The following is a 115,343-nucleotide window of genomic DNA, read 5'->3' on the forward strand; positions in this document are numbered from 1 at the left end:
CGCCGGCGCCTATCACCTGTCCAAGGCAGCCGCCTGGGCCATGACCAACGGCGTCCGCCTGGAACTCGCCGAGCAGGGGACGCTCGTCACCGCGGTGCACCTCGGCCTGGCCGACACCGACATGGCCGCGGGCTGGCCCGTGGACAAGATCGCTCCCTCGGATCTGGCCGCTGCGGCGCTCGACGGTGTCGAGGCGGGCGCGGCCGAGGTCCTCGCCGACCAGTGGAGCCGGGACGTCAAGGCGCGTCTACCCCTGACGCCGGAGGAGTTCAACGCCGCGATGGACCGCGCCATGGCGGCGCTGATGGCGGCCTGACGGGTCGGGAAGCCCCGGCTCGGCAGTGGACGGCCGTCGCCGCCCGCTCTCCCTGAGCGTCCTGATCGCTGGGTCCTGGTCGCCTTGGGCGTCAGTCGTCTCTTACGGAGACCGGTCCCCGCCTGCAGGAGCAGGTGGGGACCGGTCTCCTCGAAGCCGGGTTCAGGAGAGGTAGCCCTCCACCTGTGAGGCCGGGCGCACCTGCGCCTCGGCGGGGTCCTGCCCGGCCGCGGCCCGGGCGCGGCGCTGACGCAACAGGTCCCAGCACTGGTCGAGTTCCGTCTCCAGCCGGGCCAGTCGTTCGTGCTCGGTCGGCTGGTCGACGGTGTTCTCGGCCAGGCGGTCGCGCAGGTCCTTCTCCTGGCTGATCATCTCCTGGATACGGCCGAGGATCTGCCTCTCGGCGTCTGCTTCGGAGTTCGACATGGGATCCCTCCCTCGTGATGTGGTGTTCGGCCGCGCCCGCGCGGCCGAAGGGCTGTGGATCAGTCGGTCCAGGCGTTGAAGAGCATGTTCAGGCCCTCCGCCATCGTCGGATGAGCGATGATCGAGTCCCTGAGCAGCGTGTACGGAGCGCCTGTCAGCATGGCCGTCTGAACGACCGTCAGTACCTCGGAGGCGTCCGGACCGAGCAGGGCGACGCCCAGAATGCGCTCGCTGTCCCGGTCCACGACGGCCTTCCAGAGGCCGCGCGTGTCCCGGAGGGTGCGGGCTCGCGGAATGGCCGCGACCGGCATCCGGGCGATCCGCACGTCGTGGCCGGCGGCCCGGGCCTCGGTCTCGGTCATGCCGACCCGTGCCAGTTCGGGTGTGGTGAACAGGTTCCAGGGCACCAGCCGCTGGGAGGTTCGCCTGTCACCGCCCGCGATGTTCGCCTTGACGATGCGGTAGTCGTCCAGCGAGACGTGCGTGAACTGCGGGCTGCCCGCGACGTCGCCGACCGCCCAGGTGTGCGGGGCCGTAGTCGCCAACCGGTCGTCCACCTGGACGAAACCACGCGCGTCCGTCCGCACACCGGCGGCCTCCAGGTCGAGATCGCCCGTCACCGGTTCCCTGCCGACGGCCACCAGCAGGTCCGTCCCGGTGACCTCGCCCCGATCACCGAGGTCCACGGTGACGCCGCCGGGGCCGCCTGACACTCCGATGGGTTTGACGCCCGTGCGCAGGTCCACACCCGCTTCCCCGAGGAACCCGGTCAGCGCCTCCGAGATGTCGGAGTCCTCCCGCGGCAACACCCGGTCACCGCGATGCAGCACCGTGACCCGGCTGCCGAACGCGGCGAACATCTGGGCGAACTCCAGCCCGACGTAGCCGCCGCCGATGACGACCAGGTGCTCCGGAAGCCGCTCCAGACGCAGGAGCGTCTCGCTCGTGAAGGGCTCTGTCCCGGCGAGCCCGGGGATGTCCGGCATCGTGGGGGTGGTACCGGTGTTGATCACCACGTCCTTGCCGCGCAGGACCCGGGTGCCGCCGTCGTTCAGCTCGACCCGCACCGTGCGCTCACCCGTGAAACGGGCGGTACCCAGGATGAGATCCATACCGCTGTCGATGAACTGGCGGTGGTTGAGGTCGACCATGCCCCCCACCACGCCTTCCTTGTGCTCACGCAGGAGGGCCAGGTCGGCCACGGCCTTGTCGGTACGGACGCCGACCTGCTCCGCCCGGCTCAGGCTGTCGAGAAGCCTGGCACTGGTGACCAGGCTCTTGGTGGGGATGCACGCCACGTTGATGCACGTACCGCCGATCATGCCTCGCTCCACCATGGCCACACGTCCGCCCGCGCGGGCGATGTCCATGGCGAGGGTCTTGCCACCCTTGCCACCCCCCACGACGAGAAGATCGACTTCTTCCACGCCGGTGTCCGCCTGCGCCATGCCCCACTCCTTCACCGAGAAACTCGTATCCGTCCATCCTCGTCCGGCCACCCGTCCGCCGCACCCGACGAGACCGTTCCGGGAGTGGTGAGCGCGCCGGCCATTCCGGCCTCCGGTCCGACCGGACCCGCCACCGTGCGGCCATACGTCCCGTCTCGGCACCGACGTCGAGGCGCGGCACGCCCCCGCCAGGGCGGACGCCTCAGGTCTTCCGGGCCATGCCGGCGACGATGAGGCGTTCCCAGACCGTGAGGTCCTCTTCGCCTCGCGCTCGGTCGGACTCGTCCGGCCGCCACAGGGGCGCGGGGACGATCCCCGGGTCGAGGATCTCCAGGCCGTCCAGCAGGGCGCCGATCTCCGCGTCGGTGCGCCACCGTCCGCGGCCGAAGGTCTGCTGGAGCACCTTCTCGGCCGCCACGGTCTCGGGATTGTCGCCGGAGCGGAAGTGACTGAGGAAGAAGCAACTGCCGGACGGGACCTGATCGCGCCAGTAGCGGACGATGCCGGCCGGGTCCTCGTCGTCGTTCACGTGGTGAAGGATGGCGCTGAGGATGACGGCGACGGGGCGGGAGAAGTCGATCATCTCGAGCGTGGCGGGGTGGCGGCGGATGCCTTCGGGGTCGCGCACGTCCACCGCGACGACACGGGTCAGGTCGTTGTTCTCCAGAAGCGCCCGGCCGTGGACCAGTACTTGGGCGTCGGTGTCGACGTAGACGACCCGGGACTCGGGAGCGTGCCGTTGCGCGACCTGGTGGACGTTGTCCGCGGTGGGCAGACCACTGCCCAGGTCCATGAACTGCCGGATGCCCGTGGTCTTCGCGATCTCTCCGACCGCCCGGATCAGGGCCGCACGGTTGGCGAAGGCGATGGCCACCGAACCTGGCAGGTCGCGCTTGAACGTGTCGCCGATCTCGCGGTCCACGGCGTAGTTGTCCTTGCCGCCGAGCAGGTAGTCGTAGACACGGGCGATGCTGGGTCTGGTCGGATCGATGGCGGAGCCTTCGTGCGTCATGGCGGCCATTCTTCCCGGCGACACGGCCTGGGACCCCTGTTTCCGGCACTCCCGGCGGCCGGCCTGGCTGCCACCGGCGCCGACGGTCCGGGCGCCGGTGTCAGGATCCGCCGCTCCCGGGTGCCGCGTCGTCCGCCGGCCGGCGCTCCCGCCCGCCCGGGTGGCGATGCTGCCAGATCAGGAACACCGCGCAGGACACCAGCGCCCAGCCGGCCAGCACCAGGAACGGGAAGGCGTGCTGGTGCCCGGCGAAGTACACCGCCGTGTGCTGGGCGTTGACCGAGGCGCCGGGCGGCAGCCACCGTCCGATGACGCCCAGCGCCGACGGCAGCAGCGGCCACGACACCGCGCCGCCCGACGACGGGTTGCCCAGCACGACCATCACACCCCAGGTCGGGATCATCGCCCATCGGCCCATCCACGTGTTGAACATGGTGAAGGTCATGCCACTGGCGAACATGGTGAGCGCGAGGATCAGCCACGACTCCACGAACGGCAGGTCCAGCGCGCCGAGCAGCCAGTCCACGGCCGCTGCGATGGCGAATCCGCCGAGCAGCGCGTAGCCGGCCGTGAAGGCGATGCGCTCGGCGGCGGTGAGCGCCCGGGCGTGCACGCTGAGCTGGATCGCGCCGACGAAGCCGATGACCACGGCGGCGAGCGAGATGTAGAAGATGGCCAGGCCGCGCGGGTCGCCCTTCTGGAGCGGATTGACGTCCCGGACGGTCACCGACACCCCGGTCGCCCGTCCCACCGCGGGCGCCGACTGCCTCAGCAGCTCCGCCACGGACGCACCGGACGCCGACGTCACGTCCAGCAGCACGCGCCGTCCGTCGTCGCGCGCTTCGAAGACCGCGAAGACGCGTTGTTCCTCGACGGCTTCCAGCGCCGCTTCCCGCGAGTCGTAGGCGCGCGTGTGCAGCGAGGAGTCGAGCGCCTTGCCCATCCCCGCCAGGAAGGCCCGGGCCCGCGCGTCCTCGTACGACCCGACGACGGCCGTCGGGATCCGGCGAGGCGTCGGATTGGCCATGGTGTAGGTGTACGACCAGGCGAACAGCCCGGCCGCCACGGCCAGGATGAGCGAGAGCACGGTCGCCGGCCACAGGGGCGTCCCGCGGAAGCGGGCCCAGCGGCCCTCGGGCTCTTCCGGACTGTCGTGCACGTTGCCCGTCCTTGGTCCTTGCGGCTCGTGTCGCCGCCTCCCGCAGCACCCGGTGGCACGGCTCGTGAGGTGCGGCTCCATCGTCACGCGGCGGACACGGCCTCCGGTCACCGACACCCTGCTCGGTCGGGTGAAGACCACCGTGATGGCGCGGCGGACGTGCAGCACCCGTGGCCGGCCCCTGTCAGTGCCCCTTGTCCGGGGTGCGGTCCCAGTCCGCCGGCCGGCCTCCCGACTCGGCACATGGGGGCTCCGTGCGGAGAGTCGGCGTTCAGCGTCGACGACGGAGAAGGGATCCGAGGGCGAGACCGGACCCCAGACCGATCAAGGCGCCGGCCGGGGCCTGCCATCGGCGCGGTACCCGCGGGGCGGGTGCGGGAGGCCGTCCGGAAGGACGTGGAGCGCGGGGCGGGGGTCCGATGGCGACGGCACGGGCGTGCTCCTCGCCCACCACGCTCACGAAGCGCCGACCGACACGGCTCGCGGAGGACCGTGCCGTCCACGACGGGTGAGCCCTGCTCCAGTACTCCCGCCCCGCTCGTCCTGAGAACATTCCGGCGACCATGTCCCGCAGCAGGCTCTCGGAGATCGTCCCGATCTCGAAGCCCATCCACGCGTAGTTCATCATCAGGTCGGCGTACACATGCCGTTTCTGGTCGTCCGGATCGACGATGTCCGTGGCACCCCAGACGGGCTGGAAGAGCGCCTGGTCGTCGAGCTCCAGCCGGACCAGTTCCAGGTAATAACTGCGGATCGCCTGGATCTGCTCCGCCCGGGCCTGCCGGTTCTGGACGATCAAGGACAGGGCGACACCGGCCAGCGCCAGCGCCGAGACGATGGCCGACGTGAAGCCGTACGCGGCGCCGACCTGGCTCAGCCGGTTCCAGTCCACACCTCGGGAGCCGGAGATCCCTTCCAGCACCAACGGCGACAACAGCACCACCGCCAGCACGGTCGCCGCGACGGCTGTCAGCCCGAGAGCCTTGGTCACCCGCCGGGCCACCGGTGTGGTCGTCACTGGACGATGACGGGCTATCAGGTCACTCACCCCCTGGTCGGCCTGCCCCCGTGACGGGGCCGGGCCTGGGCAGCCTACTTCCCGCACAGGGTGAGACAGCCGGGAAGAGCCGGACCGGTCACGACCGCCTCCGCGCAGCACGGGCACGGCCGTCCCTCGCTCCGCTCTCCGTGCCGAAGGGACGGCCGTGGCCACCGTTGGCGTGACCGCCCGGTCAGTACAGCTTGTTCACAGCCGTGGTCGTGGTCTTCTTGAAGGCGGTCACGGGGGCGTCGTCGAAGTCGCCCATCTGGCCCCACTTGACGACGGTGACCGTGTTGCCGTCCCGTCCGACCGACAGCAGCGCGACGTCGTTGGCCCCCCACGACGTCTCGGTGTGCAGACCGCGCACGCGAGCGCCCTCCTCGACGGGCAGCGTGCCGTAGTCCCGGACCTCGGCCTCGACATCGGGCGAGGATGCCTCGATGCGCTCGGCGCAGGTGCGGATCAGGTCGTCGTAGTGCTTCGCCAGGGCCTTGGCCAGAGCGGCTGAGTCCGCCACGACGGTCAACTGGACGGCGCCGGTGTCCAGATCGGTCCAGAACTCCCGGTTCCGGTACTCGTAGGAGGGCACGCCCTCCGTGCTCACGCAGAGACCGAGGCCCTCCGGGAACCCTTCGGTGACCGGCCCGGCGGTCCACGCCGACGTCGGATGCGGCGGGAGCTGGGTGGCCGACAGGAACTTGGGTACGGCGGCCTTGGGCGCGGCGCCGGCCGACGGGGCCGTGAGGACCGTGCCCGCGGTCAGGGCGGCGACGGCGAGTGCGGTGAGAGCGCTGGTTCGGCTGCGCATGGACATGGGTGTTCCCCCGTGGATGAGTGCGTGGACGTGAATGCCGCGGCAAGGCCGGCTGGTCAGCCCGAACCTCGTCGCCGCGACACCAGAAGCATCGACGGTCACGGCGGTCGAACGCAACGACTGACGGACGACCCGACACCATGGAACCGTCCCATGCCCTCTGACCTGCGGGAACATGGGGTGCCTGGGACACCGTTCCGGGACGGGAGGGCCCGGATGGTCCTCGTCCTGCGTCGGTACCCAGGACCGACGGCGGTCTTCCGACCATCGTCAGAGCTCCGGGGCCGTCGTGGCGGTCGCCTCCTGCGTCGGAGCGTCGGTGAGACGGGCTGCGCCCCGGAGCGCCTTCACCAGGGCCCGCAGCGCGGGATGTTCGAAGGCGATCTCCCGTACGGCCGCCGAGATCACCCGGAACGGTTCGGGGCCCCGTACCCGGCGTACGACGACCCCCGGGTGACGGGCGCGCAGTCCCAGCATCGGCATGAGGCCGACGCCGAGTCCCGCCGCGACGAAGCCCTGGGCGGTGGCGTAGTCCTCGCTCTGGACGACGAAATCAGGACTGAATCCCGCCGCCGCGCAGGAGTCGAGCACCGGTTCCAGACACGGCCCGGGAGGCTCGCTGCCGACCCATTGTTCGCCGGACAGTTGGTGCAGGTCGACGATCTCCTCGCCGGCGAGGGGATGGTCGCGGGGCAGTACGGCGGCATACGGGTCGTCGAGCAGCCGGACGAGTCGGAGGTCGTCGCCCGCGTGGTCGGGCGACCGGACCACCACGGCCAGGTCCGCACGGCCTCGCGCCACGTCCTCGAAGGGGTCGTCAGGATCGCTGAGCCGAAGGTCGACACGGACGTCGGGGTGCTCGTCGCGGAGGCGGGCCAGGGCCGGGGCCACCAAGGTGGACCCCGCGGTGGCGAAATAGCGTACGGACAGGCGACCCGTGCGCCCGGCGCGGAGGTCGGCGAGGGCGCTCTCCGCCCGTGCCACCGCCGCGCTGATCAGGGCCGCGTGCTCGGTCAGCAGCAGGCCGGCGGCCGTGGGCCGCACACCCCGGCCGACCCGCTCGAGCAGTGCCGTGCCGGCTTGTCTCTCCAGGGCCGCGATCTGCTGGCTGACGGCGGACGGTGTGTAGCCCAGGTGGGCCGCGGCGGCGGTGACCGTGCCGCTCGTGACCACCGCGCGCAGGACCTGCAGTCGCCTCACATCAAGCATGTAGTCCAGCTTAACGATCTGGGTAGAACTATTCGCTTGTTCTCACGTCCGGGCTGCGGCACGGTCGTAGGACCCGAGATCGGACGGGCCGTCGGACTGGTGGAGGAGCACAGCATGAGTACGCGGAGTGTGAGGGGCGTCGCGCGGGTGGTGGTGCTGGCCCTGCTGTGGGGCTCGACCTTCCTCTGGACCGAGCTCGCGCTCCGGGGGCTCTCCCCGCTCCAGGTGGCGTTCGTCCGCTGCGTCCTCGGCGCACTCGTCCTCGCCGTCGCCTGCCGGGTGTCGGGCCGGCGCTTTCCACGGGGGGCCACCGTGTGGCGCCGCATCGTCGTCGCGGCCTTCTTCTGCAACGCCCTGCCGTTCGCCCTGTTCAGCCTGGGGCAGCAGACCGTCGACTCGGGTCTCGCCGGCGTCCTCAACGCCACGACGCCGCTCTGGTCGATGATCCTCGGACTCGCCCTGGGCTCGGAACGAGGTCCGAGCCCGGTCCGCCTCGCGGGCCTCGGCCTCGGCTTCGCCGGTGTGCTCCTCGTCTTCGCGCCCTGGCAGACGACGGAAGGGATCGGCTGGGGCGCTCTCGCCATCCTCGGAGCGGCCGCCAGCTACGCCGTAGCGTTCACGTACATGGGCCGCACCCTCGTCGGGAAGGGAACGCCCACCCTCTCCCTCTCGGCCGGGCAGCTCGTCGCGGCCAGCGGACTGACCGGTCTCGCCCTGCCGTTGGGCGGTCTGGAGCCGGTCGGCACCGGGCCCGTGGTCGTGATCGCGGCCCTCGCCCTCGGTGTCCTGTGCACCGCGATCACGTTCCACCTCACCTACCGCGTCATCAACGACGAGGGAGCCACCGACGCGGCCGTCATCGGGTACCTCCTGCCGGTGGTCTCCGTTCTCCTGGGTGCGATCGTCCTCGGCGAGAACCTGGGCCTCAGGGTGGTGCTCGGCATGGCCGTGGTCCTCGCTGGCGTCGGGATGACACGGGCCGCGCGGAGGGAGACCGCCGACGGGGTGTCGGCCCCGGAGGCCGCGGCGGGCGACACCCCGTCCACCCGGCCAGTGGCTGCGGAGGGCGCACACTGAACGGCGCGTACGTGTCTCTTCGCGGCCGGCATGCCCCACCCGTGTCGCTTTCGTCCAAGACGGCGCCGCGGCCTGGACCTAGCCTGAGGTCAGGAGCTCAGCCCTGATGAGGAGACGCAGATGCGCAAGCTGGTCTACACCGGATTCATGTCGCTCGACGGCGTTCTGGACTCGCCCGGTGGGCCCGAGGAAGGACACCGCAGCGGCGGCTGGGTCGTGAAGGACCTCGAGTTCGTCCCGGAAGCCTGGTCGCTGAAGGCCGAGGAACTCGCCGACACGACGGCGCTGATGTTCGGCCGGCGCAGCTACGAGGCTTTCGCAGCGGTCTGGCCCGCCTCCGAGGACCACGCCTCCTACAAGGAGTTGCCCAAGTACGTGGTGTCGAGCACGCTGCCGGACGAAGCCCTCGTCGACGGGTGGGGGCCGTCGACGATCCTGCGCTCGACGGAAGACGTCGCCGAGCTCAAGGAGAGCGAGGGCGGCGCCGTCTACATCCACGGAAGCGCCGACCTGGCGCGGCGGCTGTCGGAGGCCGGCCTGATCGACCAGTACAACCTGCTCGTCTTCCCCGTCCTCCTCGGCGCCGGCAAGAGCCTGTTCCACCGGGCCGACCGTGACAAGCAGATGCTGTCCCTGCGGGAGTCGGAGAGCTATTCCAACGGAATCCTGAAGCTCGTCTACGACGTCGAGCGCTGAGCCAGGTCCAGTGCGATCGCGCCCCCCGTACCGTCACGCAGTTGTCCGGCGGTACGGCCCACGTAGGTGCGCAGGGCCCGGGCGAGGTGAGGTTCGTCGAAGTAGTCGAACTTGGCGACGACGTCGGCGGCCGAGTCACCGGCCGCCAGCCGCTCCGCCGCCGTACGGGCCCGCTCGATCTGCCGCACGGCCCCGCGCGTCAGACCGGTGGCGGCCCGGAAACGGCGCTCGACGGTCCGGCCCGAGACCGCCGGTTCGTGGCCGCGCAGCACCTCGGTGACGAGCGGGTCACGCGCCACGATCCCGGCGTCGACCAGCCGCTCCACCAGGGCCTCCGCGTCATCGGCACCCGGTGTCCGCCAGCGGGTGCCGTCCAGTCGGAACGTCCGGCGTGTGGTGTCGGGGAGTTCGACGCCGCCGTCGACCAGCCGCGGTGTGGGCATGACCCGCAGCGAGGTGCCGACGGCGAACTCGATGCCGGTGAAGGCGGCGCCTTCCGGGACGGGTGCCGTTCCCGTGCGGGTCTCGGGGCCGGTGACGGCCGCGTACGGCCTGCCGTCCTGCTCCCAGAACACCAGGCCCCAGCGCACACCCGCGACGGACGTCATCGTCGTGACCCGCTCGCTGGTGCAGGTCCATACGCTGTCGACCCAGGGCGAGTCCGACCGCCGTATCCCGAAGCGCAGCTCCACGCTCGCAGGATACGCCGGGCCGGCCGCGGGCACCGGCCGAGTGCACGACCCCGGTCCCCGCGTCACGGGTGCCGACGAGGTACTCGATCGGTGACGCGGCCGCGGCCGTTCACGGGTGACCGGGCGGCTGTCCGCAGCAGGCGACCGTCCGGCTCTGGTCGGCGCTCGCGAACGGCACCACCGCGAGCACGGCCGCCACCGCCACGAACAAGCCGAGCAGGGATTCGCGCACTGGTTCCTCCTCTCGTCGGCCGGGCCGTCGTGCCGAGCCGTGCCGCCCCCCGGCGGCCGGTTCGGCTACCACCAGTCCGTGCACTGCACCGCCTGGCCGCCTCCGCCACCACAGGCGCGGAACCGGTAGTTCGGGCTGTTGTCCGTCACCTTCGCCGCGCTGGTCAGCTGCCACCCGTCGACACCCGCCCGGAAGGGCCCGCACTGGACGTGGACGTCCCTGCCGTTCAGCGTCCAGTCCATCCAGACGTCGTCTCCGGCACGCGGGACCGTGAGCGCCGCGAATCCGTGGATCTGGCCGTCGATTTTGACGGCCCGCAGACTGATGCGCCCGACCAGCCCTTGCGGGTCACCGGGACGCAGCACCTTGTCCCCTGGTCCGGCGGGGACACCTACCGTGCTGTCGGCGATGTCGCGGAAGCCGTTCCTTCCGCCCTCGCAGTCGGACCGGGCCGCCAGTGCCGTACCCGGCGTGGCGACTGACACTCCTCCTGCCAGCAGCAAGCCGGCGGCGGCAGTACAGGCTGCTTTGGCAATGACACGTCTGGTCATGACGATGCCTCCCCTTGAGCGACGGACGGTGAGTACTGCGCGACTGCCGGCACCGTGTGCCGGAGTCCGGCAGCACCGCGAGCGCGGCCGGTGCGGCCCACCGGACGGGCCCCGCCGGCTGATCGACTGACGGCCCGTCGACTATCACACGGTGAGCACAGGGGTGTCAGCGAACCGCGGGCGCATGATGTCTGGCGATTGATAACGTGCGCGTTATGGCAGCAGGTTGGCGCAGCTGAAAGGGACCTGTCCGTGGGGGCGTTCATGTCGAAGGAGCCGAGTATCCGTCAGCTTCGGCTCTATCTCACGCTGAGCGAGGAACTTCATTTCGGACGGGCCGCCGCGCGCCTGTTCATCACGCAACCCGCGCTGAGCCAGCAGATCAGGGAGTTGGAGAAACGCCTGGGAGTGCGCGTGCTGGAGCGCACCAGCCGGACGATCACTCTGACCGAGGCAGGGCGGGCACTGCTTCCCGAGGCCCGCGCCGCGGTCGCCGCCGTCGACGGGCTGCGGCGCGTCGCCGACGCGCAGATGCGACGGGTCTCCGGCCGAGTCGTCGTGGGCACCATGGGAGCCGAGGCGGCCATGGCGCACACCCGTGCCGTACTCGGTCTGCTGCAGGACCGTCACCCCGGGACGACGGTGCAACTGGTCAACCTCGGCTTCGGCGACCACCTGGCCGCGCTCGTGGAGCAGGAGGCCGACGTGGTCTTCCTCCGCCCTCCGGTGACGGAGGAGATCGAGCTGCACCACCTGGCGACCGAGCCACGTGTGGCCTGTCTCAGCGCCGACCATCCTCTGGCGACCCTGCCCCGGCTCACCCTGGCTCAGCTCGCCGGCGTCCCGGTGGTCGACATGCCCGAGCAGGTCCCGCGCCCGTGGTGGGACTTCTGGGCGGTCGACCCCCGCCCCGACGGCAGCCGCGTCCGCTACGGTCCGGTGGTCACCGACATGGAATCGCTTCTGCACACCGTCGCCGCCGGTGAAGCGATGTGTTTTCTGCCGGCGGCCGCCCGTGAGTACTTCCCGCGCCCCGGCATCCGCTACGTCGACGTGGACGACCTCGCCCCCTCGACGTCCGCACTCGCCTGGTTGCGGCGCAGGCGGTCGGAGGTCACCATCAGAGCCATGCGGCACGCCGCCCGCGAGGCCACGAGCCGCGGCTTCCACCACGAAGTCCCGTGACGTATACGCGTTGGTCGCTTCCGGGCGCCGCGCACTCGGTGCCGACGAGTGAAGGCCGGTGACGGGGCGGGTCGAGCGCCGTCTCGCCCGTCCGCCGCTCGTGTCAAGGGACCACGTTCGTCCTCAGGCGCGGGCCAGTTCGGCCGCGCCGAAGGAGACGTCGAAGCGGTCGCACCAGATGCTGACGCTGGTGTAGCGGGCGGGGTCGACGTCGTCGGGAAGGACGTAGTTCTGGTCTCCCTTGTTGCCCTTGAGCTTGCCCAGGCTGACGTACTTCCCGTCATCGAAGACATGCCAGCCGTCCTTGCCCTCCTTCACGGGTGCGTCGGTCAGCCACACGCGGAGATCCGGCCCGTTGCTGGTGTCGAGGTCCTCCAGTCGGACGACATGGGAGCCGTCTGCCAGTTCCACGAGCTTCACGCTGCCCGATGTGGCGTGCTCATGGCTGATCAGATCACCACGGGCCACCGTCCGCGGCGCGGCCTGCGGGGCCGGTGTTCCGGCCCCCGCCGTGGGTGCGGCGGAAGTGACCACGGCCTCGGGCAGCGCCTCCTGGACGGTCTCGTCCTGCCAGAGCTTCCACGGCTGGAACCAGTACAGCCCGCAGCCGACCCCGGCCATCGCCACCACCAGCGCCGAAATGATCAACGGCCTGGTCTGAAAGGCGTTCCGCCCGCGCCCCATCGCTACCTCGCCCTTTGTCGAGTCCGTCTGCCGACACCCATTCAACGCGGCCGGAAGGGCCTGCTGCAGCAGTCGGGACATGACAGAACCCTTACGGTGCCGCCACGCCCCGCGGGGACATCATGTGGCGCGGTACGGGCCAGTGGCCCGACCACCGGATCGGCGTGTACGAGGCCGGCACCCTCCGTCCGCGCCATTTCGTCGCCTCCCGCCACCCGGTATGTGCCGTCGAACCCCACCCCGGGCTGCCGCTCGTCGCCGTCGGTACCGGTCGCTACGACGACTCGTGGGACTTCCAGGGCTGCTGCTTGCGGTGCACCTGGAGACCGGGCGCGTGACCGACCTGCTGAGCAAGAGCCGCCAAGTACGCCACCTGCGGTGGCTGGGGGACGGCAGGCTCGCCATGCTGCTCTCCCTCGAGGACAAGGACGGCGGCTTCCGCAAGGGCTTCGAACCGGCCGTCGCGTCGGACGACTGGCTGTCCGTTCCGTCCGGTCTGGTCGACCCCGATCAGGCGCGCCATCCCACGATCGAGAGCGAACCCGCCACAAGGAGCCCTCGTCCTCGCCGACTCGGCCGGCTCAGGTGACGACCGAGACGGCGAACGGCCGGAATCCGCGGGCGCGGATCACGTGCGGCACGAACAGGACGGCTGCCTCGGTGGCCCGTGCGGTCTCCACTCCCCCGAGGTCCACGATCCACTCCTCGCGCCAGCCGAGGTCGGCCAGGAGCCCGCGAACGGTCTCCTTGGCCGCCCGGTCGTCCCCGGAGAGGAAGACGCCGGCCGGCTGGGAGAGCGACCCGGGCGCGGTCATCACCGAGTGCAGCATCGTGTTGAGCGTTTTGACCACGTGCGTGTCGGGGAGCGTCCGCTGCAGCTTCTCCGCGAGGCTCGAGTCGTGGTGGAGGAGGTCGGCGGGCAGCCCGTCCGGCCCGTCGACGGTGGCGTTGGAGACGTCCACGAGGATCTTGCCTCGGAGCTCGTCGCGCAGGGCGGCGAGCCGCTCAAGGGAGCCCGCGCCCGGTGTGGCGTTGACGACGACGTCCGCCGACCGTGCGGCCTCGGCTGCGGCGCCCGGCGCACGGTCCGCCACGGTCACGTCGTGCCCGGCGCGTGCGAGGGCCGTCGCGAGGCCGCCGCCGACTCGGCCGTTGCCCAGAATGCCGATCTTGGTCATGGTGATGGTCCTTCGCGTGCTGGTGGTGAGGGTCAACGGGACAGCGAGGCCGCGGCCTCGGCGTGCACGCCGGGCGCGGCGGCCAGGAAGCTCTCGCTCCGCGGGGTCCACGGGCGGCCCTCGACGTCGGAGACGTGCCCTCCGGCCTCCCTGACGAGCAGCGCCCCGGGGAGCAGGTCCGCGCGGGCGCCGGAGAACTGCCAGAAGGCGTCGATGCGCCCGGCCGCCACGTTCAGCAGGTGCAGGGTGGCCGGCACGGACGTCCGGACCACGAGGGCGTCGAAGAGCATCGAGGTGATCGATGAACCGACCCGGCGCACCACTTCCTCGTCCTCGTCCGGCCTGGCCTGGCTCGTGGCCACGATGCCCAGGCCCAGGTCCGTGGTGGGCGCCACGCGCAGTGGGCGGCCGTCGAGGTGGGCGCCCCGGCCGGCGAGCGCGGTGTAGGTCTCGCCGGTCAGCGGCAGGTGGACCACGGTGAGCGCCGGCTGGTTGTCCCGCACGAGGGTCGCGGTCACCGCCCAGTCCGGCAGGGCGTGCAGGTGGTTGACGTTCCCTTCGGCGGGGTCCACGACCCACCACTCCCCGGGCGGCAGGGCGCCTCCGTCGAGCTCCTCCTCCACCCAGTGCGCCTCGGGGCGCAGTCGGGTGAGGCGGGGGCGGAGAACACCGAGAGCCACGTCGTCGTTGACGGCGAGCGCCCGCATCAGCTCGTCGCGCGTCTTGTAGCGGACCACGTCGCCGTAGCGCCGGCGCAGCGCGGCGCCCGCCTCGCGCACGGCGGTCACGGTCGACTCCAGAAGTGCGGTGTCCCGGGCGAAAGCCTCATGGGGTGAACCATCCGGTTCGCGCGGCGATTCGGGCATGGCGGTGCTCCTGTCGGAAAGAGGGTGACGTCGATCGCGGCAGCGGCGTCGGAATCCGAGACCTCGTGCCGCGCCCGCTTCTCGACCGTAGAAGGGGACACCGTTAACAACAAGTGCATGCAAAGCACGCCTAGGATGACTCTCATGCAACTGGATCTGAATCTGCTCACGGCGCTGGACGCGCTCCTCGAGGAGGGCAGCGTCGCCGGAGCGGCCGAGCGACTGCATGTCACCGCCCCCGCGATGAGCCGGAGCCTCGGTCGGCTCCGGCGTGCCACGGGGGATCAGATCCTGGTCCGCACCGGGCGCACGATGACGCCGACGCCGTACGCCATCGCCGTCCGGGAGCAGGTGCACGACCTGCTGCAGCAGGTGCACGGCGTGCTGGCACCGAGCCGTGAACTCGACCTGACGACGCTGGAACGCACCTTCACCCTTCGCTGGCACGACGCGCTCGTCGCGGTCAGCGGACCCGCGCTGCTCGCCGCGGTGCGCCGGCAGGCGCCTGGTGTGCGGTTGCGCTACATCGCGGAATCGAGCATCGACACACCGGAGTTGAGGCGCGGCGAGGTCGACCTGGCCGCGAACGCCGATCCTCCGGCCGCGCCCGAGATCCGCACCGACCGGGTGGCCGAGTCACGGCACGTCGTCGTCGTACGGCGCGGCCACCCGCTGACCCGCGTCAAGACGGTGGGAGCCGCACGGTACGCCGCGGCCGAGCACATCACCGTCTCGCGGCGAGGACGCCTCGGCAACGTCCTCGACGACGCACTCGCGCGGCTCGGCCTCACACGGCGCGTGGTGGCGAGCGCGCCCACCGAGGCGGCGGCCCTGGCGTTCGTGCGCGACTCCGACCTCCTCGTCACGGCCCCGGAGTCCACCACGCGCCCGATGGCCGCCCAGCTCGAACTCGCCTTGCTGCCCCTGCCGTTCGACCTGCCACCGGCTCCGGTGTATCTGTCCTGGCATCAGCGCTACGACACCGATCCCGCCCACATCTGGTTGCGCGATCTCGCCCGCACGGCACTCGCCGACGCGACGTAGGGATATGCGCGAGGGAGCGCACCCGTGCACCGAAGGCGGGCCCGCGTGTCAGACGAACGCGCTCTCCCCGGTGATCGCCTTGCCGACGATCAGCGTGTTCATCTCCCTGGTGCCCTCGAAGGAGTAGATCGCCTCCGCGTCGGCGAAGAAGCGTGCGACGTCGTAGTCCAGGACGATGCCGTTGCCCCCGAAGATCTCCCGCGCCCAGGCCACGACCTCCCGCATACGAGCCGTCACATGGGCCTTCGCCAGGGAGGAGTGCTCGTCGCGGAACACACCGGAGTCCTGCAGCCGCGCCAGTTGCAGGAGCATGCCCCAGCTCGACGTGATGTTGCCCAGGCTCTTCACCAGGAGGTCCTGGACGAGCTGGAAACCCGCGACCGGCCGGCCGAACTGCTGCCGTTCGGTGGCGTAGCGCAGCGCCAGTTCGTAGGCGCCGATCATCACGCCGAGCGCCTGCCACGCGACGCCGCTGCGCGTGGCGCGCAGGATCTCGGCGACATCGCGGAAGGAGGACGCGTTCTGCAGCCGGTCGGCTTCCGGTACGCGGACGTCCTCCAGGGTGATGTCCGCGTTCTCGACCATGCGCAGCGAGGTCTTGTTCGCGATCCTCTCCGCCGTGAAGCCCGGGGTGCCCTTGGCGACGACGAACCCCTTGACCTGGTCGTCCTCGACGTCCCGGGCCCAGACCACCACGTGGTCGGCGAAGGTCGCGTTGCCTATCCAGCGCTTGGCGCCGTTGAGCACCCATGTGTCGCCGTCGCGCCGGGCGGTGGTGCGCATGCCGGCCGCGATGTCGGAGCCATCGAGCGGTTCGGTGAGCGCGAACGCGCCGACGGTGTCCATCCTGGCCATCCCGGGCAGCCAGCGGTCGCGCTGGGCCTGGTCGCCCCCGGCCTGGATGGCGTACATCGCGAGCCCGTTGTGGACGCCGAAGAAGGTGGCGACCGAGGCGTCGACCCGGCTCATCTCCATGGCCATCATCCCCGTCAGCAGGTGGCTGGCGGCGGGGCTGTGGTCGCCGTATCCCTCGTACGGCAGGCCGACCAGTCCGCTCTCCCGGAACCTGCCGATCAGTTCCTCGGGGAAGACGCCCTCGGCCCAGTGCTCCGCCACCAGCGGCGCGACCTGATCCCGCATGAACTCCCGCGTCCTGACCAGGGTCTTGCGCTCCTCCGGCGACAGGGCGCCTTCGAAGTCGTAGAAGTCGGCGGCGTTCTGCGGATCCGTATGCGTAGTCATGGATGCCGTCTTCCACGCTTCCGCCGCGTGATGCGTGGGTCCGGACGGCCCTCCCCGGACGGGCCACGCAGGGCCCGAGGCCCGGGCGGGCGCCGCGGCCGGTGGCGCTCCCGCGGGGCCCGGACCACCGTCGCGACGCCTTCGCCGACGCGGGCCGGGTGGTCGTCCCCCTCTGCTGTCAATCGTCGAGATGCTGCAGCAGGACGTCCGGGGCGTGGGTGCCGGCGCGCGCCCGATCCGGGGCGAAGGCGGTGTCGCCCGTGACGAGGCAGGCGTGCTCCAGCAGGCGGTCCTCGATGTCCTCGGCAGTTGCCTTGCCGACCAGCAGATCCATCGCGTAGCCGTCCTCCAGCGCGACGAAGGACCGCCCGAGGGCCGAGGCGTCGCCGCGCAGGTCGAAGTCGCCGCTCCGCTGACCGAGGAGGAGGACCTGCCGGTACAGGTCGGCCTGCCGGCCGGTGAAGGCACGCTGCTGTTCTGCGGCGCTCTCGCTGCGGAGCGCCACCGGGAACAGCTCGAAGAGCAGACGCGTGCTCTGCTCGCCCTCGCCCGGCCAGGGGACGCCGGAGCGGATGCACGCGCACAGGCGTTCGACCGGGCCGCTCTCCGCCGCGATGGCCCGCTCGCGGCTGACGAAGTAGGTGGCGGCGCTGCGCTCGAAGACCGCGGCGAACAGTTCCTGGATGTCGGAGTAGTAGTAGAGGACGGAGGCGGGGGTCACGCCGGCCGCGCGGGCGACGTCCCGGAGCTTGGTGGCGGTGGCCCCGAGTTCCACCACGGTCCTGGCCGTCGCCTCGATCAGCTGTGCACGGCGTTCCGTCTGGTTGCGAGGTCGGGCCATGCGGTCATGCTCGCACACTCACCCAGGGCCTCCGAGGCCGTGCCCGGCTACCTATTGACCCTGCCGTGATTCGTTAACTAAATTTCGTTTAACGAATCCCGACACACATCTGGTGATCCATGTCGCGCCCTCTCCCCCTCGTCCTCGCCCAGGCACCCCGACGCGCCGCCGACGATCTGGACGGCCTGGCCGCCGACGTGCGCCGCCGCACCACGGGACTGCCAGCGCAGCCACTGGTCGTCTACCCGGAGCTCCACCTCGGCGGCCCCATCGGTACCGACGCCCCAGCGAGCACCCCCGAGGCCCTCGCCGAGCCCTTGGGCGGACCCCGTGACCGCGCCCTGGCCGAACTCGCCGGCGACCTCGGCATCTGGCTCGCTCCGGGCAGCGTCTACGAGCGAAGGACCGACGGACGCGTCCACAACACCGCCCCGGTCTACTCACCGCGCGGGCAACGCGTCGCGGCCTACCGGAAGATCTTCCCCTGGCGTCCCTACGAGACGGTCACCCCCGGCGCCGAGTTCACCGTGTTCGAGCTCGACGGCATCGGCCGCGTGGGCCTCTCGATCTGTTATGACGCCTGGTTCCCCGAGACCACGCGCCACCTCGCCTGGATGGGCGCCGAGCTGGTGCTGAACTTCGTGCAGACGTCCGGCAGCGACCGCTCCCAGGAATGCGTACTGGCGCGCGCCAACGCCATCGTCAACCAGCTCTTCGTCGCCAGCGTCAACTGCGCCGCCCCCGTCGGCACGGGCCGCAGCCTGCTCGTCGACCCGCAGGGCACCGTGCGCGCCGAGGCCCCGGCCGACAGCGACACGACCCTCACCGACGTGATCGACCTCGACGAGGTGACCAATGTCCGACGGCACGGCACCGCCGCCCTGAACAGGCCCTGGCAGCAGTTCCGCCCCGACGACGCCCCCCTGGCCCTCCCGCTGTACCAGGGCCGGATCGACCCCGCGACCTGGACCGGCCGCACCACCGGGGCCCCATGCCTCGGAGAGTCCGACGAGGTCCGTCCTACACTCGTGGAAGCGAGAATGCCGTGACAGATCAGCCCACCCGTATGCGAGGAGACCTCGGAGTGCTCTCCGTGGTCGCCTTCGGCGTCGCCTACATGGCGCCCGCCGTCGTCACGTCGATCTTCGGCGTCATCGCCGCCACCAGCGAAGGCGCCGCCCCCACCGCCTACATGATCGCCACGGGCGCGATGCTGCTGACCGGCCTGAGCTACGCGAAGATGGCCAGGGTCCACCCCAGTTCCGGGTCCGTGTACACCTACGCGCGCAAGGAGTTCGACTCCCGCATCGGCTTCCTCGCCGGATGGGCCCTCCTGCTCGACTACCTCTTCCTGCCGATGGTCGCCTGGCTGCTCCAGGCCATCTATCTGCACGCCCAGTTCCCCGCCGTCCCGGCGTGGGCCTGGCTGGCCATCAACGTGACCCTGGCCACCGCCATCAACGTCATCGGCCTCAAGGTCGCCGACCGGGTCAACCGCATCCTGCTGATCGGCGTCACCACCGTCCTCCTCGCCGTCGCCCTCCTGTGCCTGCGCCACGGCCTCGGCCACGGAGGCGGTTCCGCGGCCGTCCACGCCTTCTGGAACGACGCCACCAGCTTCTCCGCCGTCACCGCGGCCGCCGCCGTCGCCGCCTACGCCTTTCTCGGCTTCGACGCGGTGAGCACCCTCAGCGAAGAGGTGCGGGACCCGCAGCGCACCATCCCCCGCAGCATCATCCTGACCGTCCTCACCGGCGGCGGCGTCTTCATCGCGATCAGCTTCCTGATGCAGTGGGCCCACCCCGGCGGCTCCTTCACCGACGAGGACAGCGCCGGCTACCTGCTGTTCACCACGGTCGGCGGACAGACCTTCGCTGACATCGCCAACATCGTCAGCATGCTCGGCGGCTTCGCCTCCTGCGTGGCGATCCAGGCCAGCACCAGCCGCCTGATGTTCGTCATGGGCCGCGACGGCGCCCTGCCCCAGCGCGTCTTCGGACGGCTGCACACCAAGCTGCTCACGCCCGTCACGAACGTACTGATCATCGGTGCGGTCGGCCTGCTGGCCATGAACCTCTCGCTCGCCGAGGCCACGTCCTTCATCAACTTCGGCGCCTTCCTCGGCTTCACCCTCGTCAACCTCTGCGTCATCGCCTACGCCGTACGGCAGAGGAGCTCCGGCATCCGCCACTCGCCCCTCGCCTTCTTCCTGCTGCCCGCCGCGGGCGCCGTGATCGACGTCTACCTGATCACCCAGCTCGGCGGGACGGCGGTCAAACTGGGCCTCGGGTGGCTTCTGATCGGCATCGTCTGGCTCGCGGTCATCACCAACGGCTTCCGCAGGCCCGCCCCCGAGCTGCGGCTCCAGACCGACACGGAGGGAGATCCCGCGCCGTCGGAACCCTCCGATCCTGTCGCCCCGTCGGCGTAGGACACGTCCGAAGCTGGTTTCGAGGCGGCTCACTCAGGGGGGCGGGAACGCCGGGTGCGGGAGCTGTAGGCGTCCCAGTCGGCGCGTCCGCCCGGGCCCATCACCCCGACGTCGACGGCGAGCTCCTCGGCGGTCGATCGTCGCAGCTCCCGACGGGCGACGCGGGTGACGACGGCGGGAAACAGCGGCCGCAACGGCTGGCACCAGCGCAGCCAGGGCGGGGCGTAGATGTGCAGGGCGCGGCGGTCGACGCCGGCGGTGAGCCATTCGGCCACCTTGTCGGGGCTGTGCACACGGCGTGCAAACCACGGCTGGTGGCCCCGCAGGGCCCGCAGGACCGGGTGATCGTCCAGTCCGCTGATCATGTCGGTTCCGGTCCAGTGCACGTAAGCGATGCCGACGGTGACACCGTCGGGCTCGACCTCGCCGCGCAGGGCTCGTGCGAAGGATTCCGCACCGGCCTTGGAGGCGCAGTAGGCGCTCATCATGGGTGCCGAGCCGAAGGCGGCGGTCGAGGCGATCTGCAGGAAGTATCCGCGGGTGCGCGCCAGCTGCGGCAGGAAGGCGCGGGCCGTGTTGGCCGCACCGATCAGGTTGACGTCGATGACACGCCGCCACAGGTCGGCGTCCGTCTGGCGGAACGGGCCGCCCGCCGCCACGCCCGCGTTGGCGACGACCACGGACGCGTCCCCCAGCTCCCGCGCGACCTGCTCCGCCGCGTGGTCGAGTGCGTCCTGGTCGGTGACGTCCGCCTCGACGCACAGGGCCGGGCCGGGAAGTGCCGATGCCGCCTGACGGAGGGACTGCGCCTCGCGGCCCAGCAGGGCGACGTGCATACCGGCGCCGGACAAGCGCCGTGCGAGGGCCGAGCCGATTCCGCGGGCGGCCCCGGTGACGACAGCGACCCGCCCCCGCAGCGGGTCGTGGACGGCGTCGTTGTGCATACGGTTCTCACTCTCCACTGCTGCGACGTGTCGGCGCATTCCGCGTGTGGCCTCCCTGGCACTGGGGCCGCTGAAACCCTGGTCGGCGCCCCCTCATCCCTTCGGGCCACTGCAGCGGCGCCGGGCTCCGTCGGCCGGGGGCTCGTCACGTGTTCGCCGGGCGAGCACCGTACGGATGCACAGGTGCGCCCTCCGCCTGCCTCAGGCGGTACCGGCACTAGGCACGCGTCGGCCCACAGGCAGCGTGGTGCGAGGTAGCCTGCGGCAACGACCCCGACACCCATACGAGGACCGACTGATGAGCCGAGCCCTGGTGAACGGCGCCACGCTCCACTTCGACGACACCGGCCCGTCGACGGGGCTGCCGGTCCTCCTGATCCACGGGCACCCTTTCAACCGCACCCTGTGGGCTCCGCAGAGCGAGGAGCTGACCGCGGCCGGTTACCGCGTCATCACCCCGGACCTGCGGGGGTACGGCGAAAGCGACGTCACTCCCGGGCCGGTGTATCTGTCCGATTTCGCGGACGACATCGTCGGACTCCTGGACTCGCTCGGCATCCGGCAGGCGGTCGTCGGCGGGGTCTCGATGGGTGGTCAGATCGCCATGGAGGTCCACCGCCGCCATGCCCGCCGCGTGCACGCGCTCGTCCTGTCGGACACCTCCGCGCCCTCCGAGACAGCCGACGGCAAGGCGTTCCGCAACCGCCTGGCCGACCGGTTGCTCGCCGAGGGCATGACCGGCTACGCGGACGAGGTCATCGACAAGATGCTGGCCGCGTACAACGTCACCGCTCTACCGGATGTGGCCGCACGCGTGCTGGCGATGATGCGTGCCACCGATCCCCGCGGCGCCGCGGCCGCCCTGCGCGGGCGGGCCGAACGGCCCGACTACCGGGAGACGCTCGCCGGCGTGCGGTGCCCGGTGCTGATCGTCGTCGGTGCCGACGACGTCTACACCCCCGTGTCCGACGCCGAAGCCATCGCCCGTCTCGTCCCGCACGCCGTACTGTGCGTCGTCGAGGGTGCCGGGCACCTTCCGGGCGCGGAGCGGCCGGAACGCTTCAACAAGGCTCTGCTGGAGTTCCTGCGGACACAAGTAGCCGGCCTGGCCTGACGACGGGCCACCACAGTCCCGGCGGACGTGGCACCACGAACGAGAGCGGACCCCGACGGATGGCCCCGGACACAGAGCGCACGCTGAGCGGCTGGATCTTCGAGACGAACCTGCGGCCCTTCTGCGAAGCGGTCGCGGAGTTCGCCGGATACGCATTCGACGACTCGGACTGGCTGGCCGTGGAGACCGCCCTGCCTTCGACGGACGTCGATCAGGACACCTGGTACGACTACCCCCTCCACGGCTCCGTTGCCGTGACCCTGCACGTCGCCGCCGACCCGGGGTCCTCGGTGGTCGTCGTCAAGGTCACGGGCCGGCTCGACGACCGCATACAGGCCCGGATCGAGGCGGCGCTGTTCATCTTCGCGACATGGCACCTCACCTGACGCGGCCTGCTTCCCGGGTGGGCCCTCGGTCGTCGCCCCCCCTTGCCCGGGAGGCCGCGCTGTGGCTGACTGGCAGCGGCGCCGAGGGGGACCGGATGGGCAGCTGGGTAGTGATCGCGGAGTACTACAGCGATGTGCAGAGAACCGAGTTCGTCTGCCGTGGGCTGGAGACCAAGGACCAGGCGCTGGAGGCACTGCGTGCGGCCCTCCACACGTACGCGCCGAGCAAGAAGATCATCGAGAAGCGGCGCCAGGTGTACCGCTACCCCGACCGGGAGACGTACCTGGTCGTCATCAAGGGCAGGCTCACGGAGTGGGAGTGCACCCTGCGCGTCGCGGAGCTGATCTCGGACTCGAACGACCCGGCCGTGGCCGTGCGAGCGGGGCAGTGACCCCCGTTCGCACCGGCTGACCGGCCGGGCGTACGGACGCGGTCGTGCGAGGACGACGTGGAGCGGAACCGCCGCACGGGTCCGCGCGAGGCCGGTCAAGGCGGTCAGGCGGCCCTCGGCAGCGTCAGCCCCAGCCGGATCTGGCTGTCCGCGGTGGCCACGATGGAGTCCGCGACGTCACGGGGTGTCCAGCCCAGCACCGTACGCGCCTTGTCGTTGCTGATGAGGGGGATCCTGCCGCCGAGGACAGCGGCGTCGCGCAGTGCCGGGTCGGTCTTCGCGGCCTCGCGGACCTCCTCGATCGTCAGCTCCCAGGAGGGCAGCAGATCGGCCGCCGCGGGAAAATGCTCCCGCAGGATCCGGGCCATGCCGAAGAAGCTGATCGCCGGCCCTCCGACCGCGATGAAGCGCTCGCCGGCCGCGTCGGGGTGCACCATGGCGCGCAGGTGGAGGTCCACGACGTCCCGTACGTCGACGGCACCGAAGTACATGATCGGCACGGTCGGCATCCGCCCGGTCAGCATGGCTTTGACGAGACCGACCGACGCGTTGGGGCGGTCGCCCAGCTGAGGTCCGAAGATGCCGGTCGGATTGACGACCGCCAGTTCGATGTCCGGGTGGGCGCGGGCGTAGTCCCACGCGGCCCGCTCGGCCAGGACCTTCGACCTGTGGTAGGCGGGCAGGCCCTCGGTGTCCGGGTCCGTCCAGTCGTCCTCCGTGTACCGGTCGTCGGGTGTGCGCGTGTATCCGACCGCGGCGTAGGAGGACGTCATCACGACCCGCGGCACCTCGGCCCTGCGGGCCGCCGAGAGGACACGCAGGGTGCCGTCGCGTGCGGGGAGGATGATGTCCTCCTCCCGCTCCGGCGGGGTGAACGGGAAGGGCGACGCGTGGTGCAGTACGTGGCTGACGCCGTCCATGGCGTCGGCCCAGCCGTGGTCGGCGGCCAGGTCCGCGACGGCGAACTCCAACCGGTCCCCGGGGTCGACGCCGGCCTGCCGGAGCGTCGCCCGTACTTCGGTCTCCTGCCCGGGCTCGCGGACCGTCACCCGGGTCGGGTGGCCCTCGCGGATCAGCCGGGCGACGGAGTGGCTGCCGAGGAACCCGGTACCGCCGGTGACGAGCACCGTCCCGCGGCCCGAGGTGCTGTGGATGAGATCTTCTGTGCTCAAGGGGTTCACTCTTTCGGTGTGATGTCGTGCATGACGCGTGTGACGTCCTCGACGGCCTGCTTCTCGGCCTCGGCGTCCCCACGGACGCGCGCGTCCCACAGGTCGGCTTTGCGGCGGAGGTAGGTCAGCCGCAGCTGCGACTGCTCGATGTCGGCGGCGAGCTTGTCCGCCTGGGCGGCGAACAGATCCCGCTGGGCGGCCGCCGCGGAATCTCCCTGTGCGAGCAGGTCCAGGTAGCGGCGCATCCCGCTGACCGTCATGCCCGACGAGCGCAGGCAGGCCAGCGCCACGACGCGTTCCACGGTCGCCGGTCCGTAGCGGCGGTGACCGCTGGACGCGTCCCGGGCGACCTCTCCCAGTAGGCCGATCTGCTCGTAGTAGCGCAGCGTGGGTTCGCTGAAGCCCGAGCGTCTGGCCATCTGCTGGATGGTCAGGTCCCCGGTCCGCTCTCTGGTCGCTCTCGCCATGCCGACAGCCTCCGATACCTCAAGCGCTTGAAGTCAAGCTCACTCCTTCGAAGCCCTGTCGCCACCGGTCACCGAGCTGGTCGGACGTCCGCGCGAACGGATGCCTCGGCCGCCGGTCGCGGCGCGCATGCGGCTATGTTCGGAGGAGGGAGCGCAGGGGCATCGCCGAGGCGCCGCCGGACGCTTCCTTCCACACAGGTGGTGCGAGAAGGGAATGCTTGCCTCGATGAACCACCAGAAGGTGCGGGACCAGATGAGCGACGCCGTCGTCCGTGTCCAGGCGGGTACGCCGTTCAAGGAGATCGCCCACCTGCTCCAGGAGTACGACATCACCGCGGTTCCCGTCGTGGACGACGAGAACCGTCCACTGGGGGTGGTGTCGGAGGCCGACCTGCTGCAGAAGATGTGGGGCGAGCTGCAGGAGGGCGAGGACGAGATCGACGCCTCCGCGGGGCCGGCCAAGGCCCGCGCCACCGACGCGGCGGGACTGATGACGTCGCCGGCGCTGTGTGCGCGGGAGGACTGGAGCGTGGTCGACGCGGCCCGGACGATGGCACGGCACCGGGTCAAACGGCTCTTGGTCGTCGACGCCGAAGGCCGCCTGATCGGCGTGGTGAGCCGGAGCGACCTGCTGCGGGTGTACCTGCGGTCGGATCAGGCGATCCGCAGGGAGATCGTCGAGGAGGTCCTCGTCAAGGCCCTGGGCGAGTCCCCGTCCGAAGTGCAGGTGGACGTCACCCACGGTCATGTCGTGCTCAGTGGGCGCCTGTCGTCCCGGACGGCCGTCCCCGTGCTGGAGGACATGTGCCGGGAGGTCGACGGGGTGGTGGCCGTGGAGTTCAGGCAGCCACCCGCAGCGGGCCCCGACGACCCGCCGGGGCCCCCGGACCGCTCCGTCTGAGCGGTGGGCGGGGGCTCCGTCCCGTTCGCACCGGGTGGCTCCTCGCGGAGGGAGTCAGGCGTCGGCGAGGAGAGGGTCGTAGGGACTGTGCGTGCGCCGGCCCGCCATGAAGGCGAGGAAGTCGCCCACGAAGGCGCTGCGCCCGTAGGTACCGTCGGTGGTGGAGAGGTCGCGGTGGAAGGCGGTGCGGAAGAGGGCCCGGTACTCCTCCGCGTCGATGGTCCCGCTGCCGTCCTTGTCGGTGGCGTCGAAGAGGACCTCGGCGACCCGGATGAGCGCGGGCCCTGCGAGCGAGGGGACGGCGGCGGCGTACTCCTCGGCGCTGACGCGGCCGTCGCCGTCGGTGTCGAGGGCGGCCTGAAGCTCGCGCCACCAGGCGGCGAAGGCGTCGTAGAGCCGGGTCTCCTCGGGCTCGTCCAGGTCGAGGCGGGTGGACAGTTCGCGGGCCATGGCCGCGAGGTCGGGCCAGTCGAGGTGGCCGTCGCCGGTCTGGTCCAGCACCTCGCGGAAGAACTCCTCCGCCGAACGCCGGCCTTCGCCCGAGGGAGCCGGTGCCGGGTCGGGGGCCGTGTCCGCGCTCAGCGGGGTGAGGAGGCGCAGCAGTGCCGACGCCTGCTTGATACGGGCGTGCAGCGCGGTCACGGTCCGGGCGCGGGGATCGTCGCTGTCGGGCGAGAGGGACAGGACCTCGATGATCGTCTCGGCGTCGAACCAGCCGGCGGGCAGGAACCGGGTGAGCCCGGCCGCGAGGTAGGCGCCCTGCATGAGGGTGGGGGCGCCCGGCATCTCCGGCAGCCCGGCCTTGCGCCGGTACGCCTCGGGGAGCGAGGCGACGGTGATCGCGCCGAGGAGCGGGCCGACGACGGCCCGGCCGGCCGCCCACAGCGTCGGCGCACCGCCGAGCAGCGCCGGGGCGGGCAGATGGTCGAAGAGCCGGTAGAGGATGACGCGGGCGGCCTCGGTGTTCTCCAGCTCCTCCTCGACGACCCTGTCGAAGTACCGCCAGAAGTCGTTCAGGTCCTCGGGGAGCTCCCCCGCGTCGCCGTCGAGCGCGGCGAGGAACGCGCGGTACTCGGCGTACAAGCGCTCCATGGTGTCCTGGTCGAGCGGCTGGCCGCTCAGCCGGCACATGGTGACGGCGCTCTCGAAGAGCGTGGCGACGACCCAGGCGCGGGTCGCGCGGTCCATGGCGTCGTAGGCACGGCCGCGGGAGTCGGAACCGCTCATCCGGGCGTGCAGCCGGTTGAGCCGTGCGGCCTCCCGTTCGCGTACCGCCGGGTCGGCGTCGAACATGCGGCGCATGCTGAGGAAGGTGTTGCGCAGCCGGCGCCACGGGTGGGCGACGAAAGTGGAGTTGTCGGCGAGGGCGGCGCCGATCTGCGGGTGGGCGGCCTCCAGCACGGTGGCGCGGATCATGGCCGGCGCCCAGCGCGGGTCGTCGAAGAAGGCGCGGAACTGGGATTCCGGGCCGAACAGGGGTGTCTCGTCGGCCGTTGTGGTGGTTCCAGTCGTCATGACGGGTCTCCGTTCGTCTGGGATGGCACGCCGCCGAAGCGGCGGTCACGGCGCCGGTACGTCTGCAGGCAGGCGAGGAAGTCGGGGGCCCGGAAGTCCGGCCAGAGCGCCTCGGGGAAGACCCACTCGGCGTAGGCGACCTGCCAGAGCATGAAGTTGGAGATGCGCTGCTCGCCCGACGTGCGGATCACGAGGTCCACGTCGGGGGTGTCGGGGAACGGAAGGTGGTCCGCGAAGAGGTGCTCGGTCACCTCGTCGGCGGGGGTCCCGTGGCGGATCAGGGACCGGGCGGCCTCGACGATGTCCCTGCGCCCGCCGTGGTCGAAGGCGACGGTCAGCGTCATCCCCTGGTTGTCTGCGGTCACGGTCGCCAGGTCCTCGAAGTCCTGGGCCAGTTCACGGGGGATGCGCGGGTCCGCGACCCCGAGGAAGCGGCAGCGGATGCCACGGGCGAGCAGCAGCGGCGCGTGCTTGCGCACGACCCGGCGGACCAGGCGCATCAGGTAGTCGACCTCGGTACCGGGACGGTTCCAGTTCTCGGTGGAGAACGCGTACAGGCTGAGCCACTCGACGCCGGCCGTCCGGGCCGCCTCGATGATGTCGATGACGGTGGTCTCCGCGGCCCGGTGGCCCGCCGTCCGGGGAAGCGAACGCCTTTGCGCCCAGCGGCCGTTGCCGTCCATCACGCAGGCCACGTGCCGCGGTACCGGACGGGACGGGTCCTCGTCCCGCCACTGATCGCCGCGCTCGGTCACACCCACCCCGCATCACCCCTGCACGCGCCCTCACAGGCGCGTTCCCTTTTCAGGAGTCTGACGGCGAGGGGGGATCTTGACGGGCCGAACGGGCGAGGCGTCACCCCTGACTCATGTGCCCGAATCCTTACGGCGTCGGCCACTTCCCGCTCAAACCACGATCGGCGCGCCTGGGTCGGTCAGACCTGGCCGGTCTGCTGGATGCTGTCGCCGCGGTTGTTGATCGCGAGGTAGGTGCCGATGCGCCGGAAGTCGTTGATCACGCCGAACATGCTCTTGTCCGACGGGACGAGTGCCCGGAGCGGGGAGCCGGCCGGCAACCGGTCGAGGAGCGCCTGCTTGTAGGCGTTGAAGACCCTCGCCGTGTAGCCGGGCTCCGTCGCCGCGTTCATGCGGTGGTCGTTGGTCACCGCGATCGAGGCGAGGTCCATCAGGTAGCAGTCGATCAGGTCGGTGACGTCCCCGGACCGTGCGCCGTCCGCTCCGGCGGCCGCGTCCTGCTCCAGGATGACGGCCATCGCCACGACGATGTCGCGGTAGATCCCGTGCCGGGTGCTGCTGGGGAACGCGGCCATGATGTGGTCGGCCTGGCCGGCGCCCTCGGTGCTCATCGTGCGCGGTGTCTTCAGATCGGTCAGGCCGGGAACGGCGAGCGGGACGCCCGCGAACATCTTCTCCTCGTCGGGGATGTTCGTGTTCCGGGACGCGAGCGGGTGCAGACCGATCTCGTGGGCCAGCATCCCCATGATGTGGCCGATGTCGTACTTCTCGAAGTAGTAGCTCGCGAGATTGATGTCCACCCCGGCCTCGCCCCGGTCGATCACGTCGGCCGGCGTCTCCGTGGTGCGCAGATGCAGGGTGAGACGGCAGGGGCGCCCGCCGACGTACTCCCGGATCGTGTCGTGCCGGCGCAGCAGGTCCATGATCCGGACGGCCTTGGCGAGGTACCGGTCCTCGGTGAACTTCAGATTGGTGAAGGTGAAGTTCCCCGACGAGAACGGCACGTGGGTGGGCTCGGCCGGGGCGTTCGGGTCCTGCTGCATCCGCGCCGGGACCCCGTCGGCCGCCGCGGAGCCGACGCCCTGCTCGGGCAGGGAGACCGGGTCCACCCAGAGCGAGGTGTGCGGGACGGGTACGGCCGCGGCACGGGCCGCGTCCCAGGTCGGGGCGTCCGTCGTCGGGGCCGGCGTGACGTCCCCGATGAGGGCGCCGAGCAGGGCCAGGTGCCGGCCGCGGAGACCGCCGGCGGTGAGCGAGGAGTCCTCGGGGGGCTCGTTCGAGGCACCGAGGAGGCTTCCCGGCACATGCGGGCGGTGCGGGGACGCCGCGTCGCGGTACTCGTCACGCAGGCCCAGTTGGTGGGTGAGCTCATGGACGAGCTGGACCGGGTCGGCGTCGGCCCACCAGGTGTTCTGGTCCATCACCCGGTCGCGGCCCACCAGGTCCACGGTCAACTGCGGGCTCTCGGACGGGTCCACGTGCTCGACGGTGACGTGCAGGCGGTCCCCGTTGGGCAGACGGTGGGCGGGGGCGTTCAGGAACTCCCGCACACCCGCCGCGAGCCGTTCGCGTACCCGCGCGGCCTGGTCCCGCGGTCCCCGGATCGCCAGGCGCACGGTGAGGTCGGTGACCGGCTCCCCGTCGTAGGAGAAGCGGCGGGCGTCGAAGCCGGCCCGCACCACGAAGCGGGGACGGCCGTCGCGCGGGCGGGGTGTGACCGCGGAGGTCCGCTGCGGGGGCGGGTCCGTGCGCTGCGGCAGCCGGGGGCGCGCCTCGTCCCCGGTCAAGGGCTGCTGGATGCTGTCGCCGCGGTTGTTCGTCGCCAGGCTGGTGGCGAGCTGGGCGAAGTCGCGTACGACGCCGAACAGTCCCTTGTCGGCGGGCAGGAGGGGGCGGGCGGGGCTGTCCTCGGGCATGTGCTGGGCGAGCAGGGCCTTGTAGGCGTTGTAGACCTTGGCGGTGTTGCCGGGCTCCTTGGCGGCGTTCATCCGGTAGTCGCTGGTGATCGCGATGGACGCGACGTCCATGAGGTAGCAGTCGATGAGGTCCGTGACGTCCTTGGCCTTCGCGCCCTCCACGCCGTCCCGCGCGGCCAGGGCCATCAGGTCGGCCATCTTCAGGACGATGTCCCGGTAGATGCCGTGCCGGGTGCTGCTGGGGAAGGCCGCCATGATGTGGTCGGCCTGGCCCGCGTTGTCGGTGTTCATGGTGCGCGGGGTCCTCAGTTCGGCCAGGCCGGGCACGGGGAGCGGGATGCCGCGGAACATCGCCTCCTCATCCGGGATGTCCCGGTTGCGGGAGGCGAGCGGGTGCAGGCCGATCTCGTGGGCCAGCATCCCCATGACGTAGCCGATGTCGTACTTCTCGAAGTAGTAGCTGGCGAGGTTGATCTGCACGCCGTCGTCGCCCAGGTCACGTACGTCGGCGGGGGTTTCCGTGGTGCGCAGGTGCAGGGTGATGCGGCAGGGGCGCCCGCCGATGTAGTCCCGGATCGTCGGGTGGTCTCCGAGCAGTTCGATGATGCGCACGGCCTTGTCGCGGTACCGCTCGTTCGTGTGCTTGAGGTTGGTGAACTCGAAGTTGCCGGACTTGAAGGGCGTGAGGGTGCCGTCCTGCGGCATGCGGGCGGGCACGCCGGTGCCTGTGCCGGCCGGCCGGGTCCTGGGCAGCGAGACCGGGTCCACCCAGACCGACCGGCGGGTGACCGGTGCGGTGCCGGCACGCGCCGCGTCCCAGGTCCGCTCCTCGTCCTCGGGCTGAGGGCTGGGGGTCACGGGGCCGACGAGCGCGCCGAGCAGGGCCAGATGCCGTCCTCGGAGGCCGGCGGGGGTGAGGGAGGCGTCGTCGGGCCGTTCGTCCAGCGCGCCGAGGAGGCTGCCGGGGATGTGGGGGCGGTGCGGCGCGTCGGCGTCGCGGTACTCGTCGCGCAGGCCCAGTTGATGGGTGAGCTCGTGGACGAGGTGGACCGGGTCGGCGTCCGCCCACCAGGTGTTCTGGTCCATCACCCGGTCGCGCCCGGCGAGGTCCACGGTCAGGTGCGGGGAATCCTCCGGCCGGACGAGTTCGACGGTGACGTGCAGCCGGTCGCCGTTGGGGAGCCGGTGGCCGGGGTTGTTCAGGAACTCGTGCACGCCCGCGGTCAGCCGGTCGTACACCTGGGCCGTCCGGGCGTCGGTGCCGCGCAGCGCGACGCGGACGGTGAGGTCGGTGACCGGTTCGCCGTCGTAGGAGAAGCGGCGTGCGTCGAAGCCGGAGCGCACCACGAAGCGGGGGCGGTTGTCGCGTCGCCGCTGTGGCGTGACGGTCGGCGGCGGGGCCGTGCCGGTGCCTGCCTGAGGAAGGCGCGGGCGGGCCTCGTCGGCGGTGGTGCCGGCGGTCTGGATGCTGTCGCCCTGGTTGTTGAACGCGAGGCTGGTGCCGAGACCGAGGAAGTTTCCGGTGACGTTGTACCAGCTCTTGTTCGCGGGCAGCAGCGGCCGTACGGGGCTGCCGTCCGGCAGCTGCGCGACGAACATCTCCTTGTAGGCGTTGTAGACCTTCGCCGTGTAGCGCGGCTCCCAGGCCGCGTCCTTGCGGCGGTCGTTGGTGACAGCGATGGTCGCCAGGTCCATGAGGTACGTGTCGATCAGGTCGGTGACGTCCTTGGCCTTCGCGCCCTCCTCGCCCGCCTGGACGTCCTGCGCCAGCACGGTCGCCATCCTCACCACGATGTCGCGGTAGATCCCGTGCCGGGTGCTGCTGGGGAACGCGGCCATGATGTGGTCGGCCTGGCCGGCGCCCTCGGTGCTCATCGTGCGCGGTGTCTTCAGATCGGTCAGGCCGGGAACGGCGAGCGGGACGCCCGCGAACATCTCCTCCTCGTCGGGGATGTTCGTGTTCCGGGACGCGAGCGGGTGCAGACCGATCTCGTGGGCCAGCATCCCCATGATGTGGCCGATGTCGTACTTCTCGAAGTAGTAGCTCGCGAGATTGATGTCCACCCCGGCCTCGCCCCGGTCGATCACGTCGGCCGGCGTCTCCGTGGTGCGCAGATGCAGGGTGATACGGCAGGGGCGCCCGCCGACGTACTCCCGGATCGTGTCGTGCCGGCGCAGCAGGTCGATGATGCGGACGGCCTTGTCACGGTAGGTCTCGTCGGTGTGCTTGAGGTTGGTGAACTCGTAGGTGCCCGACCGGAACGGGGTGATGGCCGCGTCCTGCGGCATGCGCGCCGGGACCTGCTCCGGGCCGGTCCGGGGCAGGGAGACGGGGTCGACCCAGACCGACCGCCGAGTGACGGGCGTGGCGGCCGCTCGCGCCGCGTCCCATGTCCGGCTCTCCTGCTGCGGCTGGGGCGTCACCTCGCCGATCAGGGCGCTGAGCAGCGCCAGGTGCCGGTCGCGGAGGCCGGCGGCGGTGAGCGAGGCGTCCTCGGGCGGTTCGTCCAGGGCGCCGAGGAGGCTGCCCGGGACGTGGGGGCGGTGGGGGGAGTCGGCGTCCCGGTACTCGTCACGCAGGCCGAGCTGATGGGTGAGCTCGTGGACGAGGTGGGCCGGCGACGCGTCCGCCCACCAGGTCGTCTGGTCCATCGCCCGGTCGCGGCCGGCGAGATCCACGGTGAGGTGGGGTGAGTCGTCCGCGTCCACGTGCTCGACGGTCACATGCAGGCGGTCACCCTCGGCCAGCCGGTAGGCCGGGTCGTTCAGCAACTGCCGTACGCCCTCGTCCAGTCGGCGGCGTACGTGCTCGGTCTGGGCCTTCGGGCCCCGGATCGCCAGGCGCACCGTGAGGTCGGTGACCGGCTCGCCCCCGTACGAGAAGCGGCGGGCGTCGAAGCCGGAACGCACCACGAAGCGGGGCCGGTGGTCGCGCGGGCCGCGCGGGATGGGCGGGGTGGCGGTGGGCTCGTCCGGACCGGCCGGCGCGGTCCGCGGCAGCCGCGGGGACGTGCCGGGCACCGGGGAGCCGGGCAGGTCGTCGGTGTCCATGGCCTCGTCGCCGGACTCGTACTCGGACGAGGACCCGGCGGGGTACTGCTCGTGCGTCCCCTCGGTCCGCTCGCCCTGGAGGACGCCGCCCTGGTCCAGGTAGGCGCCGATGTCCTCCGCGTTGTCCCTGATGTGCTGCACCAGCCGCGGCCGTTCCCGCATCCACTGGGGCATGCGCCAGCCGGGGAAGAACATGCCGTGGGTCCCGGACGCCTGGACGCGGTGTCCGAGCGGGCGCCCGATGTGCTCGTTGACCGCCTGGTAGGCGAGGTCGCAGGAGGCGCAGGCCATCTTGAACCCGCCCAGGGGCAGCGTCCGCGGCGCGTCCGGGTCGCCGGGGTTGTTCTCCCAGTGGGCGACCCAGTGCCCGAGGAGGGTGAGTTCACCGTGCTCGGAGCCGTGTTCCCCGGGTGCCGGGGTGCCGTCCCGGCCCGCCACGTTGAGGATGCGCGGGTTCGCCAGCGCCCGCTTGACGAGGTCGAGTTCGGGTGATTCGGGGTGGTAGAGGCGGTACCAGCCGGTGGCCAGCGCCCGCAGCTTCGTACGGTCCCGGACGTCTCGTGCGACAGCGGGTCGTCTGCGGGCCAGCCACCGCTCGTCGCGCCTCCACTGCTGCCGCTCCCCCGCCAGTCGCCGCTGCTCCTGCTCGGCGGCCGTCTCGTCCGCCAGGAGCGTCTGCCACTGCTGCTCCAGGGTGCCGTCCCACTCCCCCGTGTCGTACTGCTCCTCCAGTCGCGTCCGCAGGCGCGCCTGTTCGGCGGTCCGGTCGGCGAGGTCGCGCTCCTCCTGGTCCAGGCGGGCCGCCCACCGCCGGTGGGACTCCTCGTCCTTGGACCATTGCTCCAGCTCCCGCACCCGCTGGGTGCCGCCCGGCTCCTGACCGGTGACGAACCAGCGCAGCTCCTGCTCGACCAGGGCGGCCTCGTCGGCGGTGAGCGCCTTCGCCCCGGTGTTGCCGGCGATGCCGAGCGAACCGTCCGGCAGGACGGTGACGGCGATGTGCGGGGTGACTTGGGCGTCGGCCTGGCGGTCCGGCTTGCGGAGCACCTCCTTCACCAGACGGGCGACCCGGTCCAGCATCCGCAGCGTCACCTCGCGGTCCCGCTCGGACGCGCCGGGCGGCCTCGTCTGCGTGAAGGGAACCCCGGTCCCGAGGCCGAGTGCCCCCCGCAGCACCTCGTACTCCTCGGACGACAGCCGGCCGGCCTGCTCCACCTGGTCCAGGGCCTCGGGCACCCCGATCCCCGTGTGCTCGGTGAACGCGCTGTCGAACGCCACGTCGGGGAGGCCGCCGAGTCGTGCGTTGCGCCGCCGGACCAGGTCCAGCAGGGCGTCGGCCCTCAGTTCGGGCTCCTCCAGCAGAGTGGCGAACTCGACCGCGAACGGGTGCTCCGGGCCCGCCTCGACGGCCTCCTGCTCGCTCTCGGATCCGGAGTCGAGGTCCATCTCGACGTCCGAGTCCGCTCCCGACAGCGTGTGGAGGTCGTACGCCTCCTCCTCGCCGGGCAGGCCCGGGAGGTCGCCGTCGGTCCGCGACGGGGACGGCGGGGCGGTGGCCGGGTCCGGGCTCGGGCTCGGTGCGGGGGCCGGGGTGCGCGGGAGCAGCGGGACGAAGTCGCCACCGCGGCGCCGGAGCCGAAGGTGCGGGCCCGCCTCGCCGGAGGGGCCGGGGTAGGTGTGGGCGGTGCCGTTCTCCTCGACGAGCGTGACGGTGGTGCCGGTCGCCGCGGCGGCCCACTCGGCGACCGCGCGGTCGGCACCGGGTCCCCAGGGGGCCTCGGCGAGATGGCGGCGCAGGTGGCCGTCGCGGGCGTCCTGGCTCGGCGCGGGCGCGCCGGGGCGGACGACGAGGGGCGGCGGTGCGAAGAGCGTGTCGCGCTCGGCGCGGGAGCCGGGCAGGCCGTTCAGGCGCATCAGCTGCGCGGGCGGCATGTCGGCGCGCCGGCGCAGGCGGCCCGCCTCGTGACGGTCCGGTCCGGGCTGCCCGGCCGCGTGGTGCAGGGCGGTGGAGAGCGCGGCGAAGAAACCGTTGCCGCGACCGGTGGGCGTGCCCTGGGTGTAGGTGGCGCCGTCCGGTGCGGTGAGGACGCCGTCGCGGGCGAGACGGTAGCGCGGGCGGGTGCTCTCGGCGGGTGGGTGCCAGGGCGGGGTGGTGTGGCTGCGGTGCGCGGGGGCGGAGTCCGCGATCTCGTCGTCCGGGGCGGTGCCGGAGGGGGTCGCCGTCGTCGGCAGCGCGGTGGCGACCGGGGCCGGGGAGCCGGGCGGGAGGGCGGCGTGGAAGTAGCCGTCGGCGGCGAGGAGGACGGGGTCGGTGGCCGGGTCGACGGCGGCCGGGTCGGTGCCGTGCGGGAGGAAGCGCTGTGCGCGGCCCCCGCCGGTCACGACGGTCAGCGGGGTGCCGAGGAGCCGCGCGGCGAGGGCGGGCAGCAGGTCGGCGCCGCCGTGGTCGCCGGCGCGGCGTTCCGGCGGGGCGGGGTGTGCGGTGTCCGCCCCCGCGGTGCCGGCCTGCGGCGGCTCGACGGCGAAGGGCCGGAGCAGGGCGGCGGTGGCGAGGGCCACGCGTTGCCCCGGGGTCGGCCAGAGCGTCAGCGGGAGCCGGCCGAACGCGTCGAACTCGGCCTGCTGGGCGGGGGTCAGCCGCACGCCCGCGAAGTCGAGCTCCTCCTGGGTGAAGGTGTCCGCGACGTCGAGCGCGAGGGTGTCGAGCAGGTCCTCGTTGCGGCTCTCGCCGAGTTCCCAGGCGAGACGGTTGCGGGCGGCCCGGACGGCGCGTTCGGTGATCGCCGGATCTCCGGGAGCGGCGGTGAACCGGGCCGCGAGGCCGGTGCCCAGGAGGTGGGGCAGCCGGCCGCGGTCCTGGGCGACGGCGATCAGCGCGTGGAAGAACGAGGCGCCGTCGTGCGGCATCTCGTGCACCTCGCGCGCCGGCGTGCCGTCCGGCGGGGTGAGGGTGCGCGGGGCGGAGTCGGTGGCGTCGGTGATCCGGTACGGCGCGGGCGCCTCGGAGCGCCACGCCGGCTCGGTGTGCTCCTGCGCCCGGTCCGGCACCGGGACGGAGGCGCGGCCCTGGTGGTGGGCGGTGAGCCGGGAGGCCGCGAGGTGCAGACGGTGGTGGTCCGCGGCGGCGGAGTCGGTGTGCGCCTGCCAGCGGCGGACCTCCTCGCGGGCGGCCTGCCAGGCGGCGACGGCCGGGGACTGGGCCATGGCCTCGGGCAGGACGGTCGGCCGGTCGGGGTCGTCGTCGCCGAGCGCCGTCTGCTCCTGCGCGGTCAGGGCGAGCCAGGTCTCCCGGGCCCGGGCCCGGGCGTCGTAGTAGCCCTTCTCCGCCGCGGCGAGGTCGCCGGCGGCCTTGGCCATGGCGTCCCAGGCCGCGCCGACCTCGTCGGGGAACGTGGTGTCGTCCAGGAGGCCGTAGTCGCGGGCGATGTCCTCGCGCAGCCAGACCAGGGCGGTGGTCTCGGCCTCGGCGGCGCGTGGGCCGCGCTTGGCCTTGCCGAGGGCCTGCAGGGGGCGGCTGTCGGTGAAGTGGTGGTCCACCTCGGCCACGGTCAGCCAGCTCACCGGGATCGCGAAGAGCATGCTGCGGTCGGTGACGACCTTCAGATGGGTGCCGAGGGTGGTGTCGACGGTTCCCTTGAGGGCGGTGCCGTCGTTCGCGCCGCCGATCGGGACCGAGGCGCCCGGGTTGGTGACGCCCGCGTTGCTGTTGCCCGCGAGCGGCGAGGTGCCGACCATGCCCTCGACGTTGTCGGTGATGCCGGCCTCCAGCGCGTCGGAGGTCTTCGACCGCTGCATGGCCTCCATGCGCGGCTTGTTCTCGACGGCGAGGAGCCGGGCGCCGCCCCGGTGCATCCTCGCGTAGAGGCGGGAGTCGGCGGTGTGGGACTGGCCGAAGAGACGGGCGGATGCCTGGGCGGGGAGCTGTGAGCCGTGCGCGCCGAGGGCCTCCCGGAAGCCGGCGGTGAGGCCGACCTGGGTGGTGGCCTCCTGCTGGGCCTGCGCCGGGGCGGTGCCGGGTCCGGTGAGCGGGGTGAGGCGCGCCATGCGCACGCGTTCGGTGAGGACGTGGCCGGTGTGGCGGCGGCCGAGGTCGCCGTCGCCGAGGCCGTCGGCGCGGGCGGTGGCGAGGGTCAGGGCGTCCTGCACGTTGGCAGCGCCCCGGATGTCCACGGCGAGGATGCCGGAGCCTATGCGGTCGTCGAAGGGCAGCACGTCCGGGTCGGCCCGGCCGGTGCCGTCGTCGCCGGTGCGCCAGGCGGCGACGCCCTGCGGGCGGGCCTGTTCGGCGGTCAGCATCGTCACGGCGCGCTCGGGTTCGGGCACGTCCTCCTCGGTGAGCATGCCGTCGGTGCCGTCGTCGGTGGGGGTGAGCAGGCCGGCCGGGACGATCTCGTTGAGGGTGCCGACCGACGCCACGGCGCGCGGGGACAGCGGTTCGCCGGTCGCGTCGGTCATGGTGACGGTCAGGACGTAGCTGGTGACGATCTCGGCGTGGACCTGGGTGGTGGCGATGTTCGGCATCGAGGTGGTGCCGGTGGTCTCCGTCCGGGTGGCGGCACGCCGCTTGGCGGCGGTGCCCTGGAGGGAGGGGTTGGCGAGGAGGATTCCGCTCTCGGCCGCGCGCTGGCCCCCGGAGAGGGTGACGTCGGCGCCTCTGTCCTGGGAGCTGCTGCCGGAGTCGTCGCGGGCGGTGGTGCGGTAGTCCTCCAACTCGAAGCCGGTGCGCAGCCGTTCCACGGTGGTGGTGACCGGGGTCAGTCTGAACCGGACCTGTGCGGGGCTGCCGCCGACCGGCAGACGGCTGGGGTCGCGCCAGGTGCGGTGGCGCACCGGCAGCGTCATTCCGTCGGTGGTCAGCTCATGCAGATGGGCGCGCAGGAAGTCCGGGGAGAGCCGCTGGAGGACCTGTTCCCGGTCGTGCGAGGGGACGCCGATCCTCGTCATGCGCTCCATGAGCTGCCGGGCGGCATGACTGGCGTCGAGCTGGCCGCTGGGGTGACCGGGGAAGCGGCGGCCGCGCAGGAAGGGGGGCACGCGGTAGCCGCGGCCGAGATTGCGCGGGGTGGTGGTGCCCAGGCCGTCCGGGGCGAGCCCGGCCTCGATGACGTCCTGCATGGGCAGGTGGAACATCACCGCGTCGCGCACCCGGTGCAGTGCGGCGGCGGCGCGGCGCGGGGCGAGTGCGCGCCCGAGGCGCCCGGACAGCCGTCCGGCGGCCGTGCTGATCGCGGTCCCGGCGCGGGTGCCCACCGTGCCCATCGCCGCCGTCCAGCGGTCCCGTACGGCGACGGTCTCGGCGGCGTCGGCGACGACCAGGTACATCCGGCCCGCGTAGGTGAGGGTCGTGTTCCGCCCCCGGGTCAGGGTCTGGACGACGCTGCGGCCCTTGCCCCAGGCGTACTGGAGCGCGGTCGAGTAGGAGCCCACGACGGCCGGCCCGCCGGGCGCCTGCTGGAGCGGCATGTCGGCGCCCTGGACGCCAAGGGTGGTGCGCGACACGGTGCTCGCGCTGCCGGCCACGCGGTGCTCGTTGCCGATGGTCGCTTCGAGGCTGGCCGCCTTCGGATCGCTCCTGACCCGCAGGTTCTCCAGTTCGCCGCGGACGGCGGCCTTGAGGTAGTGCGTCTGGAGCGGTCCGGCACCGTTGAGCCCGGTGACGCGGGAGCCGAACGGGCCCAGGTACTGGCCGAGTTGACCGGCCACGTGGAGGTCGGCCATGGCCCGCCGCAGTGCGCTGCGCACCGGCGCGCCGGGCGCGCTGACATGCCAGGAGGTGCCGGAGGCGCGGTCCGCGGTGTCCTGCATCAGCCGCTGGCGCCGGGCGCCGCCCTCGGTGCTGAGCACCACGTGCGGGGCGCGCAGCAGCTTGCGGACGAGCCGTTGCCCCGCCGACTCCGTCCTCGGCAACGGGCGGGTGCCGTCGAGGAGTTGGTCGGCCTCGACGGCGGAGAGCCGTACGGGTGCGGCCGCCGGCGCCGGTCCGGCGGCCGGCCGGTCGGCGGGCGCGTACCGGTCGGAGCCGTGCGCGGCGGGCACGGCGAGCTCGACGCGCCCCACGGTCTCGCTGCCCCGATGGAACAGCGGGCGCTCCTCGACCTTGCTGACGAAGACGCTTGCGCCGAGGAGGCCGAGCGAGACGAGCCGGGCCCAGCCGCGCGGGCGCCGGTGGCCTTCGAAGGAGGCACCCAGTTCCACCTGGTAGCTGTAGAGGTCGGCGCCGTTCTGGAACGTCAGGTGGTCGTGGGTGACCGCGGCCGTGCTGCGGGTGCCCTTCTGTTCGGTCCTGGCGTAGCGGGCCCCCACGGAGACGTTGCCGGTCTGGCGGGGCAGCCCCGCCTCGGGCACCTTGTCGTGGTCGCGCGGGGACACGCCCACCTCGAGGCCGGCGGACAGGGTGGTGGACGCCTGCTGGCTCTGCCCGGACACCTCGGTGCCGATCACCGCGTTGCGCAGCGAGCGCTCGCTCATGGTGGTCTCGAAGCGGCGGTCGGTGAGTCTCGCGCGCAGGATCAGCGTGTGGTGGCCGCGGCGCACCTTGCCGTCCTCGGTGAGGGTGACCGGCACGCCGGTGGTGGTCAGGTCGTCCAGACTCTGGGCCAGGGTGGGCCGGTTGAGCGCCTCGCGGACCTGCCGGTCGTTGTGCAGCGCGGTCCGCATCCTGCCGTCGCCGTACCAGAAGCGCGCCAGCCGCGGGTGCCGCAGCATCGACGGCGGGACGAAGAGGGAAGGGTAGGAGCGGTGCAGCGTGTCGAGGACGGTGTCGGCGAAGACGCGCAGCGGGTCCGGTGCGACGGCGGGCCCGGCGTCGTTCTGGGTCCGGTTCGGCGGCTGCGTCTGTCCGCCCGGCACCGCGCTGCCCGCGTGGTCGGGGCGGAAGCCCTCGGCGCGGACCTGCCCGCCGAGGTGCACCGGGTCCTCCCGGGTGAGGTACCAGGGCACCGGAGGCTCGGCGTCCGGGTGAGGGCCGGTCCGTCCGGGCGTGCGGCTGTCCCAGCCGGCGAGGCGGCGTGCGTCCTGGGTGGAGATCCAGTCCAGGCTGACCACGCGCACCGGACGGGCCGCGGACGCCGGCTCGCCGGCCTTGCGCACCATGAGGGTGCGCTCCACCCGGTAGAGCGCTACCGGCTGGTTGCGCAGCCGTCCGGTGGTCTTGCGGGCCGCGTCCGTGCCGAGATGGTGGCCGCGCCCGGAGCTGAGGTCCGCGCGGACCAGTGGCCCGCCCTGGAGGCGTACGTCGGTCTCCGGACCGGCGAAGGTGTGGTTCGGGCCCGCGGTGATCTGGATGCCGAAGCGGGTGTCGCGGACGTGGCCTCGCTCGTTCTGGTACGTGGTCTGCGTGAGGTCGCGCAGCTCCGCCTTGACCGACTCGGCGACCAGGGTGGCGCGGTGCGGGATCGACCGCTCGACGACGAGGTGCCCCAGCGGACGCAGCGCGCTCCCCCGTGTCAGCTCGGGTCCGCTGACCGGCCCGGCGAACCGGCCGAACAGGGCGAGCAACCGTCCGGGACGGACGTACGAGACGAGGGTGCGGTGCGCCGAACTGCCGGGCCGGGCACCGGACAGGGCGAGCGCGACGTCCTCGGGCGGATCCACGAGGTGCAGTCCGGTGGTGTCCGTCATCCGCGGCTCGGTGCCGTCCGGGAAGGTGAGCGTCCGCGGGGCCCGGCGGGGTCCGCCGAACGGCACGGTGAGGTCGTCGGGCAGACGCCAGCTCAGGCCGTCCCGCATGGCGAAGTGCGCGGTGTGCACCTGGGTGCGCCGCCAGTTCGGTCCTGTCGCGGGCGAGCCGGCCCCGCCCGGCGCCTTGGGTGCCTCGGTGACGCGCTCGACCCGTACCCGGTAGTGGACGTCGTCCAGGTGCAGGTGCGAGCCCTCGTGGGCGCGGTGCTCGGTCTGGTCGTACGCCTGGGTGCCCAGGGAGTAGTCGGTACGGCGGGTCCAGCCCAGTGAGACACCGATCTTCACCAGCCAGTTGAGCGGCGGGCCCATGCTCAGCGCGGCGGCGATCCGGCGTCCGTGGCCGACACTGCGCCCGCCGCCCGTGCCCGCCTGGCCGCGCCGCATGGTGTCCACGCGGGTGGTGCCGCCGTGCACGTCGGAGAAGCGTTCCCAGCGGTGGTACGGGATGGCCTCGACGGTCATCTCATGGCCGACGCCGGACTTCTCCCGGCCCACGAGGCGTGCGCCGCGCGGGGCGGTGAAGGCGCCGGGCTGGTCGGTCAGCAGGCGCAGCAGTTCGGCCTCGTCGAACTGGTCGCGCAGCTTCTTCGGCAGACGCCCGAGGATCTCCTCGGCGACCTGCTCGGGCGAGCGCAGGGTGAGCACGCCGGGACCCGCGAAGAGGCCGGTCGGCCGGCTTCGGCGGGTGGCGTCCGGGCGGGGCGCCGGGGCGGAGCCGTCCGGGGCGGGGTCGGCGCCCGGGTCGATGAGGACGGTGGGTATCCGGCTGCCGTCCTCGAAGGTGACGGTGCGGGGTGGCGGCCCCGGTGGGCGGGCGTCCGGTCCGGTGAGCAGGCGGGCCGGGCGGTGCCGTTCGAGCTGTGTCTCCAGCGGTACCGGCTCGCCCCGGTCGGGCGCCTCGGTGGCCGGGCTGTCGAGGTCGGTGACCCCGCCCATGCCGCGCAGCCACTCGGCGAAGGGGTCGTCGCCCTCCGGCTCACCGGAGGCCGGAGCCCCGGGCGTCGTGACGGTCTCGGGCACGGGAGCGAGCGGAGCGGTGGCCGGGATCAGGGCGTCGTAGTGGTCGGTGCCGTTGTAGGCCAGGTGCAGGGTGCCGCCGCGGCCGCCCGGATGCAGGGGCGTGACGAGGGTGGCGCCCGGCGTGTGCGGGTCGGCCTGCACGAGGCGCAGGTCGAGGTCGAGGGTGTGGGCCAGCGCCTGCGGGAGCACGTCGGCGAAGGGAGAGGCCCAGAGCCCGGCGTGTTCGGCCGCCGCGGCGACGAGTCCGTCGGTCCCGAGCCGTCGTGCCTCGTCCGGGGTGGGCGCGATCTCGGCGAGCTGCGGATAGCCGCTGTTCCTGAGGATGCGCCGCCACCGCCGGGCGTCGCCACCCTCGACGACGGCCTGAGCGATGCCGTTCCAGCGCTGGGTGATCCTGCGCTGCGCGTCGGGGTCGCGCACCCCGGCGAGCGCGGTCATGCGCAGGTCGTCCACCACGGCGAGCACCGGGTCCGGGGTGGCCTCGGCGACCGCGGCGGCCAGTTCGGAGCCGGCGATCCGGTCGCGCAGCAGGCCGCGCAGCCCGGCGACGTCGCGCGCGGCCCACGCGGGCGGGACGTCCTGGCCGCGCGCGCTGTCGAGCAGGGCCCGGAACAGGCAGTTCCCGCCGCCCGGTGTGTCCAGCCGCCGGAAGGTCCGGCCGTCCGCCCGTACGCCGCCCCCGCTCGTGGTGACCTTGCTGAGCAGGGTCAGGTCTTCGGCGAGGCTCTCCGGACGGCTCGGCGCCGGAGCGAGGTCGGGTCTGCGCCGGGCGAGTTCGGCGGTGTCCTCGGCGCTCAGGGCCAGTTCGGCGAGCGGCAGCGGAGTGCTGGAGAGCGACCAGGTGATCCGCGCGGACGGCGCGTAGGTCAGCCCGCGCACGTCGTCCGGGGAGACCAGGGTGTCCGGCGGGAGCGCGGGAGGTGGCGGGGGCAGCAGGGCGTCGAGCGTCGTGTCCGGTCCGGCGGTGTCGCGCAGTTCGGCCGCGGCGCGCAGGAAGTCGGTGTACTGGTCCGGCGTCGGTCCGGTCGCCGGGTCGACGGCGACGCCGGGCCGGTCGCCGACCATCCGGCGCAGCAGGTCCGGTGTCATCCGGCCGTCGCCGTAGCGGGCCGCCGTGTCGGGGTTCAGCCAGCGCAGACCGTCGACGTACGCGAGCGCGGCGAGCAACCGCCTGTTCTCCGGCCGCTGTTCGGCGTCCGGACCGAGGGCGTCGCGCAGGGTGCGGATCTGCTGGAGGGTACGGGCCCGGGCGAAGGCGTCGGCGGGACCGGGGCCCGCGTGCAGACCGGCATCGCGGGCGAGAGCGTCGAGGTCGGCGCCGCCGGGCTCCGGGGTGAACAACCGCCAGCGGCCCGGGCCTTCGGCGTCCTCGGTGAGCACCGCACGGACGTCGCCGTTCCCGTCCCGGGCGGTGCCGACCTCGGTGGTCGGCGCGTACACGGGCCGTCCGGTGCGGTTCGCCACATGCTGGGCCACCGGCAGCCCCGCCACCCGCGGCTGCCGCCCGGTCTCGCAGGAGAACAGCACGAGGGGCCGCGCCCGGTCGCCGTCCCGCGCCCAGGACTTGAGCACCTCCCCGAGCTGCACACCGCTGACCTTGACGGCGGGGTGTGCGGCGTCGTGGGTGCCGAGTGTGACGGTGCGCGGGGTGCCGTGCCCCACGAAGTAGTCGGCTCCCTCGTCGGTGCCCGCGCCGGGCAGGGCCGCCCGTGGGCCGGTGAACACCGTGCGGGCCGGACCGGTGGGGGCCGGACCCGACGTGGTGCGCACCCCGCGGAAGGTGTCCTGGTCGAGCAGCGCCCGACGGCCCGTGCCCCGCGGCGTTCCGTCGTCGGCGGGGTCCTGCGAGATGGTCAGTGTCCGTACGGCCTGCCCCGCCCGCGGTTGCACGGCCGACTCGGGCACCCAGCGGCGCAGCTGGGCCAGCGGGACCGTGTGGCCGTCCAGGGTGGTGACCACGGCCTGCCGGTCCGGGGTGCCGTCGTCACCGACGGTTCCCTCGTGCCCGGGTCCCTCCATGGGCCGCACGATGACGCGTCCTCGCGGTGGCCGGGCCACGGGTGTGTCCGGGGACGCGGGGGGAGGCGGGGGCGGGGTGCCGCCGGCCCCGGGTCCGCGCCCGCCGCCGGTGCCGGGTGCGTTGCCGCCGGTTCCTTCGGTCTGCCCGGACTCCAGGTGCAGGTCGGTGGCCGTCTCCGTCCAGGGGCGGGACAGAGTGGAGAACTTCGCCGCCGCGGGGACGCCGGAGGCGGCGGGATCGGGGGCGGTTCGCTTGCCGCGCGGAGGTGTCGCGGACTCCGTGGGCACCTTCTCGGGCGGCGGGGCGGTGGTGGTGCGCACCGGGCCGCCGTCGGCGCTCGCGGCGGTCGCGGCGCTCGTGGCGCTCGTGGCGGTGCTCTCGGTGGCGGGGCGGGGTGCGGGGCCGAGCGCGTCGGCGAGCGGCAGGAGGATGTCCGCGCCGGGGAAGGCGGTCTCGGTGGTGACCGTGCCCGCCGTGATGCCGTCCGGCGTCGGGAGGGAGTTCGTGAGCGGACGCACGCGGACCGGCGCGCCCGGGCCCTCCCGGGTCAGCTCGACCGCGCTGCGGGTCGGGCGCCCCGTCCCGTCGGACGTGACCGCCGGCCCCAGCACGACGGCGCGGTCGGCCCCGGCGCGGTCCAGCAGGCCGGACGCCTCCGGGGAACCCTCCCCGGGCGGCTGCGTCTCCGACACGACGATCGTCAGCGGCGGGTTCTGGGACGCGTCGCCGGTGTCGGCGTAGGACCCCGTGGTGCTCACCTTCGGCGGAGCGCCGCCGAGGTCGGCGTCCGGGGCGGGGGCCTGGTCGGAGGACGAGACAGACCCGGCCGCGGAGGCGGTCTCCTGGGAGGAGGTGCTCCCCGAGGACACGGTGCTGTCCGGGAAGGGCGTGGTCTCCTGCGAGGCGGAGGCTTGCGAGGTCACGGAGGGCTGCGCGGAGCCGTCCTGAACGAGGTGCGGGCCGTCCTGCACCGCCGTGCCGTCCTGCACGAGGTGAGGGCCGTCCTGCACCGCCGTGCCGTCCTGCACGAGGTGAGGGCCGTCCTGCACCGCCGTGCCGTCCTGCGCGAGGTGAGGGCCGTCCTGCACCGCCGTGCCGTCCTGCGCGAGGTGAGGGCCGTCCTGCACCGCCGTGCCGTCCTGCGCGAGGTGATGGCCGTCCTGCACCGCCGTGCCGTCCTGCGCGGCGTGTTGGTCGTCGGACACCGTCGAGGTGTCCGAGGTGCGCGCGCCCTGGGACTGCGAGCCGGAAGGAGTCTGGGCGCCGGAAGAAGTCTGGGCCCCGGGGGCAGTCTGAGAGCCGGGGGCATTCTGGGTGCCCCCTGGCGCCGGCGCGCCACCGGGCCGCGCGCCGCCGGTGCCTGCGGTGGGCGCCTGCTGGGCGCCGTTGGACGCGACGGGGCTGCCGCCGGTCTGAGCCGGGGCCTCCCGCCCCGCCATTCCGTCGGTGTCGTCCTGGACGATCCCGTTCGAGCCGATGGGGACGTCGACGCCCGGCGACCCCGTCCCGCCGGCCGTGTCCTCCACCGCCGTCGCCGTACCGAAGCCGTCCAGGGCCCGCCGGACCTCGTCGGCGGCGATCTGGACCGCGGGCCCTTCCCCGAGCGGCACCACCCGGACCTCGGGCACGTGCGCGAGGGCGCCGTGGAGCGTGTCGCGGACGTCGATCTCCGCGATGCCGGGATGCTGAGCGCCGCGCAGGGCGGCGATGTCGTGCAGGGCCTGCTCGCGGACGTCGGCGGGGCCGTTGTGGACCTGCTGCCATAGCGCGTTCTCGGCGGCCGTCGCAGGCAGCGGGCCCGGGGAGTACGCCGGGGGGTCCTGGGAGGTGTAGGGCGGGGGGTCCGCACTCGTGTACGGCGGCGGGCTGTCCCCGGTACGGACCGGCGGGGGTGTGCGCGTGTAGCCGGTGTCGCCCGTGAGGTCCGGTTCCGGGGCCCCGCCGGTGCGGCCCGGCCCGTCGCCGTCCCGGGTGCCCGAGGAGTCGTCGGTGTCGCGGGTGCCGGTGTCCCGGGTGTCGCCGCCGGTGGAGACGGTGGGCGGCTGGTGGCGCAACTTGTCGATGACATGGCGCAGTTCGGCACCGCTGTTCAAGGCGGTGTCGGTGAGTGTGGCCTCGACCTGGCTGCTGATGCCCGCGCCGACGAAGGTCGACCAGCTGGTGGACCAGTCGCCGTCGAAGGCGCCCTTGATCAGGATCTCCGCGAGCGCCTCACCGGCGCCGGCAGCCAGGAAGTCGGACGTGCCCTTGATGCCGTAGTGCCCGGCCAGTGCGCCGGGACGGTCGGCGTTGTCGCGCAGGATCCGGCTGTTGCGCCACAGGTTCGGGTTGTTCCGGAAGGAGAGCGGGTTGTCGTTCCGGAAGGTCCGCGGCGGGGTGTGCGGGGCGCCGCCCGGGCCGTTCGCGTTCGGGCCGGGGTCCGGCCGGTCCTTGGGGGTGGGGCCGGGGTCCGGCTTGGGGCCGGAGCCGGGGTTCTTGAACTCGGGGTTCGGGATGTTCTTGAGGTTGGGGTTGGGCTTGAAGTCGAGGTCCGGCCCCTGCTTGAGGAAGTTGGTGTCGAAGCTCCTGACGATCTTCTTCGCGATGTCGTCGAAGATGCTGGTGAGGAAGCCCGCGGCGGCGCCGAACGCGGCCGACTTCAGGATGTCGCCCCAGTCGAAGCCGTCGGGGCGGCGGCCGTTCGGGGCGAAGTTCATCATCGCCAGCCGCACCGCGAAGGTGGTGAACGCCTCGGCGAACGCCTCCGTCAGCGAGGGCGCCAGATGCAGACGCTGGAGCAGGTGGCTGAGCGTGGTGAGGATGAGGAAGCGGCTGCGCAGCTTGGCCATCATGATCTGGCTGGCCGAGGCGCCGCCGGTGAAGAAGGACATCGCCAGGTAGATGGCGATCTCGATGAGCAGCCGGATCACCTCGGCGATGACCTGCCACTTGGACTCCATGATGTCCATGGAGGTCTTGCGCCGGCCCTCGGCGATCTTGTCGAGCTGTTCGGCGAACTCGCGCAGGTAGTTCTTGCCGCCGTCGTCGATGAGCATGCCCATCGCCTTGGCGTACGACTTCGACAGGTCGTCCGGCATCACCTCGGCGATGTCGTGGATGGACTTGTCGATCAGCGAGGACAGCCGGTCCACCTTGCGGCCCAGACCGGAGTAGGGCCGCCGGCTCTCGTAGGCGAGGTCCTCGTCGGCGTCGATGAGCTTCTCGCCGGTGAGGATGAAGATCATCGCGTTGACCTCGGGCGATGCCTTGATGCTCATCGGCCGCCGTCCCGGGGGCAGGACGGAGCGGCCGCTCCCGGCGTGGTGCGGGAGCGGCCGGCGGTGCGCGGATCAGCGACGGCCATGCCCACCCGGGCCGTCGCCGTTCAGGCCGTCGGTCTCGATGCGCCTGTCGACCCGCTCGATGTCCTCGATGTGGCGGTCGCGGGTGTCCTTCATCATCCGGACCTGGCTGACCGTGGCGTCGGTGATGCCCACGACCGCGTCGCGGATGGACAGCATCGTCTCCTTGGTGGTCTGACGTTCCTTCTGCTCCTGGGGCTTGGCCTTCTCGGCGAACTCGCCCGCCGTGCCGGGCCAGGTGACCGTGGGCGCCAGGTCGTCGAGGAACTCCTCGGTGATGTTCCTGGCCAGGGTGCCGATCTCCTCGAGCTGCCTGGCCAGGGCCTCGATACGGGCCGGATCGGCGTAGTACCGCTGTCCCATCAGTCCTCCCCGTCCTCGCCGAGCGCGTCCCGCCAAGCGGGGGTGGCCCCGCTGTCGCGGCTCGTGTCCTCGTCGTCGTCGCGGAGCACCTCGGGTCCGAAGATCCGCTCCCAGTCCAGCTCGAAGCCCTTCAACTCCGGGATGCCGCTGCTGGGTTCGGTGAAGGGAGCCATCGCCTTCATCACATGGCGGTTCATCTTCAGGCGCGCCGCGTTCGCCGCCTCCAGAACGCTGGCCGCCAGCTCCTGGGGCGACATGTCGCGGTACTTGTTCTCCAGGAACTCGATCCCGGACAGCTCGCCCTGCGGGCCCACCGTGGCGCGGACCGCGCGGTCGGAGGAGACCACCGCGAACGACGCCTGCCGCAGCTCGCGTTCGGTGCGTGCCACCGCCTCCTGGGCGGCCTGGAGCTCGGCCATCGCCTTCTCGAGGCGCTTCTCCAGCGGTTCCGTCACGCCTGCTCCTTCCTTCCCCGTCGGTCGCCGTGTGCGCCCGGTCGTGCCCCGCGTCCGTCAACTGCCCGGCGGTCCGTCAACTGCCCTGCTGATCTTGCCCCGTGAGTCCCCCGCGGCGGAAGCGGGGGCAGGGTGTGATGCGTCTCCGTGTGGCGCCCCGGCCGCGCTCGACGAGGCTCACCGTCCGATGACGGCGGGTGTGCCGCCTTCTTCGGTGCCCCACACGTCGGCGTCCTCCTCCAGGTAGTCGGAGCTGGTGACCCTGCCGCGGCCGGGCTGCGTCTCCTCCTCCGGGGAGTCGCCCCCGGTGGTCGCCACTCGGGAGGCGGGGGCGAGGAAGGTGTCGTCGTCCTCCTGGCGGTTCCACGGGCTGCGCCGGCGGCGGTTGCGGCGTTCGCTCTCCTCGGCCGCGTCGACCAGGACGGCGCGCACCCGCTCACCGTTGCCCTTGTCTCCGCCCGCTCCCATGCCCCCGGCGCCCATGCCGCCCATCGGCATACCGGGGCTGCCGGGCATGCCGGGAGCTCCCGGGGCTCCGGCGGCCGGGGCGAGCGGTGTGCCCGCGTTGTCGGTGGCGCCGTCCGAGAGGGGCTCCGCCAGGGCCGCGCCGGAGCCGTCCGCGGTGACATGGCTCTCCCCGATGCCGCCACCGGATGCCCCGTCGGCCGCTCCGCCGCCGACACCCAGGTCGGAGAGGGACAGGTCCTGTACGGAGGTACCTCCTCCGGTGTCGCGGAGGCCGCCGCTCTCCAGATCGCCGAGGCCGTCGAGGAGGTCCGAGGTGTCCCGGCCTCCGGACGTGTTGAGATCGTGCAGGTCGATCCGCTCGGTGTTGCCCTGCGGATCGGTGACGGTGGCGATGCCGGTGTCCGGGTCGATGACCTGCTTGCTGCCGTCGGGGAACTCCGTGGTCAGCATGCCGTTGTCGAGGCTGGTCCGGGAGCCGTCCGGGTTGTTCACCGTCGCACCGTGGGTGAGGTCGGTGGTGGTCGTGGTGCCGTCCGCGTCCGTGCTGGTGAGCAGGCCGCTGTCCGGGTCGAAGCTGATCCTGCTGCCGTCGCGGAAGGTGGTGGCGATGTCGCCGTCGCTGAGCTGGGTGCTGCCGCCGGTCGGGGTCTCCAGGCCGCCGCCGTCGCTGTTGAGGTCGCCCAGGTCGCCGAGGTCGGTCTCCGACTGGGTGGGCAGGTCGGAGTCGATGTCTCCCAGGTCCGCGTTGACGCCGCTGTTGAGATCGCCCAGGTCGCCGAGGTCCTGAGTGGTCGTGGTGCCGTCCGGGTCGGTGGTGGTGACCTGGCCGGTCGAGGGGTCGACGGTCTGGACGCTGCCGTCGGGGAAGGTGGTCGTCAGCCTGCCGTCATCGCCGAGGCTGGTGACCGAGCCGTCGGGGTTGGTCACCCTGGTGCCGTCCCCGAGGTCCTGCGTGGTGACGCTGCCGTCCGGGTGGGTGGTGGTGAGCACCCCGCTGTCCGGGTCGAAGCTGGTGCTGCTGCCGTCCGGGAAGTCGGTGGTGAGTTTGCCGTCGTCGAGCTGGGTCGTGCCGCCGCCGGGCGTCTTGACCGGACCGCCGCCCGCGTTCAGGCCGCCGAGGTTGCCCAGGTTCTGGGTGATCGCGTCGTCGACCGCGTTGTTCGCGTTGGTCGCGTTGTTCGAGCCGCCCGCTCCCGTGTTCACCGCACCGAGGTTGCCCAGGTTGGTGATGCCGGGGGGCGGGGTGGACGTGAAGGCCTCCTGGTCGCCGCCCTGGGCGTTCACGTCACCCAGGTCACCGAGGCTCTCGGTGACCGGGTTGTTCTGGTTGAGCAGGTCGTCGAGGCCGTCGAGGCTCTGCTGGGTGACGCTGTTCGGGTCGTTGATGCCCCCGAGGCTCTCCTCCATGGCCTTGGCCTGCTCCTCGGCCAGGCGCTTGGCCTCCTCCTGCTCGCGCCGCTGCTCCTCGCGCAACTCGTCCTGGTACTTCTTGTCCTCTTCGCGCTGCTGGTTCTGCTCGTTGCGCAGCTCGTCCTGGAGCCGCTTGTCCTCTTCGCGCTGGCGGTTCTGCTCCTCGCGCAGCTCGTCCTGGTACTTCTTGTCCTCCTCCCGCTGGCGGTTCTGCTCCTCGCGGAGCTCGTCCTGGTACTTGCGGTCCTCCTCGCGCTGACGCTCCTGCTCGGCGCGCAGCTCGTCCTGGTACCGGCGGTTCTCCTCGTTCTGCCGGTTGATCTCCTCCTGCTCCTCCTTGGCCTTCTTCTCCTCGTACTCCTCCGAGGCGGTGCTCGTCGACTTCGGCTTGGGCACGTTGCCGGAGAAGTCGCCACCGAGGTCCAGGAAGTGGTTGTTCAGGTTCGACTGCACCTCGGCGGCCGGCTTGCCCAGGTACTCGTTGACGCCCTGGCTCCAGATCTTGACGGCCGCGTCACCCACCTTCGCCCAGTTCGCGATGTCGGTGAGGTCGCCGTACTCGGGGTGCACCTGGGTGAAGCCGGCCTGCGGGCTGTGGCTGACGGTCGTGGAGTAGCGGGTGGTGTAGGACTTGATGTCCGTCTTGGCCACGTTGTTCGCGTCCACCCACTGGGCGAGGTCGTCCAGGACGTAGCGAAGGACCTGGTGGGGGTCGTAGTACGGCGACTTGGCCCAGGCGAGCCATGCCTCCAGCAGCTTGTTCGCGGCGTCCTCGAGGTACTTGCGGCCCAGTGACAGGGCGCGCGAGTACACGGTGCCGCCGGTCCCTTCGCCGGCCGTGGGGCTCTCGTCGAAGGTCTCGACGTAACTGTCGTAGTTCTCGCGGATCTTCTTCAGAAGGCTGCGGAAGACCTCCGCGGCCTCGCCCTTCCAGCTCGCGTCGTCCCGTCCGAAGCGGTCCTCCCAGTCCTTCAGCACGACCGCGTGGTCCCTGAAGAACTTGGCGGCGAAGTCGAAGGACTCCCCGGTGGTGTTGAAGGAGTTCAGGTCCACGACGTCGGCCCCGGGCACGCCCAGGTTGCTGAACCGGGCGTCCGCGGTGTTGCCGCCCAGGAGGGCGAGGAGCGCCGCCCGCGGCCCGTTCATGTACCGGGCGAGCGGGATCGTGCTCATCTTGTCCTTGTTGTAGTCCGTGAACTCGTTGCCCTCACGGACCTGCGCGTCGTGGACGTTGTCCGATCCGGGACTGGCGAAGATGATCTCCTCGCCCGCCTTCACCCGGCCCTCGAAGACGATCCGGGCCTGCATGATCGAGCGCTTCTTACCGCTGTCGAAGAACCAGATGTCGTAGTCCTCGCCCTTGTTCGTCAGGAACCCGGAGTCCTTGACGAGCAGGCTGAGGCTGCGCTCCTTGATGTCCATCCGGAACAGCTTGCCGCCGTGCTCGGAACGGAGGGAGTCGAAGATCGTGTTGCGGTCGGGGACCGGATAGCCGGTGATGTGGGTGACCAGAGTGGCCCAGGTGTCGGTCGACGGGTCGCCGGCGCTGTCGAACTTGTCGAGATTGGCGACGGAGTTGGGATCGTACCGATCTGCCACCGGTGGTGCCCTTTCTGGTCGGTGGGGTCAGGACTCTTCGTCCGGGTCGCCGGTGCCACCGGCGGTGAGGGTGTCGACCTCGTCGAAGGTCTGGAGCAGTGTCTGGGCGTCGATCGCGTCGAGGTTCTTGTCCTTGGTCTTGTTCGCCTCTTCGATCGTCTCGGTGAGGGCCTCCTTGAGCTCCTTGAAGAGGTCCATCTGGTCGCCGAGCAATTTGTCGATGGCCTCGGCCGCGGTGCGGATGTCCTCGATCAGCTTCGGTCCGGAGACCAGCGGCTCGGTCACCATCCTGCCGATGCGCAGGAGTTGCTTGTCCTGGGCGAGGTTGTCCGGTGTGGTGTGGCCGTCGATCAGGTGGCCGAGCGGACGGATGTGGGACCCGTCGCCCTGCTCCTTGTGCTTCTTCGCGGCGGTGTGGACCGGCTGTACCTCGTTGTCCCGGAAGTTCTCCATCTGCTTGAGGTCAAAATGCTTGACGTCGGCCTTCTCACCGGCCATGGGACGCACTCCTGACGCTTGGTGCCGGACGGGGACACGGGGGCCCGGCAGGCGCCCCCTTCACGGACGACGGCCGGGCCGCGCCGCCGAACCCTCGACGGGGAGGAAGCTCCGGCGATGCCCTAACGGGCCCGCACGTTGCCCCAGTTGTCGGCGCTCCTGCGCTCGTCACGGGAGTGGTTGTCGTGGATGGTCTGGATCAGCTCGCCGTTGTCGCCGAGGAGTTGGGCCATGTTCTTGGTGGCCTGGTCCCACTCCGCCTGGACCTGCCGGTAGGTCTCCTGGTCGGAGCCCTCCCAGGAGGTGACGAGCGGCTTGAGCTCGTCCTCCAGGTTGTTGAGGGTGGTGATGATCTGCTGGGTCTGCGCCATCAATTCCTCGATGGCGTTGCGGACCACGGGGTACTGCACGTCGATGATGCCGTCGGCCATGACGTCTCCTCTCGTACGGCCGGGCGCCGGCCCGGGAAGCTCAAGGGGTCCGGCCTCGTCGCGGCGGGGCCGGTGCTGCCGGTCGGGTCAGCGCAGCGCTTCGAAGACGCCCTGGCTGGTCTTGCTGTTGAGGACCTCGGTCAGGTCCTGGTTCTCCTGCGCCAGACGGTTGGCGGAGGTCACGTTCTCCTGGAGCGCGTCGACCATCTTGCTGATCTGGATGACGACCTTCTGCGCCTCGGCGTTCCAGCTGCGGAAGAGCTTCAGCAGGGCCTGGCCCTCGTCGCCGCCGACGCCCGAACGCGCGGCGATCTCGGCGACGTTGTTCTGGACCTTCTCGACCTGGTTCCGGGCCGACTCCAGCGAGGAGACACCCCCCAAGCCCTTGGCATAGTCCGCTTTCCTCGCGGCGCTGTCCGCCATGTCGCGCTCCCTTCGTTCAGCCCTGTCTCGTCACGCGGTTGCCCGCTGAGGCTAAAGAGAAGCCGGTGTTCCGCGCAACGCGCACAGGGAAGATTTGAGCTTCGGTCGGTCTGTCTCAGAATTCTTGCGTGGCACGGGAGTTGAGGTCAGGTTTCGGCGATATGAACAAGCCTCCCGGGCGCCCGGGCGCGCGGCCCCGGCGCTGGAGAGCGAGGCGGGCGCGAAGCGGGCACCGGAGGAAGCCGAACGGGCTTCACGAACGGCCGTATCCGGCATTGCAGGCGCTTCGCGGGGATTCCTCGGGCACGGCCGGCGGCGAATATCTGAGCTTTCTCTGAGGTTTCCGCCGCAGGCCGTTCCCCGACGGTTGGGACGAACTTCACACCGTTCGGCGACGACTTTGGCTCAATACGCCTGTCGGCCCCGCCCTTTTCCTTTCATGGGCGCCGAATGCGCTCCTTGCCGTGATCAGCGCGGGGTGTCCGCCTTGTCCCCGACGGCGCTCGCCGCGCCCGCTTTCCGCTCCGGGGACGGGGAGCACTGCGGAGCCGTCACCGTGGGCTCGACGACGCCCGACGCGGCGGCCGCGTCGAGGTCCGCGCCGGTCGGAAGAGCCGCGAGCAGCGGCGCCGGGACGGAGGCGATGTCCGCGGCCTCGTAACCGAGCGCGGCCAGCGCCTTCTTCGACGGGACGCGGTACTTGACGCCGTTCTCCGCCACCAGGTAGCTCGTCCCGGCGTGGGCGGCGCCGCTGGCGTTGAGGGCACGGACCAGGGCGCCCCGGCCGGGCCGGACCACCGTGGCGTCGGTCGGGACGCAGGCCGGCTTCAGCGGCTGGGCGGTGCCCTCCGACACCGCGACCGGGGCCAGACGGCTCAGCGGCACGAGTACCGACCTGATCCGGACTCCGCCGTCGTCGCCGTCGACCTGTGCGCACAGTGCGGTGCCGCGGGGCACGGACTGCGGGGCGGGCGGTGCGTCGGGCAGCTCCGGCGAGGCGGCGCCCTCCTGCGTGGCCCGGTGTTCACGCAGGGCGTCGGCGCCCACCGTACGCACCTCGGGCGAGCGCCCCTGGTAGGCGTCCTTCTGCGTGGCCGGGTCACCCAGGACCAGGGCGGCGCCGAGCCGGGTCAGCGGCACCAGACCGTCCTTGCGCAGCAAGTGGTAGGTGCTGTCGCCGCCGGGGACGCCGACCTTGAACAGCTGGCCGATCCGGGTGGCCTCCCCGCCGAGTTCGGGGCCGGCCTCTCCCCGCCCCTCGACCGCGGGCGGCTTCAGGACGGGGCCGGGGGCCAGTGCGTCGAGGAAGGCCGCCGAGACCGGCATCGGCCGCACGGAGCCGTAACCGAGGGCGTTGCGGGCGTCCGACGCGCGGTCCAACGGCAGCCGGCTCCCCCTCCAGACCAGGTACTCGGTGTCGTCGGGCCCCTTGACCAGCACTCCGCGACCGCCGCCGATACCGCTGGAGTCCAGCGGCGCCCCGGCCACGAGGGTGGTCGCGCCCGGCTTCTCCACGCCGGTGCTCGCGACGGCGCCGGAGGTGTCCGGCAGCGCGCCGTCGGGGCCCGTGACGCACATGTGCCAGGCGTCGTCGTCGAGCCGGGCGGGCTCGGGCACGGCGTCGGGGGCGCCGGGGATGCCGGCCGGGGCGCCCACCGGTACGTCGCTCAGCGACGCCGAGGAGACGTCCACGGACTCCAGGTCGGAGCCGCCGATGAGGCGGGCGGAGGCGTAGTTGCGGACCGGATGCAGCACGCCGTCGGTGGTGGTCCACAGGTAGCGCGCGCCGGTGTCGCGGTTCACGACGAGGTGCGCGTCGTCGCGCCAGGCGTCGTTGCCGCCGGGCCGCAGCAGGCCGTAGACGGTGGCGCCGGCCCCGACGAGGACGGTGACGAGCACGCCGAAGACCACGCCGCGTGTGGTGCGTCCCAGCGGGCTCTCCGGTGCGTCCGGGTCGGCCGTCAGCAGGCCCGAGCTGAGCCTGCCCATCATGAAGGTGTGGGCGTGTACCTGGTCCCGTTTGGACTGCACGGCCTCTCCTAGTCGTTCTCGTACCGGAGTGCGGTGGGGGTCAGCCGAACAGGCCGCGCAGCCAGCCGAAGAGGCCCGCCACCCACAGGCTGAGCGGCAGCAGCGCCACCGCGATCCCGGTGTGCGCCACCTCCGCGGCCCGGCCCCAGTACGGCAGCATCCGGCGGCCCGGCACCGTCCAGGCGGCGATCACCAGCGCCGCGGCCACGCCGAGCAGTACCGCGAAGACCACCAGCCGCCCGTCGCCCTCGCTGTCCACCGCCCAGCTGCGGGCGAGCAGCAGCAGCCCCCAGATCCCGGGCACCGCGAGGGTCAGCCGCTGCCCGATGTGCACCAGCCCCCGGGAGTGCAGGAGCAGCAGCAGGCTCAGTGCGAGCGCCGTCAGCACCTCGGGCAGGTTCGGGCGCTCGGCGAGGACGACCAGGGCTCCCGCGGCGATGACGCCGGTGACGGCGAAGAGCGCGGTGACCCAGCGTCCGGCCAGCTCCGTGCGTTCGGCGACGTCGCTGCCGGCGTAGGGCTCGATGCCTTCCTGGAGCTGGCCGGCGGAGGAGGGCAGGGCGGGCATCCGCATCCCGGCCAGCTTGAAGGCGAACGGTGCCACCGCACCTGCCGCGAGCACGAACCCCGTGGCGACCAGGGCCGCCGCGGCCGGTACGCGCAGGTCCGTGTAGCCGATCAGGGCGCCGGAGATCGCGAGGGCCACCGACACGACCGCGGTGCCCAGCAGGGCCGGGGCGCCGACCGCGGTGGCGGCCAGCGCGAGCACGGCGCCGCCCGCTCCGGCCGCGCCCGCCGCGAGCAGTCGCGCGCCCGCGACCTGCGCCGCGTCCGGGCCGGTCAGATCACCGCCGGGCAGCACCCAGCCGGCCAGTGCCAGGCAGGGCGCGACCAGCAGGCCGAGCGCGGTCGCGGACAGGCGGTCGCCGACCGCCCGGCTGGCGGTTCCCGCGCCGGCGAGCAGCAGGAGTCCCGCGACGGCGGCGCAGACGGCCCTGACGGAGCCGGAACCGGCCGCTCCCGGCCAGAACACCAGCACCAGGGCCGCCGTGACGGTCGCCACCGTCGCGCCCACGAGGAGTCCGCGGGCCGCCTCCGGGTGCCAGGTGTGCAGCCTGCGGCCGGCGGTGTCGGCTATCCCGTCCACCAGGTCGTCGAGCCGGGCCTCGGGCAGGGCCTCGGTGTGAGGGCGCAGATAGAGCACGTCCCCGTCGGCGAGCCCGGCCCGCGCGAGGGTCGTCTCCTCGTCGAGGGGGGCGTCGCCGAGTCTCTGCAGCGCCCAGCCCGCGTGGTCGAGTCCGGCCTCCTCGGCCTCCTCGCCGACATAACGCAGCAGCGTGGGCAGCAGATCGGCGACGGGCACGTCGGCGGGCACGGCCAGATCGACGGAGACGCTCGGCGCGCGTACGGTGAGGCGGCACAGTTCGGCCACCGCGCTGTCGGTCATCAGCTGAACTCTCGTCTTCCTTGGGGGTTTTGACAGGAGGACTTCCCCGCGCACGGGACAGTGCGAAGACTACGGAAGGTCCGTGCGGCCCGAACAGGGGGGTCGGACAGGGCAATTGTGCCCGCGAGACCGGCAACCACCGCTCCCGCGTGGACAGGTCGCGTTTCGTGAATGCACACTACTGCCTACGCTCGCCGGAACAGGCTGGGGACCGGGCCGCCTGTCCGGTATGCAGTCGAATGGTGGGAGAGCTGACCATTCCCTGCTTTCCGCTCGCATCGTTCATCCGGCGTTCACCGCGTACCCGGGTCCCCGGAAATGAGCGGTGCGGTCTTTCCGGGTACCGGAGTCCCGGTATTCGGCGCGGGCCGGAAAGCCAGTGAAACCGGAGGTTCTGTTCCTTGAGTGTGGTGCTGTTTCGCCGGCCGGCGCGCAGGCGCGGTCCCGAGATGCCCGAAGGGCAATTGACCCTCCAGGAGCCGCCGGTCCTCGCCGAGACGGTGCCCGACACCTCGGCGATATGGACCTATCTGCCGATGGCGCTCATGTCGGTGTCGATGATGCTGATGTTCCTGCGCCCCGGCGGCGGCAACGGCGTCTTCATCTACCTGGCGATGGGCGTCATGGCGCTGTCCGCCGGCGCGATGCTGCTGGGCCAGCTGATGCGCCGCTCCAGCGAGCGCAAGCACCGGCTGAAGGGCGAACGCCGCGACTACCTCCGCTATCTGGCGCAGATCCGCAAGCGGGTCCGCTCGACCATCGTGGAGCAGCAGCGGGCGCTCGCCTGGCGCCATCCGGAACCCTCCTCCCTGCGTTCCCTGGCCCGCACCTCACGGCTGTGGGAACGCCGCCCGGCCGACGAGGACTTCGGCGAGGTGCGTCTCGCGGTCGGCGAACAGCAGCTCGCCCTCACGCTGAACCCGGTGTCCACCCGCCCGGTGGAGGACCTCGAACCGCTCTGCGCGCACGCCCTGCGCCGCTTCATCCGCGCCTACTCGACGATTCCCGAGCAGCCCCTCGGGCTCTACCTGCGGTCGTCGGCCCGTGTGCTGCTGCGCCCCGAGACGGCACCGGGCGAGGTGTCCGCGGTCTCGTCGTCGCCCGAGGGCGCCGGCGACGAAGCCGTACGCGCTCTGCTGCGGGCCGCCCTCGGCCAGCTCGCCGTGTTCCACGCGCCGGAGGAGCTGTGGATCGCGCTCTGCGTGAGCGACGAGCGACGGGCCGGCTGGGAGTGGGTCAAGTGGCTGCCGCACGCCCTGCATCCGCACGAGGAGGACGGCGCCGGGCAGGTCCGCCGGATCACGTCCGACCTCACCGAGCTGGACGACCTGCTCGGCGCCGAGTTCGCCGAGCGCCCCGGTTTCGACCCGGACGCCCGGCCGGGCCGGGACGAGCCGTACACCGTGGTCGTGCTGGACGGCGTCACCGTGCCCGAGGGGCATCGCTGGGAGGGCCACGGCTACCGCAACGCGGTCGTGCTGGACGTCTCCGGCGCGCTGCGCTGGCGGCCCGGCCGCAACACGCTGCGGCTGACCGTCGGGCCGGACCAGGTGAACCTGGTGCGCACCGACCGCAGCCGCAAGGAGCGCTCGGTGCCGCTCGGCCGGCCGGACCGGCTCGGCCCGCTCGGCGCGGAGTCGCTGGCGCGGCTGCTCGCCTCCCGCCGTATGAGCCTGGGCACCGACATCGCTCAGCCGCTGGACAGCGACGTGGAGCTGACCACACTGCTCGGCATCGCCGATCTGCACCGGCACGACACCAAGGCCCTGTTCGCCCGGCACACGGGCTCCGCACGGCTGCGGGTGCCGATCGCGGTCGGCGTCGACGGCCGCCCGGTGGAACTGGACATCAAGGAGTCGGCGCAGGGCGGCATGGGCCCGCACGGCATGCTCATCGGCGCCACCGGATCCGGTAAGAGCGAGCTTCTGCGCACGCTCGTCCTGGGCCTCGCCCTGACGAACTCCTCGGAGACCCTGAACTTCGTCCTGGTCGACTTCAAGGGCGGCGCCACCTTCCTCGGCCTGGAGGAGCTGCCGCACACGTCCGCCGTCATCACCAACCTCGCCGACGAGGTCGCCCTGGTGGAGCGTATGCAGGACGCGCTGCACGGCGAACTCATCCGCCGTCAGGAGCTCCTGCGCGCCGCCGGCAACTACACCTCCGCCCTGGAGTACGAACGCGCCCGGGCCGGCGGCGCCGACCTCACCCCGCTGCCCAGCCTGTTCGTGGTGGTCGACGAGTTCAGCGAACTCCTGTCGGCGCACCGCGAGTTCATGGACCTGTTCGTCATGATCGGCCGGCTCGGCCGCTCGCTCGGCGTGCATCTGCTGCTGGCCTCGCAGCGCCTGGACGAGGGCCGGATGCACCAGCTGGAGAGCCACTTGTCGTACCGGATCGGCCTGCGCACGTTCTCCGCCATGGAGAGCCGGGGCGTGCTCGGTGTGCCGGACGCCTACGAGCTGCCCGCGCAGCCGGGCAGCGGCTATCTCAAGTCGGGTGTGGAGGCTCTCACACGCTTCCGTGCCGCCTACTCCTCCGGCACCTACCGGCGCCGCACCGGCGCCGTCGTGCAGGCCCGGGTGGCCAGCCAGGTGGTGCCGTGGACCAGCGGCTGGGTGGTGCCTCGCACGCTCGACCCCACGCCCGTTCCGGAGCCGGAGGCCGAGGAGAGCGGGGACGAGGAGACTCTGCTCGACGTCGCCCTGGACCGGCTGCGCGACTCGGGCCCCGCCGCCCACCAGGTGTGGCTGCCGCCGCTGGACGAGCCGTCTCCGCTGGACGCCCTGCTGCCCGGCATCGCCCCCGACCCCGAGCGCGGCCTCAGCGCCGCGGGCTGGCCCGGCACGGGCCGGCTGCGGGTCCCGGTCGGTCTGGTCGACAAGCCCTTCGAGCAGCGTCGCGACCCGCTGGTCGTGGACCTGTCGGGGGCCGGCGGCCACGTCGCCATCGCGGGCGGGTCGCAGAGCGGCAAGTCCACGCTCGCCCGCACCCTGATCGCGGCACTTGCCCTCACCCACACCCCGGCCGAGCTCCAGTTCTACTGCCTCGACTTCGGTGGCGGCGGCCTCTCCCAGTTCGCCGCGCTCCCCCACGTCGGCGGCGTCGCGGCGCGGCTCAACCCCGAACGGGTGCACCGGGCCGTCGCCGAGGTCATGACGCTGCTCGCCCGCCGTGAGCAGTTCTTCGTCGACCACACCATCGACTCCATGCAGTCCTACCGACGGCGCCGCGCCGCCGGTGAGTTCCCCGACGAGCCGTTCGGCGACGTGTTCATGGTGGTCGACGGCTGGTCCACGGTCCGCCAGGACTACGACGACCTGGTGCCGAAGTTCAATGAACTGGCCGCACGCGGCCTGAACTACGGCATCCATCTGCTCATCACCACCACCCGCTGGGTGGAGCTGTCTGCGCAGGTCCGCGACCAGGCGGCGACCCGCCTGGAACTGCGGATGGGTGATCCGATGGACTCGGAGATCGACACTCGCAAGGCGCGCTCGGTGCCCCGCACCGGGGGCCGGGGCATCACCGCCGACAGCAAGATGCACTTCCTCGCCGGCCTGCCCCGGCTGGACGGCAGCGGCTCCCTCGACGACCTCGGAGACGGGGTCGCCCACCTGGTCGGCGAGGTGGCCAGGCACTGGCCGGGCCCGGCCGCCCCGCAGGTCCGGATGCTCCCGCACCGGCTGCCGCTCGCCGAACTCCCCGCGCCCGAGCCGACCGAGGGCGGCGGTATGCGGCTGCCCCTCGGCATCGACCAGGACGCCCTGGAGCCGGTGTGGCACGACTTCAGCCGTACCCCGCACCTCATCGTGGTCGGTGACACGGAGAGCGGCAAGACCAATCTGCTGCGCCGGATCACCGCGGGCATCACCGCCCGCTACGCCCCGCATGAGGCGAAGATCATCGCGGTGGACTACCGGCGCACCCTGGTGGACGGCATCCCGGAGGAGTACCGCATCGGGCACGTCATCTCCCTGGACAACCTCAAGGAGACCGTCGACGGCGCCGCCCGCGCGATGAAGACCCGCGTCCCCGGAGCGGACATCGCCCCCGCCCGGATGCGCGCCTGCGACTGGTGGTCGGGGCCGCGTCTGTTCATCCTGGTCGACGACTACGACATGGTCTCGAGCAACTCGTTCCAGAGCCCCTTCGAGCCGCTCTTCGAGCATCTGACGCTCGGTTTCGAGATGGGTCTGCACATCGTCGTCGCCCGGAGCGCCATGGGCGCGGGCAGGGGTCTGAGCGACGCCCTGATCCGCCGGATGGACGAGGCGAACAACCCCGCGATCCTGCTCTCCTGCCCGCCCACGGAGGGCCGTCTCTTCGGCAACGCCAAGCCCGTGAACCTGCCGCCGGGCCGGGCCCTGCACATCGCCCGCCGCAAGGCGCGGTTGATGCAGACCGCGCTGGTCGAGCCGGCAGCCGGACAGGAGGGCTGAGGTACGACAGCGACGGCGGGGTCACCGGGTGATCCCGCCGTCGCCGTTCGCGTCAGGACCGTCGGTCCTGTGTCGCTCCCCCGTCCCCGTCCCCGTCCCCGTCCCCGGCCGGCGCCGGGCGCCAGCCGCGGGCGCGGGCCCGGGGCAGGGCGAAGGCGGCCCACAGGACGGCCAGGACGGCGCCGGAGCCGAGCAGGACGAGGAGCGTGGCACGGTCGGTGGCCGAGTCGGCGTCCGAGGTGTCACGGACGGCGACATGTTGCGCGGCACGGTCGCCGGCATCGGGTGCGTCCGGGCCGCCGAGGACCGTGGTCACGGCGGCGTACGGGTCCAGTTGCGGGATGCCGGCGGGGTAAGCGGTCGCCGTCAGCCGGTGGGTGACGGCCTCGGGCGAGTCGTCCGGGTGGGCCGCGCGCACCACCGCCGCGGCCCCGGCGGCGTAGGCGGCGGCGACCGACGCGCCGGCTCCCAGGTAGTGGCCGTCACCGCGCGGGCCACCGGAGACCACCCCGGCCCCGGGGGCGGCCAGGTCGATGCCCGTGGTGGGCAGGGCCCGCTCCGGGCGGAGGCCGCCGGGGAGCATGTCGGCGACCGAGAGAACCCCGGGTTCCCCGGCCGGCCAGTACACCCGGGGCGGGATCGCGTCGGTGTCGCCCCGCGTCGGCGGGTCGGGGGTCGCCGCGGCGACGACGACGGCGCCCGCGCGGCGGGCGTCGGCGACGGCACGGCTCAGGTCCTTGTCCCGGCGCGGCAGGGCCACGGTGACGGCGATGACGTCGGCCCCGGCCTCGGTGGCCTCGCGTACCGCCGCCGCGACGAGCGCCGCGTCGGCCCGGCCGCGCGTGTCCGTGCCCCGCAGGGCGAGGATCCGCGCACCTGGGGCGACTCCGGTGAGACGGGGGTCCGTACCGGCGATCAGCCCGGCCAGGAAGGTGCCGTGCCCCACGCAGTCCTGCGCGGCCGTGCCCTCGGCGGTGACACGGCCGTCGAGGCCGTCGGCGCCGGGGGCGACTCCGGTGTCGACCAGGGCGACGGTCACCCCCGCGCCGATGCCGTGTCCGTGCGTCCGGTCCAGGTCGAGGCGCTGACGTGACCAGTCCTGCTTCTTCGCCCTCTCCCGCGAGGGGGCGGTGCATGCGGCGTCCGCGTCGAGCGCGGAGGGCATCGCCGGCAGTTCCTGGCCCTTCGTCCCGTCGGCCGCCCGCAGCCCCGAGTGAGGCGCCGTGTGGGCCGTGACGGCCGTGGGCAGCAGCAGTGCGGCGGCGAGGCCGGCACCGGACAGCAGGCGGGCGGCGGGCCTCACAGTCCGGCCGCCTTCGGGGCGGCGGCCACGTCCTCGGGTACGAGGATGCGCAGGTCGTCCAGGGTGGGCGCGGCCAGCGAACTGAGCCGCCCCGCCTGGCGGGTGACCATCGACTCGAGCACCTGCCGGGCCAGCCGGGCATTGCCGAACGACCGGTCCCGGGGCAGCGCGTCGAAGTACGCCTTGAGCACCGGGCCGGTGCCCGGTCCGCACTCGTAGCCCATGCTCGCGGCCTGGGCGCGCACGATGGTGACCAGTTCCTCGGAGGAGTAGTCGGCGAAGGTGATCCGGCGCGGGAAGCGCGAGGACAGGCCCGGGTTGGAGGCCAGGAAGCGCTCCATCTCGTCGGTGTAGCCGGCGACGATGACGACCACCTCGTCGCGGTGGTCCTCCATCAGCTTCAGCAGGGTGTCCACCGCCTCCTGCCCGAAGTCGGCGCCGCCGCCCTGCGGGGTGAGGGTGTACGCCTCGTCGATGAACAGCACTCCGCCGCGGGCCCGTTCGAAGACCTCGCGGGTGAGCTGGGCGGTGTGACCGATGTAGCGCCCGACGAGGTCGGCGCGGGCGGCCTCCACCAGCTGGCCCCGCTGCAGGATGCCGAGCTGGGTCAGGATCTCGCCGTAGAGGCGGGCGACCGTGGTCTTGCCCGTGCCCGGCGGGCCCGTGAAGACCAGGTGGTGGCTGAGGGAGGGCACCGGCAGTCCGGCGGCGGCGCGGTGGCGGGCCGTGGTGATGAGGTTGACCAGGTCAGCGACGTCGCGTTTGACCTCGGCCAGGCCGATCATGTCGCCGAGGCGGGTCAGCGGGTCGTCCTGCGGCGTGCCCGTCTCGGCGGCCTTCGCGGCGGCGGCGGCCGACACGTCCTCCGGCAGCAGCAGCCTGAGGTCGTGCTCGCCGACCTGGGCCTGCGCGGCGAGCCGGACCGCCTGCCGGTCCACCATCTCCTCGAAGACCCCGCGCGCGGCACGGCCGTTGCCGAATCCGGCGTCCCTGGGCATCGCCTCGAAGTGCGCCGCGAGCGCCTGCGCGGTGCCCTCGCCCAGCTCGTACTGGTGCTGGGCGCACATGTTCTCCATGATGGCGACCAGTTCGGGCACGGAGTAGTTCTCGAACTCGACGGTCCGGGAGAAGCGGGAGGCCAGCCCGGGGTTGGAGCCGAGGAAGGACTCCATCTCGCGGGAGTATCCGGCCGCGACCACGACCACGTCGTCGCGGTGGTCCTCCATCAGCTTCAGCAGGGTGTCGACCGCCTCCCGGCCGAAGTCCGCGCCGCCGTTGCCGCTGTCCGCGGTGAGGGTGTACGCCTCGTCGATGAACAGCACCCCGCCGAGGGCCCGTTGGAAGGTCTCGGTGGTCTTGATCGCGGTGCCGCCGACGACCTGTGCGACGAGGTCGGCGCGGGAGACCTCCACGAGGTGGCCGCTGCGCAGGGAGCCCAGTTCGGCCAGGATCGCCCCGTAGAGGCGGGCGACGGTGGTCTTGCCGGTGCCCGGCGGGCCCGCGAAGATCAGGTGCCTGCTCATCGGCGGGGCGGACATGCCGAGCTGCTCGCGGCGCTGCGCGAGCTGCGTGAGGTTGACCAGGGTGCCGACCTGCTGCTTGACGTTCTCCAGGCCGATCAGCGCGTTCAGGGCGCCGAGCGGGCCGTCCACGCGGTCCGGCGCGGGCCCGTCCGCGGCGCCGGATCCGGCCGGGTCGGTGTTCTCGGCGGTGCCGCTGCCCCACGCGTCCCGCTTGCCGTTCCCGGTGCTCTTCAGGCCGTCCACGGCGAGCCGTTCGCCGGGGGTCGTCTGGACGAGCCCGCCGCCCTCGTTCTCCCGGGCGAGGCAGTTCACGAGGGAGACCGGCGCGGTGGACTCCACCCGGAAGCCGTCCTGGGCACCCCCGGAGACCTCGCAGCCGCTGAGCGAGGCCAGCGCGCCCTCCCGGAGCAGGAAGCCGTGGCCCTGCGGGGCGTGCACCGTGGTGCGGTTGGCGGTCAGCTCACCGCCCGCCGCGACCACCACACCGTCCTCGCCGGACACCTCGACCCGGAAGTCCCGGACGGTGACGTTGCCGCCGTCCTCCACGACCAGTCCACTGGTGGCGGTGTCGGAGACGCCGCCACCGGCCAGGTAGAGGGTGCTGCCGGCGGCCACACGGACACCCGCGCCCTTCGGCCGGACGATCTCGCAGTCCTCGGCCCGGCCGCGGGCGTCCTTGCCCGCCGCGATGCCGTCCCCTGCGGGCTCCACGAGGCGGGCCCGGCGCAGCAGCGGGTTGGCCCCGCCGCGGACCGATATCGCGGGCGAGCCACCGATCACCTCGAGGCGGTCCAGCTCCGGCGCCGAGTCCTCCTCCAGCAGCAGTCCCGTCTGCTCGCAGTCGCGGACCGTGAGTCCGGTCAGCGCCGGGGAGGCGGCTCCCGCCACGCGGAGCGCCGCGCCCTGGGCGCCGTCCACCCAGCAGTCCTCGAAGGTGCCCCGGGCCCGGTCGGTGATCACGACGCCATGGCCACGGGTCCGCGAGACACGGCAGCGGCGCAGCACCGGGTCGGTGCCCCCGGCCAGCGCGATCCCGTTCCCGGAGGCCCCGGTGACCCGGACGTCCTCCAGCGTCGTACGGCCCGCGCTGCTCAGGTGCACGCCGGTGCTGGTGTCGTGCACCACGGTCCGCACCACCGTGAGGGAGCAGTTCTGCTCCAGGGCGATGGACGGCTTGTCCGTGGAGGAGATGTCGCAGTCCTCGACGCTGCCGGTGGAGTCGCCGTTGGCGAGCAGGCCGTTGCCGCGTGCGGCCCGTACCGTGCAGCCGCGCAGCCGCGCCTCTCCCTGTTCGGCGAGGACGAGTCCGCTGGTGCCCAGGTGCTCGAACGTGCAGGACTCCACGGTGGTCGGCGTGGTCGAGGTGACGACGACGCCGGCGCCCTGGGGGTTGCTCACCCGGCAGTCCCGCAGCGCGAGCGAGCCGGTGCCCCCGGCCAGCACCGCGGTCCAGGCGGCGCCGACGATCTCGCAGCCGTCGAGCGCGGCCTGCCCGCGCCGGACGTCCACGGCCGGCAGCTCGGCGTCCCCGCCCCGCAGGGACAGTTCGGAGAGCATCACGGCGTCGGCGCGCAGGGCGAGGACGCTGCCCGAACGCGGCCGGATCTCGACCGTGCCCCGGCCCTCGGCGGCGGTGAGGGTGACCCGGGTGTGGATCACCAGGTTCTCCGCGTACGTCCCGGGCCGGACGCTGATCAGCGCGCCGGTACGGGCAGCCGCGAGTGCCTCACCGATCGTCCGGTAGCGGTCCCGCTCCCCGGGACCGACCGTCAGTACCTGGCGCGACACGCACCAACCTCCTTGTGGGACAACGTTCTCAGCGGGTGTCCCCGGTCGCCGGGGACGGTGTCGGCGAGCCGACGGTGCCATCATGCCCCGCTGCCGGGGCAGCGGTGGCCCGGCAGCGATGCTCTCGGCCGGAAGGCTTCGGGAGCGCGGTCAGACGCTCCACTTCTGGTTGTCGGTGCCGGCGCAGGTCCACAGTTGCAACCAGGCGCCGTTGCCCCGGTTGTTGTCCTTGATGTCGACGCACTTGCCGACGACGGTGTTCACGAGGTCGTGGCGCTCGTTGAGGACGAACTTCTGGGCGGCGTTGCCACTGCACCGGGCGATCTGGATCGGAGTGCCGTCGTTGTAGTTCGCGTTGGCCACGTCCAGGCACAGTCCCTGGATGCGCAGGGTGCCGTCGGAGGCGAACTGCCATTTCTGCGCGACACCGTTGTTGCAGTCCCACACGAACAGCTTCTTGCCGTCGCCGAAGTCGGCGTTCGGTACGTCGAGGCAGCGGCCCGAGAGGTGGCTGCGGATCGAGACGGGGGCGCTGAAGGTCACGCCCGAGCCCGCGTTCGAGGGCTGCTCGGCCCGGCCGCCTCCGGACGTCTTGCCGCCACCACCCGACTTCGCGGGTTCGTCCTTCCTGCCTGTGCCGTCCCTGGGCCGGTCCTTCCCGCCGTCGTCCTGCTTCGCCGTCTCCTTGCCCGAGTCCTGTGCCGCGGAGCCGCCGGTGGTTCGCTGCACCGGTTTGTCGGGCTTGCCGGAGCTCTTCTCGCCGTGGTCGGGAGTGGCGGTGTCGGGATCGGTCACCACGAAGTCACCGGGCGCCTCCTGCGCGCCGCCCCCGAGGACGGTGCCGCCGGCCGCCGCGGCCTTGGCGTCCTTGTCGTCGCCTCCGGTGAGCACGAGGAACGGCACGGAGACGAGCAGTGCCCCGGCGACCGCGGCCCCGGCCAGCGCCGCCCTGCCCGGCCGCCCCACGGTGGCGGCCTGCTGCTGCGGCCGGTCGATGGCGGTCGCGGTCATCGTCCGTACGAGCGCGGGGAGCCGGCTTTTGGCCTCGGCGGCGGCGCTGGGGTCGGAGTCCGCGTCGGCCTCGGGCCGGCCGCCGGGCGCGGCTTCGGTCGCGGACACGGCTGCCGGAGTCCGCGCCTCGGTCGCCGTCTCCTCTGCCTCGGAACTCGCCTGCGGATCGACGGTGTTGTCCCGGGCGCCCGCGCCCGGGGCCGGGGAGGTCTCCGCCTCGGGCGGGGACCCGGGCTGGGCTGCGGAGGCAGCCGGAGCCGTCGCCTCGCCGGCCGAACCGGACGTCACCAGCGAGGAGGCGGAGGTGTGCTGGGCCGGACGCGTCACGGGGTCCTCCCTGTGGTGTGGGGCCAGGGTTCAGAGGAGCGGTGGGGTTCGGCCACGCGAGGAGCCGGGCGCACCCGCTCGGCCTCCGGTCCGGGCTCGGGCAGGGCGTCCACGAGCCTGTCCACCGGGACGAGCAGGGGTGCCGCGGCACCGGCGTTGACCATCAGCTGTGCGCCCGAGCCGCGCAGTGACCGGGCGAGTTCCGTCGCCTGGACCCTGTCATGCCGAAGTGCCGCGGACATGAACGCGTGTGCCGGCGAGGTGAACGAGAGGAGCACCGGGGCGCCGTCCAGACCGGCCGCGGTCAGCGGCTCGCCGTCCGGTCCGCGCACGACCGTGATCTCCGCTCGGGCGAGCGCCGCGATCGCCTCGTCCACCGAGCCGTATCCGGTGGCGGCCCGCTGGGCGGCCGCGTCCACCGGGTCGGTGGGCTCCGGCCAGCCGAGCACTCGGGCCGAGGGCCGGTAGGCCGGGTTGGGACGGTAGTCCCCGACGTCCCCGCTCTCGTCGGACTGCCACTCCCCCACCACCGCCCACGCGGGCGGCGTACGGTCCTGGGTCCAGTCCGGATCGACGATCCCGATCCAGTGGCCGGGCGCTCGGCGGGCCGCGTCCCGCACCGCTTCGGGTATCTCGGGGCTGTCGGTGGCCCCGGCCTCGCCGGAGCCGGCCGACTCCGCGTGCCCCGGCCCGGAGCCGGCGGGCGCCTCGGGCCCACCCTCCAGCCGTTGTCCGGGCCGCATCTCCACCTGAACTCTTCGGTCGGTACGAACACTTGGATGCCGTCGGCCTGCTCGCGCGCCGACGATGATCAGATCGGATCAGAGGCCCAGGATGCCACACGAGCATCGCCCGTTGTGGGGTGGGCACGGTCCGAATCGCCTGCCCATGTGCCCGTTTGCTGCCCGGGTGGGGAACATTCCGGGAGCAGCGAGGTCCGAGCGGACAAAGCGACGGGAGAGTTGGGAGAGGTGATCGGTCGATCGCCGTGAATGCAGGCTAAGTTGGGCCGCACGGGAAGACCTCATGGCTCGAGACGGCGCCGGACCGGCCCGCGGCTGCCACCGCGGCGGACCGGCACCCCTCGACGAGCGGGACCGGGCATCGCACCGGTCCGCCCCGCGCGGCGCGCCCGACCGACGCCCGCCGGACTTCCCGGCGTTCGTCCAGCCGACCACTGCACGGGCCCCGGCCACCACCGACAGCTCCGCCACCGAGGAGGAGTACCGCATGTCCCCCCAGCACCCCACCCCCGACGCGAACGCGGAGGCGGCCGCCACCCGCACAGGGGGCACCGGTTCACCGTCCAGCCCTTCCGCGCCGGACGAGCCGGCACCGGACCGCGGCTCCGCCGCTGAGCCCGGGCCCGCGACCACCGGGCCGGGTTCCGGCGTCGACGGGCCGACACCGGCCTCGGGGACGGAGCCGGACGTACGTAAACGCGAGGACGCGGACGGGGAGGCCGGCGCCGAGAGCGCTCCGTCAGGACCCACCCGAGCGGGTGGGACCGCTGCCGCCGGGGCCGAAGAGGCGGAGGCGGAGAGCGCCGCCACGGGACCGGCGGAGAACGACGTCAGCGCCCCGGGTACGGCGGAGACCCACGACACCACCGCCCCGGCATCGTCCGCGGCGGGCGCGTCCACCGGATCCCCCGAGGCACGCGTCGCCGTGGCCGCGGCCGTCGGGACCATGCCGCCCGACGCCAGGACGGGCACCGGCGTGCGGAGCGGACGCCCCCGCAAGCCGATCCTCGCGGGAGCGGCGGTGGCCGGCGCCGCCCTGATCGCCATACCGCTGCTGCTCACCGGCAGCGCGAGAGACGACGGACCCCCCGACTCCGCCAAGGAGCTGGCCGCGGGAGGTTCCGACACCGTCCTGAACCCGACGTCGGCCCCGGCCGCCCTCGACGACTACGTGGCCGAGAAGCCCAGCCCGTCCCCGAAGAAGGCCAAAGCGACAAAGAGCGCGCCGGCGAAGGTCGCTCCGGCGCAGCCCGCCGCACCCGCGGCGAAGCCCAGCCCGAGCGACAAGCCGGAGTCCAAGCCCAAGGCGAAGCCGAAGCCCAGGACGAGCCCGAAGCCGGACTGGAGCACCGAGACCGTCTACGCGCCCAGTGTCCTGGAGGTCAACCAGGCCTGGACCACCAACCGCATCCGGATGGTCATGCAGACCGACGGCAACCTGGTCGTCTACAACGAGCAGCGCAAGCCGATCTGGGCGTCCATGACGTTCGGCCCGAACCACCGGGCCATCTTCCAGCCGGACGGCAACCTGGTCATCCACAACGGCGAGGACCGCCCCATCTGGGCCTCGCAGACCTGGGGCCATGAAGGGGCCCAGCTGGTCCTGCGTGCCGACGCCAAGGTGGTGATCGTGCAGAACGGCGGCGTGATCTGGTCGACGTGACGCCCCCCGTGGGGCCGTCGTTCCACCCACGGCGGCCCCGCGCCACGCGATCTCGTGGTTCCCCGCGCGCTGCGCCGCGCAGCTCCTTCACATAGTTCGGGCCGGCTGGGGCATTCGGGTCCTACCAGCGAAGGGAGCCCACCATGGTGGTTGTCGGCGTGATCGCCGTCTGTGTCGTTCTGGCCGTCCTCGCGTTCTTCATCCCCCGTTTGTCGCGGCACCCCGAACGGGGCACGCAGCGGACGCTCGGCGCCGGAGCGCGGGCCGGGGGAAAGGCGCCCGGTCCGCTGGGCCGGCTCTTCAGCAAGCCGTTCCACAGCAGCTCGCGCGCGGTGGGCCGCAGCGGTTCGGCCGGTCGCCGGTTCCGCGGCCGCATGCCCTTCTGACCGGCCGTGCGAACGAGCCGATCAGCGCACGGGCAGGGAGCGGGATGACGAGCACAGGGGACGAGGCCGGGCTGCTGGACGGGCTGACCGTGGACGCCAGCCGGCGAGAGCAGCCGATCGTGCTGGACGCCGACGGTCATCCCCTTCGCACCTGGCGGGAGAACTATCCCTACGACCGCAAGGTGAGCCGCAAGGACTACGAGCGGACCAAGCGCATTCTGCAGATCGAGATGCTCAAGCTCCAGCGGTGGGTCAAGGAGACCGGCGCACGAGTGGTCGTCGTGTGCGAGGGGCGTGACGCGGCCGGCAAGGGCGGCACGATCCAGCGGCTCACCGAGCGGCTCAACCCACGCGGCGCGCGCGTGGTCGCCCTGGACAAGCCCACCGAGCGTGAGACGGGCCAGTGGTACTTCCAGCGGTACGTCGCACAACTGCCGACCGCCGGGGAGATCGTCTTCTTCGACCGCTCCTGGTACAACCGGGCGGGCGTGGAGCGGGTGATGGGGTTCTGCTCCAAGGACGAGTACGAGCTGTTCCTCGACCAGTGCCCGACCTTCGAGCGGATGCTGGTCGCCGACGGCGTCCTGCTGGTCAAGTTCTGGTTCTCCGTCTCCCGCTCCGAGCAGCGCACCCGCTTCGCGATCCGGCAGGTCGACCCGGTGCGTCAGTGGAAGCTCTCCCCCACCGACCTGGCCTCGCTGGACCTCTGGGACGACTACACGGAGGCGAAGATCGACATGTTCCGCGCGACGGACACCGAGCACGCCCCCTGGACGGTCGTCAAGAGCAACGACAAGCGGCGCGCACGGCTGGAGACCATGCGCAGCCTGCTCGCCCGCATCGACTACGCCAGCAAGGACGCCGACGCGGTCGGCACACCCGACCCCCTCATCGTCGGCGCCGCGGACACGCTGCTGGAGGCCGGGGAGGAGGCAACCGCCCTGTCTCCGACGCCCTTGTTCCCCGGCGCCGAGGGGCCGGGGAAGCATCCCGAGGCCATGCATGACTCTCAGTAGTCGGCCTCGTGTCGACGCGGGCTCGACCACCTGACGGCGCACGGAGGGCCGTCACATTCGGCGGTGCGTCACCTCAAGCCGGAAGGCAGGCCGGGACGTCGGCGGTGGACGACACGACCTCGGCCTGGAGCCAGCCACTCGTGGGGTAGCCGTTCACGGTCGTGACGACGAGGTAGAAGATCCCGTCGCCGGCCGGGCTCTGCACGGTGCACGCGGCGGAGACGTTGGTGCCGCCAGTCAGGGGAGCGATGACCTCGGCGTTGTCCTGCGGGGCGGCGAGGAGGTTCGACGTCTCGACACCGACCTGCGGGAGCGTGTCCGCCCCGCCCAGTCCCCCGCGCCCTACGGTGTGATTCGTACCGGTGACGTGTCCGGTGCCGGTCAGGATCTGGCCGCACGACTGATAGTTGTTGCTGTTGTTGTTCCCCTGGATGGCAATGGCGCAGGGACCGTGGTCCTCCTGCACGCCCGCGCCGGCGGCCTGAGCCGAGGCACTCGTACCGGCCAGTCCGGCGACGGCCAGAAGGGACGCGGCGGCGGCCAGCGTCAGACGCGTGAGCAGCATCTTCACTCATTTCACGTGATCTTGTGGCACATTCCGTCGCCATCATGGCTTCTCGCTGGTGACGGGGCGTGACGGCGTGACGGGAAGCTCGCCCGGATGGCCCAGAGGGCCTACCCAGGCCGCCACTTGGGCGAGATTCCCGTACCGGATCAGGACGGTCGCCGTGGCCGGACGGACGTCCGAGATCGCGTCCGGCTCCGCTCCGCCGACGAGACCCGCCGGGCCTTACGCCACGAGTGGGTGTCACCCCGCCGGAGGCGCCGTCGTGGCCCGGTGGGTCAGCGTCGCGGGCAGCATCGTCGTCTCCGGGACCTCGTCGTCCTCGGCGAGTTTGGCCATCAGGAGGTCCACCGCGCGGGTGCCTATCTCGGCCGAGGGGATCGAGACCGATGAGAGGGGTACCGGTGCCTGCTCGGCGGTCTCGTCGGGGCAGATCGCGACGACCGAGAGGTCCTCGGGGACGCGCAGGCCCATCGTCTGGAAGGCCGCGATCAGGGGCTGGGTGACGGGCTCGTTGTGGATGACCACCCCGGACAGTTCCGGCTGCTCGTGCAGCAGTCGCTCGGCCATGGCCTGTGCGGCCGCCGGGGTCTCCGGGCAGGGGTGGACGGTGGAGCGCAGGCCGAGGCGGTCGGCGGCTGCTGTGAAGCCGGTGGCGACTCGGCGGGCGAAGCCGGTGCCGCGGACGTACACCTCCGGGGGTGAGCCGACCAGGGCCACGGTGCGGTGGCCGAGCGAGGCGAGGTGTTCCGCGCATGCCTCGCCCGCGCCCGCGAAGTCCAGGTCGATGCAGGTCAGTCCGGCCGGGTCGGAGGGGAAGCCGATCAGGACGGACGGCTGCTCCAGGCCGCGCAGCAGGGGCAGTCTCCGGTCGTCCATCTCGACGTCCATGATGATGAACGCGTCCGCCATGCGGCTCCGGGCGACCCGGTCGATGCCCTCCTCCCCCTCGTTGTGCGTGAGGAGGAGGACATCGTGGTCGTGCTCCCGTGCGGCAGTGGCGACAGAGGTGGCGAACTGCATCACCACGGGCATGTGCATGCCCTTGCGGAGGGGCAGGACCAGGCCGATCACCTGTGACCTGCTGCTGGCCAGGGACCGGGCGCCGGCGTGCGCGCGGTATCCCAGTTCCCGGATGCTGTCCTCTATGCGCCGGCGCGTCTCCTCGGAGATCGGCCTCTTGCCGCTGAGGGCGTAACTGACGGTGCTGGGCGACACGTTGGCGTGCCGCGCCACGTCAGTGATCTTGACCATGCGTGTACCTTCTCGAGTCCCGTCGTGCCCCATCATCCTCGGGTATCGGAGAGTGTGAGGGCGAGAACGGCCGTACCGGCCGCGGCGCGGGCGGAGGGGCCGCCGACGACCTCGATGCCCCAGGGCAGGGAGGCGTCGGAGGTCTCGGCCCGCAGGGTGGATCCTTCGCGCACGACCGTGATCTCGGCCGCCGTCGTGCCGTCCTCGCCGGGGACGCGCACGGTGGTGCGGGAGCCGTCGGCCGGCTCGAAGACCCGGACCGTCACGTCGTCCGCCCACGCGTAGTCGGGACGGTCGTCGACCGAGCCGACCGGGATGGCGGAACCGGGGCGGGCCAGCAGGGGGAGGCTGAGGTGGTCGTGGGTCTCGCGGACCCAGCGGGGGCCGGTGACCTTCTCGCCGGTCGTGAAGTGGGTCCAGGTGCCCTCGGGCACGTAGTACGACACCGCGCCGTCCTCCGAGAACACCGGCGCGACGAGCAGGTCCCCGCCGAGCATGTACTGGCGTTCCAGCGGGGCGCAGGCCGGGTCGTCCGGGAACTCCAGCAGCATGGCCCGCATCATGGGCACGCCTTCCGTGTGTGCCTGGTGCGCGGCGCCGTAGAGGTAGGGCATGAGGCTGAGCTTGAGCTTCGTGAAGTGGCGCAGGACGTCCACGGCCTCCTCGTCGAACAGCCACGGCACGCGGTAGGAGGAGGAGCCGTGCAGGCGGCTGTGCGAGGAGAGCATGCCGAAGGCGGCCCAGCGCTTGAAGAGGCCGGCGTCGGGCAGGCCCTCGAAGCCGCCGATGTCGTGGCTCCAGTAGCCGAATCCGGACAGGCCGAGGGAGAGGCCGCCGCGCAGGGACTCGGCCATCGACTCGTAGGTGGACTCGCAGTCGCCGCCCCAGTGCACGGGGAACTGCTGGCCGCCGGCCGTGGCGGAGCGGGCGAAGAGCACCGCCTCTCCTTCGCCGCGGTGCTTGCGCAGCACGTCGAAGACGGTCTGGTTGAAGAGCTGCGTGTAGTAGTTGTGCATCCGCTCCGGGTCGGAGCCGTCGAACCAGGCGACGTCGGTGGGGACGCGCTCGCCGAAGTCGGTCTTGAAGCAGTCGACGCCCATGTCGAGGAGGGCTTCGAGCTTGGACGCGTACCAGGCGCAGGCGTCGGGGTTGGTGAAGTCCACCAGGGCCATGCCGGGTTGCCAGAGGTCCCACTGCCAGACTCCGCCGTCGGGGCGTCTGAGGAGGTAGCCGGCGTCCTTGCCTTCGGCGAACAGCGGGGAGCGCTGGGCGATGTACGGGTTGATCCATACGCAGATGTGCAGGTCCCGTTCCTTGAGGCGACGCAGCATCCCCTCGGGGTCGGGGAAGACGCGCGGGTCCCACTCGAAGTCGCACCAGTTGAACTCGCGCATCCAGAAGCAGTCGAAGTGGAAGGCGGACAACGGGAGATCGCGTTCGGCCATGCCCTCGACGAAACCGGTGACGGTCTGCTCGTCGTAGGAGGTGGTGAAGGACGTGGTCAGCCACAGTCCGAACGACCAAGCGGGCGGGAGCGCCGGCCGGCCGGTCAGGGCGGTGTACCTGCGCAGGATCTCCTTCGGCGTGGGGCCGTGGATGACGTAGTACTGCAACTGCTGCCGCTCGGCGCTGAACTGGACGCGCGAGACCTGCTCGGAGGCGACCTCGAAGGAGACCTTGCCGGGGTCGTCGACGAAGACGCCGTAGCCGGCGTCGGTCAGATAGAACGGGACGTTCTTGTAGGACTGTTCGCTGCTGGTGCCGCCGTCGGCGTTCCAGATGTCGACGCTCTGGCCGTTCTTGACGAGCGGGCCGAAGCGCTCGCCGAGGCCGTAGACGGATGTGCCGACGCCGAGGCCGAGTTGCTCGCGGATGTAGTGCCTGCCCTCGGCGGTCTCCATCAGCGCCATGGCCCTGGTGTCGCTGCTGGTCAGGGTGCGTCCGTCGGCCTGGAACTCCATGCGCCAGCCGCCGTCCATTCGGAAGCGGACGCTCAGGTCGCCCGAGGTGAGGACGGCCTGCTCGTCGTCGACGGCCACGACGGGATCGTGCGGCTCGTGGCGCAGTTCGAAGTGGGGGCCGGTCTCGACTCCGCCCTCGAAGTGCGTGATGCGCACACCGATGACACCCGGCATCGGCGCGGTGCAGTCGACCGTGATGAGAGGGCCTTTGAGCAGGTCACCGCGGTGGCGGATGGGCTGCGTCGGCGCGTGGACCCGGAGCGTTCCGGGGCCGGGGACGGCATCGAGGACCTCGGCCGGATACGCCGCCGTGATGCCTTCGCGCAGCAGCCAGTACCCGTTGGTGAACTTCATGGACGATGCCTTTCCCGGTGGGCGGCCACCGGCGTTCTCGTACGTGTGGGAGTGGGAGTGGGAGTGGGAGGGGCGAGCCGGGTGCGCGTCACTTCACCGCGCCGACGGCGATGCCCCGGGTCAGGGTCCGCTGGAAGAGCAGGAAGAAGACGATCGCGGGCAGTGCGCCGAGCAGGCCGGCGGCGTTGGTCATGGTCGCGTCCATCAGACGCTGCCCCTGGAGCACGCCGAGCGCCACCGAGACGGTCTGGTTGTCGTTCGACGGCAGCATGACCAGGGGCAGCAGGAACTCGTTCCAGGTCCAGATGAAGAAGAACACCAGCAGGACGCCGATGGTGGGCCGGCTGACCGGGACCACCATGCGCCACAGGATCTGCCAGCTGTTGGCGCCGTCGATCCGGGCGGCCTCGATGATCTCCCTGGGAAAGGCACCGAGCACGGAGGAGAGCAGGTACGTGCCGAAGGCCGCCTGCACGACGCTGAAGACGATGATCAGGCTCAGCCTCGTGTCGTACAGGCCCAGTTCCTTGGACAGGTAGTACAGCGGGTAGACGAGGGCCTCCTGCGGCAGCACGTTGGCCAGCACGAAGAAGGCGAGGAAGTACGCCTTGCCCTTGATGCGGCCGATGCCGATCGCGTACGCGTTGAGGACGGAGAGGATGACGCCGAAGACGGCGACCGACCCGGAGATCACGACCGAGTTCAGCAGGGTGTTGCCGAAGTCGACCCGGATCCAGAAGTCCTTGAGGCCGTCCAGGTAGAGGCCGTGGGGCAGGGACAGCGGGCCGTTCGCGGAGTACTCGGCGGGTGACTTCAGCGCGTTGACGAGGACGATGAGGAGCGGCAGCACCATGAAGACCGCGCCGAGGAGCATCGCCACCAGCACCGGGTAGCGCTTGAGCGCGTTCACTGTGCGTCCTCCGACCGGGTCTGGAAGCGCAGTCCGATCGTGGTCAGCGCCAGGATGATGAGGGTGAGGACCGTCGCGATCGCGGAGCCGTAGCCGACGTCCGTCTTCTCGAAGAACGTCGAGAAGGAGAAGTAGGACGGCACGATGGTCGCGTCGGCGGGACCGCCCTTGGTGAGGACGTAGACCGCGCCGAAGACCTTCAGGGCGGCGATGGTGCACCACAGCATGACGACGTAAATCTCGGGGCGGATCTGGGGCAGCGTCACGTGCCAGAAGCGCTGCCACCAGTTCGTCCCGTCCAGCTCGGCCGCCTCGTGGAGCGAGGGGTCGACCCGCTGGAGGCCCGCCATGAAGATCACGACGGGGAAACCCAGCTGCACCCAGACCATCACGGCCATCACGCTGTAGAGCGCGAAGTCCGGGTCGCCCAGCCAGTCCTGCTGGAGGGAGCCGAGCCCCACCGCCTTCAGCAGCTCGTTGAGGGAGCCGTTCTCGGGGGCCAGGATCCAGCTCCAGACGATGCCCGCGACCGTGATGGGCAGGACCTGGGGCAGGTAGAAGCAGGCCCGCAGCACGCTGGCCGGCTTCGAACCGAAGTGCTTGCCGATGAAGTCGAACAGCGCCGCGGCCACCACGATTCCGACGGCGGTGGGGATCACCGCCATCGCCAGGACCATGGCGACGCTGTGCCGGAAGGACTCCCAGAACCGTGAGTCCTTCATCAGCTCCTGGTAGTTCTCCAGCCCGGCCCAGGTGGGCGAGCCGACGCCCTGCCAGTGGGTGAGGCTGAAGTAGACGTTCATCGCGAACGGCACGATCACGACGGCCAGGAAGGCCAGGACACCCGGGATCAGGTAAAGCGCGTAGGGATTGCGCAGCCGGAGGGGTCGGGCGCTCATGACGTGGGCGCACCCGCGTCATAGGCCTTCTGCAGCTCGTCGAGGACCGCGTCGGGGCTCGCGCTGCCGGTGATCAGCTTCTGGGTGGCGGAGACCAGCACGTCGTAGAAGCCGGGGACCGGCCAGTCCGGGTAGAAGGCGAGGCCGTCCTCGGACGAGACCTTGTTGAAGTTCTCGATCAGCTCCTTGGAGCTGGGGTCGGTGATCGCCGAGGGCTCGGCGGCGACGGGCACGCCGCCGTTGTTGCCGAGGGTGTTCTGGATGCCCTTCTTCATCGTGATGTCGATGAAGTCGTAGGCCAGTTGCTTGTTCTTGGCGTTCTTCGGGACGACCCACAGGTTGCCGCCGGAGCCGAGGGTGAGCTTGCTGCCCGGGAAGAGAAACGAGCCCCACTTGAACTTGTTCTCGTCGCGGAAGCGGCCGTACCACCAGCTGCCGGAGAAGAAGATCGGGGACTTGCCGCCGATGAAGGACACGCCGGCGTCCTCGGCCTTGGCGCCACTGCTGGTCTTGGCGATGTAACCCTTCTTCACCCAGTCCGACAGGGTGTCGGCGGCGTGCGTCCAGGCGGCGTCGTGGAAGTCGGCCTTGCCCTTGTAGAGCTCGAAGGAGTCGACCCAGCCGCGGTCGGCCTTGGTGAGGGCGAGCTGGTACAGGTACTGGTGGGCGGGGTACTCGGCGCCGCCGTTGGCGAGCGGGGTGATGCCCTTGGCCTTGAAGGCGGCGAGGGCCTGCTCGAACTCGTCGAACGTGGTCGGGACCTTCACGCCGTTCTTCGCGAAGAGGTCCTTGTTGTAGTACACCATCGTGTACTCGCCGAAGTTCGGGACGCCGTACCAGTTGCCCGAGCCCATGACGCCCTTGGCGTCGTAGCGGCTGGTGGTCGTGACGCTCGGGCCGAGCAGCTTGTCCCAGCCGTGCTTCGTGACCTGAGGGGTGAGGTCGGTGAGCATCCCCTGCTTGGCCAGCAGGCCGGCGGTGGCGTTCCCCTTGTTGTACTCCATGAGGTCGGGGGCGTTGCTGGAGTTGAGCACCATCGAGGCGGTCTTCTGGATCTGCTCGAAGCCCTTGGCCTCGAACTCGACCTTCACGCCCGGGTGGGACTTCTTGAACTCGTCTATCGCCTGGTTCCAGGCGACGCCCATGGCGCTGTTGGGGGCTTCGTAGTGCCAGAGCTTCAGCGTCTTGCCGTCGCCCTCCGCACCACCGTCGGAGCTCCCGCACGACGTCATCAGCATGACACCCGCCAGGGCGGCTGCTGTGAGAGCCAGCGGTCTGCGCACCTTCACCATTGAAGTGACTCCTACCTGGGCCGAACGGATGAGGCGCCTCGTCGAATCGTTTCGATGAGGCGCGTCGAAGCGCTTCGACGGAGGACCGTATGTACGGCGGCCCCATAGGTCAATAGCGTTTACAAATCCCTCAGAGGTCTTTGCAGTGCTGTTGCGCAGCGGCGACGGGGCGTGCACGCACTCCGGGGCGCGCCGCACCGCCGATCGACGCCTGCCGGCGAAGCGCTCGGCTCTCCGAGCGCGAGCGCGGTGCCGACTCAGGCGACTCCGGCTCCCCTCACGTCGTCCGGGCCGGTCGCGCCAGTGGAATCGGCACCAGACAGCGGGGGCCTGGCGACGGGTGCCTGTTGCAGCGGCGTGTGCTGAGGGTCGACAGACAGACGAGCGGCGTTGATGAACTCGAGGCGGGCGGATTCCATCTCGTCCCGGGCCCGACGCCACACCTGCTCACCCGAGGCGGTCTGATCGATGAACTGGTCGCTGTGCGCCCAGAACACCTCGTCGATCCTTGCCGCCGCCTGTACCACGGCAGGGCTGCCCACGAGCCAGATCGTGCCCAACGCGACGTTCCACGGCACCCAGTCCACGGAGTCGCCGTGCTTCCAGGCACGGCGCAACGCGAGCTGGATGCGCGTGGACTCGGCGACGATGGCCGAACAGGCGTCGATCTGCTTCTCGCGCGACCAGTGCATCCGGTTGATGCGGCTGGTGAGGTACGAGCCGGCGACGACACCGATCAACGCGGCCGCGACACCTCCGGCCGTGGTGACCGTCGTTGCCCAGTCCCATGACATCCGATCCCCCCTTACGGCTGCCACCGCTTGAGGACCACTCTGCCCAGCCCGGCCCCGGCGGCATGCGCAGCGTTCGGCGCAGAGGCCCTGTTCCGGCCACCGTCTGCGCTCAGCAGGGCGTTCTCAGAGCGGGATCTCGAAGTGGACGGTGGCGACACCCGGGCCATGCTCACCCGTGGTGCGGGCGTCGAAGATCTCCTTGGCGATGCCGCGCCAGAAGGCCTCGGCGCCCGGCACCCGTGTGTTGGTGTGGAGGTAGAGGCGGTCGTAGCCCGCCGTCCCGGCCACGAAGTCGCGGGCCTCCTCGACCAGTGTGCGCGCCAGGCCCCGGCGCCGGTGCTCGGGGCGGACGTAGACGCGGACCAACTGGGCGGTGGTGCCGGACGGATAGCGTTCGGCCAGCCGGCGGGGGTGCGGCGGGTGGGCCGGGCCCGTCGAGTGCACGCCGGTGGTGGCGACCACCTCGCCGCCGTGGAGGGCGACCAGCAGGACGTGGCGGGGGTCGTCGAGGTACGTGCCCTCGATGTCCACCACGTCGCGGTGCCAGCGGGGTACGTAGCCGTAGCCGAACTCCTCGTAGAAGGTGTCGAGCATGACGGCGCGGGCGCCGTCGACGTCCTCGGCGGTCGCGGGACGCACGGTGTAGCCGGTCGGTGTGGTGCGGGGCATCGGCAGTTCCTTCCTCAGTTCGGCCTCGTCGGGGCCTCGTCGGAGCCTCACGCTACCTGACAATGAAAATGATTACCGATATCGTGTCGACGACGTCGCGGCCCTGGGCTTTCCAGGCCGCGTCCTTCGCGACGACATGAAAAGGGGAGCCGTGGCCCATCTGCTGGTGGTCGAGAGCTGGGTCGGATCGATGAGCAGGCTGTTGCCCCGGGCGATCCGGGAGGGTGGCCACGAGTTCACCTTCCTCACCCGAGACCTGCACCACTACCTGCGTGCCGCACCCGAGGGCACCGCGCACCCGCTGCTCGGGGCGCGCAACGTGATCACCGCGGACACCAACGACGTGGAGACACTGGTGCCCCAAGTGCAGCGCCTGCACGGCGTGCTGGGGTTCGACGGGGTGCTCACGTCGTGCGACTACTACCTGCCGGTGGTGGCGCGTACGGCCGCCCGGCTCGGGCTGCCCGGACCGGCTCCCGAGGCGATCGAGAACGCCTGCCGCAAGGACGCCACCCGCCGGGTGCTGGCGGAGGCAGGGGTGCCCGGGCCGCGGTTCGGGGTGCACGAGGAATGGGCCGACATCGCGCGGTGTGCGGGGGACATCGGCTATCCGCTGGTGGTCAAGCCCGTGGACCTGTGCGCCGGCATGCTGGTGCGGCGGGTGGACGACGAGGCGCAGCTCGCCGCCGCCGTCAAGGCGCTGGCCGACTTCCCGGTCAACGCGCGTGGGCAGCGACGGTCGTCCGCCGTGCTGCTGGAAGAGCTGCTGGACGGCCCGGAGGTGAGCGTCGAGTCGGTCTCGCACGCGGGCGTGGTGCACGTCGTCGGCGTGACGGACAAGAGCGTCGGCGGGGAGCCGGCGTTCATCGAGACCGGCCACATGTTCCCCGCCGCCCTGTCCGCCGCGGACATGGGGGCCGTCGAGCGGACCGCGCTCGGCGCGATCACGGCGCTCGGCCTCACGGACGGCGTGGTGGCGCACACCGAGATCAAGCTGACGTCGGCCGGGCCTCGCGTGGTCGAGGTCAATCCACGTCCTGCGGGGAACCGCATCACCGAGTTGCTACGGCATGTCACCGGCATCGACCTCGCCGCCGCCTTCGTCGACGTCAGCCTGGGCCACTCCCCCGACCTGCGGCGCACGGACACCGGACTGCGCAGCGCCGCCATCGGCTTCCTCGTACCGGAGGTCACGGGCACCCTCGCGGCGCTGGACGGCGGTTGTGTGCGGACGGCGCCGGACGTGCTCGAGGTGGAACTCGCCGAGCCGGGCCGGCAGGTGAAGGCGGCGGGCAGCAACAACGAGTACCTGGGGCATGTCATGGCGGGCGACCCGTCGGGCGGCGGCGCTCGTGCCCGCGTCGAGTCGCTGCTGGCCGAGGTGCGGTCCGGGATGGTGATCCGATGAGGACCGTCGGCTCGCCGTCCGCCGGTGCGGCCCAGGCCCCTGCCGGCCCGGTCTGCGCCGACCCGCTCTCCGCCGGCGGCGCCACGACGTTCGAGGAGTTGCTCTCCCTCACCCGTGCCGGCGAACTCGGTCCCGATCCGGCCGGGTTGCGGGTCTCCGTGGCCTTCACCACCCGGCAGGCCGTGCGGCACGAGGGGCGCGGTACCGGGTACCGCAACGAGGTCCTGAGCCTGCGTCTGGCCGAGGCCGTCGGCAGTTGCGCGGTCGAGCCCGGTGCGCTGCCCGACGGCGCGGTGGAGGACTGTGCCGGCGCGGACGTGGCCCGGCTGCTCGGGCACCCGATGCTGCCGGTGCGGGTCGCCGCGCTCGACGCCTACCTGATGCACGCCTTCCCGCACATCCCGGAGAACGGCGCGCGGCCCGTCGCCCTGCCGGCCGGGACGTCGCTGGAGAAGTCGCGGGTCCGGGCGGACGCGGTCGCCGGGCTGCTCGTCCTGCCGCCCGGGTCGACGGTGCTCGTGGTCGGCGTGGTCAACTCCCTGCTGGAGGCCCTGCGTTCACGAGGGCTGCGCTACATCCCCTGCGACCTCAAGGGCGGCGTCACCGAGTGGGGCGAACCGGTCGCCACCGACGCGCTCGCCTCGGCCGGCCGCTGCGACGCCCTGCTCGTGTCCGGGATGACCCTGGGCAACGGGACCTTCGAAGCGCTGCGGGAGCACGCGGCGCGGCACGACAAGCCGCTGGTGATGTTCGCCCAGACCGGCAGCGCCGTACTCCCCCGGCTGCTGGGGCACGGGGTGAGCGCGGTGTGTGCCGAGCCGTATCCCTTCTTCTGGCTGGACGGCGGCCCCGGCACCGTCCACCGCTACCGCGCCGGATGCCCGGGAGGCACCCCGTGACCACCGCCCTGCGGGCCACCGCCCGCCCGGAACTGCTCACGTTGCTCGGTCGCACCCCGGTTCTCCGCGTCACCGCCGACCTGCCCGGCCCCCACCCCGGTTTCTGGGCCAAACTCGAAGGGCTCGCGGCGGGCGGGATGAAGGCGCGGGCCGCCGTGTCGATGCTGATGGGTGCCCGGGAGCGCGGCGAACTGCGCCCCGGCGTCCCCGTCGTGGAGTCCACCTCCGGCACCCTCGGCATCGGGCTCGCCTTCGCCGGACAGGCTCTGGGCCATCCGGTCGTCCTGGTCGGCGACAGCGAACTCGAGCCGTCCACACGGCAGTTGCTGCGCTCGTACGGGGTGCGGCTGGAGATCGTGGACCGGCCCGAGGCGCGGGGCGGCTGGCAGGCCGCGCGGATCTCCCGGCTGCGCGCCCTGCTCGCCGTACTGCCCGACGCCTACTGGCCCGACCAGTACAACAACCCCGACAACACGGCCGGCTACGCCTCGCTCGCCGCCGAACTCGCCGCCCAGCTCGACCACGTGGACGTGCTGGTGTGCAGCGTGGGCACCGGCGGGCACAGCGCCGGCGTGATCGGTCCCCTGCGGCGGCACTGGCCGGCCCTGCGGCTGATCGGTGTCGACTCCGTCGGCTCCACCATCTTCGGCCAGCCCGCCCGGCCCCGTCTGATGCGCGGCCTGGGCAGCAGCATCCATCCGCGCAACGTCGCCCACCACGCCTTCGACGAGGTGCACTGGGTGGGACCGGCCGAGGCCGTGGACAGCTGTCGGCGGCTCGCCCGGGGCAGTTTCGTCAGCGGTGGCTGGAGCACCGGTGCCGTCGCCCGCGTCGCCGCCTGGGCGGCCCGGGTCCACCCGGGCGCGGTCGTCGCCACCGTCTTCCCCGACGGGCCGCACCGCTACCTCTCCACCGTCTACGACGACGACTTCACGACCGCCCACGGCGTCGATCCCGCCGCCGCGGCCGTCCGCCCCGTGGAGATCCCGCACCCGTACGCGACCGAGGCCACCGGCTGGGCGCGCTGCACCCGTGTCACCGATCCGGGCGCGCCGCGTGAGGAGGACCGATGAGGACCGAACTGCACACCGTACGCCTGGAGCTCGCCGAGCCGTTGCGCATCTCCCGCTCGACGATGTCCGGCCGTGACGCAGTCCAGTTGAGTGTCAGGCATGAGGGTGTGACCGGTCACGGCGAGGCGGTCGCCAGCGTCTACTACCGGCTCGACGCCGTGGGACTCGCGCGGCACCTCACCGACGCCGGTGCGGATCTGGACCGTTTCCCCGATCCCGAGACCGCGCTGGAAGCCCTGCGTACGGGTGAGTTGGCCGCAGGTGACACTCCCCCGGCCGTGACCGCCGCCGTCGAGGCGGCTCTGATGGACCTCGTCGGCAAGCGCGCCGGCGAGCCTGTCCACCGGCTCCTCGGCACCGAGGACACCCCGGTCGCGGCCACCGCCCGCACCATCGGCATCACATCGCCTTCACGTGCGGCGGCGCAGGCCCGCGCCCTCGCGGCGAGCGGCTTCCAGGTGCTCAAGGTGAAGGCGGGGGCGACCGATCCGGAGGAGGATGTCGAACGCGTCCGGGCGGTCCGGGACGCCGCGCCCCACGCACGGCTGCTCCTCGACCCCAACGGCGCCTGGACCGCCGGGCGGGCGCGGGCCCTGCTGCCCCGCTTCGCCGCGCTCGGCGTCGAGGCCGTCGAGCAGCCGCTCGCCCCCGGCGACCCGGAAGGGCTGGCCGCGCTGGCCGAGCGGTCACCGCTGCCCGTCATCGCCGACGAGGACGCCGTCGACCTGGAGGACGTGCGCCGCCTGGCCGGGCGCGTCCACGGCGTCAACGTCAAGCTCGCCAAGTGCGGCGGGGTGTACGCGGCACTGCGCATCGCCGAGTCGATCGACGGCAGCGGCACGCGGCTGATGCTGGGCTGTCTGGCCGCCAGCACGCTGGGGATCGCGCCCGCCGTGCACCTCGCCGGCCGGGCCCACTGGGCCGACCTGGACGGGCACCTGCTGCTCGCGCACGACCCGTGGACCGGCATCGGGGGTCGGGACGGCTGGGTTCGGGCGAGCGGCTCGCCGGGGCTGGGCGTCACACCGCGGGACGGGGCGCCGTGAAGACCTGGCACGAGATACGCCGCCTGCCACCCGCCGTTCGGCTCCTGCTGGTCAACCAGTTCGGCGTCAACACCGGCTTCTACCTCCTCATCCCCTACCTCGCCACCCACCTCACCGAGAACCTGGGCCTGTCGGCCGCCGTCGCCGGTGTCGTCCTGGGCGTCAGGAACCTCAGCCAGCAGGGGCTGTTCGTCATCGGCGGCTCCGCCTCCGACCGGCTGGGCGCGCGAGGCGTCATCATCGCCGGCTGCACGCTGCGCACCGCCGGGTTCGCGCTGTTCGCGCTCGGCGACCACCTGGCCGTCCTGCTCGCGGCGTCCGTCCTCAGCGGGTTCGCGGGCGCGCTGTTCAACCCCGCCGTCCGTGCCTACGTCGCGCGGGAGACCGAGGGACGCAGGGCCGAGGCGTTCGCCCTGTTCAATGTGTTCGCCACCACGGGGGCGCTGATCGGCCCGCTGCTGGGCAGCGCGCTGCTGCTGGTCGACTTCCGCACCTCGGCGCTGACGGCCGCCGGCGTCTTCGCGGTCCTGACGGTCGCACAGGCCCTGATGCTGCCCGCCCGGCCCGTCGAGCCGAGCGGGGGCGGGGTGCTCGCCGACTGGCGGGAGGTGCTGGGCAACCGCGCCTTCCTGGCCTTCGCGCTCGCCATGTCCGGCCTGTTCACCCTGGAGAGCCAGCTGTACCTGCTGCTGCCCGACGCGGCACGGCGGGCCACCGGCTGGGACGGTGCCGCCGGTCTGGTCTTCGTGGTCGGCGCCCTCGCGAGCCTCCTGCTCCAGCTGCGGCTGACCCGTGCGCTCCATCGGCGAGGGGACCGGGCCCGCTGGGTCGCGACGGGGCTGTGCCTCATGGCGTCGGCGTTCCTGCCGCCCGTCCTGGTCGCCACGGCGTCCGACGGCCCGGACGGCGCGGTGTCGCGGGTGCTGCCCGTGCTGGCGGGCGCCCTGCTGCTGTACCTCGGGCTGATGGTCGCCCAGCCGTTCGTGATGGACATGGTCCCCGCCTTCGGCCGCCCGGGACTGACCGGCACCCACTTCGGCCTCTTCTACGTCGTCTCCGGTGTCGCCGCAGCGATCGGCAACGCGGTCGTCGGGTGGGCCATGGACACCGGGCGGCACGGCGACGCCGCGTGGCTGCCGTGGGCGTGCTGCGCGCTCACCGGGCTCGCCTCGGCAGTCGGTGTCCTGCGGTTGCGCCGCCTGGGGAAGCTGCCCGCGCCGCCGCATCCCCCCGTCCCCGCCGCCGTACGAGGAAGGACCCCGGCATGACCTCCGTGGTGCACAACCTGCTCACCGACCACCCCGCCCTGTACGAGGCCCGCTTCCCCGACCCCGGTCGCCTGGCCGCACGCTGGACGCTGGACTGCCTGCGGCGGCACGGCGCCGGGGCGCGCGTACTGGACCTCGGCTGCGGAACCGGCCGAGACGCGGCGTGGCTGCTGGGCGCCGGCCGTACGGTGATCGGCGCTGACCTCTCCGAGGCGATGCTCGCCTACGCCCGTGAGCATCACCCCGGACCCGAGTACGTCCGCGCCGACCTGCACGGATTCGACCTCGGGCGAGCCGTGTGCGACGCCGTGGTGTGCCTGGACAGCGCCCTGCTGTACTGCCACACCAACGACCAGCTCGACGGCTTCCTGTCCTCCTGCCGCCACGCCCTCGCGCCGGGCGGGCTGCTCGTCGCGGAGATGCGCAACGGCGCGTACTTCCTCGGCCGCACCGACCTCCTCGACACACCGAGGACCGACGCGTTCACCTGGCAGGGCACCGTCCGCCGATCCGTCACCACCCTCACGGTGGACCGTACGGACCAACTGCTGCGCCGCAGGCGCGTGTGGACCGCCGACGACGGCTCCGAACCCGTCGAGCAGTACTCCGCGTGGCGGCTGCTGTTCCCGCAGGAGCTGCGGTACCTGCTGGCCGGCCATGGCTTCGAGGTCCTGGAGCTCCACGACGGACCCGGCCCGCGAACCGAACCGCCCTGGCAGGAGGACCTGCTCCCCGGGCACACCACGGACGCCGACCGGCTGCACGTGGTGGCCCGTCTCATCCAGCCGCCCACCCGCACGACCACCCATTGAGGATTCCCATGCACGACGCTTCGACCCACCGTCCCTCCCCCTTCCCCGAGCTGCGCCGTCGCGGCTTCCTCGCCGCGACCGGCGCCGGCGCGCTCGCCCTGGCCGGGTGCGGCGGCCCCGGCGCCGACGACGGGGCGGGCCAGGACGGCGGCTCGCCCAGGAGGGGCGGGCGGCTGCGCGCCGCCTTCGCCGGCGGGGGTGCGAGCGAGACCCTCGATCCGCACCTCGCCAACCTGTTCGCCGATGCCGCCCGCGCGAAGGCCCTGTTCGACAAGCTCGCCGACTACGGCGCCGACCTGTCCGCCGTGCCCCGCCTCGCGGAGAGCTGGGAGCCCGGCAAGACGCTGGACCGCTGGCACGTCACCCTGCGCGAGGCCGTCTTCCACGACGGCAGCCCCGTCACCGCGCGGGACGTCCTCTACAGCTACCGCCGGATCGCCGACCCGAAGCGGGCGTTCCGCGCCAGGGCGTCGCTGGAGCCGATCGACCTCGACGCCAGCCGCGCCACCGGCGAACGCTCCGTCGAGTTCGTGCTCAAGCGGCCCACGGCCGAATTCCCCAACGTGCTCGCCGCGTTCGGCGCGTACATCGTGCCCGAGGGCGCCGCCGACTTCGACGAGAAGCCGGTCGGCTCCGGTCCGTTCCGCTTCGTGTCCTTCACACCCGGCCGCTCGGCGGTCTTCCGCCGCCACGACGCCTACTGGGAGGGCGCCCCGCATCTCGACGAGATCGAGTTCGTCGTGGCCAACGAGGAGTCCGCGCGGGTCAACGCGCTGCTCGGCGGGCAGGTCGAGTACGCGCACGAACTCAACCCCACCACCGCCCGCGCCCACGAGAACAAGGGACGGATCGAGATCGTGCGGCTGCGCGGCAGCGCCATGCAGGCGTTCTGCATGAAGACCGACCGGCCGCCCTTCGACGACGCACGGGTGCGTCAGGCGTTCTTCCTCATCGCCGACCGCCAGGAACTCGTCGACGGTGCGCTGTCCGGCGCGGGCGAGGTCGGCAACGACCTGTTCGGCAAGGGGTACGAGTACTACGCCGACGGCCTGCCCCAGCGCGAACAGGACCTCGACAGGGCCCGCTCGCTGCTGAAGCGGGCCGGCGCCGAGGGCCTGAAGGTCACCCTGAACACCTCCGCCGTCGCCGCCGGGTTCACCGAGGCGGCCGGCATCTTCCGCGACCAGGCGAGGAGGGCCGGGGTCACCGTCGAGGTCGCGATGGGCAGCAAGGACTCCTACTGGAGCGACATCCTCGACAACGGCACCCTGTCCTGTTACCGCTCGGGAGCCATGCCCATCGAGGCCCACATCTCCCAGCGGCTGCTCACCGGTTCCACCACGAACGCCACCAAGTGGCGGCACAAGGACTTCGACGCGCTCTATCAGCAGGCCCAGTCCACCCGCGACCGGGCCGGGCGCGCCGCCGTCTACGAACGCATGCAGCGCCGCCTGTACGCGGAAGGCGGCTTCCTGGTCTGGGGGTTCGCGGACTGGATCATCGGAACGGCCTCACGGGTCAGGGGGGTCGACGCGAAGGCGCCCGCCAACACCCTGGACTGGGCCCGCTTCGACACGGTGTGGCTCACGTGAGCACACCGCGTTCCTTCGTCGCCCGGCGGCTGTTCCTCGGCGGCCTGCAGACCGTGGCCGTGGTGCTGCTGGTCTTCGCGCTCACCGAGGCGCTGCCGGGCGACGCCGCGGTCGCCCTCGCCGGGGACCAGCCCGACCCGGCCCGCGTCGCGGCCATCCGGGAGGCGATGGAGCTGGACCGGCCGGCCTGGGAGCGACTGGCCCACTGGGCGGCGGGGCTGCCGCGGGGCGACCTCGGCACCTCGCTGGTCTCCGGCCGTCCCGTGCGCCAGTACCTCGCCGACGGCTTCGGCCCGACCCTGCTGCTGGCGTCCCTGACCGTGGCGCTGCTGGTGCCGGTGGGGTTCGGGCTCGGGGTGCTGGCCGCCCGGCACGCGGGCCGACCGGTGGACCGGCTGATCAGCTCCGTGACACTGGCCGTGTACGCGGTCCCCGAGTTCGCCCTCGGGGTGCTGCTGGTGACGGTGTTCGCGCTGCGGCTCGGCTGGCTGCCGCCGACCGCCCTCGGCTACGGCACCGACCTGCTCGCCCATCCGGCGGCGCTGGTCCTGCCCGTACTGCTGCTGCTGTCGCGGCCGGTGTGCTCGCTGGCGCGGCTGGTCCGCGCCGGCATGATCGACGCCCTCGCCTCCCCGTACGTGGCGCACGCCCGCCGCTACGGTGTGTCCGGCGTCCGGATCCGGTACGCGCACGCGCTGCCGAACGCGTTGGCGCCCGCCGCGCAGCAGTTGGCCCGCACGGTCGACTGGCTGCTGTGCGGTGTCGTGGTGGTGGAGGCCCTGTTCGTGATCCCCGGGCTCGGCACCGTCCTGCTGGGTGCGGTCGCCGAACGGGACGTGCCCGTGGTGCAGGGACTGGCGGTGGTGTTCGGCGTGCTGACCGTCGTCCTGAATCTGGGTGCCGACCTGGTCGCCCACCGGTTCACACCGCGGGCGGGGGTGGCCGCGTGAGGGTCGTGTGGACCGGCCGCTTCGCCCTCGGGGTCACCGTCGTCGCAGTACCGCTCGTTCTCGCGCTGCTCGGCCCGGTGGTCGCGGGTGATCCGGGTCCGCGGGCCGCGTCCTTCACACCGGGTGAAGGCCACTGGCTCGGCACCGACTTCGTGGGGCGGGATGTGTGGTGGCAGGCGCTGCACGGCGGGCGGCCGGTGCTGCTGACCGCGCTCGCCGCGACCGCCCTGACCTACCTGGTCGCCCTCCCGGTCGGTCTGTTCGGCGCGCTCACCCGGCACCGCTGGCTGGAGGAACTGCTGATGCGCCCCCTGGACGTACTGCTCGCGGTGCCGTCGCTGCTGCTGGTCCTGCTGACGGCCACCGTGTTCTCGCCGGGCGCCGTGGGTCTCACCCTGCTGGTCGCGCTGGCCAACGTGCCGGACGCGGCCCGGCTGGTGCGCGCCGCCGCCGCGGAGGCCGCCGCCCGGCCGGCGGTCGAGGCACTGCGTCTGCAGGGCGAGACGTGGTGGCGGACGGCCGTGGGGTATGTCGGCCGCGCCATGCTGCGCCCCCTGGCCGCCGACGCCGGCACCCGGCTCACCGGTGTGCTCTACCTGGTCGCCACGGCCGCCTTCCTGGGGGTCGGCGTGGCGCCCGACGCCGCGGACTGGGCGGTCATGGTGGACCGCAACCGGACGGGGCTGTTCGTGCAGCCGTGGGCCGTGGTCGTCCCCGCCGTGCTGATCGTCACGCTGACGACGGGGACGAACCTCCTCTTCGACGCGGCGCTGGACGAGGGTGGACGGCGGGCGAGGAAGGAGGGACGTTCGTGAACGACGAGCACACGGCTGCGGATCCCGTCGCCGAGATCCGCGATCTGCGCGTTGTCGTGGAGGGCCGGGCGATCGTCGACGGGGTGAGCCTGCGGGTCCGGCCCGGCAGGGTCACCGCGTTGATCGGCGCGTCGGGCAGCGGCAAGACGACCACCGGGCTGGCCCTGCTCGGCGAGTACCCGGAGGGTGCCCGCGTCACGGGTGAGGTACGGGTGGCGGACGGCGGCCTGGTCGGTTACGTTCCCCAGCATCCTGCGGCGGCTCTCAACCCCGCCCGTCGCGTCTCCGCGCTGCTGACCGACATCGCCCGCACGCGGGTACGCCGGCTTCCGCTGCGGCAACGCCGGGCGGCGGCACGCGACCGCGTCCTGGACGTCCTGACGGAGGCGCAACTCCCGCACCCGGCCATGCTCTTGCGGGGCCATCCCCACCAGCTCTCCGGCGGCCAGCAGCAACGCGTCGTCCTGGCGCAGGCGTTGCTGTTCGGGGCGCGGGTCGTCGTGGCCGACGAGCCCACCACGGGGCAGGACGCCCTGACCAAGAGCCGTATCGTCGAGCGGTTGCGGGCCGTCGCGGCCCGTGGCATCGGGGTGCTGCTGCTCAGCCACGACCTGGACGTGGTGCACTCCCTCGCCGACGAGGTGGTGGTGCTGCGCGCCGGCCGGGTCGTCGAATCCGGCCCGGCCGAGCGGATCCTCACCGCACCCCGGGACCGAAGGACGCGTGAACTGCTGCACGGGCGCACGCAGTCGACGGACGCCGAGTACCTGGCCTCCGGGCATACGCCACCACGGGCGCGCGAAGCGCTGCCCGCTGTACCGACCGGCGGCGGGCCGACGCCCGTCCTCCGGATACGCGGCCTCACGGCCCGGCACCGCGACGGCGCACGCGGCTCCGCCGTGGTGGTGCGCGTCCCCGAACTCACCCTGTACCCGGGCCGGTCGCTCGCCGTGGTCGGCCGCTCCGGCAGCGGCAAGACCACCCTGGCCCGCTGTGTCGCCGGCCTCCACCGGGACCTCGGCGGTGAGATCCTCCTCGGTGACGATCCGCTGCCGCGCAGTCTGCGTGACCGCAGTCGCGCGCAGTTGGCGGCGGTGCAGTACGTCTTCCAGGACCCGCGCGCAGCCTTCGACGAGCATCGCCCCGTCGTCCAGCAGGTCGCCCGGACGGCCGTACGCCTGCTGGGTACCGACCAGGACGCGGCGATGCGGGAGGCACTGACCACTCTGGCCGGACTCGGTCTCCCGGAGGAGGCGGCCCACCGGCGTCCGGGCAGGCTGTCCGGCGGCGAGCTCCAGCGTGCCGGCCTGGCCCGCGCCCTGCTCGCACGTCCCCGCGTCCTGATCTGCGATGAGATCACCTCGGGCCTGGACCCGCTCACCCGGCGGGGCGTCCTCGACCTGCTCACCGGACTGGTCGAGGACCGCGGCGACCTGTCCCTGGTCCTGATCACCCACGACCTGAGCACGGCGGCGCTGGCCGACCGCGTCGCCGTCCTGGACGGCGGGGAGCTCGTCGAGGAGGGTCCGACGCGGCGGGTTCTGGCGACCCCGACCCATCCCTTCACCATCGCCCTGACACGGGCGGCCGCCCGGCCGGTGACAGGGACGACCCGATGACCGCGGGGCGGAGGGACGCAACGGCGGGTCGGTGCCTCAGAGGCGCGCTTCTTCCCGCCCGTCGAAAACGGCGCGTGCGTGCTCGATGGCCGGCATGTTCTGCGCGGCCCAGGCCAGCAGTACCTCGACGGGGTGCCGAAGCGTCTTGCCGAGGGGCGTGATGCGGTACTCGACCGCGACGGGGCGAGTGGAGACGACCTCGCGTTCGACCACGCCGTTGCGTTCCAGCCGCCGGAGTGTCGCGGTCAGGGACTTCTGCGTGACCTGGGGGATGGCCCGGCGCAGTTCGTTGAAGCGGCACGGGCGTGCGCAGAGTTCGTTGAGGACGCCGAGCGACCACTTGTCGAGGACCTGGTCCAGCAGTTCGCGGTGCGGGGCGTCGATGCGGAGTTCGTCGTCGGTGTCCAAGGCGAAACCTGGTCTCGTTGAAGTGTCCTTCTGCCACTAGGTAGCTTACGGATACTTCTTGAGAGGAGAAGAGGCCATGACTGTTCGGTACCTCACGCCGAAGGGCATGCTGCAGCCCGTCCCCTACCACCATGTCGCCGTGGGCACCGGGACGAAGCACGTCCACGTCAGCGGACAGATCGCGCGCCAGGCCGACGGGACCGCCGTCGCGCCCGGCGATCTGGCCGGGCAGGTCGCCCAGGCGTTGCGCAATACGGCCGTCGGGCTGTCGGGCGCGGGCGCGACCTTCACGGACGTGGTGCGCCTGACGTTCTACGTGACCCGGTGGAGCCCCGAGAAGATCGGTGACTTCATGAGCGGTGTGGAGGCCGTCGCCGACGAGATCGGGCTCCCGCTTCCCCTGCCGCCGGCCTCACTCATCGGGGTGGAGTATCTCTTCGAGCCGGACGTTCTCGTCGAGGTGGAGGCGACCGCACTGCTGGACTGAGCATCGAGGCGATGCCGCTCGCCGTGCCCGGACACGGCGAGCGGGGCAGCCGAGCACTTTCCCCGGCCGTACGGTCCGCTGTCCGCGCCGTACGGCTCCACCGGGCGGCCCGAGAGGGGTACGCCCAGCGCGGCTCAGGTGTGCAGTCGCGGGAGCTCGCCCGGGCGGACCTTCACCACCTTCACGTGCGTACAGCCTGAGGCTTTGAGCGCACGCCGGCGCTGGTTGGCGGCGGTCTTCTCGAACACCTTCGCCGACGCCTGCGGCGCGCCGTCGGGGTCGGTCCAGGTCAGACCGTAACTCTGCACCGCGCTGGTCATGCTCCCGTTTCCTCTCCGCCCGTCCTCCGGGCCACCGACGCCGTACGAACCATGACTGCCCCGCCGAATCGGCAGCCTGCCACGAAGCGGGCCGGAACGTCGAGACCGCACCCTCCGGTTCCGGGTCAGAGGGTGATGGTGCCGCGGACGCGGACGACGGTCGCCCCGCTCACCCAGACCGTGCCGTCGCTGTCGGCGGTGACCTCGATGCGCGCGGCCCGTCCCACCCTCGTTCCCTGGGAGACGCGGTAGGTGGAGGGAGCGGCGCCGGTGGAGGTGAGCCACTGCCCGACGGCGGCGTTCATGCTGCCGCACGCGGGGTCCTCGGGCACGCCGATGCCCGGGGCGAACGTACGCAGCTCGAACGCGTACTCGGACCCCTCGGGCCAGGGGCCGATCGCGCCGACCATGGCGTCCGGTATCAGGGTCAGGTCGGGTTCGAGGGCGAGGACCTCCTCGGCGGTGGCCAGTCGGAGCACGGCCCAGCCGGGCCCGTTGTCGACCCACTGGTGAGTCACGACCTGCTCTCGTGTGATGCCGAACGCGCTCACGATCCGCTTCAGGTGGTCGTCGTCGAGCTCGCCGGTGCGCACCCGGGGCGGGGCGGCGAAGGCCAACCAGTCCTCGCTCCGGCGCACGGTGACCAGGCCGGCGGCGCACTCCTGCACGAGGTGGCCCGCGTGCCGCGGTGTGCCGCCGCCCTCGAGCCAGGCGCGTGCGGAGCCGAGGGTGGGGTGCCCGGCGAACGGCAACTCGCCTTCGGGCGTGAAGATGCGCAGCCGGTAGTCCGCCTCCGGGGCGGTGGGCGGCAGGACGAACGTGGTCTCGGAGAGATTCGTCCACCGGGCCAATCGCTGCATCTGCTCATCGCTCAGGTCCGTCCCGTCCAGGACCACCGCGACCGGATTGCCGGAGTAGGGCTGCGTGGGGAACACGTCGACCTGCACGAAGGAACGACTGCGCGGCATGGTCAGGGGCACCTTTCGGATGGGTCATGCAAGGAGTGTGCGGACGGCGGTTCTGTGGAGGAATTCCTCGGCCCGGTCCCACGTCCAGCCGTTCTCCGCCACCAGCGCGTGCCAGCCCATGGGCCCGAACCAGTACCAGAGGAGGTCGGCCGTCTCCTGCTCCGGGCAGGAGGGCGACGGCTCCAGTGTGTGGAGGTGGCCTGCGGCGGCGCGCAGCGCGTCACGGTAGGCGGCGGTGGCGCGTTCCCACAGGGCTTCGCCGTCCTCGTGGACGGGGAGTGCTTTGCGGATGGCTTCGTGTACGGGGTACTGGCTCTCGTTGCCGGCCCGCGTGCCCCGTGCCAGCGCACCTAGGACCGCTTCCGGCGTCGGCAGGGCGAGTATCTCCTCCATGGCCTCGCGGTAGCCCGACGCCGTCACCCCCTCGTCGACGATCCGGTACAGGATGTCGCTTTTGCTCCCGACGCTGGCGAACACCGTCTTCGGGGCGACCCCCGCGGCCGACGCGATGTCGGCGACCGCGACCCGCCCATAGCCGCGCTCGGCGAACAGCGCCGTGGCCCTGCTGAGGATCAGCTCGCGGGTGCGCGCCGCACCCTCGGCGCGCAGCGGGGACACATAGGGGCGTTTGGGCGACATGATCCGATGCTAGCACCATGAATTCATTAGGTATGGTGTTACTCCAACTGCGCTTCAGGTCGGTCTTGGGGCCGCCCTTCGGCCGCCGACGAAAGGCTTGATCATGGGAATGGACGCTTCGGAACTCGGCCGTGGCCTCTTCCGCGTCCTCGAGACAGGCGACCGGGCCCTGGCCGCGGACGTGGTGCACGCGGATTTCCGCAACCGCGAGGCCGCGGTGTCACCCGAGGCGTGCTCGATCCCCGGACCCGCCGGGGTGCTGGCGTCGGGGGCGTGGATGCGTTCCGCCTTCAGTGAACTGCGCTTCGCCGTCGAGGACATCGCCCACCAGGACGACCGGGTCTGGGTGCGCCTGCGCATGCAGGGCCGCCACACGGGCCCGTTCGTGAAGTTCCGGGACGGCGGTCTCGATCAGGCGATACCGCCCACGGGCCGCGAGATCGACTTCGAGCAGATCCATGTGCTCGGCCTGCGCGACGGCAAGGTGGTCTCGCACGAAGCGGTCCGCGACGACATCACGATGCTCGGGCAGCTGGGCGTGTTCCCGCCGGAGCCGGCCGGCATGCTCCGCATGGTCGGGTGGCGGCTGACCGGGCGCGCCAAGGGCGCCGCGCAGGCCGTCACGACCCAGGCCGCCGAGGCCGCCGCCCGGGCGTAGCCGGATCGCCCATGACGCCCGGAGTCATCCGGTTGCGTAAAAGTGCGGACATGGATGCTTCGTCTCCTTTCCGGGCCGTCCGGCGGTCCGCCTCGTACTGGCGGGTGACCTTCGACGCTCCCCCGGTCAACCTCGTCACCTTCGACACCTTCGCGGCGCTCGGAGAGCTGGTCGACCGGATGGACGCCGACGAGGACGTCAAAGTGGTGGTCTTCGACAGCGCGGATCCCGACTTCTTCCTCGCGCACTTCGATCTGGTGCCGCCGAAGGAGCCCTACGCCGGACCCACATGGCTGGACGTCGCCACACGCATGGCCCGTTCGCGGGTGCTCACCATCGCCTCGATCCGGGGGCGCGCACGAGGAGTGGGCAACGTGTTCCTCCTGGCCTGCGACATGCGCTTCGCCAGCAAGGAGAAGGCCGTCCTCGGCCAGCCGGAGGTCGGGGCGGGGATCACCCCGGGCGGTGGGGCCACCGAACGGCTCCCCCGGCTGGTGGGGCGGGCCCGCGCCCTGGAGATCATCACGACCGGCGACGACTTCGACGCCGAGACGGCCGAGCGGTACGGCTGGATCAACCGGGCGCTGCCCGATGCCGAACTGGACGCCCACGTGGAACGCGTCGCCACCCGCATCGCCTCGTTCGACCGGAGGCCGCTGGCCGAGGTGAAGGCGCTGATCAACCGGTCGACGCTGCCGTCCGAGGACGACCTGACGGCAGGCCAGGACACCTTCCGCGCTTCACTGACCTGGCCGGAGGCACAGGAGCGGATCCGTCAGCTGCTCCAGCGGGGCATGCAGCAGCGGGGCGACCTCGAGTACCGGCTGGGAGAGCACATCGCTGACATGTGACGTCCCCGGCGCGCGAAGACGCCTCGGTGGGCCCGAACCGGCGACGGTCCCCGCAGCCCTCACTCCTGGGGGATGACCAGGCTCAGGGCCACCGTCTTGCCCCGGCCGTTGGGGTAGCTCGTCCACTCGTCGGCCAGGGCCTCCACGATCAGCATGCCCCGGCCGTGCTCGGCCTCGGGGGCCTCCTCCTCGGTCAGCGACAGCGGTGACGGAATGGGCGGGTTCGTGTCGGAGTCCCGCACTTCCAGTCGCAGACGGTCCTCGAAGGCCCGCAGTCGAAGGTCCACGTCGCTCCCGGCGTGGATGAGCGCATTGGTCACGATCTCCGAGGCCGCCAGCTCCACGACGTCCGACATGCCCTGCAGGCCCCACGAACCCAGCTGGTCGTGCACGAACGCGCGGGCCGTTCCCACCCCCCGCAGGTCGCGTCGCTGGATGTGGAGTCCGGCCGCCCTCGGTTCGTTCTGCCGCCCGGCTCCCTCGTACCGCGCCAGCAGTACCGCGGCGTCGTCACGGCGCTGCTGCGGTGTGACGATCTCGGAGACGATCCTGTCGGCCAGATCCTCCAGATGCGACGGAGGCGGGGCGTCGGTCGAGCCGAGCAGGTCCCTCGCGCAGGTCTCCGGGCTCGCGGACCGCCAGGAGACGAGGCCGTCGGTGTACAGCATCACGATGGAACCGGACTCGAGCGTGTGCTCCCGGCCCTCGTAGGGCTGCGCCATCGGCACGCCGAGAGGCACGTTGGCCGGAGCGTCCAGAGCCTCGACGCGCCCGTCGGACCGGCGGACCAGAGGAGCGGGATGGCCTGCCAGCACCACTTCCGCGGTGCCGTCCAGGGTGTCCAGTGCGACGACGCAGCAGGTGACGGTCAGGTCGGTGCCGAGTGCGGCCAGCACCCGTCCGGTCCGGTCGATCATCGCCGCGGGGCGATGGCCCTCGATCGCGTAGGCCGCCATCGCGGTGCGCACCTGCCCCATGACGGCGGCGCTCTCCACCGCGTGCCCCTCCACGTCGCCGACGACGAGGACCGCGCGCTCCTCGGCGGTCCTGAACACGTCGAACCAGTCGCCGCCCACCTCGGACGTGACGTCGGCGGGGCGGTAGCGGGCCGAGGTGACCAGTCGCGGGAGGTCCGGGAGCCGTGCCGGCAGCAGGGACCGCTGCAGCAGCTGGGCCGCCTCACGCTGATCGGCGCCCAGTTCGACACGCTCGACGGCCGCACCCAGCAGCCCCGCCATCATCCCGAGCAGCACACGCTCCTCTGCCGGGAACGCGCGGGGACGGGAGAAGGCCAGACCGCAGACGGCCACGGCCCGGCTCCGTTCGGCGAAGGGCAGATCGATGAACTGCCCGTCTCCCCTGAGCGGAAGGTACGCCTCGGTACGGGGCTCGCCGGCGGACGTCCCGCCGACGAGGGGGCTCCCGTCACCGGTGAGGTACAGCGCACGTCCATGGAAGGCCGCGGCCGCCGGTGTACGGCCGTCCACCCCGGCGCCGTGGATACGGCGGGCCAGCTCCGTGGAGTCACCGCTGTGGCCCAGCACCCACAGACGGCCCTCACGCGCCGAGAACAGCACCAGCGCGTCGGCACCCAGCGACGACATCACGCAGTACCGGGCCGCCGCCACGATGTCGTCCATGGTCGTGGCCCGGTTGAGCAGCTCCGACAGACGCCGCAGCGGGAACATCATGCTCGTACCGGAGGACCCCGGAACGTCGCGCACACCCCAGCCGGGCGTGCGGACGCTGGTGTCCACCCCCTTCCCCGCGGGGACGAGCATCGGCATCGGACCCGCCGCCACGCGGACGCCGTCGTCCACCAGTCGCGCCAGGGCGTCGGCCAGTCGGCGCCCGATGTCCTCGAGGATCAGCAGCTCCGCGGGCTCGTAGACGCCGGCGGTCTCCACGCGCAGGACCGTCAGCGCTCCGAAGCGCCGCTCGTCCACGGTGACGGGCGCCGAGAGGGCGACGTACGGGTAGGGGAGCACGTGTTCCTGGTCCGGGCCGGCCGGATCGGGATCGGTCAGTACGGTCGCCTTGCCCGTGGCCCACGCGCGCGCCGTGGCGGACGGCGTGTCGAGTGCCATCCGGCCGGGGAAGGTGAAGAACGAGGGCGCGCTCCCGTCGGCCAACGCCAGCCGCAGCGGGCCCTGGTCCGCGTCCACGAGGTAGACCGCCGCCGAGACGGCGCCGAGGAGGCGCCTCGCCTCGCGAGCGGCGGAGTGCAGGGCTTCCGACAGGTTCGAACCGTGGACGACGTCAGAGCCGCCCCCGTGCCGCTGATCTCTTCCCGGTGTACTGCTCCGCACGAGAGGGCTCCCTCCAGCGCTCCGTGCCTGCCGACCGTCCGCCTTCGGCCTCCGGTCTTCGGCGGAAGATCCCGTGGCGCACACGGAGTGACGTCTGCGCGGGCGCGCTGATCGCCGAGAAACGGCTACAGCTCCAGTAAACACCTGCCCGGGCCGGCTCTCTCCGCACGGGCCCCCATCCGTCACCATCTTGACTGGTGACGATCACACATGGGAGGGTGTCACCTGTTCAACCGGTGACGCACGGAATCGCCGTGCCCGGGACGCGTGGAAGTGAGGACGAAGATGGATCTGAAGCTCGAAGTCGTGGTGCTGCCCGTGGCCGACGTCGACCGCGCCAAGGCGTTCTACGAGAGGGCCGGCTTCCGCCTGGACGTCGACCTCGTCGCCGACGACGGCTACCGCGTGGTGCACCTGACGCCCCCCGGCTCGTCGTGCTCGATCCTGTTCGGCACCGGGGTCACCACCGCCGCGCCGGGTTCCGTGCAGGGCCTGCACCTGATCGTCGACGACATCGAGGCCGCCCGCGCCGAACTCCTCGCCAAGGGTGTCGGGATGAGCGAGATCTTCCACGATGTCAGCGGGGTGTTCCACCGCGGCACGGAGGAAGGACGGGTGAGCGGTCTGGCCCCGGAGCGCGCCAGCTATGGATCGTTCGCCACCTTCACCGACCCGGACGGCAACGGCTGGGCGCTCCAGGAGGTCACGACCCGGCTCCCGGGCCGGTAGGGGCGTATCCGGGCACCGGAATCCGGCTGTGCCCCACCGGACCCCCGGTGGGGCCGAACCGCCTCTCGAGGACAGGAGAGAAGATGGACGAGGAAGCCCGCACCTACGACGTGGTGGTCGTCGGGGGCGGCCCGGTCGGCGAGAACGTGGCCGACCGCACCCGCGCCGCGGGACTCAGCACCGTCATCGTGGAGCGCGAGCTGCTGGGCGGTGAGTGCTCGTTCTGGGCGTGCGAACCGAGCAAGGCACTGCTGCGACCGGTGGTGGCCCGCGCCGACGCCGGCCGGGTGCCCGGCCTCGAGGACGCCGTACGGGGACCGCTGGACGTGGAGGCGGTCCTCGCGCACCGCGACAGGATGGCCGCCCACTGGAAGGACGCGGACCAGGTCGGCTGGCTCGACTCGGTCGGAGTCGACCTGATCCGCGGTCACGCCAGGCTCACCGGCCCCAAGCAGGTGTCCGTGGTGACTCCGGACGGGCAGACCGTACGGCTGACCGCGCGGCACGCGGTCGCCCTGTGCACCGGCACGGGCACCGCCCTGCCCGGCATACCGGGCATCGACGCCGTACGCCCGTGGACCAACCGGGAGGGCACGGCCGCCGACCGGGTGCCGGGGCGGCTCGCCGTGGTGGGCGGCGGCGTGGTCGCCGTCGAACTGGCCACCGCGTGGCAGGCGTTGGGTGCCCAGGTGACTCTGCTGATCAGGGGCGAGGGACTGCTGCGGACGATGGAACCGTTCGCCGGTGAACTCGTCGCGGAAGCGCTCCGCGAGGCCGGTGTGGACATCCGCACCGGCACCGAGGTCACATCCGTCAGGCGCGTGGGCGGCGCGGACGGGGGCCTGCGGCTCGCTCTGTCCGACGGTGGCGAACTGGCCGCCGACGAGGTCCTGTTCGCCACCGGCCGGGCACCGCGCACGGCGGACCTCGGCGTGGAGAGCGTCGGCCTCACCCCGGGCGCCTGGCTCACGGTGGACGACACCTTCCTGGTCGACGGGGTCGACGGCGGCTGGCTCTACGGCGTCGGTGACGTCAACCGGCGCGCCCTGATGACGCACCAGGGCAAGTACCAGGCCAGGATCGCCGGCGCCGCCATCGGAGCGCGCGCGGCCGGTGTGCCGCTCGACAGCGGCAGGTGGGGCGCGCACACGGCCACGGCTGACCATCTGGCGGTCCCTCAGGTCGTCTTCACCACGCCGGAGGTGGCCTCCGTCGGTCTCACCACGCACGAGGCTCGGCGGACCGGTCGCCGGGTCGATGTGGTGGACTACGACCTCGCCCGCCTGGCGGGCGCCCAGCAGTACGCCGTCGGGTACCGGGGACGAGCGCGCATGCTGGTCGACACCGACCGCGGCACCGTGGCAGGGGTGACCTTCGTCGGGCCGGGCGTCGGTGAGCTGCTCCATTCGGCGACGGTCGCCGTGGCGGGCGAGGTCCCCCTGGACCGGCTGTGGCACGCCGTCCCCGCGTTCCCGACCATCAGTGAGGTGTGGCTGCGGCTCCTCGAGACCTACCGGGACGACGTCGGCAGGCGGTTCCCGTGAGGTGTCCTGTCGGGCGATGAGCCGTCCGTGACCGCCCGCGGTCCACGCGGTTCCGCCATGGTGTGCGGGAATCCGACGCGCAGGAGGAGGGCGGTGAGCGCCGCGGCCAGTACGACGGCGGCCGCCAGGATCAGAGCCTGGTGGTAGCCGTGCCGCAGAAGGGGTGTCGCGACCAGCGGGCCGAGGATCTGACCGACCGAGTATCCGGCGGTCAACAGGGCCACGGCGCGCGGGAAGCGCAGATGCGCACCCGTCCCCAGAGCGAGTGTGCTGACGCCGATGAAGGTGGCTCCGAACAGCACCGCGGAGAGCAGCGCGGCCGCCACTCCCCCGACCAGCGCGGGCAGGGCGATGCCGACGGCCTGCACACCGAGCGCGGCCAGCAGCAGGTCCGGCCGGGTCCACCGGCGTCCCAGACCGGCCCACAGCGCGGCGGACGGGATCGCCGCCAGGCCCACCAGCACCCAGGCTCCGCTGCCGACCCAGCCGGGTGACGCCTGGTCGATGGCCGCCACCAGGAAGGTTCCGGCGATGATGTAGCCGACGCCCTCGAGTGTGTAGGACACGAACAGCGCGCCGAACCAGCGGTGGGTCCGCGGTGCTTGGGTGCGGGGTCGCGGCTCCGGCGTCACGGTCTGCGGGACGGCCGGTTCCGGTCGGAGGCCCCAGGCGGCGAGCGCGAGGGGCACGGCCAGCGCCGCCGAGGCCCACCAGGCGGTCTGCCACGTCCCGATCGTGCGCAGGACGAGGACGAGCAGACCGGAGAGCGCGATGCCGGCCCCCACACCGCCGAACGCCCAGCCGGGCAGATGCGCCGGATGGTCGCGCAGGTGGCTGAGCAGGGAACTGGCGGCGATGACGAAGATCATCGCGCTGAAGGCGCCCGCGCCCAGACGCAGGAGCAGCCAGACGAGGGTGCTGTGGGTCAGCGCCATGCCGGCCAGGGATGCGACCAGCGCCACGAGGCACGCACGCAGGACGACGGAGGAGCGCACGAGTCGCGGGGCGAGGCTGCCCGCCAGCGCGCCGGCCAAGTAGCCCCCGTAGTTGGCGGTCGCGAGGTGTGCTCCCGCACCCGCCGACAGCCCGGCCTGGGCGTGCATCAGCGGCAGGATCGGGGTGTAGACGAACCGGCCGACGCCCATGCCGGCGGCGAGCGAGGCGGCGGACTGGAGGACGTGCACCCATGGTGAGCGTGGAGCGCCTCCCGCCGCGTGGTCCGCGGGAACGGTGGTCGGCGGAGGCCCGGACGCCGGATCGGGACCGGCGCCAGGAACCACCGCCTCAAAGTTTCGCGCACTTCCCATGCGGACAGACTCGCCCGCCCGGGCACGCGGATGAAGGACGGATTTCCTCCCTGCTGGGAGCCACGTCCTCTCGTGCGAGCGCAGATACGCCTCGGGCCGCCCGACTCACGTCGGGGCGGGTGGCGCCCGATCAGCCGTCAGACCTGCTGGTTGCGCCGCCGGGCCCGGTACGCGGCGGCCTTGACCCTGTTGCCGCACGTCTCCATGGCACACCATTCCCGACGACGGCCGCGTGAGCGGTCCAGGTATGTCTGCGTGCACTCGGGGCGGGAGCACTCCCGCAGAAGGTCGGCCTCCGCCCCACCCAGGATCTCCACCGCCTCACGGGCGAGGGACGCGAGGCCTTGGGAGACCGAACCCGTGCGGACGGCGCCCTCGTCGCCGAGCCGCACCTGCACGGGCAGCCCGGTCGCCTGCTGGTTCACCTCGGCGAGCGCGTCGGCGGGCAGCGGTTCCTTCGCGAGGGCGGCCGCCGTCACCGAGTAGAGGGCTTCTCGCAGGCTGACGGCCGTGGCGAGTCCGGTGTGATCGGCTCCTGGAGCGGCGTCCATCATTCCGGACTCGACGAACCATGCGTCGAGCGCTTGCGGGGAGGCCAGCATCTCCGTCGGTTCCGCGTTGCGGCGCGCGCGCAGCGTTCCGACGAAGTCGAGGAAGGGCGTCCCACAGGGAAAGGCATGCACGTCACCACTTTAACCGGTGAGTAACGTGGCGCGCAAAGGCCCGTCGCGCACCTGCCCCACCCCCGTCCGGGTCGTCAGGCGGCGGCCCGGTCCGTCCACGCCTCCTCCAGGGCCCGCGTGAACGTCTCGGGCGACTGGACGCCGCTCACGCCGTAGCGCCGGTCCAGGACGAAGAACGGGACGGCGTTCGCGCCGAGTTCGGCGGCAAGCCGTTCGTCGGAGCGCACTTCGTCGGCGTACGCGTCCGGGGCGTCGAGCACCTCCCGGGCCTCCACCTCGGCCAGTCCCGCTTCGACCGCCAGCCCGACCAGGGTCTCACGGTCGTAGATCGAGGCCTCCTCCGCGAAGTTCACCCGGAAGGCGAGGTCCAGGAACTCGCCCTGCAGTCCGCGAGTGGCGGCGAAGTGGGAGAGGCGGTGCACGTCGAAGGTGTTGCCGAAGACCCGTCCGCCGACACGGAACTCCAGCCCCACCGCGTTCGCCATGGCCGCCGCCTGCTCCTCCCGCGCGACCTGCTGCTCCCGGGTCCGGCCGTACTGCGCCGCGACGGCGTCGATGATCGGGACCGTCCCGTTCTCCGCCTGGGGATTGAGCTCGAAGGAACGGTGGACGACCTCCACCCGGTCGCGGTGCGCGAACGCGGCGAGCCCCTTCTTGAAGTGCTCCCTGCCGACGTAGCACCACGGGCAGGCCACATCGGTCCACATCTCGACACGCATCATCTGGTCTCTCCCTTGCACGGGGGGGCGGGCCGGTGCCCGACACCGAAGGACGAACGGCGCACACCCCCGCTCTAGGGGCTCATCGGCGCCTTCCCCGAAGAATAGACGACCGACCGTCTTTCACAAAGTGCCTGCTCACAGTGGCCCCCATCGGCGACACGACCAGGGGTGCCGGAAGCTCCGCGCTTCCGGCACCCCTCGCCCTCGGTCGGTTCAGCTCACGGCAGCAGCCCGACGGCTCACTCGGTGCCGCGGTGGAGATAGGCGCGGTTCACCGTCTGCCGCACCTTGTCGCCGCGCGCGTCGGTCGCGGTGACCCTCAGCGTGACGTAGGCGTCCCCGTGCAGACGGGCCGGACGCTCCACCACGGCGGTGAACCGGCTGACGCCCTGCCGTGCGGTGCGCGCGGTGCTCCAGGTGCGCCCGTCGTCGTAGGACGTCTCCACCTTCAGCGAGACTCCGCGCGGGGCGGCCATGCCGTCCTGCATACGGACGCTCAGCCCGACGCTGTGCGTGCGGGACCGGCCCACCGCGTTCCGCGCGTCGACCGGCACGTCGTAGTCGAGCTGGAGCAACGGCAGGAGAGCCGTCTTCGTGGCGGCACCGGAGCGGAACGTCCACGACGTGTCGGTGCTCGTCGCGAAACGCCACTGGTCCGAGACACGCTTCGTCGTCAGGTCCAGCCGGTAGGTGGCCTCGGCCGTGGGTACCTCGAAGTCGCCCCAGGCGCCGGCCTCCGAACGCGCCAGCAGCTGTCCGTCGCGGTACAGCAGGGCTGTCGCGGTGTCGCCGGTGGCGTCACCGAAACCGCCGTGTTCGGCGAAGGACCAGTGGCTGGTGCCGTCGTTGAATTCCGGCACGTGGATCGACAGGGCGTCGCCCTTGCGCAGCGACGGCTGCCGGCCCCCGCGGGGAACGGAGGGGCGCACCACGGCTCCGAACCACCGCTCCGAGGTGTGTTGGCCCGGCCGGTACGTGTGCGGGTCGTCGTGCATGCCGCCCTGCAACGGATGGTCGGTGGCCTCGACGACCTTGTACTGCACGGCGTGCTGCCACTGCGTGCCCGCGTCGGCGCTCACGTACTCGACGCGCTCCTGCCCCACCGGCACGAAGCGGGTCCACTGACCCCACGCGGTGGTCTGGTAGGGCCGCCACGCGAAGCGCTGCTCACTCGCCCACTCGGAGGCGCCGGTGCGGTGGTAGGTGGCACGGACGACCGCCATGTCGCGCTCCGAGACGGTGTAGCGGGGGTTCTTGGGGATCGCGTTCCTCCAGACTCCCATCACGTCGTACATGTACGGACTGCGCGCGGTGCCGGTGAAGGCCACCGTCGTCCTGCGCGCGGCCATGCGCTGCAGCACGGTGGCGCCGTCGGTCGAGGAGGCCCGCACGAAGGGGAGGGCCATCCGCTCCCCCGTCGGCCGCCACTGGGTCCACACCGGGAACCTGTCGGGCAGCACCAGCAGCACGGCCTTGGCGCCGGCGGCCGCGGCGGCCCGGGCCAGCGCCGAGTTGTCGTAGCCGCTGGACTCGTCGTCCCGCAGCACGGCCAGCTTCCCCCGCGTGCCACGGAAGTCCGGCGCCTGGGCGGTGCCGGCGTCCACGGCGGTCAGCCGCTCACCCCGGTCACCGAAGACGGGTGAGAGCTCCTCGTAGTAGGGCCGGAAGTCGGCAGTGGTGCCCGAGGTCTTCGCCCGCAGCTGCGGAGCGACCATCTGCGTGCGTACGGAGAATTCGAAGGAGCCGTCGGTGACCGGGGCGGTGGCGTTGGTGTAGAAGCGGTCCCCGCCGAAGACGGCCGTGGTCTGGAAGAGGTCCTTGCCGTCGATCCTGCGGTAGTACGTCGGGCACAGGACGCCGTAGCGCTCGGCCGGCCGGGGGGTGCGGAACCGCACCTCGGTGGCCTCGGCGGCGTTCAGCGTGACCGTGGTGTCCTTGGTGACCCTCACCTCGGGGGCGACGACGTTGCCGATCTCGGAGGCGCCGTCCGCCGCGTAGTCCGTGAACTGGCTGCTGGCGTAGTACGTCCCCTCCTCCACGAGGGCGATCCCGGCCTCCCGGTCGGTGTACTCCACGAACCCGTCCGCGCCGAAGATGGTCCCCAGCCAGCCCGGGACGACCTGACCGGCCCGGTCGCGGTAGACCACCTTCAACCGGTGCACGGGGGCGTGCACCCGGAGGGAGACCGTCGTGTGGAGGGTGACGGTGCCGTCCGCCGACGCGGCGGTCAGATACCCGTAGTAGTGACCTCTGGCAGCCCCGTGCGGGTCGGTGCGCAGGGGTACCTCGGTCGTGGCGCCGGGGGCGATGCGGACCGTGGTGGCGCCGACGCCGACCACCCCGTCGGCCAGGGCGCGCCCGGTGTCGGTGGCCAGTTTCAGGTCGAGCGACAGCGTGACGGGGCGGTCACCGGTGTTGGTGTAGCGGACGACGGCCTGCCGCTGGTCCAGGCCACCGCCCACCGACAGCGGGGCGAGCGCCAGGGACCCGGTGGCGGTGACGGGACCCATGGCCGCGGCCAGGTCGATGCGGCCCGCCCCCTGAGCCGTCACCTCGGTGCCGGGGACCGTGTGGGCGGTGCTGGTCAGCGCGTCCTTCACCTGCTGCGCGGACCAGTCCGGGTGTCGCTGGACCAGCAGTGCGGCGGCGCCGGCGACGTGCGGAGTGGCCATGGAGGTGCCGGACAGCGACACATAGTGGCTGTCCACGGGGTCGCCCAGAGCGGTGCCGGCCGCGCGGGCGGCGACGATGCCGACGCCCGGTGCGGTCACATCGGGCTTCACGGCCCCGTCGCCGTAGCGAGGTCCACGGCTGGAGAAGGACGCGAGGGAATCGTCCCGGTCCACGGCACCGACGGTCAGCGCGGCGTCGGCCGCGCCCGGTGTGCCGAGCGTCGACTGGCCCGGTCCCGCGTTGCCCGCCGCGACGACGAAGAGCGTGCCCGTCGCATCGGTCAGGGCGTTGAGGGCCTGGCTCATGGGGTCGGTGCCGTCGGCGTGACCGTCTGCTCCCAGGCTCATGTTGACGACCTTGGCGTGGGAGTCGACCGCCCACTCCATGCCGTCGATGATGCCGGACTCCGAGCCGTAGCCGTCGTCGTCGAGCACCTTTCCGATCAGCAGCTCCGCCTTCGGCGCGACGCCCTGCCGGGTGCCACCGGACGCGGCGCCTGTTCCGCCCACGATGGAGGCGACGTGGGTGCCGTGCCCGAAGTGGTCGTCCGTGTTGCCGCTGCCGGAGAAGTCCTTCGCCGCCGCGATCCGGCCGGCCAGGTCGGGGTGGTGCGCGTCGGCGCCCGTGTCCAGCACGGCCACCTTGACGCCCTGACCCTCGTAGCCGGCCTTCCAGGCCGAGGGTGCGCCGATCTGGGCCGTGCTGCGGTCGAGGGCGGCCTTCACCTTGCCGTCCAGAAGGATGCGCGGGGTCGTCGCCGTCCGTGCGGTGTCCGGCTTCCTGCCGGAGGTGAGGGTCTTCCAGAAGGTGGTGAGGTCTTTGCCGGCGACCAGGGCCGACCGGGCGTCGATGCTCGTCAGGTCGCGGGACGGCGTGCTCGCCCCGTTCAGCGCGACCAGCCGGGCGGCGGTCGCCGCTGCCGACTTCGCGGCCTGCGCGTCGATCCGGGCTCCGTCGCGGGGTGGCACCGGCTTGGAGGCGACGATCAGCGGCAGGCCGGAGCTGTGGGCCTCGTCGAAGCCGTCCGCCACGAGGGCCGAGACGTCGAACAGCCGCCGGTCGACGACACCGGCCGACACCAATTGCTCGGCGTCGGAAGGCACCACGCTCACCGTTCCGCCGTCGCCCTCCCGCGTCTGGAAGGCGATGTGTTCACGCCCGGGGGCGGGCCGTACGGACACGGCGTGCCGACCGCCGGGGAAGGAGGTCAGGGTCACTCGGTCCCCCGTGACCAGCCGTACGGTGGCCAGGTGTGTCCCAGCTCGGTCGGCGGCGGGGACGGCGGCGCCCGTCTCGGTCGTCCGCGCCGCGAAGGCCGCAGGCGTCGCTCCGGCGATCAACGCCAGTCCTGTTGATATCGCCGCCGTCATGCGGGTTCTCAGCATTCCTTGGAACACCTTTCGCGCACAGCACAGTGAAGCCCCAGAAGGCAATCAAGAATCGGGAAATGGAACTGACGGATACTTCGCACGTCAAGTTTCCCGGAAACGTACACCACCCCGAACCCACGAACAAGGCACGTCATCTGGTGCCCCGTCAGTCACCGAAGACCCGGCGGAACGGCACACGGTCGCCGCCCGGTACGGGCGGCGACCGTGTTCGTCAGTGGGACGCGTCGTGCGACGGGCCGCTGTTCACTCGGCCAGACGGCGGCCCAGGTCCAGCTCGACGCCGTCGGGGCGCTGGAGGCCCCGCTCGAACAGCGAGCGGACGCGATGGGCGTTCTCGGGGCGGCCGGAGGTCTGGAAGAAGGCCTGGAGGCTGGCACCGTAGGACTCGGGCGTCGGCAGGGACTCCGCGTCCACCAGGGACTTGGTCCGGGCGACGGCGACCTTGTCGAACCCCGCGATACGCCTGGCGAAGCCGTCGACGAACGCCTCCAGTTCGCCCTCGGGCACCACGCGGTTCACATAGCCGTACGCCGCTGCGAGGTCGGCGGGGAAGTCGTCGCCGCCCAGCAGGATCTCCAGGGCGCGTCCACGGCCCAGCAGTCGGGGGAGCCGGCCGGTGGGGTTCCCGCCCGGGACCGATCCGACGCCGACCTCGAACTGCCCGAGGACCGCGCCCGGCCCGGCGAAACGGATGTCCGTCGCCAGGGCGAACTCGCTCCCGGCGCCGCGGGCACGACCGTTGATCTCGGTGATGGTGGCGGCGGGGACCCTGGCCAGCCGGTACAGGTTGTCCGCGAACGGGTGGAGTCCGGAGGGGGCCGGCTTCATGGCGGCGACCCGGGACCGGTCGGACCGCATGTCCCAATGGGCCATGAAGAAGTGCGGGTTGGCGCTGCGGAAGACGACGGCCGTCAGATCGGGCGCCTCCTCGATACGGGTGATCAGCGCGGCGAGCTGCTCGATGGTGTCCGGGTCGATCAGGTTGATCTCACCGTTGGAGAAGGTCACCCGCCAGTACGCGGGGCTGATCTCTTCGACGGCGAACTGTTCGGGGGAAGGCATGAGGGTCTCCTCGTGTGGCGCGGGCCGACGGCACGCGGTGGTCGACTTCGAGAAAGCGGGATCTGTGGGCGCCGGTCCGGTCAGACCAGCCGGTGCCAGGTGAGTTCGGCGGTCCGTTCGGCACCCCAGAGCCGAGTGGGCGTGGTGACGCCGAGCCGCAGGAACGAACCGGCGAACTCGACCCTGCGCACCTGCTTCCGCCCGATCCAGTTCGGGAAGAGGCTCGTGGTGACGTGGTGCTCCACGGTGTGCGGGTCGACCACCTCGAACGGGCCGCCGTAGGCGACGTAGCCGGTGGCCGCCCGGGCCAGGTCGTCGGCTGCCGCGTCCTCCAGGCGCGCCGAGGCCAGGGGCCGCCGGTCGCCACGGCCGAGCTGGGCCGACATGTAGCCCTCGGGGGTGTAGAGGATCAGGCCGTACGGGGAGCGGCCCAAGGGGTGGACGACCTCCCCGTCGACGCTGACGGCGGTGTACGAGACGAGTCGCCACGCGCCGAACAGCCTCATGCGGACCTCGTCCCGGGCCGCACCCTCGTGTCGTTCGGCGGCCGGTCCTGTCACGGCCATGAGTCCTCCTGTTCGGACGGGATGGGGTCCGCGTGCTGTCGGTGGGCGGACGGTCCACGGGTTCACGGCCGCGTGAGCTCGCCATCGACGAGGCGCCAGAGGTGGAGCGGATTGGCCTCGCGCAGGGGCTGCGGCAGCAGGTCGTCGGGGAAGTTCTGGTAGGTGACCGGCCGCATGAACCGCTCGATGGCGCCCATGCCGACCGAGGTGAAGCGGCTGTCGGAGGTGGCGGGAAAGGGGCCGCCGTGGGTGGAGGCGTACGACACCTCCTGGGGGATCGAGAAGGCGTTGAAGACGATCCGTCCGGTGCGGCGTTCCAGGACCGGCAGCAGTTGTTCGGCGGTCGCGCGGTCGGCCGCGTCGGCGTGCAGAGTGGCCGACAGCTGTCCGCGGAAGGCACGTGCGACCTCCAGCAGTTGCTCCGTGCCGGAGACCTTCACCAGCAGCAGTGCGGGGCCGAAGACCTCCTCGCGCAGGGTGGGTTCCGCCAGCAGTCGGTCACCGGTGACCTCGAGCAGCAGGGCCTGGCCGTACGCCCCGCCGTCCGGGGCGGATCCCTCGGCGAGCCGGACTGCGCCGTTGTCCTCGTGGCGTCGGGCGTGGCGCAGGTAGGCGTCGTGGATGCCGGGCGTGAGCATGGGGCGTGCGTCCCACCTCTCCACCTCGGTGATGGCCGCCGCGCGGAGTTCGGCGTAACCGGGTCCCTCGACGGCGACGAGGACGGCGGGCTTGAGGCAGGCCTGTCCGACGTTGTACATGCCGCGCTGTACGAGGCCGGTACCGATCTCGGTGGCACGGGCGGCCAGGGCCGCGGGCAGGACGAAGGTCGGGTTGACGCTGGTCATCTCGGTGAAGACCGGGATGGGTTCGGGGCGCTGCTGGGCGCGGCGGTACAGGGCCATGCCGCCGGCCTCGGATCCGGTGAAGGTGACGGCCTTGACCAGCGGGTGGTCCACCAGGGCTTCGCCGATCTCGTTACCGGAACCGCGCACGAGTGAGAAGACGCCCGGATGCAGACCCGATGCGGCGACCGCCTCCTGTATGACGCGGCCCTCGATCTCGGACGCCCCGGGGTGCGCGTTGTGGGCCTTGAGGACGACGGGGCAGCCGGCGGCCAGCGCGGACGCGGTGTCGCCGCCTGCGACCGAGTAGGAGATGGGGAAGTTGCTGGCGCCGAAGATCGCCACAGGGCCGAGGGCCACCTTCTGCAACCGGTGGTCCAGACGCGGGGCGGGCTGCCGGTCCGGCTGCGCGGGGTCGATGGCCGTCTGGAGGAAGCGGCCCTGGCGTACGACGGCGGCGAACTTGCGGAAGACACCCGCGCTGCGCACGGCCTCGCCCTCGAACTGCGCTGCGGGCAGCCCGGTTTCCAGGGAGGTCCGCGCGGCCAGTTCGTCCTTGGCCGCCTCCAGCTTGTCCGCGATGAGTTCGAGGAACTGCGCGCGCTCTTCGAGCCCGGTGTGGCTGTAGCTGTCGAAGGCCTCGTCGGCCAGGCGCAGGGCGCGGTCGACCTCGGCCGGGCCGCCGAAGGCGAACTCGGGCTCGATGAATGCTCCTTCGGCGGGGTTGAACGCCTTCATGGTTCCCGCGGTGGCGGACACCTGGTCTCCGCCGATCAGGAGGTCTCCGGTCAGTGTCATGCGTGTGCTCCCTCGAACGCGGCGACGAGTTCGCCGGTGGTGGTGATGGCGTGGGCGTAGGTTGGCCCGTTCAGTTCGTGCGCGGCGTGAACCATCTCCGGCAGGAACGCCGCGGTGGCGTCGCGTACGAGCGTGACGTGGTAGCCGAGTTCCATGGCGAAGCGGCCGGTGGACTCGACGCAGGTGTTGGCGAGCAGGCCGACGAGCACCACATGGGTGATGCCGTGCTGCTTGAGGCGGAAGTCCAGGTCCGTGTTGGCGAATCCGCTCTGCGCCCAGTGCTCGGCGACGACGGTCTCGCCGGGCCGCGGCCGGAGGTCAGGATGGAACTCGCCGCCCCAGGTCCCGCGGGCGAAGCTGTGCCGCTCCATGATGCCGAGCTGGGTGGGGTTGGGGTGGGCCCATGTCTCGTAGTCACCCTCCTCCCAGCGGCGGTGGGGGACGAAGATCACGCGCGCACCGGTGTCACGGGCGGCGCCGACGACGGAGCGCAGGTGGTCGAGCAGATCCACCTGTTCCGCCATGGCCTTGAGCCGCGGCCAGATCTTGCCGCCCTCCGACAGGAAGTCGTTGAACGGGTCGACCAGCAGAACGGCCGTACACCGGGGGTCGTAGGTCTGGGGCATGGATTCCACTCCGATCAAGATGATGCTCATCATCCTGAATTGAAGATGATGCTCATCATCCTGAAAGTCAAGCGCGCGCCGCGGAACCCCGCCGTCAGTGGCCCAGGTGTATGATGTTCGTCATCCAGACAAGCGGCTTCCTCACTGCGGCACACCCGGAAAGGCAGGGTCACCATGGGCCACTCGCAGGCAGAGAAGGCGGCGACGCGCGAACGGGTGCTGAGGGTCGCCTCGCGCAGGATCCGCACCGACGGCGTCGATCGCCCGGGGGTCGCGGAGCTCATGCAGGAGGCCGGCCTGACCCACGGCGGCTTCTACAAGCACTTCGGCTCACGGGACGACCTGATCACCCAGGCCGCCGCCTTCGCCCTGGCAGAGGGCACCGCGAAGATGGAACGGTCCGCCCGCAAGAACACGGAGGACGCGCGAGCCGGCCTCATCGACGCCTACCTCGCGAAGCAGCACCGGGACGGCCCGGCCACCGGGTGCGCCCTCGTCACCCTGGGCGCCGCCGCCGGACGCGGCGACCAGCAGATCAAGCAGGCGTACGAGAACCAGGTCCGCACCTACCTCGACCTGATCGCCGGCCTGGACGAGGACACCGAGGACCCCCGGGGCGAGGCGATGCTCACGCTCAGCGCGCTGGTCGGCGCCGTGCTCATCTCCCGGGCGGTGGCGGACCAGGAGTTCTCCGACGACCTGCTGGAGACCGTCACCGCACAGCTGACGGACCGCGCCTCCCGGGATCTCCCCACCGAGGCCTGACACACGCCTCCGGCGGCGGCGACACAGGTGCGCCGCCGCCGCGGCACCCAGCCACACGCTAAGGGCGAGCATCTCGTCCCCCTCTCCCTGTCGGCCCGACGGGCGCCTCGTCCAGATTTACTTGACGCAACAAGTACTCAGCTGTTTACTTGTCACGTCAAGTAAACGCGTCGTCCGGAGTCCCTGCTCCGGCGCGCCACCACGCACCACGGCCCGGACCCGGCCTACCCCTCCCCCCGACAAGGAACATCGTGTACATCGCCGCCGTCATCCTCAGCGTCCTCCTCGCCCTGTTCGCCCTTGCCGCGGGCGCACCGAAGGCGCAGCTCAAGGGGAGCGTGCCGGAGGGCCTCCAGGCCAAGGGCCTCGGCTCCGGTCTCATCCGTCTCATCGGCCTGGCCGAGGTGGCCGCGGCGGTGGGCCTCGTCGTGGGCATCTGGTGGCAGCCCCTGGGCATCGCCGCCGCCATCGGCCTGGCGGTCGTGATGATCGGCGCAGTCCGGTACCACGTGAAGTGGGGCGACTACGCGGACAGCGAGGCCCGCGGTGCTGCGACGGCGCCCGTGATCTTCACCTTCGTCGCGATCGCGGCGGCCCTCACCCTTGCCGCCTCTCAGTGACCGCTCAGGCTGTCATGAGCCTGCCCACGCTGCGGGCCCTCGGACATCACCGGCGCCGGGCCCTCACACCGCCGCCAACGCGGGTGTCATCGGAATGACCCGCCAACTCGCCCTCGAAGGCGCCCCTCACCGCATCCCCGCCGTCACCAGCAAGACCCTCCTCAAGCGCTTCGCCCGGCCGGAGGAGATCGTCGAACTCGGCGCCTTCCTCGCCTCCGCCCGCTCGAGCTTCATCACCGGAGCCGACCATCCCGTCGACGACGGAGCCGGCGCCTGGTGATACCGGGAGGCCGATGAGGGCGGACCGCGGGAACACGCGGGACGCGCCACGTCACCCCCTCACGGCAACCGCAGACCGGGGGCCGAGCCGAAAGAAGCGCGTTGATCACGAACACGAACAATCGACATGTCGTCATCGTCGGCGGGGGATACGCCGGAGTGCGCCTGGCGCGCGCGCTGGACGCGGACGCCGACGTCACCCTCATCGACCTCAAGGAGGCGTTCTTCCACCGCGTCGCCTCGCTGCGGGCCGGCGCCGACCCGGACTGGACCTTCGCCCCCTTCATCCCGTACGACTCGCTCCTGGTCAACGGCCGTGTCGTGAGGAACAAAGCCGTGGGCGTCGAGGTGGAACAGCGCCGCATCGTGCTCGCCACGGGCCACCGGGTGCCGTACGACGTCCTCGTCATCGCGACCGGGGCCGACTACCAGGAGCCCGCGCGGTTCACGGGGAACACCGTCGCCGAGGCGGCCGCCGCCTTCCGCGGCCACCAGCGCCGCATCGCCGACGCCCGGAGCCTGCTGATCATCGGAGGAGGGCCCTCCGGAGTGGAGCTGGCCGCGGAACTGCGACGGGCCAACCCTCGGGCCGCGGTCACCCTCGCTCACTCCGGTCAGAGGCTCCTCTCCCACCACGGCACCGGCCGGATGGCCCGCCAGGCGCGCTCGTGGCTGGAGCGGCACGACGTCGAGGTCCTCCTCGGCACCTTCGTCTCATCCGCCGGCGGCGCCGGGACGGGGCTGAGGGACCAGACGGGCAGTCCGCTCGGCGCCGACGTGGTGTTCTGGACGACAGGCACCACCCCCAACACGCTGTGGCTCCGGCTGGCGGGACGGGGAGACTGGCTCGACGAGCGCGGTCACGTCAAGGTGGACGAGCATCTGCGCGTCCTGGGCCGACGGGACATCTTCGCCATCGGCGACGTCAACAACGTGTCGGAGGCGAAGCTGAGCCCGACGGCGGTCGCGCAGGGAGAGGCGACGGCGCACAACATCCGCGCCTACCTGGGCCACGGCAGGCACGGGAACGTGCCCCGCCCGTACAGGCCCGCGCCGGCACGCGTCTTCTCCGTGCCGTTCGGCCCCGACGGAGGCACGACGCTCCTGCCCACTCTCGGCCGCGACATCGTCGTCCTGGGCAACCGGGCCACGTCCGCGCTGAAGAGCAGGCACCTCGCGATACCCGCCATGCGGAAGCTCCTGGGTCACCCCGGAGACTCGGCGGCACGCTCCTGGTGAACGCGGCGCCGCTCACGGCTTTCTCAGTGCAGGAAGCCCTCGTAGCGATGCTGCTCGACCTGGCTGCTGATCTGCTTCACGGTCTCCAGCCCGACGCTCACGATGATCAGGATGCTGGTGCCCGTGAGCTGGTTGGAGCTGCCGAAGTTGCCGAGCGCCACGGTGGGGACCAGCGCGATCAGACCCAGGTAGATCGATCCGGGCCACGTGAGCCGGTTGAGGACGTACCCCAGGTACTGCGCGGTGGCGCGGCCCGCCCGAATGCCCGGTACGAACCCTCCGGCCTGCTTGATGTTGCCGGCGATCTCCTCCGGGTTGAACGTGATCGCCACGTAGAAGAAGGCGAAGAAGACGACCAGCAGGAAGTAGGCCGCCACGTAGTACGGATGGTTCCCCTTGGTGAAATTGTGCGTGACCCACGTCGACCACCCCGAGCCCGATCCGGCGAACTGCGCGATCAGGGCGGGAATGTAGAGCAGTGACGAGGCGAAGATGACCGGCACCACGCCGGCCTGATTGACCTTGAGGGGAATGTAGGTGGAGGTCCCCCCGTACGACTTGCGGCCGATCATCCGCTTGGCGTACTGAACGGGGATACGGCGCTGTGCCTGCTCCACGAAGACGACCAGGCCCACCATGGCGAACCCGACCAGCAGAACGATGGCGAAGGCCAGCCATCCGTCGGCGATCGTGCTCTCCTGCTTCACCGCCCAGATCGCTCCCGGCAGCGTGGACGCGATGGAGATGAAGATGAGCAAGGACATTCCGTTGCCGACGCCGCGCTCGGTGATCAGCTCCCCGAACCACATGACGCACGCCGTACCCGACGTGATCGTGATGACCATGACCACGGTGACGAAGACCGACTGGTCCGGCACGATGCTGGAGGCTTCCGGGCAGCTGGGGAACAGCGCGCCGTTGCGCGCGGTCGCGATGAGCCCGGTCCCCTGCAGAACGGCGAGTCCCAGCGTGAGATAGCGACTGTACTGCGTGATCTTCGCTTGTCCGGACGACCCCTCCTTCTTCAGCGCCTCCAGCCGCGGGATCACCACGGTGAGCAACTGAAGAATGATGCTGGCCGTGATGTACGGCAGGATGCCCAGCGCGAAGACCGTGATCTGCAGAAGCGCCCCACCGCTGAAAAGGTTGACCAGACCGAGGATTCCCTCGCCTTTCGAGACCGAACCCACGCATCGCTGGACCGTCCGGTAATCCACACCGGGGATCGGCACATGGGAACCGAGCCGGTACAGCACGATGATGCCGAGGGTGAAGAGCAGTTTCTTGCGCAGGTCGGGGGTCTTGAACACCTGGCTCAACGCGTTCAGCACGATGGTTCCTCTACAGCGGTGCGAGGCAGGGCATAGGCCCGAACCGTACGGACCGCCGACCATCCAGTACGACTACACGCCGATCAGGTCCCCCGGAACGAGCAAGGACCGGGACAACGGGGAGGCCCGGGACCCGTCACGTCAGCCGGGATCGGTCACGTCACCGAAGAGCCGGCCCGAATAGCCTGTCGGTCGTATACTTCCCGTATGGGGCGAACGAGCGATGCCAAGAACAAGATCCTCACCGCTGCTCGATCACTGCTCGAGCAGCGCGGATACTCGGCGCTGGGTGTGGCCGAGATCTGCAAGACGGCCGAGGTGCCCAAGGGCAGCTTCTACTACTTCTTCGAGTCCAAGGAAGCCCTCGCCCTCGCCGTCATCGACGAGCAGTGGGCCGCCGAGCGGCGGGACTGGGAGGGCATCCTGGGCGGGGACGCGCAGCCCCTGGAGCGGCTGCGGCAGCTCTTCGAAGCCACCGAGAAACGCCAGCGGCACGGCCAGGACAGCTGCGGAGTGGTCTCCGGATGCATGTTCGGCAATCTCTCCCTGGAGATGAGCAATCAGACGGACGCCGTACGGGAACGTCTGCAGCAGATCTTCGAAGCCCAGGTGGACATGGTCGAGGAGACCGTCACCGAGGCCCTCAGCCGGGGCGAGATCGCGGTGGACGACCCGCGCGAGGCCGCACGGTCCGTGGTGGCGCAGCTCGAAGGCCAGGTGCTCTTCGCCAAGCTCTACAACAACACCGCCCAGCTGACCACGTTGTGGCCCAACTGCCTCGCTCTGCTGCGCGCCGCCGATCCCCGCGTCGCCGAACCCGCCTGAGGCTCCCCACTCCCCCGTCTCACAACCCGTCGGTGAGCCGCCGCAGCGTCTGTTCCGTCCGCTCCTGCCGGGCCCCGCGGTACGCGGTCCCCGCCCACAGGTGCAGGAGTCCCTGGTCGCCCGCCGCGGCGGCCGCCCTGCGCAGGGGCGCGGTGAGGTGGTGCACGGCCGGATAGCCGGCCGGGGCCAGGGATTCGTAGCGGTCGACGAAGGCGTTGCGCAGTCCACGTGCGGGCCGTCCCGTGAAGGCGCGGGTCAGCACGGTGGTGTCGAACGCCGGATCCGCCAAGGCCCGCCGATGGGGGGCCGATGCTCCGCTCTCGTCCGTACGCAGCAGGAGTGTGCCGACCATGGTGGCCTCCGCGCCCGCCTGCAGGG

At 72.0% G+C, this 115,343-nt stretch carries 92 protein-coding genes (2 of these 92 only partly in view); 36 read left to right on the plus strand and 56 right to left on the minus strand.

Annotated elements, in window-relative coordinates:
• Positions 1 to 316, plus strand: the 3' portion of a protein-coding gene (locus ACFV46_RS13165) for an SDR family oxidoreductase (RefSeq protein WP_385498145.1). It extends 413 nt beyond the left edge of the window; 316 of the gene's 729 nt are visible here — the last part of the coding sequence; its start codon lies off the left edge, out of view; its stop codon occupies positions 314 to 316.
• A 162-nt stretch (positions 317 to 478) separates the two neighbouring features.
• On the opposite strand, the gene ACFV46_RS13170 is transcribed toward ACFV46_RS13165, so the two are convergent.
• The 7 genes from ACFV46_RS13170 to ACFV46_RS13200 form a co-directional block, all read right to left on the minus strand.
• Positions 479 to 742: a DUF2630 family protein gene (locus tag ACFV46_RS13170; RefSeq protein WP_385498146.1), complete on the minus strand. Its 264-nt coding sequence runs from the start codon at positions 740 to 742 to the stop codon at positions 479 to 481.
• A gap of 59 nt (positions 743 to 801) precedes the next feature.
• On the minus strand, positions 802 to 2,190 hold the full coding sequence (locus tag ACFV46_RS13175) for a dihydrolipoyl dehydrogenase family protein (RefSeq protein ID WP_385498148.1): 1,389 nt from the start codon (positions 2,188 to 2,190) through the stop codon (positions 802 to 804).
• A 202-nt stretch (positions 2,191 to 2,392) separates the two neighbouring features.
• Complete coding sequence (locus ACFV46_RS13180) at positions 2,393 to 3,202, minus strand: SAM-dependent methyltransferase (RefSeq protein ID WP_283288498.1); 810 nt, start codon at positions 3,200 to 3,202, stop codon at positions 2,393 to 2,395.
• Between the two features lie 100 nt (positions 3,203 to 3,302).
• Entirely contained in the window at positions 3,303 to 4,361 is a 1,059-nt protein-coding gene (locus ACFV46_RS13185) for an ABC transporter permease (RefSeq protein WP_283288500.1), read from the minus strand.
• 271 nt (positions 4,362 to 4,632) lie between these two features.
• A complete protein-coding gene (locus tag ACFV46_RS13190) occupies positions 4,633 to 5,379 on the minus strand; it encodes a DUF6082 family protein (RefSeq protein WP_385498150.1) in 747 nt (248 codons plus the stop codon).
• Between the two features lie 214 nt (positions 5,380 to 5,593).
• Positions 5,594 to 6,217, minus strand: coding sequence for a hypothetical protein (locus ACFV46_RS13195; RefSeq protein WP_385498151.1), 624 nt, complete (start codon positions 6,215 to 6,217; stop codon positions 5,594 to 5,596).
• A gap of 270 nt (positions 6,218 to 6,487) precedes the next feature.
• Positions 6,488 to 7,426, minus strand: coding sequence for a LysR family transcriptional regulator (locus ACFV46_RS13200; RefSeq protein WP_383653069.1), 939 nt, complete (start codon positions 7,424 to 7,426; stop codon positions 6,488 to 6,490).
• Between the two features lie 114 nt (positions 7,427 to 7,540).
• Between ACFV46_RS13200 and ACFV46_RS13205 the strand changes: the two genes are divergently transcribed.
• Entirely contained in the window at positions 7,541 to 8,503 is a 963-nt protein-coding gene (locus ACFV46_RS13205; RefSeq protein ID WP_385498152.1) for a DMT family transporter, read from the plus strand.
• 120 nt (positions 8,504 to 8,623) lie between these two features.
• Positions 8,624 to 9,199 (plus strand): dihydrofolate reductase family protein, encoded by a 576-nt coding sequence (locus ACFV46_RS13210; RefSeq protein WP_283288505.1) that lies wholly within the window; start codon positions 8,624 to 8,626, stop codon positions 9,197 to 9,199.
• On the opposite strand, the gene ACFV46_RS13215 is transcribed toward ACFV46_RS13210, so the two are convergent.
• From ACFV46_RS13215 to ACFV46_RS13225, 3 genes are all read right to left on the minus strand, one after another.
• A complete protein-coding gene (locus ACFV46_RS13215; RefSeq protein WP_385498153.1) occupies positions 9,181 to 9,891 on the minus strand; it encodes a helix-turn-helix domain-containing protein in 711 nt (236 codons plus the stop codon). The genes ACFV46_RS13210 and ACFV46_RS13215 overlap by 19 nt on opposite strands.
• A gap of 109 nt (positions 9,892 to 10,000) precedes the next feature.
• A complete protein-coding gene (locus tag ACFV46_RS13220) occupies positions 10,001 to 10,123 on the minus strand; it encodes a hypothetical protein (protein WP_283288508.1) in 123 nt (40 codons plus the stop codon).
• A gap of 65 nt (positions 10,124 to 10,188) precedes the next feature.
• A complete protein-coding gene (locus ACFV46_RS13225; RefSeq protein ID WP_283288509.1) occupies positions 10,189 to 10,608 on the minus strand; it encodes a hypothetical protein in 420 nt (139 codons plus the stop codon).
• A gap of 330 nt (positions 10,609 to 10,938) precedes the next feature.
• On the opposite strand from ACFV46_RS13225, the gene ACFV46_RS13230 reads away from it, so the two are divergent.
• Positions 10,939 to 11,859, plus strand: a complete 921-nt coding sequence (locus tag ACFV46_RS13230) for a LysR family transcriptional regulator (protein WP_283288510.1) — start codon at positions 10,939 to 10,941, stop codon at positions 11,857 to 11,859.
• Positions 11,860 to 11,982: 123 nt separating this feature from the next.
• Here ACFV46_RS13230 and ACFV46_RS13235 read toward each other — a convergent pair whose 3' ends face one another.
• Positions 11,983 to 12,543, minus strand: a complete 561-nt coding sequence (locus ACFV46_RS13235; RefSeq protein ID WP_385498294.1) for a DM13 domain-containing protein — start codon at positions 12,541 to 12,543, stop codon at positions 11,983 to 11,985.
• Between the two features lie 334 nt (positions 12,544 to 12,877).
• Between ACFV46_RS13235 and ACFV46_RS13240 the strand changes: the two genes are divergently transcribed.
• Positions 12,878 to 13,132 carry a hypothetical protein gene (locus tag ACFV46_RS13240; protein WP_385498155.1) on the plus strand — a complete coding sequence of 85 codons (255 nt, stop codon included), beginning with the start codon at positions 12,878 to 12,880 and terminating at the stop codon, positions 13,130 to 13,132.
• Here ACFV46_RS13240 and ACFV46_RS13245 read toward each other — a convergent pair.
• Positions 13,125 to 13,721 (minus strand): NADPH-dependent F420 reductase, encoded by a 597-nt coding sequence (locus tag ACFV46_RS13245; protein WP_385498156.1) that lies wholly within the window; start codon positions 13,719 to 13,721, stop codon positions 13,125 to 13,127. The two genes, ACFV46_RS13240 and ACFV46_RS13245, sit on opposite strands and share 8 nt — an antisense overlap.
• A 32-nt stretch (positions 13,722 to 13,753) precedes the next feature.
• On the minus strand, positions 13,754 to 14,587 hold the full coding sequence (locus ACFV46_RS13250) for an inositol monophosphatase family protein (RefSeq protein ID WP_385498158.1): 834 nt from the start codon (positions 14,585 to 14,587) through the stop codon (positions 13,754 to 13,756).
• 144 nt (positions 14,588 to 14,731) lie between these two features.
• Here ACFV46_RS13250 and ACFV46_RS13255 point away from each other — a divergent pair, with 144 nt between their 5' ends.
• On the plus strand, positions 14,732 to 15,631 hold the full coding sequence (locus tag ACFV46_RS13255; RefSeq protein WP_283288519.1) for a LysR family transcriptional regulator: 900 nt from the start codon (positions 14,732 to 14,734) through the stop codon (positions 15,629 to 15,631).
• A 48-nt stretch (positions 15,632 to 15,679) separates the two neighbouring features.
• On the opposite strand, the gene ACFV46_RS13260 is transcribed toward ACFV46_RS13255, so the two are convergent.
• Both ACFV46_RS13260 and ACFV46_RS13265 read right to left on the minus strand, forming a co-directional pair.
• Complete coding sequence (locus ACFV46_RS13260) at positions 15,680 to 16,873, minus strand: acyl-CoA dehydrogenase family protein (protein ID WP_361929909.1); 1,194 nt, start codon at positions 16,871 to 16,873, stop codon at positions 15,680 to 15,682.
• A gap of 178 nt (positions 16,874 to 17,051) precedes the next feature.
• On the minus strand, positions 17,052 to 17,714 hold the full coding sequence (locus ACFV46_RS13265) for a TetR/AcrR family transcriptional regulator (RefSeq protein WP_385498160.1): 663 nt from the start codon (positions 17,712 to 17,714) through the stop codon (positions 17,052 to 17,054).
• A gap of 119 nt (positions 17,715 to 17,833) precedes the next feature.
• Between ACFV46_RS13265 and ACFV46_RS13270 the strand changes: the two genes are divergently transcribed.
• Both ACFV46_RS13270 and ACFV46_RS13275 read left to right on the plus strand, forming a co-directional pair.
• Positions 17,834 to 18,763, plus strand: coding sequence for a carbon-nitrogen hydrolase family protein (locus ACFV46_RS13270; protein WP_385498161.1), 930 nt, complete (start codon positions 17,834 to 17,836; stop codon positions 18,761 to 18,763).
• 35 nt (positions 18,764 to 18,798) lie between these two features.
• Positions 18,799 to 20,145, plus strand: coding sequence for an APC family permease (locus tag ACFV46_RS13275; protein WP_385498162.1), 1,347 nt, complete (start codon positions 18,799 to 18,801; stop codon positions 20,143 to 20,145).
• Between the two features lie 29 nt (positions 20,146 to 20,174).
• Here ACFV46_RS13275 and ACFV46_RS13280 read toward each other — a convergent pair whose 3' ends face one another.
• Entirely contained in the window at positions 20,175 to 21,089 is a 915-nt protein-coding gene (locus tag ACFV46_RS13280; protein WP_385498163.1) for an SDR family oxidoreductase, read from the minus strand.
• A 298-nt stretch (positions 21,090 to 21,387) separates the two neighbouring features.
• Here ACFV46_RS13280 and ACFV46_RS13285 point away from each other — a divergent pair, with 298 nt between their 5' ends.
• The 3 genes from ACFV46_RS13285 (at position 21,388) to ACFV46_RS13295 (ending at position 22,981) form a co-directional block, all read left to right on the plus strand.
• A complete protein-coding gene (locus ACFV46_RS13285; protein ID WP_385498164.1) occupies positions 21,388 to 22,203 on the plus strand; it encodes an alpha/beta fold hydrolase in 816 nt (271 codons plus the stop codon).
• 59 nt (positions 22,204 to 22,262) lie between these two features.
• Entirely contained in the window at positions 22,263 to 22,589 is a 327-nt protein-coding gene (locus tag ACFV46_RS13290; RefSeq protein WP_385498165.1) for a hypothetical protein, read from the plus strand.
• A gap of 95 nt (positions 22,590 to 22,684) precedes the next feature.
• A complete protein-coding gene (locus tag ACFV46_RS13295) occupies positions 22,685 to 22,981 on the plus strand; it encodes a hypothetical protein (RefSeq protein WP_385498167.1) in 297 nt (98 codons plus the stop codon).
• A gap of 104 nt (positions 22,982 to 23,085) precedes the next feature.
• Here the strand turns inward: ACFV46_RS13295 and ACFV46_RS13300 are convergent, their stop codons facing one another.
• Positions 23,086 to 24,153 (minus strand): SDR family oxidoreductase, encoded by a 1,068-nt coding sequence (locus tag ACFV46_RS13300; RefSeq protein WP_385498168.1) that lies wholly within the window; start codon positions 24,151 to 24,153, stop codon positions 23,086 to 23,088.
• A gap of 5 nt (positions 24,154 to 24,158) precedes the next feature.
• Positions 24,159 to 24,620, minus strand: coding sequence for a MerR family transcriptional regulator (locus ACFV46_RS13305; protein ID WP_283288538.1), 462 nt, complete (start codon positions 24,618 to 24,620; stop codon positions 24,159 to 24,161).
• 226 nt (positions 24,621 to 24,846) lie between these two features.
• Between ACFV46_RS13305 and ACFV46_RS13310 the strand changes: the two genes are divergently transcribed.
• Positions 24,847 to 25,521: a CBS domain-containing protein gene (locus ACFV46_RS13310; protein WP_385498169.1), complete on the plus strand. Its 675-nt coding sequence runs from the start codon at positions 24,847 to 24,849 to the stop codon at positions 25,519 to 25,521.
• Between the two features lie 54 nt (positions 25,522 to 25,575).
• Here ACFV46_RS13310 and ACFV46_RS13315 read toward each other — a convergent pair whose 3' ends face one another.
• From ACFV46_RS13315 to eccD, 11 genes are all read right to left on the minus strand, one after another.
• On the minus strand, positions 25,576 to 27,036 hold the full coding sequence (locus ACFV46_RS13315; protein WP_383653109.1) for an oxygenase MpaB family protein: 1,461 nt from the start codon (positions 27,034 to 27,036) through the stop codon (positions 25,576 to 25,578).
• Positions 27,033 to 27,797 (minus strand): polyprenyl diphosphate synthase, encoded by a 765-nt coding sequence (gene uppS, locus ACFV46_RS13320; RefSeq protein ID WP_385498170.1) that lies wholly within the window; start codon positions 27,795 to 27,797, stop codon positions 27,033 to 27,035. Before uppS ends, ACFV46_RS13315 begins: the two co-directional genes overlap by 4 nt.
• A 173-nt stretch (positions 27,798 to 27,970) precedes the next feature.
• Positions 27,971 to 46,735 (minus strand): hypothetical protein, encoded by an 18,765-nt coding sequence (locus ACFV46_RS13325; RefSeq protein WP_385498171.1) that lies wholly within the window; start codon positions 46,733 to 46,735, stop codon positions 27,971 to 27,973.
• A gap of 72 nt (positions 46,736 to 46,807) precedes the next feature.
• Entirely contained in the window at positions 46,808 to 47,182 is a 375-nt protein-coding gene (locus ACFV46_RS13330; protein ID WP_385498173.1) for a hypothetical protein, read from the minus strand.
• Complete coding sequence (locus ACFV46_RS13335; protein ID WP_283288548.1) at positions 47,182 to 47,637, minus strand: YbaB/EbfC family nucleoid-associated protein; 456 nt, start codon at positions 47,635 to 47,637, stop codon at positions 47,182 to 47,184. The genes ACFV46_RS13330 and ACFV46_RS13335 overlap by 1 nt, the downstream gene beginning before the upstream one ends.
• 177 nt (positions 47,638 to 47,814) lie before the next feature.
• Positions 47,815 to 51,114: an AAWKG family protein gene (locus ACFV46_RS13340; protein WP_385498174.1), complete on the minus strand. Its 3,300-nt coding sequence runs from the start codon at positions 51,112 to 51,114 to the stop codon at positions 47,815 to 47,817.
• Between the two features lie 27 nt (positions 51,115 to 51,141).
• A complete protein-coding gene (locus ACFV46_RS13345; protein ID WP_283288552.1) occupies positions 51,142 to 51,612 on the minus strand; it encodes a type VII secretion system-associated protein in 471 nt (156 codons plus the stop codon).
• 122 nt (positions 51,613 to 51,734) lie between these two features.
• The gene (locus ACFV46_RS13350; protein WP_062672674.1) at positions 51,735 to 52,043 is read right to left on the minus strand and encodes a WXG100 family type VII secretion target; all 309 of its coding nucleotides are present in this window, start codon (positions 52,041 to 52,043) and stop codon (positions 51,735 to 51,737) included.
• 87 nt (positions 52,044 to 52,130) lie between these two features.
• Complete coding sequence (locus ACFV46_RS13355) at positions 52,131 to 52,466, minus strand: hypothetical protein (protein WP_385498175.1); 336 nt, start codon at positions 52,464 to 52,466, stop codon at positions 52,131 to 52,133.
• A gap of 468 nt (positions 52,467 to 52,934) precedes the next feature.
• Positions 52,935 to 54,497 carry a type VII secretion protein EccB gene (eccB, locus tag ACFV46_RS13360; RefSeq protein WP_385498177.1) on the minus strand — a complete coding sequence of 521 codons (1,563 nt, stop codon included), beginning with the start codon at positions 54,495 to 54,497 and terminating at the stop codon, positions 52,935 to 52,937.
• Between the two features lie 40 nt (positions 54,498 to 54,537).
• The gene (gene eccD / locus ACFV46_RS13365; RefSeq protein ID WP_385498179.1) at positions 54,538 to 55,944 is read right to left on the minus strand and encodes a type VII secretion integral membrane protein EccD; all 1,407 of its coding nucleotides are present in this window, start codon (positions 55,942 to 55,944) and stop codon (positions 54,538 to 54,540) included.
• Between the two features lie 449 nt (positions 55,945 to 56,393).
• Between eccD and eccCa the strand changes: the two genes are divergently transcribed.
• Complete coding sequence (gene eccCa, locus ACFV46_RS13370; RefSeq protein ID WP_385498180.1) at positions 56,394 to 60,383, plus strand: type VII secretion protein EccCa; 3,990 nt, start codon at positions 56,394 to 56,396, stop codon at positions 60,381 to 60,383.
• A gap of 52 nt (positions 60,384 to 60,435) precedes the next feature.
• Here the strand turns inward: eccCa and ACFV46_RS13375 are convergent, their stop codons facing one another.
• From ACFV46_RS13375 to ACFV46_RS13390, 4 genes are all read right to left on the minus strand, one after another.
• Complete coding sequence (locus ACFV46_RS13375; RefSeq protein ID WP_385498181.1) at positions 60,436 to 61,686, minus strand: S8 family serine peptidase; 1,251 nt, start codon at positions 61,684 to 61,686, stop codon at positions 60,436 to 60,438.
• The gene (locus tag ACFV46_RS13380; protein WP_361935919.1) at positions 61,683 to 64,997 is read right to left on the minus strand and encodes a right-handed parallel beta-helix repeat-containing protein; all 3,315 of its coding nucleotides are present in this window, start codon (positions 64,995 to 64,997) and stop codon (positions 61,683 to 61,685) included. Before ACFV46_RS13380 ends, ACFV46_RS13375 begins: the two co-directional genes overlap by 4 nt.
• A gap of 150 nt (positions 64,998 to 65,147) precedes the next feature.
• On the minus strand, positions 65,148 to 66,335 hold the full coding sequence (locus tag ACFV46_RS13385) for a ricin-type beta-trefoil lectin domain protein (protein WP_385498182.1): 1,188 nt from the start codon (positions 66,333 to 66,335) through the stop codon (positions 65,148 to 65,150).
• Positions 66,332 to 67,078: a type VII secretion system-associated protein gene (locus ACFV46_RS13390; RefSeq protein WP_385498184.1), complete on the minus strand. Its 747-nt coding sequence runs from the start codon at positions 67,076 to 67,078 to the stop codon at positions 66,332 to 66,334. The genes ACFV46_RS13385 and ACFV46_RS13390 overlap by 4 nt, the downstream gene beginning before the upstream one ends.
• 283 nt (positions 67,079 to 67,361) lie before the next feature.
• Here ACFV46_RS13390 and ACFV46_RS13395 point away from each other — a divergent pair, with 283 nt between their 5' ends.
• The 3 genes from ACFV46_RS13395 (at position 67,362) to ppk2 (ending at position 70,143) form a co-directional block, all read left to right on the plus strand.
• Positions 67,362 to 68,741 (plus strand): mannose-binding protein, encoded by a 1,380-nt coding sequence (locus tag ACFV46_RS13395; protein WP_385498185.1) that lies wholly within the window; start codon positions 67,362 to 67,364, stop codon positions 68,739 to 68,741.
• Positions 68,742 to 68,884: 143 nt separating this feature from the next.
• Positions 68,885 to 69,127 carry a DUF6411 family protein gene (locus tag ACFV46_RS13400; RefSeq protein WP_283288574.1) on the plus strand — a complete coding sequence of 81 codons (243 nt, stop codon included), beginning with the start codon at positions 68,885 to 68,887 and terminating at the stop codon, positions 69,125 to 69,127.
• 44 nt (positions 69,128 to 69,171) lie between these two features.
• The gene (ppk2, locus tag ACFV46_RS13405) at positions 69,172 to 70,143 is read left to right on the plus strand and encodes a polyphosphate kinase 2 (RefSeq protein ID WP_385498187.1); all 972 of its coding nucleotides are present in this window, start codon (positions 69,172 to 69,174) and stop codon (positions 70,141 to 70,143) included.
• Between the two features lie 73 nt (positions 70,144 to 70,216).
• Here the strand turns inward: ppk2 and ACFV46_RS13410 are convergent, their stop codons facing one another.
• The 8 genes from ACFV46_RS13410 to ACFV46_RS13445 all read right to left on the minus strand — a co-directional run bounded on the left by ACFV46_RS13410 (position 70,217) and on the right by ACFV46_RS13445 (position 78,841).
• The gene (locus tag ACFV46_RS13410) at positions 70,217 to 70,708 is read right to left on the minus strand and encodes a hypothetical protein (protein WP_385498188.1); all 492 of its coding nucleotides are present in this window, start codon (positions 70,706 to 70,708) and stop codon (positions 70,217 to 70,219) included.
• Between the two features lie 243 nt (positions 70,709 to 70,951).
• Entirely contained in the window at positions 70,952 to 71,962 is a 1,011-nt protein-coding gene (locus ACFV46_RS13415) for a LacI family DNA-binding transcriptional regulator (protein WP_283288579.1), read from the minus strand.
• A gap of 32 nt (positions 71,963 to 71,994) precedes the next feature.
• Entirely contained in the window at positions 71,995 to 74,277 is a 2,283-nt protein-coding gene (gene yicI / locus ACFV46_RS13420; protein WP_385498190.1) for an alpha-xylosidase, read from the minus strand.
• An 88-nt stretch (positions 74,278 to 74,365) separates the two neighbouring features.
• Positions 74,366 to 75,151, minus strand: a complete 786-nt coding sequence (locus tag ACFV46_RS13425) for a carbohydrate ABC transporter permease (protein WP_385498295.1) — start codon at positions 75,149 to 75,151, stop codon at positions 74,366 to 74,368.
• 32 nt (positions 75,152 to 75,183) lie between these two features.
• Positions 75,184 to 76,086, minus strand: coding sequence for a carbohydrate ABC transporter permease (locus tag ACFV46_RS13430; protein WP_385498191.1), 903 nt, complete (start codon positions 76,084 to 76,086; stop codon positions 75,184 to 75,186).
• Positions 76,083 to 77,378: an extracellular solute-binding protein gene (locus tag ACFV46_RS13435; RefSeq protein ID WP_385498193.1), complete on the minus strand. Its 1,296-nt coding sequence runs from the start codon at positions 77,376 to 77,378 to the stop codon at positions 76,083 to 76,085. Before ACFV46_RS13435 ends, ACFV46_RS13430 begins: the two co-directional genes overlap by 4 nt.
• Positions 77,379 to 77,635: 257 nt before the next feature.
• Positions 77,636 to 78,172, minus strand: a complete 537-nt coding sequence (locus tag ACFV46_RS13440) for a hypothetical protein (protein ID WP_385498195.1) — start codon at positions 78,170 to 78,172, stop codon at positions 77,636 to 77,638.
• A 123-nt stretch (positions 78,173 to 78,295) separates the two neighbouring features.
• Positions 78,296 to 78,841 (minus strand): GNAT family N-acetyltransferase, encoded by a 546-nt coding sequence (locus tag ACFV46_RS13445; RefSeq protein ID WP_283291218.1) that lies wholly within the window; start codon positions 78,839 to 78,841, stop codon positions 78,296 to 78,298.
• Between the two features lie 151 nt (positions 78,842 to 78,992).
• On the opposite strand from ACFV46_RS13445, the gene ACFV46_RS13450 reads away from it, so the two are divergent.
• Genes ACFV46_RS13450 through ACFV46_RS13495 form a run of 10 tightly spaced genes read left to right on the plus strand, consistent with a single transcriptional unit; the run spans position 78,993 to position 90,323 of the window.
• Positions 78,993 to 80,249: an ATP-grasp domain-containing protein gene (locus tag ACFV46_RS13450; RefSeq protein WP_385498196.1), complete on the plus strand. Its 1,257-nt coding sequence runs from the start codon at positions 78,993 to 78,995 to the stop codon at positions 80,247 to 80,249.
• Entirely contained in the window at positions 80,246 to 81,148 is a 903-nt protein-coding gene (locus ACFV46_RS13455) for a Rossmann-like domain-containing protein (RefSeq protein WP_385498197.1), read from the plus strand. Before ACFV46_RS13450 ends, ACFV46_RS13455 begins: the two co-directional genes overlap by 4 nt.
• Positions 81,127 to 82,221, plus strand: coding sequence for a PLP-dependent cysteine synthase family protein (locus ACFV46_RS13460; protein WP_385498198.1), 1,095 nt, complete (start codon positions 81,127 to 81,129; stop codon positions 82,219 to 82,221). The genes ACFV46_RS13455 and ACFV46_RS13460 overlap by 22 nt, the downstream gene beginning before the upstream one ends.
• A complete protein-coding gene (locus tag ACFV46_RS13465; protein ID WP_376726327.1) occupies positions 82,218 to 83,267 on the plus strand; it encodes a dipeptide epimerase in 1,050 nt (349 codons plus the stop codon). The genes ACFV46_RS13460 and ACFV46_RS13465 overlap by 4 nt, the downstream gene beginning before the upstream one ends.
• A complete protein-coding gene (locus ACFV46_RS13470; protein WP_376726326.1) occupies positions 83,264 to 84,535 on the plus strand; it encodes an MFS transporter in 1,272 nt (423 codons plus the stop codon). Before ACFV46_RS13465 ends, ACFV46_RS13470 begins: the two co-directional genes overlap by 4 nt.
• A complete protein-coding gene (locus ACFV46_RS13475; RefSeq protein WP_385498199.1) occupies positions 84,532 to 85,347 on the plus strand; it encodes a class I SAM-dependent methyltransferase in 816 nt (271 codons plus the stop codon). The genes ACFV46_RS13470 and ACFV46_RS13475 overlap by 4 nt, the downstream gene beginning before the upstream one ends.
• An 8-nt stretch (positions 85,348 to 85,355) precedes the next feature.
• Positions 85,356 to 86,939 (plus strand): ABC transporter substrate-binding protein, encoded by a 1,584-nt coding sequence (locus ACFV46_RS13480; RefSeq protein WP_385498200.1) that lies wholly within the window; start codon positions 85,356 to 85,358, stop codon positions 86,937 to 86,939.
• A complete protein-coding gene (locus ACFV46_RS13485) occupies positions 86,936 to 87,889 on the plus strand; it encodes an ABC transporter permease (protein ID WP_385498201.1) in 954 nt (317 codons plus the stop codon). The genes ACFV46_RS13480 and ACFV46_RS13485 overlap by 4 nt, the downstream gene beginning before the upstream one ends.
• On the plus strand, positions 87,886 to 88,704 hold the full coding sequence (locus ACFV46_RS13490) for an ABC transporter permease (protein ID WP_385498202.1): 819 nt from the start codon (positions 87,886 to 87,888) through the stop codon (positions 88,702 to 88,704). The genes ACFV46_RS13485 and ACFV46_RS13490 overlap by 4 nt, the downstream gene beginning before the upstream one ends.
• Positions 88,701 to 90,323, plus strand: a complete 1,623-nt coding sequence (locus tag ACFV46_RS13495; RefSeq protein ID WP_385498203.1) for an ABC transporter ATP-binding protein — start codon at positions 88,701 to 88,703, stop codon at positions 90,321 to 90,323. Before ACFV46_RS13490 ends, ACFV46_RS13495 begins: the two co-directional genes overlap by 4 nt.
• Positions 90,324 to 90,359: 36 nt before the next feature.
• Here ACFV46_RS13495 and ACFV46_RS13500 read toward each other — a convergent pair whose 3' ends face one another.
• Complete coding sequence (locus ACFV46_RS13500) at positions 90,360 to 90,731, minus strand: helix-turn-helix domain-containing protein (RefSeq protein WP_361935866.1); 372 nt, start codon at positions 90,729 to 90,731, stop codon at positions 90,360 to 90,362.
• Between the two features lie 76 nt (positions 90,732 to 90,807).
• Here ACFV46_RS13500 and ACFV46_RS13505 point away from each other — a divergent pair, with 76 nt between their 5' ends.
• Entirely contained in the window at positions 90,808 to 91,218 is a 411-nt protein-coding gene (locus ACFV46_RS13505) for a RidA family protein (protein ID WP_385498204.1), read from the plus strand.
• 134 nt (positions 91,219 to 91,352) lie between these two features.
• Here the strand turns inward: ACFV46_RS13505 and ACFV46_RS13510 are convergent, their stop codons facing one another.
• The 3 genes from ACFV46_RS13510 to ACFV46_RS13520 form a co-directional block, all read right to left on the minus strand.
• Positions 91,353 to 91,538, minus strand: a complete 186-nt coding sequence (locus ACFV46_RS13510; protein WP_361935863.1) for a hypothetical protein — start codon at positions 91,536 to 91,538, stop codon at positions 91,353 to 91,355.
• 125 nt (positions 91,539 to 91,663) lie between these two features.
• The gene (locus tag ACFV46_RS13515) at positions 91,664 to 92,506 is read right to left on the minus strand and encodes a PhzF family phenazine biosynthesis protein (RefSeq protein WP_385498206.1); all 843 of its coding nucleotides are present in this window, start codon (positions 92,504 to 92,506) and stop codon (positions 91,664 to 91,666) included.
• Positions 92,507 to 92,530: 24 nt separating this feature from the next.
• Positions 92,531 to 93,145 carry a TetR/AcrR family transcriptional regulator gene (locus ACFV46_RS13520; RefSeq protein ID WP_385498208.1) on the minus strand — a complete coding sequence of 205 codons (615 nt, stop codon included), beginning with the start codon at positions 93,143 to 93,145 and terminating at the stop codon, positions 92,531 to 92,533.
• A 103-nt stretch (positions 93,146 to 93,248) separates the two neighbouring features.
• Between ACFV46_RS13520 and ACFV46_RS13525 the strand changes: the two genes are divergently transcribed.
• Entirely contained in the window at positions 93,249 to 93,803 is a 555-nt protein-coding gene (locus ACFV46_RS13525; protein ID WP_385498209.1) for an ester cyclase, read from the plus strand.
• 50 nt (positions 93,804 to 93,853) lie between these two features.
• The gene (locus ACFV46_RS13530; RefSeq protein ID WP_385498210.1) at positions 93,854 to 94,654 is read left to right on the plus strand and encodes an enoyl-CoA hydratase/isomerase family protein; all 801 of its coding nucleotides are present in this window, start codon (positions 93,854 to 93,856) and stop codon (positions 94,652 to 94,654) included.
• Positions 94,655 to 94,713: 59 nt separating this feature from the next.
• Here ACFV46_RS13530 and ACFV46_RS13535 read toward each other — a convergent pair whose 3' ends face one another.
• A complete protein-coding gene (locus tag ACFV46_RS13535) occupies positions 94,714 to 96,963 on the minus strand; it encodes a SpoIIE family protein phosphatase (protein ID WP_385498211.1) in 2,250 nt (749 codons plus the stop codon).
• A gap of 285 nt (positions 96,964 to 97,248) precedes the next feature.
• Here ACFV46_RS13535 and ACFV46_RS13540 point away from each other — a divergent pair, with 285 nt between their 5' ends.
• On the plus strand, positions 97,249 to 97,692 hold the full coding sequence (locus ACFV46_RS13540; protein WP_385498212.1) for a VOC family protein: 444 nt from the start codon (positions 97,249 to 97,251) through the stop codon (positions 97,690 to 97,692).
• An 83-nt stretch (positions 97,693 to 97,775) separates the two neighbouring features.
• On the plus strand, positions 97,776 to 99,236 hold the full coding sequence (locus tag ACFV46_RS13545) for a dihydrolipoyl dehydrogenase family protein (RefSeq protein WP_385498213.1): 1,461 nt from the start codon (positions 97,776 to 97,778) through the stop codon (positions 99,234 to 99,236).
• On the opposite strand, the gene ACFV46_RS13550 is transcribed toward ACFV46_RS13545, so the two are convergent.
• The 8 genes from ACFV46_RS13550 to ACFV46_RS13585 all read right to left on the minus strand — a co-directional run bounded on the left by ACFV46_RS13550 (position 99,203) and on the right by ACFV46_RS13585 (position 109,936).
• Positions 99,203 to 100,381, minus strand: coding sequence for a YbfB/YjiJ family MFS transporter (locus tag ACFV46_RS13550; protein ID WP_385498296.1), 1,179 nt, complete (start codon positions 100,379 to 100,381; stop codon positions 99,203 to 99,205). The two genes, ACFV46_RS13545 and ACFV46_RS13550, sit on opposite strands and share 34 nt — an antisense overlap.
• A gap of 299 nt (positions 100,382 to 100,680) precedes the next feature.
• Complete coding sequence (locus ACFV46_RS13555; RefSeq protein ID WP_385498214.1) at positions 100,681 to 101,226, minus strand: CGNR zinc finger domain-containing protein; 546 nt, start codon at positions 101,224 to 101,226, stop codon at positions 100,681 to 100,683.
• Positions 101,227 to 101,300: 74 nt separating this feature from the next.
• Positions 101,301 to 101,945 carry a DsbA family oxidoreductase gene (locus ACFV46_RS13560; protein ID WP_385498297.1) on the minus strand — a complete coding sequence of 215 codons (645 nt, stop codon included), beginning with the start codon at positions 101,943 to 101,945 and terminating at the stop codon, positions 101,301 to 101,303.
• Between the two features lie 242 nt (positions 101,946 to 102,187).
• Positions 102,188 to 106,006: a S8 family peptidase gene (locus tag ACFV46_RS13565; protein WP_385498215.1), complete on the minus strand. Its 3,819-nt coding sequence runs from the start codon at positions 106,004 to 106,006 to the stop codon at positions 102,188 to 102,190.
• Positions 106,007 to 106,255: 249 nt separating this feature from the next.
• On the minus strand, positions 106,256 to 107,074 hold the full coding sequence (locus ACFV46_RS13570) for an enoyl-CoA hydratase/isomerase family protein (protein ID WP_385498217.1): 819 nt from the start codon (positions 107,072 to 107,074) through the stop codon (positions 106,256 to 106,258).
• 80 nt (positions 107,075 to 107,154) lie between these two features.
• Positions 107,155 to 107,640, minus strand: a complete 486-nt coding sequence (locus ACFV46_RS13575; protein ID WP_385498218.1) for a lipocalin-like domain-containing protein — start codon at positions 107,638 to 107,640, stop codon at positions 107,155 to 107,157.
• 62 nt (positions 107,641 to 107,702) lie between these two features.
• The gene (locus tag ACFV46_RS13580; protein ID WP_385498221.1) at positions 107,703 to 109,280 is read right to left on the minus strand and encodes an aldehyde dehydrogenase (NADP(+)); all 1,578 of its coding nucleotides are present in this window, start codon (positions 109,278 to 109,280) and stop codon (positions 107,703 to 107,705) included.
• Positions 109,277 to 109,936: an isochorismatase family cysteine hydrolase gene (locus ACFV46_RS13585; RefSeq protein WP_385498222.1), complete on the minus strand. Its 660-nt coding sequence runs from the start codon at positions 109,934 to 109,936 to the stop codon at positions 109,277 to 109,279. The genes ACFV46_RS13580 and ACFV46_RS13585 overlap by 4 nt, the downstream gene beginning before the upstream one ends.
• Positions 109,937 to 110,080: 144 nt before the next feature.
• Between ACFV46_RS13585 and ACFV46_RS13590 the strand changes: the two genes are divergently transcribed.
• From ACFV46_RS13590 to ACFV46_RS13605, 4 genes are all read left to right on the plus strand, one after another.
• The gene (locus ACFV46_RS13590; RefSeq protein ID WP_361934191.1) at positions 110,081 to 110,671 is read left to right on the plus strand and encodes a TetR/AcrR family transcriptional regulator; all 591 of its coding nucleotides are present in this window, start codon (positions 110,081 to 110,083) and stop codon (positions 110,669 to 110,671) included.
• A gap of 251 nt (positions 110,672 to 110,922) precedes the next feature.
• Positions 110,923 to 111,291, plus strand: coding sequence for a DoxX family protein (locus tag ACFV46_RS13595; RefSeq protein WP_385498223.1), 369 nt, complete (start codon positions 110,923 to 110,925; stop codon positions 111,289 to 111,291).
• Positions 111,292 to 111,385: 94 nt separating this feature from the next.
• A complete protein-coding gene (locus ACFV46_RS13600) occupies positions 111,386 to 111,571 on the plus strand; it encodes an SDR family oxidoreductase (protein ID WP_361934185.1) in 186 nt (61 codons plus the stop codon).
• Between the two features lie 101 nt (positions 111,572 to 111,672).
• A complete protein-coding gene (locus tag ACFV46_RS13605) occupies positions 111,673 to 112,809 on the plus strand; it encodes an NAD(P)/FAD-dependent oxidoreductase (RefSeq protein ID WP_385498225.1) in 1,137 nt (378 codons plus the stop codon).
• A 23-nt stretch (positions 112,810 to 112,832) separates the two neighbouring features.
• Here ACFV46_RS13605 and secY read toward each other — a convergent pair whose 3' ends face one another.
• Entirely contained in the window at positions 112,833 to 114,140 is a 1,308-nt protein-coding gene (gene secY, locus ACFV46_RS13610) for a preprotein translocase subunit SecY (RefSeq protein WP_385498226.1), read from the minus strand.
• 207 nt (positions 114,141 to 114,347) lie between these two features.
• Here secY and ACFV46_RS13615 point away from each other — a divergent pair, with 207 nt between their 5' ends.
• Complete coding sequence (locus ACFV46_RS13615; protein WP_361934176.1) at positions 114,348 to 114,965, plus strand: TetR/AcrR family transcriptional regulator; 618 nt, start codon at positions 114,348 to 114,350, stop codon at positions 114,963 to 114,965.
• A gap of 19 nt (positions 114,966 to 114,984) precedes the next feature.
• On the opposite strand, the gene ACFV46_RS13620 is transcribed toward ACFV46_RS13615, so the two are convergent.
• Positions 114,985 to 115,343, minus strand: the final stretch of a protein-coding gene (locus ACFV46_RS13620; RefSeq protein ID WP_385498227.1) for an NAD(P)H-dependent flavin oxidoreductase. The gene runs 673 nt beyond the window's last position; the window shows 359 of its 1,032 coding nt (coding positions 674-1,032); the start codon falls outside the window, past its right edge; the stop codon is at positions 114,985 to 114,987.

Origin of the sequence: Streptomyces sp. NPDC059852, assembly GCF_042731455.1 — a bacterium.
In the GTDB taxonomy this organism is placed as follows: Bacteria; Actinomycetota; Actinomycetes; order Streptomycetales; family Streptomycetaceae; genus Streptomyces.

Coding starts and splice junctions, on each gene's coding strand:
- ACFV46_RS13170 (WP_385498146.1), bottom strand. CDS start 742: ATGTCGAACTCCGAAGCAGACGCCGAGAGGCAGATCCTCGGCCGTATC.
- ACFV46_RS13175 (WP_385498148.1), bottom strand. CDS start 2,190: ATGGCGCAGGCGGACACCGGCGTGGAAGAAGTCGATCTTCTCGTCGTG.
- ACFV46_RS13180 (WP_283288498.1), bottom strand. CDS start 3,202: ATGACGCACGAAGGCTCCGCCATCGATCCGACCAGACCCAGCATCGCC.
- ACFV46_RS13195 (WP_385498151.1), bottom strand. CDS start 6,217: ATGTCCATGCGCAGCCGAACCAGCGCTCTCACCGCACTCGCCGTCGCC.
- ACFV46_RS13200 (WP_383653069.1), bottom strand. CDS start 7,426: ATGCTTGATGTGAGGCGACTGCAGGTCCTGCGCGCGGTGGTCACGAGC.
- ACFV46_RS13205 (WP_385498152.1), top strand. CDS start 7,541: ATGAGTACGCGGAGTGTGAGGGGCGTCGCGCGGGTGGTGGTGCTGGCC.
- ACFV46_RS13210 (WP_283288505.1), top strand. CDS start 8,624: ATGCGCAAGCTGGTCTACACCGGATTCATGTCGCTCGACGGCGTTCTG.
- ACFV46_RS13230 (WP_283288510.1), top strand. CDS start 10,939: ATGTCGAAGGAGCCGAGTATCCGTCAGCTTCGGCTCTATCTCACGCTG.
- ACFV46_RS13235 (WP_385498294.1), bottom strand. CDS start 12,543: ATGGGGCGCGGGCGGAACGCCTTTCAGACCAGGCCGTTGATCATTTCG.
- ACFV46_RS13245 (WP_385498156.1), bottom strand. CDS start 13,721: ATGACCAAGATCGGCATTCTGGGCAACGGCCGAGTCGGCGGCGGCCTC.
- ACFV46_RS13250 (WP_385498158.1), bottom strand. CDS start 14,587: ATGCCCGAATCGCCGCGCGAACCGGATGGTTCACCCCATGAGGCTTTC.
- ACFV46_RS13255 (WP_283288519.1), top strand. CDS start 14,732: ATGCAACTGGATCTGAATCTGCTCACGGCGCTGGACGCGCTCCTCGAG.
- ACFV46_RS13260 (WP_361929909.1), bottom strand. CDS start 16,873: ATGACTACGCATACGGATCCGCAGAACGCCGCCGACTTCTACGACTTC.
- ACFV46_RS13265 (WP_385498160.1), bottom strand. CDS start 17,714: ATGGCCCGACCTCGCAACCAGACGGAACGCCGTGCACAGCTGATCGAG.
- ACFV46_RS13270 (WP_385498161.1), top strand. CDS start 17,834: ATGTCGCGCCCTCTCCCCCTCGTCCTCGCCCAGGCACCCCGACGCGCC.
- ACFV46_RS13280 (WP_385498163.1), bottom strand. CDS start 21,089: ATGCACAACGACGCCGTCCACGACCCGCTGCGGGGGCGGGTCGCTGTC.
- ACFV46_RS13285 (WP_385498164.1), top strand. CDS start 21,388: ATGAGCCGAGCCCTGGTGAACGGCGCCACGCTCCACTTCGACGACACC.
- ACFV46_RS13290 (WP_385498165.1), top strand. CDS start 22,263: ATGGCCCCGGACACAGAGCGCACGCTGAGCGGCTGGATCTTCGAGACG.
- ACFV46_RS13295 (WP_385498167.1), top strand. CDS start 22,685: ATGGGCAGCTGGGTAGTGATCGCGGAGTACTACAGCGATGTGCAGAGA.
- ACFV46_RS13305 (WP_283288538.1), bottom strand. CDS start 24,620: ATGGCGAGAGCGACCAGAGAGCGGACCGGGGACCTGACCATCCAGCAG.
- ACFV46_RS13310 (WP_385498169.1), top strand. CDS start 24,847: ATGAACCACCAGAAGGTGCGGGACCAGATGAGCGACGCCGTCGTCCGT.
- ACFV46_RS13315 (WP_383653109.1), bottom strand. CDS start 27,036: ATGACGACTGGAACCACCACAACGGCCGACGAGACACCCCTGTTCGGC.
- ACFV46_RS13325 (WP_385498171.1), bottom strand. CDS start 46,735: ATGAGCATCAAGGCATCGCCCGAGGTCAACGCGATGATCTTCATCCTC.
- ACFV46_RS13330 (WP_385498173.1), bottom strand. CDS start 47,182: ATGGGACAGCGGTACTACGCCGATCCGGCCCGTATCGAGGCCCTGGCC.
- ACFV46_RS13345 (WP_283288552.1), bottom strand. CDS start 51,612: ATGGCCGGTGAGAAGGCCGACGTCAAGCATTTTGACCTCAAGCAGATG.
- ACFV46_RS13350 (WP_062672674.1), bottom strand. CDS start 52,043: ATGGCCGACGGCATCATCGACGTGCAGTACCCCGTGGTCCGCAACGCC.
- ACFV46_RS13355 (WP_385498175.1), bottom strand. CDS start 52,466: ATGGCGGACAGCGCCGCGAGGAAAGCGGACTATGCCAAGGGCTTGGGG.
- eccD (WP_385498179.1), bottom strand. CDS start 55,944: ATGACCGACAGCGCGGTGGCCGAACTGTGCCGCCTCACCGTACGCGCG.
- eccCa (WP_385498180.1), top strand. CDS start 56,394: ATGCCCGAAGGGCAATTGACCCTCCAGGAGCCGCCGGTCCTCGCCGAG.
- ACFV46_RS13390 (WP_385498184.1), bottom strand. CDS start 67,078: ATGCGGCCCGGACAACGGCTGGAGGGTGGGCCCGAGGCGCCCGCCGGC.
- ACFV46_RS13395 (WP_385498185.1), top strand. CDS start 67,362: ATGGCTCGAGACGGCGCCGGACCGGCCCGCGGCTGCCACCGCGGCGGA.
- ACFV46_RS13400 (WP_283288574.1), top strand. CDS start 68,885: ATGGTGGTTGTCGGCGTGATCGCCGTCTGTGTCGTTCTGGCCGTCCTC.
- ppk2 (WP_385498187.1), top strand. CDS start 69,172: ATGACGAGCACAGGGGACGAGGCCGGGCTGCTGGACGGGCTGACCGTG.
- ACFV46_RS13410 (WP_385498188.1), bottom strand. CDS start 70,708: ATGCTGCTCACGCGTCTGACGCTGGCCGCCGCCGCGTCCCTTCTGGCC.
- ACFV46_RS13415 (WP_283288579.1), bottom strand. CDS start 71,962: ATGGTCAAGATCACTGACGTGGCGCGGCACGCCAACGTGTCGCCCAGC.
- yicI (WP_385498190.1), bottom strand. CDS start 74,277: ATGAAGTTCACCAACGGGTACTGGCTGCTGCGCGAAGGCATCACGGCG.
- ACFV46_RS13425 (WP_385498295.1), bottom strand. CDS start 75,151: ATGCTCCTCGGCGCGGTCTTCATGGTGCTGCCGCTCCTCATCGTCCTC.
- ACFV46_RS13430 (WP_385498191.1), bottom strand. CDS start 76,086: ATGAGCGCCCGACCCCTCCGGCTGCGCAATCCCTACGCGCTTTACCTG.
- ACFV46_RS13435 (WP_385498193.1), bottom strand. CDS start 77,378: ATGGTGAAGGTGCGCAGACCGCTGGCTCTCACAGCAGCCGCCCTGGCG.
- ACFV46_RS13440 (WP_385498195.1), bottom strand. CDS start 78,172: ATGTCATGGGACTGGGCAACGACGGTCACCACGGCCGGAGGTGTCGCG.
- ACFV46_RS13445 (WP_283291218.1), bottom strand. CDS start 78,841: ATGCCCCGCACCACACCGACCGGCTACACCGTGCGTCCCGCGACCGCC.
- ACFV46_RS13455 (WP_385498197.1), top strand. CDS start 80,246: ATGAGGACCGTCGGCTCGCCGTCCGCCGGTGCGGCCCAGGCCCCTGCC.
- ACFV46_RS13460 (WP_385498198.1), top strand. CDS start 81,127: ATGCCCGGGAGGCACCCCGTGACCACCGCCCTGCGGGCCACCGCCCGC.
- ACFV46_RS13465 (WP_376726327.1), top strand. CDS start 82,218: ATGAGGACCGAACTGCACACCGTACGCCTGGAGCTCGCCGAGCCGTTG.
- ACFV46_RS13475 (WP_385498199.1), top strand. CDS start 84,532: ATGACCTCCGTGGTGCACAACCTGCTCACCGACCACCCCGCCCTGTAC.
- ACFV46_RS13480 (WP_385498200.1), top strand. CDS start 85,356: ATGCACGACGCTTCGACCCACCGTCCCTCCCCCTTCCCCGAGCTGCGC.
- ACFV46_RS13505 (WP_385498204.1), top strand. CDS start 90,808: ATGACTGTTCGGTACCTCACGCCGAAGGGCATGCTGCAGCCCGTCCCC.
- ACFV46_RS13510 (WP_361935863.1), bottom strand. CDS start 91,538: ATGACCAGCGCGGTGCAGAGTTACGGTCTGACCTGGACCGACCCCGAC.
- ACFV46_RS13515 (WP_385498206.1), bottom strand. CDS start 92,506: ATGCCGCGCAGTCGTTCCTTCGTGCAGGTCGACGTGTTCCCCACGCAG.
- ACFV46_RS13520 (WP_385498208.1), bottom strand. CDS start 93,145: ATGTCGCCCAAACGCCCCTATGTGTCCCCGCTGCGCGCCGAGGGTGCG.
- ACFV46_RS13525 (WP_385498209.1), top strand. CDS start 93,249: ATGGGAATGGACGCTTCGGAACTCGGCCGTGGCCTCTTCCGCGTCCTC.
- ACFV46_RS13530 (WP_385498210.1), top strand. CDS start 93,854: ATGGATGCTTCGTCTCCTTTCCGGGCCGTCCGGCGGTCCGCCTCGTAC.
- ACFV46_RS13540 (WP_385498212.1), top strand. CDS start 97,249: ATGGATCTGAAGCTCGAAGTCGTGGTGCTGCCCGTGGCCGACGTCGAC.
- ACFV46_RS13545 (WP_385498213.1), top strand. CDS start 97,776: ATGGACGAGGAAGCCCGCACCTACGACGTGGTGGTCGTCGGGGGCGGC.
- ACFV46_RS13550 (WP_385498296.1), bottom strand. CDS start 100,381: ATGGGCGTCGGCCGGTTCGTCTACACCCCGATCCTGCCGCTGATGCAC.
- ACFV46_RS13560 (WP_385498297.1), bottom strand. CDS start 101,945: ATGCGTGTCGAGATGTGGACCGATGTGGCCTGCCCGTGGTGCTACGTC.
- ACFV46_RS13565 (WP_385498215.1), bottom strand. CDS start 106,006: ATGCTGAGAACCCGCATGACGGCGGCGATATCAACAGGACTGGCGTTG.
- ACFV46_RS13570 (WP_385498217.1), bottom strand. CDS start 107,074: ATGCCTTCCCCCGAACAGTTCGCCGTCGAAGAGATCAGCCCCGCGTAC.
- ACFV46_RS13575 (WP_385498218.1), bottom strand. CDS start 107,640: ATGGCCGTGACAGGACCGGCCGCCGAACGACACGAGGGTGCGGCCCGG.
- ACFV46_RS13580 (WP_385498221.1), bottom strand. CDS start 109,280: ATGACACTGACCGGAGACCTCCTGATCGGCGGAGACCAGGTGTCCGCC.
- ACFV46_RS13585 (WP_385498222.1), bottom strand. CDS start 109,936: ATGAGCATCATCTTGATCGGAGTGGAATCCATGCCCCAGACCTACGAC.
- ACFV46_RS13590 (WP_361934191.1), top strand. CDS start 110,081: ATGGGCCACTCGCAGGCAGAGAAGGCGGCGACGCGCGAACGGGTGCTG.
- ACFV46_RS13600 (WP_361934185.1), top strand. CDS start 111,386: ATGACCCGCCAACTCGCCCTCGAAGGCGCCCCTCACCGCATCCCCGCC.
- ACFV46_RS13615 (WP_361934176.1), top strand. CDS start 114,348: ATGGGGCGAACGAGCGATGCCAAGAACAAGATCCTCACCGCTGCTCGA.